Origin of the sequence: Nocardioides sp. BE266 (assembly GCF_031457855.1) — a bacterium.
GTDB lineage: Bacteria > Actinomycetota > Actinomycetes > Propionibacteriales > Nocardioidaceae > Nocardioides.
The window spans coordinates 1-112,448 of the sequence record NZ_JAURTI010000006.1 but is presented as its reverse complement, the minus strand read 5'-3'; the positions used below and the strand labels follow the sequence as shown (position 1 = coordinate 112,448).

General features: G+C 72.2%; 110 protein-coding genes, 2 tRNA genes and 1 other RNA gene (1 of these 113 running past the window's edge). 49 read left to right on the top strand and 64 right to left on the bottom strand.

Going from position 1 to position 112,448, the window contains the following annotated elements:
* From J2X46_RS18515 to J2X46_RS18480, 8 genes are all read left to right on the top strand, one after another.
* Positions 1-790, top strand: the 3' portion of a protein-coding gene (locus tag J2X46_RS18515; protein ID WP_310253171.1) for a calcium-binding protein. It extends 641 nt beyond the left edge of the window; 790 of the gene's 1,431 nt are visible here — the last part of the coding sequence; its start codon lies beyond the left edge, outside the window; the stop codon is at positions 788-790.
* Complete coding sequence (locus tag J2X46_RS18510; protein WP_310253169.1) at positions 787-2,208, top strand: hypothetical protein; 1,422 nt, start codon at positions 787-789, stop codon at positions 2,206-2,208. Before J2X46_RS18515 ends, J2X46_RS18510 begins: the two co-directional genes overlap by 4 nt.
* A 32-nt stretch (positions 2,209-2,240) precedes the next feature.
* Positions 2,241-3,368 (top strand): histidine kinase, encoded by a 1,128-nt coding sequence (locus J2X46_RS18505; RefSeq protein ID WP_310253167.1) that lies wholly within the window; start codon positions 2,241-2,243, stop codon positions 3,366-3,368.
* The gene (locus tag J2X46_RS18500) at positions 3,365-4,078 is read left to right on the top strand and encodes a LytTR family DNA-binding domain-containing protein (RefSeq protein WP_310253166.1); all 714 of its coding nucleotides are present in this window, start codon (positions 3,365-3,367) and stop codon (positions 4,076-4,078) included. The genes J2X46_RS18505 and J2X46_RS18500 overlap by 4 nt, the downstream gene beginning before the upstream one ends.
* Before the next feature lie 10 nt (positions 4,079-4,088).
* On the top strand, positions 4,089-4,481 hold the full coding sequence (locus J2X46_RS18495) for a hypothetical protein (protein WP_310253164.1): 393 nt from the start codon (positions 4,089-4,091) through the stop codon (positions 4,479-4,481).
* The gene (locus J2X46_RS18490; RefSeq protein ID WP_310253162.1) at positions 4,478-5,995 is read left to right on the top strand and encodes a cation acetate symporter; all 1,518 of its coding nucleotides are present in this window, start codon (positions 4,478-4,480) and stop codon (positions 5,993-5,995) included. Before J2X46_RS18495 ends, J2X46_RS18490 begins: the two co-directional genes overlap by 4 nt.
* A 76-nt stretch (positions 5,996-6,071) precedes the next feature.
* A complete protein-coding gene (locus J2X46_RS18485) occupies positions 6,072-7,106 on the top strand; it encodes a DUF4082 domain-containing protein (RefSeq protein ID WP_310253160.1) in 1,035 nt (344 codons plus the stop codon).
* Positions 7,107-7,121: 15 nt separating this feature from the next.
* Positions 7,122-7,583 carry an isoprenylcysteine carboxylmethyltransferase family protein gene (locus tag J2X46_RS18480; protein ID WP_310253158.1) on the top strand — a complete coding sequence of 154 codons (462 nt, stop codon included), beginning with the start codon at positions 7,122-7,124 and terminating at the stop codon, positions 7,581-7,583.
* 85 nt (positions 7,584-7,668) lie between these two features.
* Here the strand turns inward: J2X46_RS18480 and J2X46_RS18475 are convergent, their stop codons facing one another.
* The 15 genes from J2X46_RS18475 to J2X46_RS18410 form a co-directional block, all read right to left on the bottom strand.
* Positions 7,669-8,328 carry a VOC family protein gene (locus J2X46_RS18475; RefSeq protein WP_310253157.1) on the bottom strand — a complete coding sequence of 220 codons (660 nt, stop codon included), beginning with the start codon at positions 8,326-8,328 and terminating at the stop codon, positions 7,669-7,671.
* A gap of 95 nt (positions 8,329-8,423) precedes the next feature.
* A complete protein-coding gene (locus J2X46_RS18470) occupies positions 8,424-9,329 on the bottom strand; it encodes an NAD(P)-dependent oxidoreductase (protein WP_310253155.1) in 906 nt (301 codons plus the stop codon).
* A gap of 33 nt (positions 9,330-9,362) precedes the next feature.
* Positions 9,363-10,676: an SWIM zinc finger family protein gene (locus J2X46_RS18465; protein ID WP_310253154.1), complete on the bottom strand. Its 1,314-nt coding sequence runs from the start codon at positions 10,674-10,676 to the stop codon at positions 9,363-9,365.
* Positions 10,673-13,912, bottom strand: a complete 3,240-nt coding sequence (locus tag J2X46_RS18460) for a hypothetical protein (protein WP_310253153.1) — start codon at positions 13,910-13,912, stop codon at positions 10,673-10,675. The genes J2X46_RS18465 and J2X46_RS18460 overlap by 4 nt, the downstream gene beginning before the upstream one ends.
* A 48-nt stretch (positions 13,913-13,960) precedes the next feature.
* Positions 13,961-15,073, bottom strand: coding sequence for a uroporphyrinogen-III synthase (locus J2X46_RS18455; protein ID WP_310253151.1), 1,113 nt, complete (start codon positions 15,071-15,073; stop codon positions 13,961-13,963).
* Positions 15,070-15,411, bottom strand: a complete 342-nt coding sequence (nirD, locus tag J2X46_RS18450) for a nitrite reductase small subunit NirD (protein ID WP_310253150.1) — start codon at positions 15,409-15,411, stop codon at positions 15,070-15,072. Before nirD ends, J2X46_RS18455 begins: the two co-directional genes overlap by 4 nt.
* Positions 15,408-18,002 carry a nitrite reductase large subunit NirB gene (nirB, locus tag J2X46_RS18445; RefSeq protein ID WP_310253149.1) on the bottom strand — a complete coding sequence of 865 codons (2,595 nt, stop codon included), beginning with the start codon at positions 18,000-18,002 and terminating at the stop codon, positions 15,408-15,410. Before nirB ends, nirD begins: the two co-directional genes overlap by 4 nt.
* A gap of 76 nt (positions 18,003-18,078) precedes the next feature.
* Positions 18,079-18,738, bottom strand: coding sequence for a phosphatase PAP2 family protein (locus J2X46_RS18440; RefSeq protein WP_310253147.1), 660 nt, complete (start codon positions 18,736-18,738; stop codon positions 18,079-18,081).
* 60 nt (positions 18,739-18,798) lie between these two features.
* A complete protein-coding gene (locus J2X46_RS18435) occupies positions 18,799-19,221 on the bottom strand; it encodes an SRPBCC family protein (protein WP_310253144.1) in 423 nt (140 codons plus the stop codon).
* Between the two features lie 9 nt (positions 19,222-19,230).
* Positions 19,231-20,223, bottom strand: a complete 993-nt coding sequence (locus J2X46_RS18430) for an NADP-dependent oxidoreductase (protein ID WP_310253142.1) — start codon at positions 20,221-20,223, stop codon at positions 19,231-19,233.
* Between the two features lie 19 nt (positions 20,224-20,242).
* Entirely contained in the window at positions 20,243-20,443 is a 201-nt protein-coding gene (locus J2X46_RS18425; protein ID WP_397215135.1) for an S-adenosylmethionine:tRNA ribosyltransferase-isomerase, read from the bottom strand.
* Entirely contained in the window at positions 20,401-21,267 is an 867-nt protein-coding gene (locus J2X46_RS24120; protein ID WP_397215132.1) for an alpha/beta hydrolase, read from the bottom strand. The genes J2X46_RS18425 and J2X46_RS24120 overlap by 43 nt, the downstream gene beginning before the upstream one ends.
* Positions 21,267-22,214 (bottom strand): hypothetical protein, encoded by a 948-nt coding sequence (locus tag J2X46_RS18420; RefSeq protein ID WP_310253139.1) that lies wholly within the window; start codon positions 22,212-22,214, stop codon positions 21,267-21,269. Before J2X46_RS18420 ends, J2X46_RS24120 begins: the two co-directional genes overlap by 1 nt.
* Positions 22,215-22,545: 331 nt before the next feature.
* A complete protein-coding gene (locus J2X46_RS18415) occupies positions 22,546-23,598 on the bottom strand; it encodes an S-adenosylmethionine:tRNA ribosyltransferase-isomerase (protein ID WP_310253137.1) in 1,053 nt (350 codons plus the stop codon).
* On the bottom strand, positions 23,595-24,302 hold the full coding sequence (locus J2X46_RS18410; RefSeq protein WP_310253135.1) for an SDR family oxidoreductase: 708 nt from the start codon (positions 24,300-24,302) through the stop codon (positions 23,595-23,597). The genes J2X46_RS18415 and J2X46_RS18410 overlap by 4 nt, the downstream gene beginning before the upstream one ends.
* Before the next feature lie 50 nt (positions 24,303-24,352).
* Between J2X46_RS18410 and soxR the strand changes: the two genes are divergently transcribed.
* A complete protein-coding gene (gene soxR / locus J2X46_RS18405; RefSeq protein WP_310253133.1) occupies positions 24,353-24,832 on the top strand; it encodes a redox-sensitive transcriptional activator SoxR in 480 nt (159 codons plus the stop codon).
* Between the two features lies 1 nt (position 24,833).
* On the opposite strand, the gene J2X46_RS18400 is transcribed toward soxR, so the two are convergent.
* Positions 24,834-25,295, bottom strand: a complete 462-nt coding sequence (locus J2X46_RS18400; protein ID WP_310253131.1) for an SRPBCC family protein — start codon at positions 25,293-25,295, stop codon at positions 24,834-24,836.
* 64 nt (positions 25,296-25,359) lie between these two features.
* On the opposite strand from J2X46_RS18400, the gene J2X46_RS18395 reads away from it, so the two are divergent.
* Positions 25,360-25,785 (top strand): GNAT family N-acetyltransferase, encoded by a 426-nt coding sequence (locus tag J2X46_RS18395; RefSeq protein WP_310253129.1) that lies wholly within the window; start codon positions 25,360-25,362, stop codon positions 25,783-25,785.
* Here the strand turns inward: J2X46_RS18395 and J2X46_RS18390 are convergent.
* From J2X46_RS18390 to J2X46_RS18360, 7 genes are all read right to left on the bottom strand, one after another.
* A complete protein-coding gene (locus tag J2X46_RS18390) occupies positions 25,763-26,173 on the bottom strand; it encodes a VOC family protein (RefSeq protein ID WP_310253127.1) in 411 nt (136 codons plus the stop codon). The two genes, J2X46_RS18395 and J2X46_RS18390, sit on opposite strands and share 23 nt — an antisense overlap.
* Before the next feature lie 29 nt (positions 26,174-26,202).
* Entirely contained in the window at positions 26,203-26,871 is a 669-nt protein-coding gene (locus J2X46_RS18385) for a hypothetical protein (protein ID WP_310253125.1), read from the bottom strand.
* A gap of 83 nt (positions 26,872-26,954) precedes the next feature.
* Positions 26,955-28,367, bottom strand: a complete 1,413-nt coding sequence (locus J2X46_RS18380; protein ID WP_310253124.1) for an FAD-dependent oxidoreductase — start codon at positions 28,365-28,367, stop codon at positions 26,955-26,957.
* Positions 28,364-30,472, bottom strand: coding sequence for a molybdopterin oxidoreductase family protein (locus J2X46_RS18375; RefSeq protein ID WP_310253123.1), 2,109 nt, complete (start codon positions 30,470-30,472; stop codon positions 28,364-28,366). Before J2X46_RS18375 ends, J2X46_RS18380 begins: the two co-directional genes overlap by 4 nt.
* On the bottom strand, positions 30,472-31,938 hold the full coding sequence (locus J2X46_RS18370; protein ID WP_310253122.1) for an MFS transporter: 1,467 nt from the start codon (positions 31,936-31,938) through the stop codon (positions 30,472-30,474). The genes J2X46_RS18375 and J2X46_RS18370 overlap by 1 nt, the downstream gene beginning before the upstream one ends.
* 139 nt (positions 31,939-32,077) lie before the next feature.
* Positions 32,078-33,004, bottom strand: a complete 927-nt coding sequence (locus tag J2X46_RS18365; protein WP_310253121.1) for a sensor histidine kinase — start codon at positions 33,002-33,004, stop codon at positions 32,078-32,080.
* Entirely contained in the window at positions 33,001-33,864 is an 864-nt protein-coding gene (locus J2X46_RS18360; protein ID WP_310253119.1) for an MEDS domain-containing protein, read from the bottom strand. The genes J2X46_RS18365 and J2X46_RS18360 overlap by 4 nt, the downstream gene beginning before the upstream one ends.
* Before the next feature lie 221 nt (positions 33,865-34,085).
* Here J2X46_RS18360 and J2X46_RS18355 point away from each other — a divergent pair, with 221 nt between their 5' ends.
* From J2X46_RS18355 to J2X46_RS18335, 5 genes are all read left to right on the top strand, one after another.
* Positions 34,086-34,433, top strand: a complete 348-nt coding sequence (locus tag J2X46_RS18355) for a DUF485 domain-containing protein (RefSeq protein ID WP_310253117.1) — start codon at positions 34,086-34,088, stop codon at positions 34,431-34,433.
* Between the two features lies 1 nt (position 34,434).
* The gene (locus J2X46_RS18350) at positions 34,435-36,069 is read left to right on the top strand and encodes a cation acetate symporter (RefSeq protein WP_310253115.1); all 1,635 of its coding nucleotides are present in this window, start codon (positions 34,435-34,437) and stop codon (positions 36,067-36,069) included.
* Between the two features lie 201 nt (positions 36,070-36,270).
* Positions 36,271-38,199, top strand: a complete 1,929-nt coding sequence (acs, locus tag J2X46_RS18345) for an acetate--CoA ligase (protein WP_310253498.1) — start codon at positions 36,271-36,273, stop codon at positions 38,197-38,199.
* 99 nt (positions 38,200-38,298) lie between these two features.
* A complete protein-coding gene (locus tag J2X46_RS18340; RefSeq protein ID WP_310253113.1) occupies positions 38,299-39,129 on the top strand; it encodes an S-methyl-5'-thioadenosine phosphorylase in 831 nt (276 codons plus the stop codon).
* On the top strand, positions 39,126-40,175 hold the full coding sequence (locus J2X46_RS18335; protein ID WP_310253111.1) for an NAD-dependent epimerase/dehydratase family protein: 1,050 nt from the start codon (positions 39,126-39,128) through the stop codon (positions 40,173-40,175). The genes J2X46_RS18340 and J2X46_RS18335 overlap by 4 nt, the downstream gene beginning before the upstream one ends.
* A 10-nt stretch (positions 40,176-40,185) precedes the next feature.
* Here J2X46_RS18335 and J2X46_RS18330 read toward each other — a convergent pair whose 3' ends face one another.
* Positions 40,186-41,514, bottom strand: a complete 1,329-nt coding sequence (locus J2X46_RS18330) for a hypothetical protein (RefSeq protein WP_310253110.1) — start codon at positions 41,512-41,514, stop codon at positions 40,186-40,188.
* 113 nt (positions 41,515-41,627) lie between these two features.
* Here J2X46_RS18330 and J2X46_RS18325 point away from each other — a divergent pair, with 113 nt between their 5' ends.
* Genes J2X46_RS18325 through J2X46_RS18295 form a run of 7 tightly spaced genes read left to right on the top strand, consistent with a single transcriptional unit; the run spans position 41,628 to position 47,022 of the window.
* On the top strand, positions 41,628-42,296 hold the full coding sequence (locus tag J2X46_RS18325) for a glycosyltransferase family 2 protein (protein ID WP_310253108.1): 669 nt from the start codon (positions 41,628-41,630) through the stop codon (positions 42,294-42,296).
* Positions 42,293-42,949, top strand: a complete 657-nt coding sequence (locus tag J2X46_RS18320) for a DUF2064 domain-containing protein (protein WP_310253106.1) — start codon at positions 42,293-42,295, stop codon at positions 42,947-42,949. The genes J2X46_RS18325 and J2X46_RS18320 overlap by 4 nt, the downstream gene beginning before the upstream one ends.
* A complete protein-coding gene (locus J2X46_RS18315; RefSeq protein WP_310253104.1) occupies positions 42,946-43,584 on the top strand; it encodes a methyltransferase domain-containing protein in 639 nt (212 codons plus the stop codon). Before J2X46_RS18320 ends, J2X46_RS18315 begins: the two co-directional genes overlap by 4 nt.
* Positions 43,581-44,735 carry a molybdopterin-dependent oxidoreductase gene (locus J2X46_RS18310; RefSeq protein WP_310253102.1) on the top strand — a complete coding sequence of 385 codons (1,155 nt, stop codon included), beginning with the start codon at positions 43,581-43,583 and terminating at the stop codon, positions 44,733-44,735. Before J2X46_RS18315 ends, J2X46_RS18310 begins: the two co-directional genes overlap by 4 nt.
* Complete coding sequence (locus J2X46_RS18305; protein WP_310253100.1) at positions 44,732-45,160, top strand: hypothetical protein; 429 nt, start codon at positions 44,732-44,734, stop codon at positions 45,158-45,160. Before J2X46_RS18310 ends, J2X46_RS18305 begins: the two co-directional genes overlap by 4 nt.
* 3 nt (positions 45,161-45,163) lie before the next feature.
* Complete coding sequence (locus tag J2X46_RS18300) at positions 45,164-45,868, top strand: response regulator transcription factor (protein ID WP_310253098.1); 705 nt, start codon at positions 45,164-45,166, stop codon at positions 45,866-45,868.
* Positions 45,865-47,022, top strand: a complete 1,158-nt coding sequence (locus J2X46_RS18295; RefSeq protein ID WP_310253096.1) for a HAMP domain-containing sensor histidine kinase — start codon at positions 45,865-45,867, stop codon at positions 47,020-47,022. The genes J2X46_RS18300 and J2X46_RS18295 overlap by 4 nt, the downstream gene beginning before the upstream one ends.
* A 1-nt stretch (position 47,023) precedes the next feature.
* Here the strand turns inward: J2X46_RS18295 and nhaA are convergent, their stop codons facing one another.
* Positions 47,024-48,430 (bottom strand): Na+/H+ antiporter NhaA, encoded by a 1,407-nt coding sequence (nhaA, locus tag J2X46_RS18290; RefSeq protein ID WP_310253095.1) that lies wholly within the window; start codon positions 48,428-48,430, stop codon positions 47,024-47,026.
* Between the two features lie 159 nt (positions 48,431-48,589).
* Here nhaA and J2X46_RS18285 point away from each other — a divergent pair, with 159 nt between their 5' ends.
* Positions 48,590-48,988, top strand: a complete 399-nt coding sequence (locus J2X46_RS18285; protein ID WP_310253093.1) for a phage holin family protein — start codon at positions 48,590-48,592, stop codon at positions 48,986-48,988.
* A 98-nt stretch (positions 48,989-49,086) separates the two neighbouring features.
* On the opposite strand, the gene J2X46_RS18280 is transcribed toward J2X46_RS18285, so the two are convergent.
* The 4 genes from J2X46_RS18280 to nth all read right to left on the bottom strand — a co-directional run bounded on the left by J2X46_RS18280 (position 49,087) and on the right by nth (position 52,317).
* On the bottom strand, positions 49,087-50,262 hold the full coding sequence (locus J2X46_RS18280) for a MarP family serine protease (RefSeq protein WP_310253091.1): 1,176 nt from the start codon (positions 50,260-50,262) through the stop codon (positions 49,087-49,089).
* 6 nt (positions 50,263-50,268) lie between these two features.
* Positions 50,269-50,994 carry a CoA pyrophosphatase gene (locus tag J2X46_RS18275; RefSeq protein WP_310253090.1) on the bottom strand — a complete coding sequence of 242 codons (726 nt, stop codon included), beginning with the start codon at positions 50,992-50,994 and terminating at the stop codon, positions 50,269-50,271.
* Between the two features lie 64 nt (positions 50,995-51,058).
* The gene (locus tag J2X46_RS18270; RefSeq protein WP_310253089.1) at positions 51,059-51,664 is read right to left on the bottom strand and encodes a TlpA disulfide reductase family protein; all 606 of its coding nucleotides are present in this window, start codon (positions 51,662-51,664) and stop codon (positions 51,059-51,061) included.
* Positions 51,661-52,317 carry an endonuclease III gene (nth, locus tag J2X46_RS18265; RefSeq protein ID WP_310253496.1) on the bottom strand — a complete coding sequence of 219 codons (657 nt, stop codon included), beginning with the start codon at positions 52,315-52,317 and terminating at the stop codon, positions 51,661-51,663. The genes J2X46_RS18270 and nth overlap by 4 nt, the downstream gene beginning before the upstream one ends.
* Positions 52,318-52,556: 239 nt before the next feature.
* On the opposite strand from nth, the gene J2X46_RS18260 reads away from it, so the two are divergent.
* The 5 genes from J2X46_RS18260 (at position 52,557) to J2X46_RS18240 (ending at position 56,920) form a co-directional block, all read left to right on the top strand.
* Positions 52,557-53,234, top strand: a complete 678-nt coding sequence (locus tag J2X46_RS18260; RefSeq protein WP_310253088.1) for a Crp/Fnr family transcriptional regulator — start codon at positions 52,557-52,559, stop codon at positions 53,232-53,234.
* 68 nt (positions 53,235-53,302) lie between these two features.
* Positions 53,303-53,794: a SigE family RNA polymerase sigma factor gene (locus J2X46_RS18255; protein WP_310253087.1), complete on the top strand. Its 492-nt coding sequence runs from the start codon at positions 53,303-53,305 to the stop codon at positions 53,792-53,794.
* Positions 53,791-55,017, top strand: coding sequence for a hypothetical protein (locus J2X46_RS18250; RefSeq protein WP_310253086.1), 1,227 nt, complete (start codon positions 53,791-53,793; stop codon positions 55,015-55,017). Before J2X46_RS18255 ends, J2X46_RS18250 begins: the two co-directional genes overlap by 4 nt.
* A gap of 68 nt (positions 55,018-55,085) precedes the next feature.
* Entirely contained in the window at positions 55,086-55,583 is a 498-nt protein-coding gene (locus tag J2X46_RS18245; protein ID WP_310253085.1) for a SigE family RNA polymerase sigma factor, read from the top strand.
* Entirely contained in the window at positions 55,580-56,920 is a 1,341-nt protein-coding gene (locus tag J2X46_RS18240; protein WP_310253084.1) for a hypothetical protein, read from the top strand. Before J2X46_RS18245 ends, J2X46_RS18240 begins: the two co-directional genes overlap by 4 nt.
* Before the next feature lie 72 nt (positions 56,921-56,992).
* Here J2X46_RS18240 and J2X46_RS18235 read toward each other — a convergent pair whose 3' ends face one another.
* Complete coding sequence (locus tag J2X46_RS18235; protein WP_310253082.1) at positions 56,993-57,595, bottom strand: class I SAM-dependent methyltransferase; 603 nt, start codon at positions 57,593-57,595, stop codon at positions 56,993-56,995.
* 54 nt (positions 57,596-57,649) lie between these two features.
* Here J2X46_RS18235 and J2X46_RS18230 point away from each other — a divergent pair, with 54 nt between their 5' ends.
* Complete coding sequence (locus tag J2X46_RS18230; protein ID WP_310253080.1) at positions 57,650-58,300, top strand: helix-turn-helix domain-containing protein; 651 nt, start codon at positions 57,650-57,652, stop codon at positions 58,298-58,300.
* 4 nt (positions 58,301-58,304) lie between these two features.
* On the opposite strand, the gene J2X46_RS18225 is transcribed toward J2X46_RS18230, so the two are convergent.
* Together J2X46_RS18225 and J2X46_RS18220 are read right to left on the bottom strand one after the other, a co-directional pair.
* Positions 58,305-58,841: a TIGR03086 family metal-binding protein gene (locus J2X46_RS18225; protein WP_310253079.1), complete on the bottom strand. Its 537-nt coding sequence runs from the start codon at positions 58,839-58,841 to the stop codon at positions 58,305-58,307.
* A gap of 40 nt (positions 58,842-58,881) precedes the next feature.
* Positions 58,882-60,261, bottom strand: a complete 1,380-nt coding sequence (locus J2X46_RS18220) for a LuxR C-terminal-related transcriptional regulator (protein ID WP_310253078.1) — start codon at positions 60,259-60,261, stop codon at positions 58,882-58,884.
* A gap of 112 nt (positions 60,262-60,373) precedes the next feature.
* On the opposite strand from J2X46_RS18220, the gene J2X46_RS18215 reads away from it, so the two are divergent.
* Entirely contained in the window at positions 60,374-60,964 is a 591-nt protein-coding gene (locus J2X46_RS18215) for a hypothetical protein (protein WP_310253076.1), read from the top strand.
* Here the strand turns inward: J2X46_RS18215 and J2X46_RS18210 are convergent.
* From J2X46_RS18210 to J2X46_RS18195, 4 genes are all read right to left on the bottom strand, one after another.
* A complete protein-coding gene (locus J2X46_RS18210; RefSeq protein ID WP_310253074.1) occupies positions 60,946-61,755 on the bottom strand; it encodes an MBL fold metallo-hydrolase in 810 nt (269 codons plus the stop codon). The two genes, J2X46_RS18215 and J2X46_RS18210, sit on opposite strands and share 19 nt — an antisense overlap.
* Positions 61,752-62,612 (bottom strand): NUDIX hydrolase, encoded by an 861-nt coding sequence (locus J2X46_RS18205; protein WP_310253072.1) that lies wholly within the window; start codon positions 62,610-62,612, stop codon positions 61,752-61,754. The genes J2X46_RS18210 and J2X46_RS18205 overlap by 4 nt, the downstream gene beginning before the upstream one ends.
* Positions 62,613-62,775: 163 nt before the next feature.
* On the bottom strand, positions 62,776-63,231 hold the full coding sequence (locus J2X46_RS18200; RefSeq protein WP_310253070.1) for a RidA family protein: 456 nt from the start codon (positions 63,229-63,231) through the stop codon (positions 62,776-62,778).
* Between the two features lies 1 nt (position 63,232).
* Positions 63,233-63,388 carry a hypothetical protein gene (locus J2X46_RS18195; RefSeq protein ID WP_210439540.1) on the bottom strand — a complete coding sequence of 52 codons (156 nt, stop codon included), beginning with the start codon at positions 63,386-63,388 and terminating at the stop codon, positions 63,233-63,235.
* Between the two features lie 81 nt (positions 63,389-63,469).
* Between J2X46_RS18195 and J2X46_RS18190 the strand changes: the two genes are divergently transcribed.
* From J2X46_RS18190 to J2X46_RS18170, 5 genes are all read left to right on the top strand, one after another.
* Positions 63,470-64,630: a sensor histidine kinase gene (locus J2X46_RS18190; RefSeq protein WP_310253068.1), complete on the top strand. Its 1,161-nt coding sequence runs from the start codon at positions 63,470-63,472 to the stop codon at positions 64,628-64,630.
* Positions 64,627-65,292, top strand: a complete 666-nt coding sequence (locus J2X46_RS18185) for a response regulator transcription factor (RefSeq protein ID WP_310253066.1) — start codon at positions 64,627-64,629, stop codon at positions 65,290-65,292. Before J2X46_RS18190 ends, J2X46_RS18185 begins: the two co-directional genes overlap by 4 nt.
* A gap of 172 nt (positions 65,293-65,464) precedes the next feature.
* Positions 65,465-66,211 carry an ABC transporter ATP-binding protein gene (locus tag J2X46_RS18180; RefSeq protein WP_310253065.1) on the top strand — a complete coding sequence of 249 codons (747 nt, stop codon included), beginning with the start codon at positions 65,465-65,467 and terminating at the stop codon, positions 66,209-66,211.
* On the top strand, positions 66,211-68,625 hold the full coding sequence (locus J2X46_RS18175; RefSeq protein ID WP_310253064.1) for an FtsX-like permease family protein: 2,415 nt from the start codon (positions 66,211-66,213) through the stop codon (positions 68,623-68,625). The genes J2X46_RS18180 and J2X46_RS18175 overlap by 1 nt, the downstream gene beginning before the upstream one ends.
* 64 nt (positions 68,626-68,689) lie before the next feature.
* Complete coding sequence (locus J2X46_RS18170; RefSeq protein ID WP_310253063.1) at positions 68,690-69,085, top strand: low affinity iron permease family protein; 396 nt, start codon at positions 68,690-68,692, stop codon at positions 69,083-69,085.
* On the opposite strand, the gene J2X46_RS18165 is transcribed toward J2X46_RS18170, so the two are convergent.
* A complete protein-coding gene (locus J2X46_RS18165) occupies positions 69,082-70,116 on the bottom strand; it encodes an LLM class flavin-dependent oxidoreductase (protein ID WP_310253061.1) in 1,035 nt (344 codons plus the stop codon). The genes J2X46_RS18170 and J2X46_RS18165 overlap by 4 nt on opposite strands.
* Before the next feature lie 81 nt (positions 70,117-70,197).
* Between J2X46_RS18165 and J2X46_RS18160 the strand changes: the two genes are divergently transcribed.
* Positions 70,198-71,580 (top strand): MFS transporter, encoded by a 1,383-nt coding sequence (locus tag J2X46_RS18160; RefSeq protein WP_310253059.1) that lies wholly within the window; start codon positions 70,198-70,200, stop codon positions 71,578-71,580.
* 117 nt (positions 71,581-71,697) lie between these two features.
* On the opposite strand, the gene J2X46_RS18155 is transcribed toward J2X46_RS18160, so the two are convergent.
* From J2X46_RS18155 to J2X46_RS18130, 6 genes are all read right to left on the bottom strand, one after another.
* Positions 71,698-72,744 (bottom strand): aldo/keto reductase, encoded by a 1,047-nt coding sequence (locus J2X46_RS18155; RefSeq protein ID WP_310253057.1) that lies wholly within the window; start codon positions 72,742-72,744, stop codon positions 71,698-71,700.
* Positions 72,741-74,078 (bottom strand): LLM class flavin-dependent oxidoreductase, encoded by a 1,338-nt coding sequence (locus tag J2X46_RS18150; protein WP_310253055.1) that lies wholly within the window; start codon positions 74,076-74,078, stop codon positions 72,741-72,743. Before J2X46_RS18150 ends, J2X46_RS18155 begins: the two co-directional genes overlap by 4 nt.
* Positions 74,075-74,860 carry an ABC transporter ATP-binding protein gene (locus tag J2X46_RS18145; RefSeq protein ID WP_310253053.1) on the bottom strand — a complete coding sequence of 262 codons (786 nt, stop codon included), beginning with the start codon at positions 74,858-74,860 and terminating at the stop codon, positions 74,075-74,077. The genes J2X46_RS18150 and J2X46_RS18145 overlap by 4 nt, the downstream gene beginning before the upstream one ends.
* Positions 74,836-75,672 (bottom strand): ABC transporter permease, encoded by an 837-nt coding sequence (locus J2X46_RS18140; RefSeq protein WP_310253051.1) that lies wholly within the window; start codon positions 75,670-75,672, stop codon positions 74,836-74,838. The genes J2X46_RS18145 and J2X46_RS18140 overlap by 25 nt, the downstream gene beginning before the upstream one ends.
* Positions 75,669-76,724, bottom strand: a complete 1,056-nt coding sequence (locus J2X46_RS18135; RefSeq protein ID WP_310253049.1) for an ABC transporter substrate-binding protein — start codon at positions 76,722-76,724, stop codon at positions 75,669-75,671. The genes J2X46_RS18140 and J2X46_RS18135 overlap by 4 nt, the downstream gene beginning before the upstream one ends.
* 105 nt (positions 76,725-76,829) lie before the next feature.
* On the bottom strand, positions 76,830-77,891 hold the full coding sequence (locus J2X46_RS18130) for an LLM class flavin-dependent oxidoreductase (protein ID WP_310253047.1): 1,062 nt from the start codon (positions 77,889-77,891) through the stop codon (positions 76,830-76,832).
* 181 nt (positions 77,892-78,072) lie between these two features.
* Between J2X46_RS18130 and J2X46_RS18125 the strand changes: the two genes are divergently transcribed.
* Positions 78,073-78,477, top strand: coding sequence for a VOC family protein (locus J2X46_RS18125; RefSeq protein WP_310253045.1), 405 nt, complete (start codon positions 78,073-78,075; stop codon positions 78,475-78,477).
* Here J2X46_RS18125 and lgt read toward each other — a convergent pair whose 3' ends face one another.
* Genes lgt through J2X46_RS18110 form a run of 3 tightly spaced genes read right to left on the bottom strand, consistent with a single transcriptional unit; the run spans position 78,478 to position 80,837 of the window.
* Positions 78,478-79,317, bottom strand: coding sequence for a prolipoprotein diacylglyceryl transferase (lgt, locus tag J2X46_RS18120; protein ID WP_310253043.1), 840 nt, complete (start codon positions 79,315-79,317; stop codon positions 78,478-78,480).
* A gap of 10 nt (positions 79,318-79,327) precedes the next feature.
* Positions 79,328-79,996 (bottom strand): 3-oxoacid CoA-transferase subunit B, encoded by a 669-nt coding sequence (locus tag J2X46_RS18115; protein WP_310253041.1) that lies wholly within the window; start codon positions 79,994-79,996, stop codon positions 79,328-79,330.
* A 1-nt stretch (position 79,997) separates the two neighbouring features.
* Positions 79,998-80,837, bottom strand: a complete 840-nt coding sequence (locus tag J2X46_RS18110) for a CoA transferase subunit A (protein WP_310253038.1) — start codon at positions 80,835-80,837, stop codon at positions 79,998-80,000.
* 100 nt (positions 80,838-80,937) lie between these two features.
* Here J2X46_RS18110 and J2X46_RS18105 point away from each other — a divergent pair, with 100 nt between their 5' ends.
* A complete protein-coding gene (locus tag J2X46_RS18105; RefSeq protein WP_310253036.1) occupies positions 80,938-81,963 on the top strand; it encodes an ArsA-related P-loop ATPase in 1,026 nt (341 codons plus the stop codon).
* Entirely contained in the window at positions 81,960-83,099 is a 1,140-nt protein-coding gene (locus J2X46_RS18100) for an ArsA family ATPase (RefSeq protein ID WP_310253034.1), read from the top strand. The genes J2X46_RS18105 and J2X46_RS18100 overlap by 4 nt, the downstream gene beginning before the upstream one ends.
* Before the next feature lie 42 nt (positions 83,100-83,141).
* Here the strand turns inward: J2X46_RS18100 and J2X46_RS18095 are convergent, their stop codons facing one another.
* On the bottom strand, positions 83,142-83,429 hold the full coding sequence (locus J2X46_RS18095; RefSeq protein ID WP_310253032.1) for a WhiB family transcriptional regulator: 288 nt from the start codon (positions 83,427-83,429) through the stop codon (positions 83,142-83,144).
* 195 nt (positions 83,430-83,624) lie between these two features.
* On the opposite strand from J2X46_RS18095, the gene J2X46_RS18090 reads away from it, so the two are divergent.
* The gene (locus tag J2X46_RS18090; protein ID WP_310253030.1) at positions 83,625-85,967 is read left to right on the top strand and encodes a transglycosylase domain-containing protein; all 2,343 of its coding nucleotides are present in this window, start codon (positions 83,625-83,627) and stop codon (positions 85,965-85,967) included.
* 107 nt (positions 85,968-86,074) lie between these two features.
* Here the strand turns inward: J2X46_RS18090 and J2X46_RS18085 are convergent, their stop codons facing one another.
* Positions 86,075-86,533, bottom strand: coding sequence for a GatB/YqeY domain-containing protein (locus J2X46_RS18085; RefSeq protein WP_310253029.1), 459 nt, complete (start codon positions 86,531-86,533; stop codon positions 86,075-86,077).
* Positions 86,534-86,559: 26 nt separating this feature from the next.
* Between J2X46_RS18085 and J2X46_RS18080 the strand changes: the two genes are divergently transcribed.
* The 5 genes from J2X46_RS18080 (at position 86,560) to J2X46_RS18060 (ending at position 89,924) form a co-directional block, all read left to right on the top strand.
* Complete coding sequence (locus J2X46_RS18080) at positions 86,560-87,483, top strand: metallophosphoesterase (RefSeq protein WP_310253028.1); 924 nt, start codon at positions 86,560-86,562, stop codon at positions 87,481-87,483.
* A 10-nt stretch (positions 87,484-87,493) separates the two neighbouring features.
* On the top strand, positions 87,494-88,123 hold the full coding sequence (locus J2X46_RS18075; protein WP_310253027.1) for a dihydrofolate reductase family protein: 630 nt from the start codon (positions 87,494-87,496) through the stop codon (positions 88,121-88,123).
* Between the two features lie 87 nt (positions 88,124-88,210).
* Positions 88,211-88,284, top strand: a tRNA-Pro gene (locus J2X46_RS18070).
* A gap of 82 nt (positions 88,285-88,366) precedes the next feature.
* Positions 88,367-89,128, top strand: a complete 762-nt coding sequence (locus J2X46_RS18065; RefSeq protein WP_310253026.1) for an alpha/beta hydrolase family protein — start codon at positions 88,367-88,369, stop codon at positions 89,126-89,128.
* A 28-nt stretch (positions 89,129-89,156) separates the two neighbouring features.
* Positions 89,157-89,924, top strand: coding sequence for a hypothetical protein (locus tag J2X46_RS18060; RefSeq protein ID WP_310253024.1), 768 nt, complete (start codon positions 89,157-89,159; stop codon positions 89,922-89,924).
* Positions 89,925-90,023: 99 nt separating this feature from the next.
* Here the strand turns inward: J2X46_RS18060 and J2X46_RS18055 are convergent, their stop codons facing one another.
* The 7 genes from J2X46_RS18055 to ffs all read right to left on the bottom strand — a co-directional run bounded on the left by J2X46_RS18055 (position 90,024) and on the right by ffs (position 96,514).
* Complete coding sequence (locus J2X46_RS18055) at positions 90,024-91,067, bottom strand: aspartate-semialdehyde dehydrogenase (RefSeq protein WP_310253022.1); 1,044 nt, start codon at positions 91,065-91,067, stop codon at positions 90,024-90,026.
* Entirely contained in the window at positions 91,064-92,347 is a 1,284-nt protein-coding gene (locus J2X46_RS18050) for an aspartate kinase (RefSeq protein ID WP_310253020.1), read from the bottom strand. Before J2X46_RS18050 ends, J2X46_RS18055 begins: the two co-directional genes overlap by 4 nt.
* Before the next feature lie 70 nt (positions 92,348-92,417).
* Positions 92,418-92,999, bottom strand: a complete 582-nt coding sequence (locus J2X46_RS18045; protein WP_310253018.1) for a DUF5063 domain-containing protein — start codon at positions 92,997-92,999, stop codon at positions 92,418-92,420.
* Positions 93,000-93,010: 11 nt separating this feature from the next.
* A complete protein-coding gene (recR, locus tag J2X46_RS18040) occupies positions 93,011-93,607 on the bottom strand; it encodes a recombination mediator RecR (RefSeq protein WP_310253016.1) in 597 nt (198 codons plus the stop codon).
* A 9-nt stretch (positions 93,608-93,616) separates the two neighbouring features.
* Positions 93,617-94,003 (bottom strand): YbaB/EbfC family nucleoid-associated protein, encoded by a 387-nt coding sequence (locus J2X46_RS18035; protein WP_310253014.1) that lies wholly within the window; start codon positions 94,001-94,003, stop codon positions 93,617-93,619.
* 37 nt (positions 94,004-94,040) lie between these two features.
* Positions 94,041-96,200 (bottom strand): DNA polymerase III subunit gamma and tau, encoded by a 2,160-nt coding sequence (locus J2X46_RS18030; RefSeq protein ID WP_310253012.1) that lies wholly within the window; start codon positions 96,198-96,200, stop codon positions 94,041-94,043.
* A gap of 224 nt (positions 96,201-96,424) precedes the next feature.
* Positions 96,425-96,514, bottom strand: an RNA gene (gene ffs / locus J2X46_RS18025) — signal recognition particle sRNA small type.
* Positions 96,515-96,621: 107 nt separating this feature from the next.
* On the opposite strand from ffs, the gene J2X46_RS18020 reads away from it, so the two are divergent.
* A tRNA-Ser gene (locus J2X46_RS18020) sits at positions 96,622-96,707 on the top strand.
* A 61-nt stretch (positions 96,708-96,768) separates the two neighbouring features.
* Here the strand turns inward: J2X46_RS18020 and J2X46_RS18015 are convergent.
* The 8 genes from J2X46_RS18015 to J2X46_RS17980 form a co-directional block, all read right to left on the bottom strand.
* Entirely contained in the window at positions 96,769-98,070 is a 1,302-nt protein-coding gene (locus tag J2X46_RS18015; RefSeq protein WP_310253010.1) for a UDP-N-acetylglucosamine 2-epimerase, read from the bottom strand.
* Between the two features lie 32 nt (positions 98,071-98,102).
* On the bottom strand, positions 98,103-99,170 hold the full coding sequence (locus tag J2X46_RS18010; protein WP_310253008.1) for a sugar phosphate nucleotidyltransferase: 1,068 nt from the start codon (positions 99,168-99,170) through the stop codon (positions 98,103-98,105).
* 42 nt (positions 99,171-99,212) lie between these two features.
* Complete coding sequence (locus tag J2X46_RS18005; RefSeq protein ID WP_310253007.1) at positions 99,213-100,433, bottom strand: S8 family serine peptidase; 1,221 nt, start codon at positions 100,431-100,433, stop codon at positions 99,213-99,215.
* On the bottom strand, positions 100,430-101,857 hold the full coding sequence (locus tag J2X46_RS18000; protein ID WP_310253005.1) for a type VII secretion protein EccB: 1,428 nt from the start codon (positions 101,855-101,857) through the stop codon (positions 100,430-100,432). The genes J2X46_RS18005 and J2X46_RS18000 overlap by 4 nt, the downstream gene beginning before the upstream one ends.
* 3 nt (positions 101,858-101,860) lie before the next feature.
* Positions 101,861-103,243, bottom strand: coding sequence for a type VII secretion integral membrane protein EccD (gene eccD / locus J2X46_RS17995; RefSeq protein WP_310253004.1), 1,383 nt, complete (start codon positions 103,241-103,243; stop codon positions 101,861-101,863).
* Positions 103,244-103,370: 127 nt separating this feature from the next.
* Positions 103,371-103,661: a WXG100 family type VII secretion target gene (locus tag J2X46_RS17990; protein WP_310253002.1), complete on the bottom strand. Its 291-nt coding sequence runs from the start codon at positions 103,659-103,661 to the stop codon at positions 103,371-103,373.
* Between the two features lie 36 nt (positions 103,662-103,697).
* A complete protein-coding gene (locus J2X46_RS17985; protein ID WP_310253000.1) occupies positions 103,698-104,009 on the bottom strand; it encodes a WXG100 family type VII secretion target in 312 nt (103 codons plus the stop codon).
* Between the two features lie 141 nt (positions 104,010-104,150).
* Complete coding sequence (locus J2X46_RS17980; RefSeq protein WP_310252998.1) at positions 104,151-105,518, bottom strand: hypothetical protein; 1,368 nt, start codon at positions 105,516-105,518, stop codon at positions 104,151-104,153.
* Between the two features lie 111 nt (positions 105,519-105,629).
* Between J2X46_RS17980 and eccCa the strand changes: the two genes are divergently transcribed.
* Positions 105,630-109,628 carry a type VII secretion protein EccCa gene (gene eccCa / locus J2X46_RS17975; RefSeq protein ID WP_310252996.1) on the top strand — a complete coding sequence of 1,333 codons (3,999 nt, stop codon included), beginning with the start codon at positions 105,630-105,632 and terminating at the stop codon, positions 109,626-109,628.
* A 157-nt stretch (positions 109,629-109,785) separates the two neighbouring features.
* Here eccCa and J2X46_RS17970 read toward each other — a convergent pair whose 3' ends face one another.
* Positions 109,786-111,492, bottom strand: coding sequence for a helicase HerA-like domain-containing protein (locus J2X46_RS17970; protein WP_310252994.1), 1,707 nt, complete (start codon positions 111,490-111,492; stop codon positions 109,786-109,788).
* A 57-nt stretch (positions 111,493-111,549) separates the two neighbouring features.
* Between J2X46_RS17970 and J2X46_RS17965 the strand changes: the two genes are divergently transcribed.
* Together J2X46_RS17965 and J2X46_RS17960 are read left to right on the top strand one after the other, a co-directional pair.
* On the top strand, positions 111,550-111,849 hold the full coding sequence (locus tag J2X46_RS17965) for a type II toxin-antitoxin system VapB family antitoxin (protein ID WP_310252992.1): 300 nt from the start codon (positions 111,550-111,552) through the stop codon (positions 111,847-111,849).
* Positions 111,846-112,349 (top strand): LytR C-terminal domain-containing protein, encoded by a 504-nt coding sequence (locus tag J2X46_RS17960; protein WP_310252990.1) that lies wholly within the window; start codon positions 111,846-111,848, stop codon positions 112,347-112,349. Before J2X46_RS17965 ends, J2X46_RS17960 begins: the two co-directional genes overlap by 4 nt.
* Positions 112,350-112,448 lie beyond the last annotated feature (99 nt).

Genomic DNA, 112,448 nt, shown 5'->3' with positions numbered 1-112,448 from the left:
GTTCACCTCCTTCGAGAGCCTCGACCTCGACGCGCGTGGCGCCGAGGTCACGTACACCGGAACGGCGACCGACGACCACCTCACCGTCGAGACCTACGGCCCCGACCCGTCCACCGTCGTCGCGGAGACCCTCGGCGGGGACGACCACGTCACCCTCGACCGGACCCTGCTGGGCCCGGGCAGCCGCATCGACGTCGGCGCCGGTCGCGACGAGCTCGTCGCGGCTCGCGCCCACGGGAGCCTGTCGCTCGACCTGAGGCGCGACCGCTCGACGGTCGCGGGCGACACCTTCACGGTGGCCGGCCTCGAGGACGCGTTCCTCATGGCCCGGACCGTCACGATGGAGGGCGACGGACAGGACAACTCGCTCGTCGCCTACGCGTGCAGGTCCTCGATCACCGGGCGCGGCGGCGACGACGAGCTCATCTGGGACGGCGACTACATCTTCGAGGAGTACCACTTCACCTGCACGCCGAGAACGGTGATGCGCGGCGGCCAGGGCAAGGACTCGTTCTACGCCAGCCGCGGTGAAGACCGCCTCTTCGGCGGTGACGGTCGCGACACCCTTCGTGGCGAAGGCGGGGACGACCGGATCCGCGGTGGCGCTGGTGCCGACGAGGTGCGGGCCGGGCGGGGCGCCGACGACGTCCGCGGCGGCACGGGCGCAGACAAGCTCTTCGGCGAGGAGGGTCGTGACGTGCTCGTCGGGGAGCGCGGGCGGGACCTCGCCGACGGCAGCGCCGGTCGCGACCGGTGCCGGGCCGAGCGCGAGCGGACGTGCGAGCGATGAGCGCGCGGCGTACGGCAACGGGTGCGGCTGCCGTGCTGGGCCTCGCCCTGCTCGTCCCGACGGCAGGCGCAGCGAGCGCGGCCGGCGAGACCTGCCGCGGTGAGGCCGCCACCATCGTCGGCGACCGCGGCACGGCGGTCGTCGGCACGGAGGGTCGCGACGTCGTGGTGACCAACCGCAGCAGCTCGGTGAAGACCCTCGGTGGCGACGACCTGGTGTGCATCACCGGACCCGACGGACGCCACGGCGTCCAGTTCGGGGTGCGGATCGAGACCGGCGACGGCAACGACGTCGTGGACGGCACTGCGGCGGACTCGTGGGGCGCGGACGTCACCCTCGGGGACGGCGCCGACCGGTTCGAGGGCGGCGACGCCGACGACTACGTGCGCGGCGGTGCGATCACGTTCGACGGCACCACCGTGGGCTATCCCGACGACGACGTCGACGTGCTGGTCGGCGGGGGTGGCGACGACCTGCTCGACGGCGGGCAGGTCGGCCTGCCGAGCTCCGACGTCCTCCTCGGCGGCGCGGGCGACGACGGCATCGACTTCCTCGGCAACGCCACCGACGCAGCGATGGTCGACGGCGGCGCGGGCCATGACAGTCTCGGCCTCCGCCTCGTCGCGGGCGCCAACGCGGTGGCCACGGCGGGCGAGCACCGTGCCGGCGGGGTCGTCGTGACCCGGTGGTCCGCGATCGAGTCGCTCTACCTCGGTGACCCGGCGACCGGAACGGCGGACGTGGTGGTCAGCGGCACCGACGGAGCGGACTCCCTGTCCACCAGCGGCCGCGGACAGGTGGTCGCCGACCTCGGCGGCGGCGACGACTCCTTCGCGGCTCCCGCCCTGCTCCCCGAGGGCAGCCGCCTCGACGGAGGCCCGGGCCGTGACGACTTCAGCTTCGGCACGGAGCACGAGGGCGTCACCTGGGACCTGCGGGTGGGCCTCGTCCGCATCGACGACGGCCGCACGATCCCGGCAGCGGGGTTCGAGGACACCTTCGTCTCGGCGCCACGGGTGCGGCTCACGGGAACCGACGGCCCGAACGCCCTCGGCATCAACAGCTGCGACGGACGCGTCGACGGACGCGACGGACGCGACTCCCTCAGCGTGCACTCCGACGCGTTGTTCGAGGTGTTCGACACCTGCATCGGCGCGGTCACCCTCCTCGGGGGCCGTGGCCACGACACGCTCGGCAGCCGTGCCGGGACGAAGGACCGGATGGTCGGCGGCCGTGGCAACGACAGGTTCTCCAGCGTCGGCGGCGACGACACGGTCTTCGGCGGTCCCGGACACGACCGCGCCGAGCTGGGGCGGGGCGACGACACGTTCTACGGCGGCCCGGGACGCGACCGGGTCGACGGCGAGCAGGGTCGTGACCTGTGTCGCGCCGAGCGTCGTAGGTCGTGCGAGCGGTAGCGGCGCGCGGTCGCGGCACCTAGGGTCACGCCATGGCGTGGAGGTGGCGGCGTACGTCGCTGGGCGGCGAGGCCGACCGCGCCGCCTTCCGCGCGCTGCACAACGCCTCCCTCGCGAGCCCGGCTCTGAGGGAGGGCCTGACGTCGTCGAGCGCCGAGCGGTCGGTCGGCCACCTGCGGGCGCTGCTCGGCACCCCGGCCGCCGGGCTGGGCGACAGCAGCGGCCTCATCGCGTGGGACGGCCTCGGCAGCCACCACCGCAGCCAGCTCGCCGCCACGATCAGCCAGGTGGCCGAGACGGGCCGCACGATGATCGTCGACGAGCGCACGCTGGTGTGCGACGACGGCGGCTGCCAGGTGCGGCAGGCGATCGTGAGCCCGCTGACCGTCGACGACGTGCTCGTCGGTGCCCTCGTCGTGGGTGCTCCGCACACCACCGGCGGCCTGGTCCGCGCGGCCGACGAGGTCGCGTCGTGGGTGAGCGGTCAGCTCGAGCTCGCCGAGCTCGACGCCTCGCGCACCCGGCTGATGGAGGCCGAGGTGCGTGCGCTGCGCGCCCAGATCAGCCCGCACTTCATCTACAACTCGCTCGGCGCGATCGCCAGCTTCGTGCGCACCGACCCCGACCGGGCGCGCGAGCTGCTGCTGGAGTTCGCCGACTTCACCCGCTACTCCTTCCGCCGCCACGGCGAGTACACGACGCTCGCCGAGGAGCTGCGCTCCGTCGAGCGCTACCTCCTCCTCGAGCAGGCCCGCTTCGGCGAGCGCCTCCACGTCACCCTGCAGATCGCGCCGGAGGTGCTGCCCGTCGCGGTGCCGTTCCTGTGCATCCAGCCGCTCGTCGAGAACGCCGTACGTCACGGGCTGGAGGCCAGCGCCGACAAGGAGGACGGCACCGGCCGGCTCTCCATCACCGCCCGCGACCTCGACCAGGAGTGCGTGCTGGAGGTCGAGGACGACGGCACCGGCGAGGACCCCGAGCGCGTACGACGAGCGCTCGCCGGCGACGCCTCGATGGACTCCGTGGGGCTGGGCAACGTCGACGCCCGGCTGCGCAATGCCTACGGTGACGACTACGGTCTGGTGGTCGAGACCGCGCCCGGCGCCGGCACCAAGGTGATCGTGCGGGTGCCCAAGTTCGCACCGGGGGTGCAGGTATGACGCAGCTCAGGGTGCTGGTCATCGACGACGAGCGCCCCGCGCTCGACGAGCTCACCTTCCTGCTCGGTCGCGACCCGCGCATCGGCGAGGTGATGGGCAGCGACTCCGCGACCGAGGCGCTGCGGGTGCTGCAGGCCGAGGAGGTCGACGCGGTCTTCCTCGACATCCAGATGCCCGGCCTCACCGGGCTCGACCTCGCCCAGGTGCTCTCGCGCTTCAAGCAGCCGCCGCCGGTGGTGTTCGTGACCGCGCACGAGGAGCACGCGGTCGCCGCGTTCGAGCTGCGCGCCGTCGACTACGTCCTCAAGCCGGTGCGCGAGGAGCGCCTCGCCGAAGCCGTACGACGCGTCGTCGAGGCCGGCGGGCCCGCGCCGTCGGGCGACGTCCAGATCCCCGTCGAGCGCGGCGGCGTCACCCGCTTCATCAACCGCTCCGAGATCACCCACGTCGAGGCGCAGGGCGACTACGCGCGGCTGCACACCGCCGAGGGCTCTCACCTGGTCCGCACCCCGCTCAGCTCGCTGGCCGAGCAGTGGGCGGACGCCGGCTTCGTCCGGATCCACCGCTCCGTGCTGGTCGCGCTCCCCCACGTCGAGGAGGTGCGCAGCGAGGGCGGGCGGGTCAGCGTGGTCATCGGCGGCACCGAGCTGCCCGTCTCCCGTCGGCACACCCGCGAGCTGCGGTCGGTGCTGACCCGACGCGAGCCGTGAGGTCGCAGCCGTGAGCGAGCAGCCGCCGCCCCGGGTGCGGGTCACCGGGCCGCCGCGGCGCCGCGCGGACGTCGTACGGTCGTCGGGGACGCGTGAGATCGACGCCGAGACCGCCCTCGGCGAGGTGTTCATGCGCTCGCTGCTGCGCGAGCAGCTGCTGCTGGCAGCGCGGGTGCTGGTCGCGCTGGCGCTGACGCTCGGGTTGCTGCCGGTGCTGTTCCACGTCGTGCCGTCCCTGGGCGAGGTGCGCGTCGGGCCGCTGCCGCTCGCGTGGCTGCTGCTCGGGGTGCTGACCTATCCGTGGTTGGTGGTGCTGGGCTGGTTCTACGTCCGCCGGTCCGAGGCCAACGAGCGCGACTTCGCCGACCTCGTCGGCACGGTGCTGCCGGAGGACGACCCGTGAGCACGGACGTGGTGCCGGGCGTCGTCGCGGTCGTCCTGGTCTCGCTGGCCACGCTCGCGATCGGCACGTGGGGACTGCGGATCTCACGCACCACGAGCGACTTCTTCGTCGCCTCGCGCACCGTCCGCCCGCGGCTCAACGCGAGCGCGATCGGCGGGGAGTACCTCTCCGCCGCGTCGTTCCTCGGCGTCGCCGGGCTGCTGCTGACCTTCGGCGCGGAGATGCTCTGGTACCCGGTCGGCTGGACCGCCGGCTACCTCGTCCTGCTCGTCCTCGTCGCCGCCCCGCTGCGTCGCTCGGGCGCCTACACGCTGCCCGACTTCGCCGAGGCGCGGCTCGGCTCGCGCGGCGTGCGCAAGCTGTGCTCGGTGCTCGTGGTCGGCATCGGCTGGCTCTACCTCCTGCCGCAGTTCCAGGGCGCCGGCGTCACGCTGCGGGCCACGATCGATGCGCCGCCGTGGGCCGGCTCGCTCGTGGTCGCGCTGGTCGTCCTGGCGTCGGTGAGCCCCGGCGGGATGCGCTCGATCACCTTCGTGCAGGCCTTCCAGTTCTGGCTCAAGCTCACGGCGCTGCTGGTCCCGGTCTTCGTGCTGCTCGCGGTCTGGGCGAGCGACGGCGCAGCCGACCCGACGACCGCCGCTCCGCAGTCGTGGTCGGTCCCGCTGGCCACGCCGGGCGGCGGCATCGGCCTCTACACGACCTACTCGCTGATCGTCGCGACGTTCCTCGGCACGATGGGGCTGCCGCACGTGGTCGTGCGGTTCTACACCAACCCCGACGGCCGCGCCGCACGTCGTACGACGCTGGCGGTGCTGGTGCTGCTCGGCATCTTCTACGTCCTGCCGCCGGTGTACGCCGCCCTCGGCAGGCTGTACGCCGCCGAGCTGGTCGACGGCCGGTCCGACGTCCTCGTCCTCGAGCTGCCGCACCTCATGGTTCCGGGCCTCGCCGGGTCGGTGCTCACCGGACTGGTCACCGCCGGCGCCTTCGCGGCGTTCCTCTCGACGAGCTCCGGCCTGACCATCGCCGTCGCCGGCGTGCTGTCGCAGGACGTCACCGGGCGGCGCTGGGGCCGCTTCCGCCTCGGCGGGGTCGCCGCCTTCCGGGTCGCTGCCGCGATCGCGGTCGTCGTACCCCTGCTGGCGTCGCTGCCGGCGCAGGACGTCGCGGTCGCGCGCACCGTCGGCCTGGCCTTCGCGGTGACCGCGTCGACCTTCGCGCCCCTGCTGATGCTGGGGATCTGGTGGCGCGGGCTGACCCCGGCGGGCGCTGTCGCGGGGCTGCTCGTCGGCGGCCTCGGGTCCGGTGCGGCGGTCGCGTGGACCCTCGCGGCCTCGCCGTCGACGGGCTGGGCGGCGGCGTTGCTGGGCCAGCCGGCGGCCTGGTCTGTACCAGCCTCGCTCGCCACGATGGTGGCCGTCTCCCGGCTCACCAAGGCCTCCGTCCCCGCTCACGCGCGCCGTTTCATGGTCCGCCTGCACACGCCCGAGGCCGTCGAGCTCGAGCGCGGATGAGCAGTTCTCCCTCCACCCTTGGGGGTGAGAAGGTACGTTCCTCGGTGGGGATGTAGGGCGACGTGGGGCGGGGACTGTGAGGATCAGGACAGCGATCTCTGCGCTGGCCGGAGTGGTGCTGGCGTCTGTGGCGGTGCTGCCGTCGACCGCTGCGCCGAGCACGGTGTCCCCTCGCGCCCAGGACCGCGTCGCGCTCTGGGGCACCACCTTCTCCGCCGGCCTCAAGGCCGACGACTGCGGTCGCTGGAAGCTCGACGACGAGGGCTTCTGCACGGCCAACGACTGGCGCAACGGGGTCGAGCTCGGCACCCGGTTCGTGACCTCCCGGCCGGTCTCCATCGTCGGCGTCCGCGTCTACCGGATCGACCCGGCCAACGTCACGGGCTCGCTCTGGGACGGCCTCGGCAACCGCATCGCCACCGGCACCTTCGAGCGGACGACGAAGAAGGGCTGGCAGGACCTGCTCTTCGCCGCGCCCGTCACGATCACGCCCGGCCAGACCTACATCGCCTCCTACTACACGCCCGCGACGAAGTACGCCTTCCAGTACAACTACTTCGAGCGCTCTGCCACCCGCGGCCCGATCACGGCCCTGCGCGCCACCGACACCTCGCCGAACGGCGTCCACTGCTACGACGTGGCGCCGTGCACGTACCCGTCCCAAGCCTTCCGCAGCTCGAACTACTGGGTGACCCCGCTGTGGCAGGAGCTGGCCGACCCGATCGCGCCGACGCCCACCCCGACGCCGACGACACCCGCCGCCCTCGTCCCCCCGGTCGTGCACACCTCCGCGCCCGGCGCAGGAGCCACGAAGGTCAACCGCGGCGCGAAGATCAAGGTGACCTTCTCCAAGAAGGTGCGTCCCGCGACCCTCACCCGGATGAGCGTCCACCTGCACCGCAAGGGCAAGGCCGCGCGCGTGCCGGTGCGGTTGTCGTACGACGCCCGGCGTGCGCGGCTCACGCTCGTGCCGAAGATGCGCCTGCGCCCGGGCACGACCTACCGCGTCGTGGTCACCTCCAAGGTGCTCGACACCTTCGGCAACCGTCTGGACCAGGATCCCGACAAGCCGGGGATCCAACGGGCGACCTGGACCTTCCGCACCCGCTGACGCGCACAATGGGCCATGGCCGTCGACACCGTCAGCTTCCGGCTCTGGCCGCCCGTCGCGATCGGCGCGCCGCTGCTGGTCGGTGGCATCGCGACCGCGACGTGGGGTGACCCCGTCGAGCCCGGCTCCTGGCGGGTGCCGGTCGGGTGGGTGCTGGTCATGCTGTTCGGGGTCTGGAACGGCTGGTCGCTCTGGCTGTTCGCCCGCCACGAGACCGGGCTGCTGCCGGGTGATGCGACCACGTCGATGATCGAGTCCGGCCCCTACCGGCTCTCCCGCAACCCGCTCTACGTCGGCCTGCTGGCCCTCTACCTCGCCATCGCGCTCCTCACCTCGACGCTCTGGGGCCTGGTACTCTTCCCCGCAGCCGTGCTGCTCGTGCTCTGGGGCGCGATCCTGCCGGAGGAGCGCTTCCTCCACGAGCGCTTCGGAGAGCCGTACGGCGCCTACCGCCGCCGGGTGCGTCGCTGGCTCTAGTCGGCTCGCCCCCGGTCGACACGTGTCCGACTTCTCGCCCTCCGAGGGTCCTCCCCGGGGCGATTTCTCGGACACGTGTACGCCGTCAGCCGCGGATGCGGAACTCGTTTCCGTCGGGATCCTTCATCTCGACCTCGTCGCCCGCCCGCTCGACCATGCGCGCGCCGAGGCCGACCAGCCGCTCGACCTCGGCCTCGAGGTCGTCGGCCGCCAGCACGAAGTGCATGCGGTTGCGGTCGTGCTGCGGGTTGAGGGGCGGCCCTCCCCAGGCGATCTTCACGCCACCCTCGGGCGACTGGATCGCGGTCTCGCCGTCCTCGTCGTGCACCAGCGGCCAGCCGGTCGCCTCGCTCCAGAAGACGCCCACCTCGCGCGTACCGTCCGCCGCGACCTCACCGAGGAAACCCGTCCCGGCGAGCCAGTTGTTCCCGGCCTCGATCACGCAGAACTCGTTGCCGTCTGGATCGGCGAGCACGACGTGATCCTCGTCGGGCAGCTGCCCGACGTCGAGGTGGGTGGCCCCGAGCTCGAGCGCCCGGGCGATCGTGTCCTCCTGGCTCGCGGCGATGCTGCTCAGGTGGAGGTGGATCTGGTTCAGCCCGTCCCTCGGTACGTCGCCCTGCTCGACGACGAGGGCGAACGGCAGCTCAGCGTTCCCCGACGGGCCGAGGAGGCCACGCCAGAACGACGCGAGCCGCTCGGGCTCGGCGGACAGGATCGTCAACGACTCCAGTCGGGCGGCCATGCCAGCACCGTAGGCAGCCGCGGGGCAGCCGGGCCACCTGTTTGCGCGCGGGACGTGTGACGATCCGGACGCTTGGACACTCGCTTCGCCACACGTCAGCCGTGCAGCCCGTCCTCGAGCTCGGCGAGCGCGTCCGCGAGGCTGACCTTCGGCACCCAGCCCCAGCCGCGCGCCCGGTCGGCGAGGATCTGGCCCGTCCAGGCGTCACCGTCGTCCCAGACCGGGTCGACGCCGAGGGCCCGGGTCACGCTGCCGACGTAGTCGCGCTGGGTGGCCGGCTCGCCGGCCACGTTGACCGGGGTGCAGCCTCCGACCACGGGACCGGAGGAGCCGTCGGTCGAGGCCGGGATCGCGCCCGTCACCACGTCGGCGACCAGGGCTGCCAGGTCGGTGGCGTGCACCCAGGCGAAGGTCTTGTCCGGCTGCGCGTGACGGGCGGACTCGCCGTCCCGGATCGCGGCGGGGACGACCGCGTTCCACACCGAGGTCCCGCCCGTGCCCAGGATCGCGGGCGGCCGGACGAGCACGCGCGTCACACCCCCGAGCCGGTCGAGTGCGGCGTCGACGTCACGCTTGATCACCGCGTAGTCACCGGCGTCGTCCCCGACGAGGGCCGAGTCCTCCGAGACGTCACCCGCAGCGGGACTGCGGTCGTACACGGCGGCCGTCGACACGTGCACCAGCAGGGGTACGCCGGCCCCGACGGCAGCCGTCGCGAGCACGAGCGTCCCGTCGAGCGCGACCCGGCGCTGGCTGTCGCGGTCGTCGTCGCCCATGGGGTAGACGGTCGTGACCACCACGTCGGCGCCGGCCACGACGGACGCCGCGAAGTCCGGGTCACCGAAGTCCCCGACGTGCTCCTCGACGCCCGGCAGGTCGGGCGCGGCCCCCGGTCGTCGTACGACGGCACGCACGGTCGCCCCGCGCTCGGCGAGGGCAGCCACCACGTGGCTGCCGACGAGCCCGTTGGCTCCGGTCACGACGACGATCGGTGAGGTCATGCCTCCACAGTGACAGCCGACCGGTCGCGCACCTCAGCCCCGGGGCTGCAGGAGTACGGCCAGCACGTGCTTGCACGGCCCGCGGGTCCCTTGGTGCTCCTCGCCCCAGCGACACGTGCAGTGCTGGTCCTCGGTCACGACGTAGGTCGATCCGCGGCTGCCGCCCACGTCCCAGGTCCCCGGCTCGGTGCCGGGCGCGACCCGACCCGCCTCGACCAGCCGCTGCGCCGAGACCAGGCGCGGGTTGCGGCGCACGACGGCGTCGCTGTCGACCGGCAGCTCCCGGTGGAACCACGCCGACTCGTCCAGGTCGCGTCCCAGCCGGCCCGACGCGGACAGCCACGCCAGCCCGGCGCGCACGTCGTCGTCCGGGAGGCCGGTCACCCGGGCGAGCTCGGCCGGGTCCACGACCGAGGACCACCCGAGCACCTCCAGGAGCCGTCGACCCACCTGCTCGGCCTCCGGGTGCGTCAGCAGCGCCAGCAGCGTGCCTTCGCCGGTGAACGCGCGGAACGGCGCCGGGCTCAAGGCGAGGGTGAGGCGGCCGCCGGGCACGTCGAACACCCAGGCCGTGCTGCCGTAGGGATGCTTGTGCACGGTCAGCCGCTCGGCGAAGCGCAGGACCCGGTCGCTGCCGCGCAGCCGCGAGGCACCGGGCAGGGGGATCGAGCCGGGCACGGCCCTGGTCGCCGTACGCCACCCGCCGCGCAGCGGGATCACGTGGAGCTCCGGCCCGGGCGGGGCGACGCGGGGCAGCCCGGCGACGAAGCGTCGGGCGCCGGCACCGTCGAGCGTGGCGACCGGCTCCATCCCGGCGAGGACCTGGGCCGCTTCGGCCAGTCCGCGCACCCAGCGGTCGGGCAGCCGGACCTTGGCCTCGACGTGGGTCGCGTCGAGCGACGACACCTGGAGCTCGTCGGCACCGACCTCGACGTGGAGCGGCTCGTCGCGGCCGACCCGGGCGAGCGCGGTGCGCAGCGGCTGGTTGACGTCGACGTTGGTCGTGCCGAAGCCGACCTCGCTGCTCCCGAGCCCCGACGGCAGCAGGTCGAAGCGCGCGTGGACGCCGTTGCAGCCCGACATGGACTCGAAGCGCAGTCGGTCACCCCCGGCCGTGACGACCGGGTCGAGGTTGGCCAGGCGCTGCGCCTGCCCGAAGTCGGCGTAGCGGGTGCCCGCCACGTCGGCGACCGCCAGCAGCCCGGCGGCGGTGATGTCGGCCCGGTCGACGAAACCGGTGAAGAAGCGACCACTCGTGACCAGGCCGCTCGGCGTCATCGCGGGCCCGGTCAGGAGGTCCAGGCTCAGTCCGTCGGACGAGGACGTCAGTGTCGATTCGTGGCTCACGGGGTCACCTTCCTGAGGGCGGTCACGAGGTCGCGCGCCGCGTGGTGCGCCTTGGTCGAGCCCTTCGCGCCGGCGAGGGCGAGAATCCCCGGAGGTACGACGGCCGCCTCCGCAGGCACCTCGTGGGCGTACGACGTCAGCAGCCGCAGCAGCTCGGCCAGGGCGGCAGGACGCCTGGCCGCCCCGCAGAGGGCATCGGCGATCGCCATCGCGAGCGGCCACAACGCGGGCAGAGCGGCCTCGAGGTCGCGCTGGATGGTGCGGGTCAGCAGCGTCAGCGACAGGGTGCCGGCCTCGTGCCGGCCGAGGGCGGCAGCGGCGATCGCGGCAGGTTCAAGGCAACCGGAGCGGGCCAGCACCAGCAACGTGGGCGAGCCCTGGAAGCTGCTCTGGTTGTGCACCGTCATCAATAGCGCCAGCAGCCGGTCGTGGAACGGCACGCCGTAGCGTCCGGCAGCCAAGCTCGGAATGTGGCGCGGGTCGAAGAGCGACCACTCCTGGAAGGCGTCCTCGAAGCACCGGTCCACCCACCGCGGGACGAGCCGGAGGGCGTCCGGCATCGGCCCCAGGCACCACGGGTCGTCCGCCAGGTCGGCCGGCCAGGCCGCGAGCCGGGTGAACGGGACGGGAGTCGTCGTACGTCCGTGCCAGCGGCCGTCGGCGGCCGCAGGGACGAGCTCCGGCAGTCCGCCGGCGGCGAACCACTCCCGCACCATCGCCGTGGCGTCCAGGCCCTCCCGGCCCTCGGGGTCGGTAAAGCGCTGATCGGTGCGCAGGCCGTCGGGCACCTCGTCGGCGAGGCGCGGGTCGGCGTCTCGCAGCCGGTGGAGCGCCTGCACCAGGTCGAGCGGGCCGACGACGCCCGTACCTCCCGCGACCAGGCGGAGCCGCTCGAGCAGGTCGCCGGCCTCGAGCGTGCCGTCGCGCCAGGTCGGCGTGCTGAGCAGCACCGGCTCGTCCTCGGCACGCAGCAGGGCCTCCGCGGCGCGGAGGAACATGAAACGGGACAGCGGCGTGTGGAGCTCGTACGGCACCACAAGAGCGCCGTGCTCGGGGGCCACCGGCTGGCCAAGCCGGTCGGCGAAGGCCGGCAGGGACGCACGCCTGGCGTTGTTGTCGTGGGGCGAACCGCCCTGCTCGCGCCATCTGTCGAGGAGGGTGCTCTCCGATACGACCGGCTCGGTCGCGACCCGCCAGAAGGCCGCGAGGTCCAGAGCGCCGACCGCCCAGCAGTCGATGGCGGCGACAACATGCACGGGGCCGTACTGGCGCGCGATCCGGCCCAGCGACTCGCGCACCTCGTCGGCTCCGTGCCGTCCGACGGCCGCCACGACGGCGGCCAGGACCCGGTCGGGTTCGGTCAGGCCGGTCAGGCTCATCGGGGCCGAGTAGCCCGTCGGCCACCAGCACACGTCGCCGAACGACTGCGCCCAGCCGTTGAAGTCCTCGGAGAGCAACGCCCTGAGGCCCTCGAGGTCAGCCGCCCGGGCCAGGATCGGGTCGTCCGTGATGCGTACGTCCTCGGGCCGGGTCGGCAGCGGGTCGCCCGCCACGTCCCACAGGCCGCGACGCCCGGGCGCGTCCGGTTCCTCCGCAGCGACCGGCCCGGGGGCGCCGAGCAACGCGGCCAGGGCGCGCGCCTCGGTCGCTGCCTTCGACGTCCCGCGCTCGGCGGCGAGAGCGGCCAGGTGGGTGGGCAACGGACCCGGTTCGCGCACCTCGGGGGCGTACCTCACCAGGACGCGCACGAGGTCGGCGAGCCGCGCCGGACGCTTGGGCGCCCCAGCGGCGAGGTCGGCGACGCGCAGCACCGTGGACCAGCCCTGGCGCAGCCCGCCGGCCAGGAAGAGCTCCTCGGCGACCGTGACCATCGTCGAGCAGAGGAACTCCTGGGAGGCGAGCCGCTCGTCGGCGGCGGTGACGATCTCGGACCCGTCGTAGGTGCCGGCTGCCATCGCCTCGAGGGTGGTCTCGACCAACCACGGACGGACGAGGTCGCGGCGGTCGAACGACGGTCGCAGCAGGTCGTGCCAGCCCGGAGTCCGTCGTGGGTAGACCAGCCAGTCGGGCGGCCGCGCGATGCCGCCCTGCGGCACGGGCTCGAGGTCCCAGAGGCCCAGCAGCGGGGCGGGCTCGGCGGGCGCCGCCGGGGCGACGCCGAGCGAGGTCCGCACCTTGTCGACCTTGGCGGCGAAGGCGGCGTCGTCCCCGGAGCCGAGGTCGCCGAGGAGCGTGCCCAGCACGTCGCCGCCGACCTGCCCGGCGCCCGCGGCCGCCTTCAGGCCAGCGAGGACCAGCTCCTTGGCCTTCTTCTCCGGGCGACCGGAGACCAGGCTGACGAGCGCCTGCCAGTCGTCGGCGTCGGTGGCCAGCTCGATGGCCATCGGCAGCAGCACCGGCTGCACCGTGCGGTGCGACGCGGCCAGCACGCCGACCAGGTAGCCGAGCCCACCCGACACCTCGTCAGGGCCTACGTCGAGGGCGGCCAGGATGCCCACGAGCACGCCCTGCGCACCCACTCGCGGCCCGCTGGTCAGCTGCACGAGGACCGACTCGACGATCGTCGCCCGGTCAACCCGACCCTGCGCCACGAGAATCGCGAGCGCCCCCGGGAGCTCGGGGTGCCGGCCGCAGTCGCCGTGGGCCAGGAAGCCCCACAGCAGGTCGGGCATCAGGTGGTCCCCGGACAGCCACTCGGCCAGTCCCTCGGGGGAGTCCGTGGCCCTGGTCCCGGCGAGCCAGTGCGCGAGGAAGGTGGCGCCCTCGGGGCAGGGAAGCCCGTGGTGGTCGATGACCCGGCGCAGCATCGCCGACATGGTCCAGGCGCCGCTGCTGTCCGAGATCGCGAGCCGGCTGCCCGCGTCGACGAACTCGGCGCCCCACTCCTCGGGCTGGCCGAGCAGTCGCTTCATCAGCAGCGGCTCGGCCGCCTCGCCTCCGCCGTACGTCCACAGCCGGTCCCACGGCATGCGGGTGATCGCCGTGCGGGGCCCGCACAGGCGGATCGCGCACAGGCCGACGATCCAGTGGACCCGGACGAACCACTGGTGCTCGTGCCGGCCGACGGAGTCGTCGACGAGACGGCGTACCGACCGCTCGTTCGCCCCGAACCACTGCTTCGCCTCGCGCAGCTCGTCGCCCGCCAGCGCCTCCAGCACGGCGTCGGCCGCCTGCACGTCACCGCTCGTCAGCACGGCACGCAGCCGCTCGACGACGGCCCCCTGTCCACCCGTCACGCGGCCAGTCTCACCCACCGGCCGTCGCCGCGGGCCGGAACGCGCGGCTCAGTCGACCGCGAGCCGGTAGCCCCGCTTGACGACCGTCAGCACCGCCTTCGTCCCGATCGCGGCGCGCAGTCGGGCGACGGCCATCTCGACCGCGTGCTCGGACCCGGCCTGGCCGCTGGGCAGCGCGGCGAGCAGCGCCCGACGCGAGACCACGAAGCCGGGATTGACCAGCAGCGCCATCAGCACCGAGGCGGGCGCCGGGGACAGGTCGACCGGCACGCCGTCGAGGATCAGCGAGTCGCCGTGCACGATGAGCGTGCGCCCGTCCGCGAGGCGTACGTCGACTCCGTCGCGCCGCGTCGGCAGCTCGGTCTCCAGCTGCTTGACCATCCCGGCCAGCCGCGAGCGCTCGGGGAAGATCGTCGGCACGCCCCACATCTCGAAGGCGGCCGCGGTCACCGGGCCGACGCACGAGGCGACGACGTCGGACTGGAAGGCGGAGATGAGGTCGTCGCGCCGCCCGACCGAGAAGGCCGCCTCCATCAGCGCACCGACGGCGGGCGCGGAGGTGAACGTGACCGCGTCGAGCTCGCGGTCGGCGATCAGGTCGATCATGTGGAACATCGGCTCCGGGTCGTCGGCCGAGGCCACCCGGTAGATCGGCACCGTGACGACCGAGGCCCCCTGGCGGCGCAAGGCGTGCGCGGCCATCGAGAGCGACTGCCCGTGCTCCTGCACCACGATCCGCTTGCCGCTGAGGTCGCGGCCGCGCAGGTGGGCGAGGACGTCCTCGAAGCACTCCGACTCCGGCGCCCAGAGCTCGCGCAGCCCGTGCCGGCGCAGCACGCCGACGCTCTTCGGGCCGCGGGCGAGGATCTCGGCGGCGTCGAGGGTGGCGACCAGGTCGTCGTAGAGACCTGCGTCCTGCGCGGCCTCCAGCCAGGTCTTCATCCCGACGCCGGTCGTCGCGAGGAAGAAGTCCACCGGCCCGGTCAGTACCTCCTTCGTCGCGGTCAGCAGCTCGGCGAGGTCGACGTGGTTGGGCTCCAGCGACAGCGCGGCCGCCCACTCCACCTTCGCGCCACGGCGCTCCAGCAGGGACACCTGCTCCTCGGCCTTGCGAGCAGCGGTGACCCCGATCCGGAAGCCGTCGAGCGGGAGTGCCGTCACGTGGCGCCCCCGACGTGGACGACGCCGTCGACCACCGTGACGTCGTACGCCGGCACGCTGGCGCTGTCGTCGTCGAGGCAGCGGCCGGTGCGGAGGTCGAAGGCCTGCTTGTACATCGGCGAGCTCACCACGGGCACGTCGCCGCGGCTGCCGACGATGCCCCGCGAGAGCACCGACGCACCGCTGAAGGGGTCGACGTTGCCGATCGCGTGCACCGAGCCGTCGTACGTCCGGAACACCGCGACCGCCTGCCCGTCGACGAGCGCGGCCACGCCGCCCTCGAGCGGGATCGCCTCGACCGCGCATACGGCCGTCCGGGCCAGCTGCGTCGCCGTCATGCCGGCGCTCCGACCGGGATCAGCGCCGGGGCGATCGGCTGGATCTGGTCGCGCTCGGTCGTGAAGGCGATCGACGGGTCGGGGGTGTCGGGCGCGTTGACGAACGACACGAAGCGAGCGAGCTTCTCCGGGTCCTCCAGCGTCGCGCGCCACTCGTCGGCGTACCCACCGACGTGCCGTGCCATCTCCGCCTCCAGGTCGGCGCCGAGGCCGAGGGCGTCGTCGACCACGACCTCGCGCACCCGGTCGAGCCCGCCCTCGAGCTGGTCGATCCAGGTCGAGGTGCGCTGGAGCCGGTCGGCGGTGCGGACGTAGTACATGAGGAAGCGGTCGAGGTACGACACCAGCGTCGCGGTGTCGAGGTCGCCGGCGAGCAGCCGTGCGTGGGCCGGGTTGGCGCCGCCGTTGCCGCCGACGTAGAGGTTCCAGCCCTTCTCGGTCGCGATGACGCCGAAGTCCTTGCCGCGCGCCTCGGCGCACTCGCGGGCGCAGCCGCTGACGCCGCCCTTGAGCTTGTGGGGGCTGCGCAGCCCGCGGTAGCGCAGCTCGAGGGCGATCGCGAGGCCGACCGAGTCCTGCACGCCGTAGCGGCACCAGGTCGAGCCGACGCACGACTTCACGGTGCGCAGCGACTTGCCGTAGGCGTGGCCGGACTCGAAGCCGGCGTCGACGAGGCGCCGCCAGATCGCAGGCAACTGCTCCATCCGGGCGCCGAAGAGGTCGATGCGCTGGCCGCCGGTGATCTTCGTGTAGAGGTCGAAGTCGCGGGCGACCTCGCCGATCACGATCAGCTTCTCCGGGGTGATCTCGCCGCCGGGGATGCGCGGGACGACCGAGTAGGTGCCGTTGCGCTGGATGTTGGCGAGGTAGGCGTCGTTGGTGTCCTGGAGCTCGGCGGTCTCCCGCTCGAGGATGTGGGTGCTGGTCTGGCTGGCCAGGATGCTGGCGATCGCGGGCTTGCAGATGTCGCAGCCGCGGCCGGTGCCGTGGGCCTCGACGATGTCGTCGAAGCGGCGGTAGCCGTGCACCGCGACGACGTCGAAGAGCTCCTGCCGGGTGAGCCGGAAGTGCTCGCAGAGGCCCTTGTCGACGACCTTCCCGACGCTGGCGAAGTGCTCCTCGATGAGGTTCTTCACCGTCGGCACGCAGGAGCCGCAGGTGCTGCCGGCGCGGGTGCACTGCTTGACCGCGGCGACGTCCTCGCAGCCCTGCTCGGCGACCGCGTGGAGGATGTCGGCCTTCGTCACGTCGTTGCACGAGCAGACCTGCGCCTCGTCGGGCATGCCCAGCTGCACCCCGCTGCTGGCCGGGAGGATCAGCTGCTCGGGGTTGTCGGGGAGGGCCAGCCCGCTGCTCACCATCGGCCGGAGCACGCCGTAGGCCGACGCGTCGCCGACCAGGATGCCGCCGAGCAGCCGGGTGCCGTCCTCGGTGAGGACGAGCTTCTTGTAGACCCCGGCGACCGCGTCGGAGTAGACGAGCTCGAGGGAGTCCGGCGTCGTGGCGAAGGCGTCGCCGAAGCTGGCCACGTCGACGCCGAGGAGCTTGAGCTTGGTGGACATGTCGGCGCCGGTGAACGTGCCCGGACCGTCGAGCAGCGCGTCGACGACGACCTCGGCCATCGCGTAGCCCGGCGCCACCAGGCCGTACATCTTGCCGCCGGGCGCCGCGCACTCGCCGATCGCGAAGATCGCCGGGTCGCTCGTGCGGCACTGCTCGTCGACCAGCACGCCGCCGCGCTCCGCGACGTCGAGGTCGCACTCGCGGGCCAGCGCGTCGCGCGGGCGGATGCCGGCCGAGAACACCACGACCTGCGCCTCGACGGTCGTCGTGGGCGCGCCCTCCTCCGTGCCGGCCTGCCTCATACGCAGTCCGGTGACGGCCTCCCCACCCTCGACCTCCTCAGTGAGTACGCCGGTGTGGGCGGTGACGCCCAGCCGCTCGATGTGGCGGACCAGGGTCGAGCCCGCCGCGCCGTCGAGCTGGACCGGCATCAACCGCGGCGCCATCTCCACGACGTGGGTGTCGAGGCCGAGCTGGACGAGCGCGTTCGCTGCCTCGAGGCCGAGCAGGCCGCCGCCGATCACGATGCCGCTGGTCGCGGTCGCGCTGGCGGCCTTGATCGCCCGGAGGTCCTCGATCGTGCGGTAGACGAAGCAGCCGGCCTTGCCGCGCCCCTCGACCGGCGGGACGAACGGTGCGGCACCGGTCGCGAGCACCAGGACGTCGTACTCGTGCACGGTGACGGCGCCGGGGTGGGCGAGCGGGTCGCCGACGGCGCTCGGCGGCGAGACGACCGTGACGGTCCGCTCGGCCCGGTCGACCTCGGTCACGACGCTGTCGAGGACCAGCCGCACGCGGGGGTCGTCGTACTCACCTCCGGGGAGGAGGGTGAGCGCCTCGTCGCCGTTGCCGTCGGCCTCGTGGCCGAACCAGCTGGTGAGCGCGACCCGGTCGTAGGCCGCCCGCGGCTCCTCGCCCACGACCAGCACGTCGTGGGTCTCGGTGAGGCCGCGCTCGACCGCGGCCTGGGCGAACCGGTGGCCCACCATGCCGTGCCCGACGACGACGATCCGCTGGCGCTTGCTCATGCCGAGGAACCTAGGTTCGCGATGTTTCCCGGTCGTCGGGCGAATGTTTCGCCTGTGAAAACTGGCCGGCACGGCCTCACTGGGGCGGCGGCTCCGAAGCCCGCGACAGGAGGACGCGCGCGACCAGGACGAGCCAGACGGTGGCGAAGACAAAGCTCGTCAGCACGTCGGTCGGGTGGTGCGCGCCCTGGTAGAGCCGCGAGGGCGCCACGACGAGCGGGACCAGGAACAGCGGCCAGGTCCACCGGCGCCAGCGGGGTGCGACGACGGCGAACCACAGGGCGATCCCGCCGTAGACCACGATCGAGGTCGCGACGTGCCCGGAGGGATAGCTGTGGTCGGGGATCAGGCCGGGATCGAGGATCTTCACCGGCGGCCGGTCGCGAGTGACGAGGTGCGTGACGATCACGTAGAGGGCGAGGTAGCCGCTGACGAGGACGGCGAAGTACGCCGCCGGGCGCCACGACCGCTGCCACCACGCGAGGAGCCCGGCCACGACCACGGCGAGCAGGACGCCGACGAGCGTGTCTGCCAGGCCGCTGCCGATGGCCGCTGCCACGTCGAGATCGGCCGTGCGCTGGGCGGCGATGCTGCGCTCGACACCGTCGTCCCACGGGTCGATGACCGACTCGAGCGGGCCGGTGAGGACCCACCCCCAGGCCAGGACGCCCACCATGAGGGCCGCCCAGACGAGGCCCAGCGTGCGGGCGGTCGCGCGGTGGTCGGGTGAGGTCACGGGCCGAGACTGCCGCACGTCGTCGCCGCCGCGTCCACCCGCAGGGAGGAGCGTCGCGGCCTATCCGCCCTCAGCGGCTGCCTTGATCGAGGCCGCTTCGGTCGCCACGTAGCGCTGCGAGAGCCGCTTGGTCATCAGCCACCCGACCGGGGCGATCCGGCCGGTCAGGCTGAGGTCGAGCGTGAGCCGGCTGCCTCCGGGAGCGGACTCGACCAGGTGGGCAGCGGTGATCTCGACCCCGGGCGACGTCGACACCCACGTGAACGAGCGACCCTCGTCGAGCTCGGTCACCGTCCACAACGCCTCGGGCAGCCGGGGCTGGCGCAGCCGGACGCGTGAGCCGACGGCGAGGGGGCCCGGGTCGAGCCGCTCGAGCGAGTCGACGGTCGGGATCCGCCGCGGCCAGTCGTCGACGTCGATGACGATCGCCCAGACCAGCTCCGGAGGAGCCGAGATGGTGACGGAGTGCTGGAGACCCGGCATGTCGCCAGCCTACGAGCGGGGCGGCATGACGACCACGACGTTGCCGACCTTGCGACCGCTGTCGACGTACGCATACGCCTCCCGCAGGTCGTCGAAGGCGTAGGTGCGATCGACGACGGGCCGGTAGGCGCCGCTCGCCATCAGCCCGGCCAGGTGGGCGGCGAGGTCGGCGTCGGCGTGCGGGAACGGGAAGCGGGCGTGCCGGCGACCGGCGGCCCGGGCGAGCGGGCCTACGGCGGCGAGCACGAGGTTCTGGGCGCCGCGACCCAGCTCGGAGGAGACGTACGTGCCGCCCGGCCGCAGCAGGGGCAGCGCCTCCCGGAACGAGAGGTGGCCGGTCGCGTCGAGCACCACGTCGAAGCCGCTGCCCACCGACGCAGGCACCCGCTCACGGCCCTGTACGACGACGTGCGCCGCGCCGATCTCGGTCAGCAGGTCGGGCCGGTCGGGCGGCAGCCGGTCGCACACCGCGGTGACCTCGACGCCCTCAGCCCGCATCAGCTGCACCGCCGCGCTGCCGATGCCTCCGGTCGCGCCGTGGACCAGCGCACGGTCGCCCCGGCCGATCCCGGTGACCCTCAGGCAGGCGTGGGCGTAGTGCGCGCCCTCCATCCCGGCCGCGGCCTCCGCCATCTCGATGCCCTCCGGGACCGGGGCGACCAGCGACCCGACCGGGACCGCGACCAGCTCGGCGTGCGCGCCCGCCCGTCCCTCGACGAACCCGAGGACCCGGTCGCCGACGGCGTACTGCTCGACGCCGCGTCCGAGCGCCGCGACCACACCGGCGTACTCCGAGCCGAGCACCTGCACCCGCGGCCTCGGCCACCCGCAGACGGCCTTGTTGATCCACGGGTGGCCGGACCGGTAGGCGCAGTCGGTGCGATTGACGGTGGTGGCGTGGACGCGGACCAGGATCTCGCCGGGTCCGGGCGTGGGCTCGGGCAGGTCGACGAGGTCGACCACCTCCGGGCCGCCGTATTCGGTCCGCACCGCCGCACGCACGCGGCCAGTATGGCGGTGGTCAGCGGCTGAGGAGGAGGGCCGAGTCGCCGAACTCGTGCCAGAGGTAGCCCTCCGCCACTGCAGCGTCGTACGCCGCCTGGGTGAGGCCGCGGCCCGCGACCGCCTCCACGAGGAGGAGGTGGGAGGCCATCGGGTCGTGCCAACACGACGTGGTCGTTACGCGCGCAAGTGTCGTCCTCGCAAGGTTCGGATCTGACACAAGCGCTCATGTCGAGGTGCACCAGCAACGAGGCGCTCGCGGGGCAACTTCGGAGTCGTTTGATTCCGAGCAAGCCGTGCGATCTCTAGAATGCCCTGATCTAAGAGCCAATAGTCGCTGTGACCGTATCCACACGAGTCCGCATATTTCTCCCACCGCTGGGGCGGTCCCCCAGAGAAGCCAATTGCATCCTTCAGTTCACCAGGGTCAACTTCTCCGCGAAGCAAGCGCGCCATACGTTGCCCCGGACGGAAGAACCGCTTTAGCACAGCGTCGTCGCGAGAGAACAATATGATCTCGCGCTCTGCCAGGCGATCCGCGTATGGCCCACCCGGAGCACACAAGCCTTCAGCCGTGGCGGCAGCGAAGAGCAGCAGAGTTTCGACCTTGGGACCGTCCAGCGACTTGAGCCGCTTTGCGGCTTGAAGGGCCACACGTGACCCAAGGGAGTGAGCGACCAAATTCACCTTCAGGCCGGGATTCTCCGGCTCTATGGCAGCTAGATACGCAGCCAATGCGTCGCCCGCTTGCACCGCGGTGCGAACGTCCATGAAGTACAAGGCAGCCGAGACTCCCCGCTTGGCCGAGGATTCCCCGGGCCAGAAAAACCAAACCGTGCCTCGGAGTTGAGAATTGGACAGTTCGCGAGCGCGCGTATGCGTCTGCTCCCAAATATCGGAAATTGCATATTCGGTGTTGTTGAACCCATGAATCCATATTGTCAGCTTCGAGTAACCCTCCGGTCGCCCGAACTTCGAGTCCAGCGGCCTGAGATCGCCGCCCTCCTTCCGCTGCCGAACGGTCCACTCTAGAGGAGCCGACATCAGTGAAGCCGCCTGCGTTGTGGAATTGCACTCAGGTCTCGGGCGAAGCCAGCAAAGTACCCGCCAAACACAAACGCGCCGAGTATCACCCCAATGTTCTGCACCGCAGACATTGGAAATGCCACCAAGGAGACGCCAGCAATCAGCGCAGCTGCGCATGATGACCCGAATCCAAGCACCCAACGCCATCGAGTTCCAATTGCAACTTGCAACTCGTCCAACCAGCGTTCCAATTCAGACCTTGCTGAATTTAGTGTGCGTTCATCGATTGGGCGTTGAGTAGCGTCGCCGCTCAACATGACCAGGACGGTGTGCCCCTCCTCCGACCAGCGAATGGCGGCTGCCGGGAAACTCTCAGTGCGATCGTTCCGATCCGTCGCGCGTATCGTCTCAAGCACTTGAGCCTGAACAGCGGAAAAATGCCGCAACAATTCCGCTAGCAGACTTTCGCTGTCTGGTCCCAGCTCTACGATTCTTCTCGCCTCGTATCGCACGTGTTCGTCGAAGTCCTCCAGCCTGTTCGCTAAGTCGTCGAGGCCGCTTGCTCGAAGGACCCGTGAGAAGATCTCGTTCTCGTAGATCAATTCTTGGAGATTTCGCTCCTCAACGGGACGCCTGTAACCAATAAATACCTCTGCCAACGCGAAGTCGTGTGCCGTACCTTGCCCAGAAGCGCACCTGTTGAGCGACGCCTCCATTCCCGCACTCAACTGCGCGCACAACTGCTCAAGGGGAACGTCGAGCCGCGCAACGGTGCCAACCAACCGCGGCGCCGTCGCTTCGGGCGGATTTAGGACCGCGGCCAAATCGAGGCGGCGCCCCGAGAGGCTTGCGACCCGCTCGAACTCGCGCGCATGGAACGTTCCGCGGAGGTGCAGGAGCGATTTCGCACCTTCGAGCGCAGCCATGGCAGCAATCCCAGAGACCAACATCGCCAGCAGGAACATCGCCGACCCACGTGCAAGTTGGGCCACTTGTTCCACTCTCACGCTCGTGTCCGACGCGCGGGACGCGAGCAAGAAGGAGAGTGCGACGAAGACGCCGACTGCAACGGCGCCCCAACCCAAAGCGGTTCGATATGCCGACCAACCGCGTCGAATTATCCACTCATCAGGCCTTTGCATGCGGGCAGCCTAGAGGCGCAGATACTCGTGCGTATACAAGCATTGAAGGTTGCCAGTCCTGCCAGGAGCGGCCGGTGCTCATACAGCGCGAGTCGGGATCGAGTTCACTTTCGATCCGAGACTTGGACGAGACGTCGAGCCAGGAGAGCGGTGGTCAGCGGCCGAGGAGGAGGGCCGAGTCGCCGAACTCGTGCCAGAGGTAGCCCTCCGCCACCGCAGCGTCGTACGCCGCCTGGGTGAGGCCGCGGCCCGCGACCGCCTCCACGAGGAGGAGGTGCGAGGCCATCGGGTCGTGCCACCCGGTGATCAGGCCGTCGATGACGCGCGGCGGGTCGGCAGGAGTGATGACCCGGTCGGTCCAGCCACGGCTCGCCACGACGTGCCGGCCGCGCACGGACGACTCGACCGCGCGGGTCGCGGTGGTGCCGACAGCGATCACCCGACCTGCGTTGCTGCGGGCGCCGTTGATGACGCGCGCACTCGTCGGCGGCACCTCGAACCACTCCGGCCCCGGCGCCTCGCCAGCCTCCTGCGAGGAGACGCCGGTGTGCAGCGTGACCGGCGCGACCTGGATGCCGCTCGTCACCAACCGCGTGACGAGGGCATCGGTGAAGGGCCGCCCGGCCGACGCCATCTCCGCGCTGCCCGGCCGCGAGCCGAAGACCGTCTGGTAGGCCGACAGCGGGTAGCGGTGGTCGAGGTAGCCGTAGGCGATCGGCCGCCCGTTCCAGTCGAGCTGGCGGTCGAGGTCGCCGCGGACCGCGGCCCGCCAGAGGCGGTTCCCGTGCCCCGTCGGGGACGACGGCGCACCCGCGGGCCACGGCTCGCGCAGCACCAGGCGCGTGTCACCGACCACCACGACCGACCCCTCACGTGCGTCGAGCAGGGCGCGGACGGCATCGGGCGCCGTGCGCAGCTCGACCACGCGGTCGCCGTCCTCGAGGTGGTGGGCGACGTGCAGCACGACGGGCTCGCCGTCGAGCGTGGCGTCGACCTCGGCGTTGACGGTGGCGGAGGTGTTCACCACCAGCACGTCGCCGGCGTGGAGGTGGTCGGGCAGGTCGCGGAAGCGGACGTGGTCGATGCCGTCGGGTGTCCCGACGAGCAGCCGGACCTCGTCGCGGGCGAGCCCGCGTTCCTCGGCGGGCTGAGGTGCGAACGCGGAGGCCGTGAAGTGAGTGTGCGGTGTCTCGTGCAGCGTCGTCATCCGAGGTCGCTCCCCAGGTCGATGGCCCGGTACCGCCCCGACGTGGGCCGGGTGGCCAGCAGGGCGAGCAGGCGCGGCACCACGGTCTCCGGCAGCGGCCGGTCGGAGATGTCCTCGCCCGGGAAGGCGTCCTGGTGCATCGCCGTGCGCATGTCGCCCGGGTCGACGGCATAGCCGGTCAGCCCGGTCTCGGCGGCGTAGGTCAGCGTGACGTGGTCGAGCGCGGCCTTGCTGGCGCCGTACAGCCCCCAGGTCTCGTAGTGGTTCACCGCGGCGTCGGAGCTGATCGAGAGCAGTACGCCGTCGCCCTCGCGCAGCCACGGCAGGAGGGCCGAGGTCAGCACGAGCGGCCCGCCGATGTTGGTGCGCCAGACCTGCGTCAGGTCCGGGATGTCCACCTCGGCGAGCGGTCGCATGGGGAGCGGCCCCAGCGTGCTGGCGTTGTGGACCAGCAGGTCGAGCCGGCCGCGCGCCTCGACCTCGGCCACGAGCCGCTCGCGGTGGTCGGCGTCGGTGAGGTCGCCCACCACCACGGTCATCCCCTCCGGGAGCTCCGCCTCCTTGAACTTCTCCTCGCTCCGCCCGTCGGTCAGGACGTCCCAGCCCTCGGCGGCCAGTGCGCGGACCAGGGCCCGGCCCAGGCCTGCGGATCCCCCGGTGACGAGAGCCACCCGTGTCGTCGTCTTCGTCGTCTTTGTCGTCATGGCACCATGGTTCAAGTTCAAGTGAACTTGAGTTCAAGGGGTGAGTTCTGATGGATGCCCGAGACCTGCTTCCGATGGGCGAGATCTCGCGTCGTAGCGGCTTCGCCGCGTCGGCGATCCGCTTCTACGAGGCCGAGGGTCTGATCGAGGCGCACCGCTCGGGCGGCGGGCAGCGCCGCTTCGAGCGCAACGTGCTCCGCCGTCTCGCCTTCATCCGCGCCGCGTCCAACGTCGGACTCACCATCGAGGAGATCCGCGACGAGCTCGCCCGGCTGCCGGGCAACCGCACCCCCACCAAGGCCGACTGGCACCGCATCTCGCAGCACTGGCGCCGGCGCCTCGACGACCAGATCGCCGCGCTCGAGCGGCTCAAGGGCGGACTCGACAGCTGCATCGGCTGCGGCTGCCTGAGCCTGCGCTCGTGCGCGTTCTCCAACGCCGGCGACTGGGCCGCCCGGCAGGGGCCGGGGGCCCAGCTGCTGCCCGACACCCTGCGCAAGCCCCACCCCACGCGCCGTACGTCGGGGTAGGTCAGGCCTCGCGGAACGACGCCTCCAGCGCGTCGAGCACGACGGTCCGCTCGCGCAGCGCGATGCGCTTCATGACCGCGGTCGCGGGACCGTAGATGCCGTACGTCCTCAGCCGCGCGTGGTGGCGCACGAGCGTCTCGCGCTCGCCCACGGCCTCGAGCGTGTAGCCCGGCCAGCCCTCGGCGAGCACCGCTCCCCACGGGGCCTTCTGCCACCAGTGGTAGACCAGCCGCTCGGGCCGGTCGAACGTGACCACCTCGCCCGGCGCCTTGCCGAACAACGTCGAGTCCTCGTAGGTCGTGCCGACGCCGGTCGGACCGGACGACGTCTGGCGTGACGCGCGCCTGATGCTGCCCTTGTGCGGCATCCACGCGTCGTGGCCTTCCACGTCGGCGAGCCTGTCGAAGACGTCGGCGATCGGCGCCCTGATCGTGCGTGTCAGCTCGAGCTCCGCCTCACCCATCCGGCCATCATCGACCTCCCGGAGATCGCCGGTCCAGCACCGGATCACTGCAAGGATCTCGCGCATGAGCACCGACGGCTACGAGATCCGCACCGCCCTCGCCGACCAGGACCTCGACCTGGTCCACCGGTGGCTCAGCACCGACGCGTACTGGTCGCTCGGCCGCACCCGCGAGGCCGTCGGCACGGCCGCCGAGCACTCGCTCAACTTCGGCGCCTTCACCGCCGACGGGCAGCAGGTGGCGTACGCCCGCGTCGTCACCGACCACGCGAACTTCGCCTGGCTCTGCGACGTGTACGTCGACGCCGACCATCGCGGCCGGGGCCTGGGGAAACGCCTGGTGGCGGCCGTCGCCGAGCGGCTCGACGCGCTCGGCGTGAAGCGCACGCTCCTCGCGACCCGCGATGCCCACGAGGTCTACGCCGGCTTCGGGTTCACGCCCCTCCCCGACCCGACGATGTGGATGATCAGGACCCCTCGCCCAGCGTGAACAGCGTCAGCTGCGTGCCGTCGGGAGCGGCGACCCGGGCGTTGCGGTCACCCCAGGGCGTGTCGACCGCATGGGCGACCGCGGTGGCGCCGGCCGCGACCAGCGAGGCCGCCGCGCCGTCGGCGTCGGGCACCTGGAGGGCGAAGCGCACCTTGCCGGAGACCCGCCGCCCGACCTCGAGGTCGTCCACCATCGCGGCCTGCGCCTCGTCGAAGAGCTCGAGCGTCGCGCGCCCGGCGTCGAGCAGCAGCACCCGGCCCTGGTCGCTGCTCCAGTCAGCCACCTCGGGCAGGCCGAGCGCGTCGCGGTAGAGGCGTACGGCGGCGTCGAAGTCGTCGACGGTGAGGGTGATCCGGAACTCCCGGACATCGAGGTGGACATCGGTCATGGAGCCCATCCTCGACGAGAACCACCGCGTCACGCCAAGGTGCGTGCGCCCATCTCCTGCGCGGCGTCGCCCAGCTCGATGCTCGCGTACTCCGAGAAGTTCGCGCCGGCGTTGTAGGAGAGCCGGAGCAGCGTCAGGTGCGACGGCGACCAGAGGCGACCGAGGTGCGCGACCTCCGCGCCCGCGATCGACGCGGGGTCCTCGACGTCGGCGACCGGGCCGAGGCTGACCTCGCTGCGGAAGCCGCGGCGGTCCAGGAAGAAGCGCTGCTCCTGTGCGACCTCGTAGACGTTGCGATAGATGTCCTTCAGGGCGCCGACGTCGCCCTCGAGCTCGACCATGACGTCGTACGGCGCTTCCTCGGTCACCCGGATCCGGCTGACGCGCAGCACGGGCACGGACCAGGTCGCGGCGGCCGCCTCGTACGCGCTGGCCAGGGCCGCGGCGTCGTCGGCGGTGACGTTGCCGAACTTGGCCATCCGGATGAACACGGGCGGGGGCGCCGGCGGCAGCGACACGACCGGCGCGTGCACCTCGACGGGCACCTCCGCAGGCCGACGGCCGAGCAGCCGCGACAGCAGGCCTTGCGCGGGGGGCTCCGGCGGAGCCGGTGCCCGTGACGCGACCAGCTCGGGTACGACGTTGAGCGCCTCGCGGACCACGTCCGGGGGCAGCGCCACTCCAGCGTGCAGCTGCATCTCGACCTCCTTGTCGCCACTCCCATCGGCAGGCGGAGCCGCGACCTGAGGTCTCGCGCCGTAGGGGGTGACGCCGGTCCGGGTCAGCCGACGGCGACCGGCTCCGCGCTGCGCTCCCCCACGAGTCGTCGTACGACATCGGCGCAGCCGCCGCACCCGGTGGTCGCGCGGGTCCGGTCGACGCACTCCGACACCGAGCCGCAGGCCCGGATCGCCTCCGCCGAGACGCCGGCACAGGCGCACACCTCGGCCTCGTCGGGCAGGGGCGCGGGGGCGTCGGCGGCCTCCGGGAGCAGCAGCTGGCCCGGCTCGTCGGGGCCGAGGATCGTGCCGCGGTCGTAGAGCTGGGTGATCAGCCCGACCCGGGACAGGTCGCCGACGAGCTCGGCCGCCACGACCCGCCCGCCGTGGACGACGAGACGACGGTGCGAGCCGGCGACCGGGTTGGTCACCTCGACGACCTCGCCCGCTGCGTTCCGCGGGTCGCCGAGGACCGCGACGTCGAGGCCGGTGGCACGAAGTCGCGCCACGCTCCGGCTGCCGTCGTACGACGCCTCCTCGCCGCGCAGCACCCGGGCGAGCACCTCCGCCTGCTCCCACGCCGGTGGCACGAAGCCGGTCGTCCGGCGCCGGTGCTCCGCGCAGTCGCCGATGGCGTGGATGCGGTCGTCGGTGACGCTGGCCAGGGTGCTGTCGACCACGACCCCGCGCCCCACCATCAGCCCGGCGCGCCGCGCGAGGGCCGTCGACGGGCGGCCGCCGGCGGTCAGCACGACGAGGTCGGTGGGCAGCACCGCGCCGTTGTCGAGCACCAGCCCGGCGTCGATCAGGCGGACCGCTCGGGCGCCGGTGTAGACCTCGGTCCCGAGGCGGCGCAGGTCGCGGGCGAGCACCCGGCCGGCCGGCTGCCCGAGGTGCGTGTGCAGCAGGTGGTCGGCGCCCTCGACGACCTCGGTCAGCAGCCCGCGCACGGCCAGGGCCCGGGCGACCTGGAGCCCGAGGAGGCCACCCCCGACGACCACCGCGCGCGCAGGTTTCGAGGTTCGCTGCGCTCGCACCTCGACCAGCGAGTGATCCAGGCGTCGGCAGTCGTCGAGGCTGCGGAACGGGTGCACGCGCGGGTCGAGGGTGCCGTCGCGCCGGACGAGGCCGCGGATCGGGGGCAGGGTGGGGATCGAACCGCAGGCCAGCACGAGCCGGTCGTATGCGACTCGTTCCCCATCGACCAGCACGACCTCGCGGGCGTCGCGATCGATCTCGAGCACCCGCGCCGCGAGGCGCAGGTCGATCCCGTGTTCCGCGAACCACGACTCCGACCGCAGGGTCAGGGCATCGGCAGGGTGCGTGCCCTCGAGCACCGCCGAGAGCAGGATCCGGTTGTAGGGCGCGTGCGCCTCGTCGGCGAGCACCGTGAGGTCGACGTCGGCACCGACCAGCTGCTCGGCCAGCCGGACGGCCGCCATCCCGCCGCCGACCACGACGATCCGCTCGCTCATGACGCAGGCCCTGGTTTCGACACGCTCGTACCTCGCTGCCCAACCGGCGAGAGGCTGGCTGCACACACCTTGAACTCGGGCATCCGCGAGGCGGGGTCGAGGGCGTCGTTGGTGAGCCGGTTGGCGCCGACCCAGTGGAAGGGGACGAAGACCGTGTCGGGCCGGATCGTGGTGACGACCCGCGCAGGCGCGGTCATCGTGCCACGTCGCGTCGAGACCGTCAGCGGGTCGCCCGTTGCGACCCCGAGGCGTCCAGCCAGGAGCGGGTGCACCTCGACGAACGGACCGTCGTCGGGCAGGGCACGGACGCGACGGGTCTGGGCGCCGGACTGGTAGTGCGCGAGCACCCGTCCGGTCGTCAGGTGCACCGGGAAGTCAGCGCACGGCTGCTCGGCGGCACCGCGGTGCTCCACGACCAGCATCCGCGCGCGCCCGTCGTGGTGCGCGAACGACGACCCGAAGAGCCGCTCACCTCCCCAGAACACGCCACCCTCCGACCGGATCCGGTCGTAGGTGATGTCCGAGTAGTCAGCCACACCGCCGGCGGAGGCCCGGCCGAGCTCGGCGAAGACCTCCTCGGGCTCCGTCGCGAACGGCACGTCCGAGAGCCGCGCGGCGAGGCCGGCCATCACGTCGAGGTCGGAGCGCACGCCCGACGGCGGGGTGACCGCCCGCTGCCGCAGCACCACCCGACCCTCGAGGTTGGTCATCGTCCCGGTCTCCTCGGCCCACTGCGTCACGGGCAGCACCACGTCGGCGATGGCGGCGGTCTCCGACATCACGAAGTCGCACACCACGAGCAGGTCGAGCGACTCCAGGCGCTCGGTGACGTGGGTGGCGCGGGGCGCGCTGACCACGATGTTGGAGCCGAAGACCAGCATCGCCGAGGGCCCGGCCTCGGTGCCGAGCGCGTCCAGCAGCTCGTACGCCGACCGCCCGGGGCCGGGCAGTGCGTCGGCCTCGACGCCCCACACCTCCGCGACGTGCGCGCGGGCCGCGGGGTCGTCGATGCGGCGGTAGCCGGGCAGCTGGTCGGCCTTCTGCCCGTGCTCGCGCCCGCCCTGGCCGTTGCCCTGGCCGGTCAGGCAGCCGTAGCCCGCGCCCTTCTTCCCGACCATGCCCAGCGCGAGGGCAACGTTGATCCAGGCGAGGACGGTGTCGGACCCGGTCGAGTGCTGCTCGGCGCCGCGGGCGGTGAGGACCATGACCTTCGGCTTCTCGCCGGTTGAGGTGCGAGCGGAGCGAGCCTCGAAACCCCCGAGCAGAGAGGCCAGCGCCCGGACCTCCGACGCCTCGATCCCGGTCACCCGCTCCACGCGCTCGGGCCACCAGGAGGCGACCGACTCCTTCACCGCCGCCCAGCCGGTCGTCCGGGCGGCGAGGTAGTCCTCGTCCACCGCACCGGCGGCGACGAGCAGGTGCAGCACCCCGAGCGCGAGGGCCAGGTCGGTCCCCGGCACCGGCTGGAGGTGCAGGTCGCCGCGGTCGGCGGTCGGCGTACGCCTGGGGTCGATCACCACGACGCGGCCACCCCGCTCCCGCAGCCGGTCGAGGTGCCGCGCAGCCGGCGGCATGGTCTCGGCGAGGTTGGAGCCGACGAGCACGAGCACGTCGGCCTCCTCGACGTCGGCGAGCGGGAACGGCAGCCCGCGGTCGACGCCGAAGGCCCGGATCCCCGCGGAGGCGGCCGACGACATGCACCACCGGCCGTTGTAGTCGATCTGCGAGGTGCCGAGCGCGGCGCGCGCCAGCTTGCCGAGGGAGTACGCCTTCTCGTTGGTGAGCCCGCCACCGCCGAAGACTGCGACCCCGTCCGGTCCCTTCGCAGCCTGCGCCGCGCGGATCCCGGCCGCGACCCGGTCGAGCGCGTCGTCCCACGACACCGCCGACCACTCGCCGGTCGCCCGGTCGCGCACCAGCGGCGAGGTCAGCCGCTCGCGACTGCCGTACAACCCGGCGGCCGACCAGCCCTTGCGGCACAGCGCTCCCTGGTTGACCGGGAACTCCTCCCACGCCTCCACCTCGGGCGTACGCCGACCGGCCAGGCGCATCCCGCACTGCAGCGAGCAGTAGGGGCAGTGGGTCTCGGTCGACGTGCCGGTCATCAGATCTCCGCGGCCGCCAGCCCGTGGGCCTGGACCGGACGACGGAGGTAGAGCGCCCAGGTCAGCAGCGCGCACAGCAGGTAGTAGCCGGTGAAGACGGTGAACGCCGCCCGGGTGGCCGCCAGCGGGTCGGTCACCCACGGCGCCGCGAAGGCGAGCGGCACGAGGAAGCCGCCGACCGCACCCACCGCACCGATCACGCCGAGCGCGGAGGACGACTGCCGGGTGGCGGTCGTCAGCGCGGCGGTGCGGGACGCCGTACCGGGGGCGGTCGAGCGCTCGGCGTGGGCCTTCCAGAGCGCGGGGATCATCTTGTAGACCGAGCCGTTGCCGATGCCGGTCGCGGCGAAGATGCAGAGGAAGAAGCCGAGGAACAGCGGGAACCAGCCCGCGTTGTCGGTCGCGATCGACGGATCGGCAGTCGGGTTCGGCGTCAGCTGACTGACTGTCCAGAGCACGCCGAGCGTGAAGGCGACCATCGCGACGAAGGCGCCGAGCGTGACCCGCGCACCGCCGAGGCGGTCGGCCAGCCACCCGCCGAACGGGCGCGTCAGCGAGCCGACACCGGCGCCGAGGAAGGCGTAGAACGCGAAGTAGATGCCGGTGCCGAGCGGCGCCGGCTCCGGCACCCAGAAGTTCAGCTTGATCAGCAGCGGCATCGCGGCGGAGTAGCCGATGAACGACCCGAAGGTGCCGATGTAGAGCAGCGACAGCAGCCAAGTCTGCCTCTGCCGCACCACCTGCAGCTGCTCGCGCGGCGAGGAGGTGACGGTGCTGAGGTTGTCCATCCGCAGCCACGCGGCTGCGGTCGCGAGCAGCGCCAGCCCCGCATAGAGGTACGCCGCCCGCTCGAGGTGGATGCCGCCGTCCGAGGCCTTGACCAGGCCGAAGATCCCGGCGCCGCCGACCACCACCGGGAGAAGCAGCTGGATGAGCGAGACGCCGAGGTTGCCGCCGGCCGCGTTGAGGCCGAGCGCCGTGCCCTTCTTGTCCGAGGGGTAGAAGAAGTTGATGTTGGCCATCGAGGAGGCGAAGTTGCCACCCCCGACGCCCGCGGTGGCCGCGATCAGGCAGAAGACCCAGTAGGGCGTCGACGGGTCCTGGACGGCGTACGCGAAGAGGAGGGTGGGCACCAGCAGCATCGCGCCGCTGGCGATCGTCCAGTTGCGACCGCCGAACTTCGGCACCGCGAAGGTGTACGGCAGCCGGAGCAGCGAGCCGACGAGGTTGGGCAGCGCCACCAGCAGGAACAGCTGCTGGGGAGTGAATTCGAAGCCCTGGGCGAGCAGGAACGCCGACGAGACGCTCCAGATCAGCCAGACCGAGAAGCCGACGTGCTCGGCGAAGATCGACCAGACGAGGTTGCGGCGGGCGACGGTCCGGCCGGTGGTCTCCCAGAACTCGGCGTCCTCGGGACGCCAGTCCTCGATCCAGCGGCGGGTGTGGCGGGGGGTCTGCGTGCTCATGCCGACGAGCCTCGGTCGCGTGTGTGTCACCCGCGCTGCCGCTGCGGTGGCGGAGTCGTCACATCTTCCTCACGACCTCACACCCTCGCGGTCCTGACGCTCTGCCGACCGATGCCCGCTGACCAACGAGCCGCGCGGCTCAGTCGGCAATACGCGCATGCAGGCGCACGTGCGTGCCCGTCAGGTCGTGCCCCACGTCGACCGCAGCGCAGAGCTGCCGCGCCAACCACAGGCCGTAGCCGTGCTCGGACAGCCCGTCCGGCGGCAGGATGCCCGTCAGCGGGTCCACGAGGGCCGTGCCGCCGTCGTGGACGTGGCAGACCCAGGTCTCCTGCTCCGGGTAGAGGTGCAGCACGGCCGGGGGCGCGCCGTGCTGGAGCGCGTTGGTCAGGACCTCGGTCACGGCCAGCGCCATGTCGGCGACGGCGTCCGGCCCGAGCCCAGCGGCGGCACCGCGGTGGCGCACCAGCCGTCGCGCCTGGGCGACGTCGGCGTGGGAGACGCAGTCGAGGGTCGTCGCTCCTGGCGGCGCGGGCACCACCTCGGTCAGCCGCGTGAGCACGGCCCGCGGGTCGAGGTAGGCGGAGTTGGGTGCGGCGGCGCCGTCCACGCGGAGGTGCTCGTGGGTGTGCCGCGCGATGTCGAGGAGGTGAGCCGGCAGCGCGCCGGCGTCGTAGGGGCAGATGAGGTCGACGTCGCGGTCGGCGAACACGACGTTGGCCGCCGCCTCCTGCCGACGGTAGTCGAGCACCTCAGCCGGGACCCGGGTGGAGAGGGCCTGCTCGGCGACGACGACGGAGCGGACGTCGGGCGCCTCTGCCGCGAACTCCAGGAGCACGCGATAGGCGTTCCACTGCGGGGTGTAGGCGACCGTGTCGTCGACGTAGGTCACCTCGTCGGCGTCGCGGCCGAGCTCGTGACGGATCCACTCGACGCGGTCCGGCGGCGCCATGACCAGGCCACGGTGGCCCTGCGCGAGGCCGGCCCGGAGGAAGGAGCCGGTCTCGGCGGCGTACTGCCGCGGGCTGTCGTAGAGGAGCGCGGCGTGGGTCGCGGGGGCACTCACGGCGCGACTCGCAACCGCTCGTGGCTGATCCCGGCGACCTCCAGGATCCGGCGTACGGCGTGGGGCACCCGGTCGAGCAGCAGCCAGCCGCTGTCGGGGAGCTCGGCGGCCGCGGCCTGGAGCCGGCACATCGTGCCGATGTCGGCGAAGGTCACCTCGCCGAGGTCGAGTCGCAGCCGGGGGGTCACCGCCGCGCGCGAGAGGACCAGCTGCTTGAGCAGGTCGCGGTTGGAGACGTCGACCTCGCCGCTGACCCGCAGGCCCCACGGCTCGTCGACGGCGAGGAACGTGCCGATCGGGGGTACGTCGACCTCCGGCGCCTGGCCGTCGTGCTCGCGCGCGATCGAGGCCGCCTGCTCGGGATCGAGCCGGCTGGCGTCGTAGAGGCACACCGAGCTGACCTCGAGCTCGTGCTGGAGGTACGTCGACATCCGCTCCCAGGCGAGCACCTCCTGGTGCGACCCGAGCAGGGCGGACAGCCCGTCCATCCGGGCGGCCACGCGGAGGCCGGGGAACCCGTCCTTGCAGGCCTGCGCGGCCGCGGCGCGGAAGCCGTCGGCGACGGCGGAGAGGTCGTCGGGACGCCGGGTCCCGTAGGCGTCGGCGAAGGAGCTGATCCGCAGCTGTCCCGTGGCGAGGGCCTCGGCCACGTGCACGTGCTCGGGCAGGGCCGTGACGAGGGCCTCGGCCTGCTCGTCGGATGCGACGTAGAGCAGCCGGTCGCCCGCGGCGAGGCCCTGGCCCACGAAGGTCGCCGCGACCCGGTCCAGCTGGATCTCACCGGGCTCGAGCGCGCACAGGTGCGTGCCGGGCTCGAGCGTGCAGAGATCTGCCGCCGAGCGGTGCGCCCCGTGGATCATGCGGTCACTGTAAGTCTGCTGGACCGGTCTGGACCATCAGATCGTCAACAGTTCTCGGGCAGCGCGGGTGGCGACCGCTCGTCGTGCCACACCGACCGCTGGGCGCGCCGCCGCTCCCACCGGCCGACCGGCGCCCGTCGCCCCCTCCCGGGCGCCGTGTGACCGGTGCCACGGTGACGGCGGTCACACCTCGGTGACCCCCCGCCCGGAAGGACCCTGACGTGACCCAAGACGCCCACGACCAGGCCGCCCGCCACGACCCCGTCTACGACGAGCTGTCGGCGCGGCCCGAGTTCGCGGAGCTGCGCTCGCGCTACCGCCGCTTCGTCATCCCGGCCACTGCCGCCTTCCTGGCCTGGTACGCCCTCTACGTACTGATGTCGATGTTCGCCCACGACTTCATGAGCACCAAGGTCGCCGGCAACATCAACGTCGCGCTGGTCTTCGGCCTCCTTCAGTTCGCCACGACCTTCCTGATCGCGTGGCTCTACAGCCGCTACTCCAACACCAACCTCGACCCGCTGGCCAAGCAGCTGTCGGACGACTACTACGAGAGCCGGGAGCGCTGACATGGAAGGCCACCAGATCCTCACCACCGCGCTGTTCCTCAGCGTCGTCGCCCTCACCGTCGGCATCACCATCTGGGCGAGCCGCAACTCCTCCGGTGCGGCCGACCACTACGCCGGCGGCCGCGGCTTCTCCGGCTTCCAGAACGGTCTTGCCATCGGCGGCGACTACATGTCGGCGGCGTCGTTCCTGGGCATCTCCGGAGCGATCGCGCTGTCCGGCTACGACGGCTTCCTCTACTCGATCGGCTTCCTCGTCGCGTGGCTGGTCGCGCTGCTCCTCGTCGCCGAGGTGCTGCGCAACTCCGGGCGCTACACGATGGCCGACCAGCTGGCCTACCGGATGAAGCAGAAGCCCGTCCGCACGGCCGCGGCGACCTCGACCGTGGTCGTCTCGATCTTCTACCTGCTCGCGCAGATGGTCGGCGCGGGCGCGTTGGTCGCGCTGCTCCTCGGTGTCACCAGCGAGGGCATCAAGAACCTGACGATCTTCTTCGTCGGTGCGCTGATGATCTTCTACGTCACCGTCGGCGGCATGAAGGGCACCACGTGGGTGCAGATCGTCAAGGCGGTCCTGCTGATGGCGGGCTCCGCGCTCATCGTCGTACTGGTGCTGGCGAAGTTCGGATTCAACCTCTCCGAGCTCCTCGGCACCGCCGCGCAGAACAGCGGCAAGGGCGGCGCGTTCCTCGAGCCCGGCCTGAAGTACGGCGTCAGCACCACGTCGAAGATCGACTTCATCTCCCTCGGCATCGCCCTCGTGCTCGGCACGGCCGGCCTGCCGCACATCCTGATCCGCTTCTACACGACCCCGACGTCGAAGGACGCCCGCAAGTCCGTGCTCTGGGCGATCGGCCTGATCGGCGCGTTCTACCTGTTCACGCTGGTCCTCGGCTTCGGTGCCGCGGCCCTGCTCGACAAGGACTCGTACGCCGAGGTGGCCGCGTCCGGCGGCAACCTGGCCTCGCCGCTGCTGGCCGAGGCCGTCGGAGGTGGGCCGGGCTCGACCGGAGGTGCCGTGCTGCTGGCGCTGATCGCGGCGGTCGCCTTCGCCACGATCCTGGCGGTGGTCGCGGGCCTGACGCTGACGTCGTCGGTGTCGGTGGCGCACGACCTCTACAACTCGGTGTTCAAGGACGGCAAGGCCTCCGAGGCCGAGGAGATCCGGGTGTCCCGGATCGCCGCCGGCGTCATCGGCCTGGTCGCGATCCTGCTGGCCATCCCGGCGCAGAAGCTCAACATCGCGTTCCTGGTCGCGCTGGCCTTCGCGGTCGCGGCCTCGGCGAACCTGCCGGCGATCATCTACAACATGTTCTGGCGGCGCTTCAACACCCGCGGCGCGCTCTGGAGCATCTACGGCGGCCTCATCTCCGCCGTGGGCCTGGTGATCTTCAGCCCGATCGTGTCCGGCAAGGGCATCGACCCGGCCACCGGCAAGAACCTGTCGCTGCTGCCCGCCGACATCGACATCTCGTGGTTCCCGTTGGAGAACCCCGGCATCGTGTCGATCCCGCTCGGCTTCCTGCTCGGCTACCTCGGCACCATCTCCTCGAAGGAGCCCTCGGCCGAGGAGCGCTACACCGAGCTGGAGGTCCGCGCCCTCACCGGAGCGGGCGCCGAGCAGGCGGTCCAGCACTAGTCCAGCACTGAGGGGCAACGTTCCCGCAACGTGGTGACGGCCATCATGTGTCCGTCGTCACAGCACCACCCATGACCCCTTCGCCGAGCCGGAGTAGGTTCGGCGAAGGGGTCGCCCCATTCCCCCTGACATCGTGTCCCGCCCGAGGAGAGAGCCCCCTTGTCCGAGAAGACGCAGTCCGAGCAGACCCTGTCGAACCTGATGCACGAGGACCGGCGCTTCGAGCCTCCCGCCGGCCTGGCTGCCGACGCCAACGTGAAGGAGGAGGCCTACGCCCGGGCCGACTCCGACCGCGAGGCCTTCTGGGCCGCCGCGGCCGACCGCCTCGAGTGGGGCCAGAAGTGGGACCAGGTCCTCGACTGGTCCAATCCCCCGTTCGCCAAGTGGTTCGTCGGCGGCACCATCAACGCCTCGGTCAACTGCGTGGACCGCCACGTCGCCGCCGGCAACGGCGACAAGGTCGCGCTCCACTGGGTCGGCGAGCCCGAGGACGACACGCGCGACATCACCTACTCCCAGCTCAAGGACGAGGTGTCCAAGGCGGCCAACGCGCTGACCGGGCTCGGCGTGAAGAAGGGCGACCGGGTCGCGATCTACATGCCGATGATCCCCGAGGTCGTCGTCGCGATGCTCGCCTGCGCCCGCCTCGGCGCCCCGCACACCGTCGTCTTCGGCGGCTTCTCCGCCGACGCCCTCGCCTCGCGCATCACCGACTGCGAGGCCCACGTCGTGATCACGTCCGACGGTGGCTACCGCCGCGGCGCCGCCAGCGCGCTCAAGCCCGCCGTCGACGAGGCCGTGGAGAAGACCGGCGACCTGGTCCGCAACGTGCTCGTCGTACGGCGCACGGGGCAGGAGGTCGCGTGGGACGACAGCCGTGACGTGTGGTGGCACGACGCCGTCGACGGCGCGTCGGTCGACCACGAGCCCGAGATGCACGACGCCGAGCACCCGCTCTACGTCATGTACACCTCCGGCACGACCGGCAAGCCGAAGGGCATCCTCCACACCACCGGCGGCTACCTCACCGGCACGTCGTTCACGCACTGGGAGGTCTTCGACCTCAAGCCCGAGACCGACGTCTACTGGTGCACCGCCGACGTCGGCTGGGTGACCGGCCACAGCTACATGGTCTACGGCCCGCTCGCCAACGGCGCGACGCAGGTGATGTACGAGGGCACGCCCGAGAAGGGCCGCTGGTGGCAGATCGTGCAGGACTACAAGGTCACGATCTTCTACACCGCGCCGACCGCGATCCGGACCTTCATGAAGCAAGGCCGCGAGATCCCCGACGGCTACGACATGTCGTCGCTGCGGCTCCTCGGCTCGGTCGGCGAGCCGATCAACCCGGAGGCCTACGTCTGGTACCGCGAGGTCATCGGCGGCGACCGCTGCCCGATCGTCGACACCTGGTGGCAGACCGAGACCGGCCAGATCATGATCAGCCCCCTGCCCGGCGTGACCGCCGGCAAGCCCGGCTCGGCGATGAAGGCACTGCCCGGCATCGCGGCCGACGTCGTCGACGACGACGCGCACTCGGTCGGCAACGGCAACGGCGGCTACCTCGTGCTCAAGGAGCCGTGGCCGGCGATGCTCCGCACGCTGTGGGGCGACGACGAGCGCTTCAAGGAGACCTACTGGTCGCGCTGGCAGGGCCTCTACTTCGCCGGTGACGGCGCCAAGCTCGACGACGACGGCGACATCTGGCTGCTCGGCCGCGTCGACGACGTGATGAACGTGTCGGGCCACCGCCTGTCCACCACCGAGATCGAGTCTGCCCTGGTCTCCCACCCGAAGGTCGCCGAGGCGGCCGTGGTGGGAGCCGCCGACGAGACCACCGGCCAGGCCGTGTGCGCCTTCGTCATCCTGCGCGACTCCGCCGGCGACGGCGGTGAGGACATCGTCGAGGAGCTGCGCAAGCACGTCGCGAAGGAGATCGGCGCCATCGCCAAGCCGCGCCAGATCATGGTCGTGCCCGAGCTGCCCAAGACCCGCTCCGGCAAGATCATGCGCCGCCTGCTCAAGGACGTCGCCGAGCACCGCGAGGTCGGCGACGTGACCACCCTCGCCGACTCCACGGTCATGGACCTGATCAAGGGCAAGGAGGGCTCGGCCGCCTCCGAGGACTGATCACCCCGATATCTGAGGACGTGGTGGACGGCATTACGGTCCGCTGACGTCCACGGCGTCCTCAGACATCTGGCCAGGGGCCTCACTAGGGTTGTGGAGGTGAGCGCCTCCTCGACCGCCGAGCTCCCGCACGCCGACGTCGCCGTGATCGGCGGCTCCGGCTTCTATGCCTTCCTGCCCGACGCGACCGAGCACGAGGTCCCGACACCGTACGGCGACCCCTCGGCGCCGATCGCGGTCGGCGAGGTGGCCGGCCGGTCGGTCGCCTTCCTCCCACGCCACGGCACGCACCACGACCACCCGCCCCACGGGATCAACTACCGCGCCAACGCCTGGGCGCTGCGGTCCCTCGGCGTGCGCCAGGTCCTCGCACCCTGCGCCGTCGGCGGCCTGCGCGACACCGTCGCCCCCGGCGACCTCGTCGTGCCGGACCAGCTCGTGGACCGCACCCACCGCCGCGTCGGCTCGTTCGTCGAGGCCGGCGCCGTCCACCTGCCGTTCGCCGACCCCTACTGCCCGGGCGTCTCGGCCGCGCTGGCCGGCGCGGACCCCGACGTCACGGCCGGCGGCACGATGGTCGTGGTCGAGGGCCCGCGCTTCTCCACTCGTGCCGAGTCGCGCCACTACGCCGACCAGGGCTGGGACCTGATCAACATGACCGGCGCACCCGAGGCAGCCCTCGCCCGCGAGATGGGCCAGTGCTACGCCTCGCTCGCGCTCGTCACCGACATGGACGCCGGCGCCGAGTCGGGCGCGGGCGTGGGCCAGGAGGAGGTCTTCGCGCTGTTCCGCGCGAACCTCGAGCGACTCACCGGGCTGCTCGCCTCCGCCGTCGCCGGACTCCCGGACCCCGACGGCTGCTCCTGCGGGTCGTGGTGGGACGGGATCGACCTGACCTATGAGGTGCCCGGGATCGAGGGTGGCCGGTGAGGGTGCTGGTGACCGGTGCCGCGGGCTTCATCGGCACGGCGATCGCGTCGGCGCTCGACCGGGCGGGGCACGAGGTCGTCGGTGTGGACCTCATGCTGGACAGCGCTCACGGCAGCACCGAGCCCCCGGCCGGGATCCACCACCTCGACGTCCGCGAGGCCGCCTCCGACCAGTGGTCCGCACTGCTGCGCGGCACCGACGTGGTCTGCCACCAGGCAGCGCTGGTGGGTGCCGGCGTGCGCGTCGGCGACCTGCCGTCGTACGCCTCCCACAACGACGTGGGCACCGCCGCCCTGCTCGCAGCGATGCACGAGGAAGGCGTGGACCGGCTGGTGCTCGCCTCGTCGATGGTCGTCTACGGCGAGGGCCGTTACACCTGTCCGGCGCACGGCGACCAGCAGCCCTCCGCGCGGTCGCGCGAGGCGCTCGATACCGGCGACTTCGAGAACCACTGCCCGCACTGCGACCTGCCCCTCGACTGGGCACTGGTCCCCGAGGACGCGCGGCTCGACCCGCGCAGCAGCTATGCCGCCAGCAAGCTCGCGCAGGAGCACTACGCCTCCTCGTGGGTGCGACAGGCGGGGGCGGGAGCCGTCGCGCTGAGGTACCACAACGTCTACGGGCCCGGCATGCCGCGGGACACGCCGTACTCCGGGGTGGCGGCGATGTTCCGCTCCTCGCTCGAGCGGGGCGAGCGTCCGCAGGTCTTCGAGGACGGGGCCCAGGCGCGCGACTTCGTCCACGTCGACGACGTCGCCCGGGCGAACGTCCTCGCGATCGAGCAGGTGGCGGCCGAGCCCGCGTCGCGGTTCGCGGCGTACAACGTGTGCTCCGGCACGCCGGTCACGATCCTCGACGTCGCGCGGCAGGTCGCGATCGGATCGGGTCGCGACCTCGAGCCCGAGGTGACCGGCGGCTTCCGCCCCGGCGACGTGCGCCACGTCGTCGCCTCGCCCGAGCTGGCGGCCCGCGAGCTCGGCTTCACGGCATCCGTCGACCCGGCGGTCGGCCTCGCCGACTTCGCGACGGCTCCCCTGCGCGCCTGACCGTCCTCGCTCACCAGGAGGTGTAGAGGAGGTGCTGGACGAGCAGCGCCGTCAGCACCTGGAGCCCCAGCCCCCACCGGCGCCAGCCACCGGGCAGCAGCGCGAGCGTGAGCGTCAGCCAGGGCACGAACGGCAGCCAGATGCGCTCGACCTCGGCCTTCGACATCCGGCTGAGGTCGGCCACGGCGATCGCGAGGAGGGCCGCGAGAGCGAGCACCCCGAGCACCCGCTCCTCGCCCTCGTGCCGGCGCGCGGCGACCGCCACGCCTGCCCCCAGCAGCGGACCCGCCGAGACCAGCAGGGCGCCCACGTTGCCCCACACCCAGTACGACGCCGGGCGGGTCGCCGCGATGCCGTCCCAGTAGCGGTCCACCAGCACGGGGTAGGCGTCCCACCACGGAAAGCCGAGGGCGGCGAAGGCGAGCACCACGGCCAGTGCCGACACCGCGGCGACCGGCAGCGGCCGCCAGGAGCGGGCCAGCCACAGCACCGCCAGCGCCGGGAGGCCGAGCAGCGGCAGGCCGTAGGAGCTCATCACGCACCAGCCCAGGAGCAGCCCGGCGACCACGCCCCAGGCCACCATCCTCCTGGTCGACCGCGCCGTCGCGGACGCCGCGAGGGCCGCCAGCCCCCACGCCGCGCAGGCGGTGAACACCGCGTCCGCCGACACCGCGAGGTAGACCGCGGCGGGTGACAGCACGAGGAAGGGCGCCGCCAGCCGCGCCAGTCGGTCCACGCCGAGACGGCGCAGGGTCACCAGCGTGGCTGCGGGGATGCTCGCGGCGACGAGCACGACCGCCACCGCCACCTCGAGGTCCCCACCGAGCCCGACGCGCACCAGCGCGACGAAGAACAGCAGCGCGCCCGGCGGGTGCCCGGCCGGGTGGGTCGGCCAGTTGTCCGGGTGCGACCGCGGGATCCGGTCGACGTACTCCCGCAGCACGGCCGGGACGTCGCCCACCTCCCGGGCGCTGACGAGGTACTCGTGGTGGTTGGTCATCACCCGTGTGAGCCCGTCGACACCGTCGACCAGCGCGAGGGAGAGCAGCCACACCACCGCGATGACGTACGACGCCACCAGCAGGCGCCGCCACGACCACCGCAGGGCCCACGACTCCGCGCGCCAGGCACCGAGGCCGGCGACCACCAGGGCAGGGACCGTGCCGATGCCGACCTTCGGCTGCCAGTAGCCGTGGAGCGGCGGCAGGCCGAGCATGTCGCTGCGGGCGTCGACGTCCCATCCGGCCAGCGCCGGCACGACGAACGAGGCCAGCAGGACCACGCCTGCGACCGCCAGCCCGATGACGGGAGCGCGTCCGGGGAAGCGCCTCTCGGTCATGCCGACGAGCCTAGGTCCGTCCTACCGACGGGCCACGGGCGCACCCAGGACGTCACAGGTTCGTAAGCCGCCGAGCAGGCATGGAAACGGTCGTTCGTGGCTACGTTCGACGCATGTCCAGCAATGCCGCCATCTGCGACCTGGTCCTGCCCTGCAAGGACGAGGCACCGGCGCTGGCCGACCTGCTCAGCCGGGTGCCGGCCGAGTTCGCGGCCATCGTCGTCGACAACGGGTCGCGCGACGGCACTGCTGCAGTGGCCCAGGGGTGGGGGGCCTGCGTGGTGGTCGAGCCCGTTCCTGGGTACGGCTCGGCCGTCCACGCAGGTCTGGTCGCGGCCACCCGCGACTACGTCGCGGTGATGGACGGCGACGGATCCTTCGACCCCGCCGACCTGCTGCCGCTGCTCGCCGACGTGCGCGAGGGCCGCGCCGACATCGCCGTGGGACGCCGCCGGCCCGTCGGGCGCGGGGTGTGGCCCTGGCACGCGCGGCTCGGAAACGCGCTCATCGCCGCCTGGCTACGCCGCACGCTCCGGATGGAGGCCCACGACATCGCGCCCATGCGGGTGTTCCGGCGACAGGCGATGCTCGACCTCGACCTCCGGGACCGACGGTTCGGCTACCCCGTCGAGCTGCTCCAGGCGGTGACCCGAGGCGGCTGGCTGCTGACCGAGCACGACGTCGCCTACCACCCACGCGCCGCGGGCACCCGGTCCAAGGTGTCCGGCTCCGTGACCGGGACCCTCCGCACCGCTCGTGACTTCTGGCGGGTGCTCCGATGAGCGACCTGACCGTCCTGGTGCTCGCCAAGGCGCCCGTCCCCGGACGCGCGAAGACCCGGCTGGCGCGGGTCACCGGCGACGAGGTCGCCGCCGACCTGGCCGCTGCCGCCCTGCTCGACACCATCACTGCTGTCGCCGCGACGCCCGGCGCCCGCGGCCACCTCGCCCTCACCGGCGACCTGAGGGCCGCGACCCGCGGGCCCGCGCTGCGCGCGGCGCTCGCCGACTGGCGGGTGACCCCGCAGCGGGGACGCACGTTCGCCGAGCGGCTCGTGGCTGCCCACGCCGACGCCGGTCCCGGACCCGTGGCCCAGGTCGGCATGGACACCCCCCAGCTCACGCCCGACCTGCTGCTCGACGCCGTCGACGGGCTGTCGTCGTACGACGCGTGCCTGGGACCCGCGGACGACGGCGGCTGGTGGGTGCTGGCGCGACGCGACCCGAAGGTCGCCGGACCGCTCGCCGGGGTCGAGATGTCCACCCCGGCGACGTACGACGACTCGCGCGCCGCACTCACGGCGGCCGGACACCGGGTCTGCGCCACGACCGTGCTGCGGGACGTGGACACGGTCGACGACGCGGCCGAGGTCGCGCGCCTGGCGCCGGGCACCCATTTCGCCGCTGCCTACCGCGCGTGGGAGGCGACCCGGTGACCGACCAGTCGTTCAGCACCGTCTTCGCGAGCGCGCTCCACGGCAGCCCGACGGTCGTCGTCGGCCTGCACGACCAGCCGACCGCCCTTCCCGTCGACCTCTGGAGCCGGCCGGCCGACACGGTCGACCTGCGGCTGGTCGCGCTCTGCGACGGCCCGACCCTCGACATCGGCTGCGGCCCGGGGCGGATGACCGAGGCGCTCGCCTGCGCCGGGCACCCCGCCCTCGGCATCGACGTCGTGGGGGCAGCCGTCGCGCTCACCCGGCAGCGCGGGGTCCCGGCGCTGCGACGCGACGTCTTCCAGCGCGTGCCGGGCGAGGGCCGGTGGGAGACGGCGCTGCTGGCGGACGGCAACATCGGCATCGGCGGCGACCCCGGCGCGCTGCTGGAGCGGGTCCGGCACGTGATCGCACCGGGTGGACGGGTCGTGGTCGAGCTCGCCGCCCCCGGCGTCGGCATGCGCGACGGCTGGGCGGTGCTGGAGGGCACAGGGGGGCGCAGCCGCCCCTTCCGGTGGGCCACGCTCGGCACCGACGACGTGGCACGGGTCGCGCGGCGGGCCGGCCTGGTCGTCGCATCGGTCCACCCGTTCGGCCAGCGGTGGGCCGCCGTCCTCACGGAGGACCCGTCATGAGGGCGCCGACGCCGGACAGCTTCACCTCGCGCCTCCGGAGCCCGGCGGTCGCCGCGCGGGTGGGCCTGTGGCTCGGCATCTGCTTCGGCACCTGCTTCCTCACCGGCCTGGTCAGCCACTACGCGCAGCTGCCGTCGCACCCGATCCCCTTCCCGACCAGCCCGAGCTGGGGCTACCGGGTCACCCAGGGCCTCCACGTCGTCACCGGTGTCGCGTCGATCCCGCTGCTCCTGGTCAAGCTCTGGTCGGTCCTGCCCAACCTCTTCCAGGCGCTGCCGTCGCTGCGCGACCCCCGCGGACTCGTCCTGACCATCCTCGAGCGCGGCTCGATCGCGGTCCTCGTCGCCTCGTCGGTCTTCCAGCTCGCGACCGGCGTCGCCAACACGGCCCAGTGGTACCCGTGGACCGCGTTCTCCTTCCGCACCACCCACTACGCCCTGGCCTGGGTCGCGATCGGCGCCCTGCTCGTGCACGTCGCCGTCAAGCTACCGGTCATCCGCGACGTGCTGACCAGCGACATCGACGCCACCACGCACGACCGCCCGACGGCGACCGTGGCAGGCGCGTTGTCCCGCCGCGCCCTGGTGCGGACGACGTTCGCCGCTGCCGGCGTCGCCGTGCTCGCCACCGCGGGCAGCACCGTGCCCTGGCTGCGCCGGGTCTCGGTCCTCGCGGTGCGCACCGGCGAGGGCCCGGGCGGAGTGCCGATCAACAAGTCGGCGAAGGCGGCGCGGGTCGAGGAGGCCGCCACCTCGCCGGACTGGCGGCTCGAGGTCGTGGTCGCCGGAGAGGTCGCCCGCTCGTTGTCGTACGACGACCTGCGCGCGCTGCCGCAGCACACGGTCGACCTGCCGATCGCCTGCGTGGAGGGCTGGAGCGCCCAGGGCACCTGGTCCGGCGTCCGGCTGGTTGACCTGCTCACCGACGCCACCGACGCGGACGTGCGGGTGACCTCGCTCCAGCAGTCGGGCCCCTACCGCTCCACGTCGCTGCCCGCGAACTTCGCGCGCGACCCTCGCACCCTGCTCGCCCTCGACCTCGCCGGCGAGCCCCTGTCGCTCGACCACGGCTACCCGTGCCGGCTGATCGCCCCCGACCGGCCCGGGGTGCTCCAGACCAAGTGGGTCACCCGGCTGGAGGTGTCGGCATGAGGACCCGCGCGGCACTGGGCGCCCTCGGCGGCGTCCTGGCCCTCTACGGCGCCTGGCTCGTGCTCTCGCGCCAGGACCCCGGTCAGTGGCTCGAGATCGCCCTCTGGCTGGGCGCCGGGGTCCTCGCCCACGACGCGGTGATCTCCGGGATCGTCATCGGCCTGGGCCTGCTCGGCACGCGGGTCCTGCCGGATCCCTGGCGCGCGCCCGCAGCGGTCGCGCTGGTCGTCTGGGGCGGCCTGAGCATCGCGTCGATCCCGGTCCTGACCGGGCTCGGGGTCCGCCCGGACAACCCGACCCTGCTGGACCGGCCCTACGTCGCGACGTGGTGGACGATCAGTGCCATCGTGGTGCTCACGGTCGTGGTCGCCGGTCTCGTCCGGTCCCGCAGGGAGCACGCCGACGATCCACGCACGGAGGGGTGAGGCATGGCACGGGTGCTCGTGGTCGACGACGACGCGACGGTCCGCGAGGTGGTCGTCGACTACCTGCGCGCGGCCGGGCACGACGTCGCCGAGGCGGTCGACGGCGCGGGTGCGCTGGAGGCCGTGCGGGGCGGCGGCGCCGACCTGGTCGTGCTGGACGTGATGATGCCGGGGATCGACGGCCTGGAGGTGTGCCGCCGCCTGCGCCGGCAGGGCGACGTACCCATCGTGCTGCTCACCGCCCTCGGCAGCGAGCAGGACCGGGTCGTCGGTCTGGAGATCGGCGCCGACGACTACGTCACCAAGCCCTTCAGCCCCCGCGAGCTGGTGCTGCGGGTCGACTCGATCCTGCGCCGCAGCAGTGGCGGCGCCGACACCGACCTCCCGGCCGTCCTCGTCGACGGCGCGCTCGTCGTGGACCGCGACCGACGGCTCGTCACCCTGGGCGGCGCGGAGACACCGTTGACCGGACGCGAGTTCGACCTGCTCACCTTCTTCGTGTCGCGTCCGGGCATCGCCTTCTCCCGCGACGACCTCCTGCAGCAGGTGTGGGGCTGGTCCTTCGGCGACCAGTCGACGGTGACCGTCCACGTGCGCCGCCTCCGCGAGAAGGTCGAGGCCGACCCGACCACCCCCACGCGGTTGCTGACCGTGTGGGGCGTCGGCTACCGCTGGGAGCCGCAGCCGATCGCCGAGGGGGCGAGATGAGCGACCTGACCGAGATCTGGGTGATCGCCGCGGCGTCCGGACTGGCCGTGGGGCTGCTCGGCCTGCTCGCCGGCTGGTTCCTGCGGCACCGCTCGCTGCGCTGGCAGCTGCTGGTCGTCGGCGTGGTCACGGCGCTGACCCTGCTGGTCGGGGTGCAGGTCGTCTCGCGGCGGATGCTCATCTCCGACCACGACCTGCACGTGGTCCTCATCGTCACGAGCGCCGCGGCCGTGGTGTCGCTCGCGGTCGCCCTCCTCCTCGCCTCGGCGCTCGTCCGCTGGTCGCGCGACCTGCGCGAGGACGTACGACGTGTGGGTGCCGGCGGACTCGTGACCGCGCAACGACGGGGGCCGGCGGAGTTCCAGGAGCTCTCCAGCGAGCTGGCGGCGGCCCACGACCGGCTGGCCGAGGCGCGCGAGCGCGAGCAGCTGCTGGAGGAGTCGCGACGTGAGCTCGTGTCCTGGGTGTCGCACGACCTGCGCACACCGCTGGCCGGCATCCGGGCGATGGCCGAGGCGCTCGAGGACGAGATGGCGACCGATCCGCCGCGCTACCACCGCCAGATCCGCGGCGAGGTGGACCGGATGGTCGCGATGGTCGACGACCTCTTCGAGCTCTCGCGCATCCATGCCGGCCAGCTCGTCGTCGAGCCGCAGCTCGTCGGACTGGGAGACCTCGTCAGCGAGGCGCTCGCCGCCGCCGATCCCGTGGCCCGCGCCCGCGGGGTGAGGCTCGGCGGCGAGGTGTCCCAGGGCCTCCAGGTCGCGGGCGACCCGGCCGGGCTGACCCGGGTGCTGGCCAACCTGATCGTCAACGGCATTCGCCACACGCCGGCCGACGGCACCGTTCACGTGCGGGCCCAGCCGGTCGACGGCGGGGTCGAGCTGGCCGTCACCGACGGCTGCGGGGGCATCCCCGACGAGGCCCGCGAGCGCGTCTTCGACGTCGGCTACCGCGGCACCACCGCGCGGACTCCCGAGGGATCCACGGCTGACGTCCACTCCGCGCGGGCCGGGCTCGGGCTGGCGATCGTGAAGGGGATCGTCGAGGCGCACCGGGGCTGGGTCGAGGTCACCAACGTCGGCGCGACCGACGGTGACGGGGCCGGGTGCCGCTTCGTCGTACGCCTCCCGGAGACCCAGCCGACCGGCTGAGTCACTCCTCGGGCTCGGGCTCGGGCTCGGACTGCTCGTCGTCGTGGGGCTCGTGCCCACGGGTCGCCACCAGCAGGAGCACGACGCCCACGACCGCGGCGACGAGGGAGGCCAGCAGGATGGCGATCTTGGCCTCCTCCGTCAGCAGCTCGGCGCCCGGGAACGACAGGCCGGCGATGAACAGCGACACGGTGAAGCCGATGCCGCCGACCGCCCCGAGCCCGAGCACCATCGACCAGCCGGTCTGGTCGGGGAGCTTGCCGAGTCCGACGCGCACGGCCAGGAACGAGGCCACGAAGATGCCGATCGGCTTGCCCGCGACCAGGCCCAGCACGATCCCGAGTCCCACCGGCTCGCTGAAGACCTTGCCGATGGCGCCCAGCTCCACGCCGGCGTTGGCCAACGCGAAGATCGGGAGCACCACGTAGCTCGACACGGGGTGGAGCGCGCTCTGGAGTCGCTCGACGACGGAGACCGACTCCTTCAGCAGGAAGCGAAGCCTGGCCAGCTCGTCGGGGTCGAGGTGGTTGTCGCGCAGGGCGGCGCGGGCGTGCCCGCGGGCGAGCTCCTCCTTGAGCAGCGGCCCGGCGGGCGCGAGCAGGCCGATGGCGACGCCGGCGAGGGTCGCGTGCACGCCGGACTCCAGCAGGGCGAACCAGACGCCGACGCCGAGCACGGCGTAGACGACCACGGACCAGACGCGGAGCAGGCGGGCGACCACCATCGCGCCGAGCAGCACGAGCGCGATCGCCAGCCAGGCAAGCGACAGGTCGGCGGTGTAGAAGATCGCGATGACGAGGATCGCGCCGATGTCGTCGACGATCGCCAGCGTCAGCAGGAACAGCCGCGCCGCCGAGGGGATCCGCCGACCGAGGATGCCGAGCACCCCCACCGCGAACGCGATGTCGGTGGCCATCGGGATGCCCCAGCCGGCCCCGCCGTCGCTGCCGGGCGGGTTGAGGGCGAGGTAGAGGCCGGCCGGCACCGCCATCCCGCCGATCGCCGCGACGATCGGCAGCGCCGCCGTCCGGGGGTCGCGCAGGTCACCGTTGACCAGCTCGTACTTGATCTCCAGGCCCACCACGAAGAAGAAGATGACCATCAACGCGTCGTTCACCCAGTGCTGCAGCGACTCGTCGAGGTGCAGCGGCCCGACGTCGAGGGTCAGGTGGGTGTGCCAGAGGGAGTCGTACGACGCCGCCCAGGGGCTGTTGGCCCACAGGAGCGCGACAGCGGCCGCGGCCAGCAGGAGGAGCGAGCCGGCTGCCTCGACCCGCAGGAACTCCCGGGCCGGCCGGGCCACCAGTCGCGCCAGCGGCTTGTTGCTGGCGAGGTAGACCGGGCCGTTCTCCCAGATCTCGTCGCTGGTGCTCGGGTCGTCGTGGGGGTTGGTGGGGCGAGAGGCCATGCGGAGGCTCGTCCTTCCGGGTGGTCGGGGCAACGATCACCGCGGTTGCGCACCGCGGGCCGACCAGACTTCCCGGCTCACCTGAGGGGCCAGTCTAGAGGGTCGCGTTGGTAGGGTCGCAGCGGTCAGCAGACGACGTACGGCAAAGGACACCCGCGCATGGCAAACGAACCGGTCAAGGACACTGATCCGACGCTCGGCAAGCTCGTCATGGACGCGCAGCGCGACATCTCGTCGCTGATCTCCAAGGAGATCCAGCTCGCCAAGAGCGAGCTGACGGTGAGCATCAAGCACGGCGGTGTCGGCATCGGCCTGTTCGCGGGGGCTGCCTTCCTCGGGCTGCTCGCGATCATCATGCTGTCGGTCTCGATCGCCTACTTCATCCACTGGGCCGGCCTCGGCCTGCACTGGGCGTTCCTGATCGTCTTCGCGCTCTACGTCCTCCTCGCCGCGCTGCTCGCCTTCATCGGCGTCAAGCAGGTCAAGCAGGTCAAGGCGCCCGAGCGCGCGATCGAGCAGGGCAAGCAGATCCCCCAGGCCCTCAAGGGCAAGGGCTGAGCTCTCGCGCGTCGTACGCCGACACGCCCGACAGCGGTGGCCCACCCACATTCCCGGCCGCCGGAATGTCGCTCCACCACCGCCCGACCTGAGAGCGGTCAGCGCACGCAGGTGCCGGTGTCGACCGGCGACTCGCTGGTGACGCCCTTCGCGGCGGACTCGGAGACCTGGCCGGCGGTCAGGGCGTAGCCGGTGTCGCGGTCGCTGACCGAGGCAGCGAAGACCATGCCGGCGACGTCACCGCCCGAGGTGAGGATCGGCCCACCGGAGTTGCCGGGCCGGATCAGGCCGCGCAGCGAGTAGACCTGACGGATCACCGTGCCCTCGCCGTAGATGTCGGGCGAGCGGAGCCGCTGCTGGGAGCGGATGCGGCCGGCCTCGACGTCGTAAGGGCCGTCCTCGGGGTAGCCGACCACGGCGACGTTGTCGTCGGGCTGGGCCTCGGTGTCGAACTTCAGCAGCGGCACGCCCGGGTCGGCCATCGCGAGCACCGCGATGTCGAGGTCGGGGTCGTAGAGGACGACGGACGCGACGACGGTCGTGCCGCCGACCTCGACCTCGGGCCGGGTGACGCCGGCGACGACGTGGGCGTTGGTCATCAGCCGGCCTGGCGCGAAGAAGAAGCCGGTGCCCTCGACGCCGCTGCCGCAGCCGTTGGCGCCGCGGACCTTGACCACGCTGGACTGGGCGGCGACCACGTCGGGGTCGGTGAGCATCCGCTTGTCGCCGGGCTTGACCGCGACGATGCGCTCCGGCGCGAAGGGCTCGAGGTAGCGCGGGAAGAAGGTGGTGCCGACGACGTTGTTGAAGGTCTGCAGCACCTTGCTGGCGTCGGCGGGAAGGGTCTCGTCGACCTTGGCCAGCACGGTGGAGTCGCGCACCAGCGGGGTGATCGCGCCGATCCGGGTGCCGGACACCGCGACACCCAGCGCCCACGCGACCAGGAGCACGGCGACAGCGCTGAGCGCCGATCCGCCGATCGCATCCACGGCGCGGATCGGCTGCCAGGTGATGCGGTCGCGGATCCGGGCGCCGGCGTACTGCAGCAACGCCTGGCCGAGCGAGGCGGAGATGATCACGATGAAGAGCGCGCCGAGCGAGACCCACAACGACGGCGCGGCGTCGCCCAGGGCGAGGGGTGCGGCCCAGACGCCGAGCAGGCCGCCGACCAGCAGGCCCGCGGTGGCGAAGGCCCCGGTGATGAACCCCTGCCAGTAGCCGGAGAGGGCATAGATCCCCACGAGCGCCAGCAGGCACCAGTCGAGGACGTTCATCTCAGCTCACTCCTCGAGCGTGGTGTTGGGCGCCAGGTCGGTTCCCCTGGGCACACCTTGCAGCATGTGGTCCGGCAGGTCACGCACCCGCGCCCGGTCCCAGTCCTCGGCCCACCCGAGGTAGCCGAAGAGCCGGGCGATGATGCCGGCGGTGAAGCCCCACAGGATGACGTCCTTGTCGGGGCCGATCAGGAAGCCCGGACCCACCCAGCCGCTGGGGTGGCGGACGTTGATGCGGTGCTGGGGGTCGAGCAGGTCGGCGATGGCGACGTGGTGGATCTCGTGCACCTCGTCGGGACTGGCGATGCGGACCTCGCCGGGGTCCTTCCAGTAGCCGAGGATCGGCGTGACCGCGAAGTTGCTCGGCGGCAGCCACAGCTCGGGCAGCTCGCCGAAGACCTCCACCTCCGACGGCTCGAGCCCGATCTCCTCGTAGGCCTCGCGCAGCGCGGCCTCGACCGGGGTCTCGCCCTCGTCGAGCGAGCCGCCCGGGAACGACACCTGGCCGGGGTGGGAGCGCATGTGGTGAGCCCGCTCGGTGAGCAGGAGCTCGCCGCGGTGGGCGAGGTCGTCGGGCTCAGCCGGATCCCCGTGGCGGTCGGCGAAGACCATCAGCACCGCACCGCGCCGCGGGTCGCTGTCCTCCGGCGGCATGAAGCGGGTGAGCTCGTGGACGGTGATCGTGGAGGCGGCCTCGACGACCGGCGCGAGCCAGCCGGGGAGGCTGCTCATGCCGGGGTCCCCGCGGCGTTGTTCGGGGGAGCGCAGCGGAGGAGAAGAACGTCGTGGGGTGGGTTCATAGATCGATCCCGAGGTGCTCGGCCACGAGCTCCTTGACCTCGGCGGCGGAGTCGACGCCGCCCGAGGCCTGGCCGACGACCTTGCCGGACTCGTCGACGAAGACGAACGCCGGCAGCCCGCGTCGGGCGACCGCGAACGCCTCCTCGGTCATCAGGTCGCCGCCCGGGTCGGCGATCGAGGGATAGGTGGCGCTGGTGTCCTCGGCGAGCGCCATCGCGGCGTCGGGCAGCACGTCGTTGAAGTCGATGCCGACGACGGCCACCTGGTCGGCGTACTGCTGGTGGAAGGACTCCAGCGCGGGCATCTCCTTGCGGCAGGGGCCGCAGTTGGCCTGCCACAGGTTGATGACCATCGGCCCGCGCAGCGAGGACAGCTCGACGTCGGGACCACCACCGAGGCACGGCAGCGTCACCTCGGGCAGGCCGCCCGCGACAGGCGCCCCGGTGCCGGGCGTGCAGTCCTCCATGCCGATGCGCGCCTTGACCTTGCGCAGGGCCGGGGTGTCGACCTTCACGTCCGGAGGCCGTACGTCGATGCCCTTGCCGTCATCGCACCCGGCGAGCAGCACGACCGCGAGGACGGCGAGGAGGACCTTCCTCATGCGGGGCCCTGCGTCGTGACGAGCTTCTCCGCCTCGACCGGGTCGGTCGGGCCCGCGCCGAACGACGGGCACAGCTTCGCCAGCGGGCAGGCGCCGCAGGCGGGCTTCTTGGCGTGGCAGCGACGGCGGCCGTGCCAGATGACGTGGTGCGACAGCATCGTCCAGTCGCGCTTGGGGAACAGCGCGCCGATGGCGTGCTCGACCTTGACCGGGTCGGTCTCCTCGGTCCAGCCGAAGCGGCGGACCAGTCGGCCGAAGTGGGTGTCGACGGTGATGCCGGGCTTGCCGAAGGCGTTGCCGAGGACGACGTTGGCGGTCTTGCGGCCGACGCCGGGCAGCTTCACCAGCTCGTCGAGCTTGGCCGGCACCTCGCCGTCGTAGTTCTCGACGAGCGCCTGGCTCAGCTTGAGCAGGGAGTCGGTCTTGGCGCGGAAGAAGCCGAGCGGGCCGAGCAGCTGCTCCATGTGCTCGCGCGGGGCGGCCGCCATCGCCTCGGGCGTGGGGTAGGCCGCGAAGAGCGCGGGGCTGGCGGCGTTGACCCGGCGGTCGGTGGTCTGCGCCGAGATCACGGTCACCACGAGGCACTCGAAGGCGTTGGTGAAGTCGAGCTCGGCCGCGGCGTCGGGATAGGTCTCCCCCAGGATCCGGTCCATCCGGCGCGCCCGTCGCACGAGCGTCGTGTCGGGCTTGGGGATCTCACGGGGGTCGACCTTGGGGGCAGCAGGCACGCGCTCAGCCTACGGTCCGGCTCCGACACCGCCGAGACGGCCGCAAACCAACTCACGGGTGGGGACATTGCCGCTTGTGAGCCAGACCACGGCTAGGATCGACCCGATCCCGACCGCCCCAGGCAACGACACCGTCGGGACGCACCCCTACTGGGAGGAAAGACGTGGACAACGACGTGCTCCGGCAGGCGCCTCTGTTCAGCTCGCTCGACGACGAGGCGGCGACTGCACTGGGTAGCTCGATGGCCGAGACCACGCTGCGTCGTGGCGACGTCCTCTTCCACGAGGGCGACTCGGGCGACAAGCTCTACATCGTCACCGAGGGCAAGGTGAAGCTCGGCCGCTCGTCCTCCGACGGCCGGGAGAACCTCCTCGCGATCATGGGCCCCGGCCAGATGTTCGGCGAGCTCTCGCTCTTCGACCCGGGCCCGCGCTCGGCCACCGTCACCGCGGTCACCGACGCGACCTTCGGCTCGCTGTCCCACGACGACCTCCTCCGCTGGCTCGACGGCCGCCCGCAGGTCGCCCGCGGCCTGCTCTCCCAGCTCGCCTCGCGGCTGCGCAAGTCCAACGACGTCGTGGCCGACCTGGTCTTCTCCGACGTCCCGGGCCGCGTCGCCAAGGCGCTGCTCGACCTCGCCGACCGCTTCGGCCGCACGGCCGACGACGGCGTCCACGTCCACCACGACCTCACGCAGGAGGAGCTCGCCCAGCTGGTCGGCGCCTCCCGCGAGACGGTCAACAAGGCGCTCGCCGACTTCGCCTCGCGCGGATGGCTGCGCCTGGAGCCCCGCTCCGTGGTGATCATGGACCTCGAGCGCCTCTCCCGCCGCGCCCGCTGAAACTTCTTCGTCCCGCCTGACCCCCGCCGGGGCGCATCCGTGCGTCTGACGTGGTGAAGGGGGTCCTGATGACAGATCGATCCGGGTTCGACCAGTTCGTCCATGCGCGTGGCCCCGCCCTCGCGCGCACGGCGTACCTGCTGACGGGTGACCACCACCTGGCCGAGGACCTCGTGCAGGCCGCGCTCGTGCAGGCGGCGAAGCACTGGGAGCGCATCGAGACCTCGCCGGAGGCCTACGTCCGGCGCACGATGTACCACCAGAACATCTCCTGGTGGCGGCGCCGCAAGCTCGCCGAGACCCCGCTCGAGCAGTACGACGCCCCGGTAGCCGCAGCCGACCCGACCCTTCGGCTGACGCTCGAGCAGGCGCTGCGCCGGCTCACCCCGCGCCAGCGCACAGTGCTGGTGCTGCGCTACTTCGAGGACCTCACCGAGGTCCAGACGGCCACCGCGCTGGGCATCTCCAGCGGCGCGGTCAAGTCCATGTCGCGCGACGCCCTGCGGCGGCTGCGCGCCCTGGCCCCCGAGCTCGCCGACCTGGTGGGAGCAGACGCATGACCACTCAGCTGCGCGAGGAGCTCACCGCCCTCGCCGACACCCAGACCTTTTCCCCCGACCCCGCCGCCTGGGACCGGGGCCGCCGCGCGCGCCGGAACGCGCGAGTGATCCGCGTTGCCGCCGTGGCCGCGGTCGTCGCGATCGTCGTCGGTGTCGGCGCGGTCAGCCTCGCGCCTGACCGGGAGGCACCCCAGCCCGCCGGCGAGGTGCGTGGCGGCGCGATTCCGAGCCGCATCCCGGTGACGAAGCAGGACTTCCTCACGGACCTCGCGATCGGCAAGGCGTCGATCGCCTACGTCGACGAGAACAGCATGCCGGTCCTCGTCGACGCGAGCACCGGCGAGGCCCACCGCACGGTGCTGCCGGACTTCCCGACGCAGCAGGCCTTCAGGCTGACGAGGGACCTGCGTCGCGGGTCGTGGCTGGCGCTCTCACCGGACGGGCTCCGGCTCGCCTACCCGACCGTCGCGGTGCAGGACGACGGCACGGGCAGGCGCTCCTTCATCACCGCGTGGTACCGCGTGGTCGACCTGACGTCCGGGACCAGCGAGCTGGTGGCGCTGCCGCCCGGCACGGGCACCCCGCTGGCGATGTCGTGGACCGCCGACGGGCGGATCGCCGTCGACGTCCTCGGCACGCCGACGCGCCGGGTCACAAAGGCGAACACTCCTCCGGCGGTCGGCTGGACCGTCGACCCGGCCACGGGCGATGCGAGCACGTCGCCGCTCACCGGCATCGTGGCGCCGGGGGGCGGCATCAGCGCAGTGCTGCCGCGGGAGTCGGATCTCGTCGACGCCGTGCAGTTCCAGACCTCGTCGGACACCGACCCCGTCAGCGTGCTGCCCACTGATCGCTACCCGGAGGGTGCCGTCGTGCAGCCGCTCGGCTGGGTCGAGCCGGACGTGCTGGTCGCGTGGATCGACCCGCCGCCGAGCAAGGTCACGGAGCCCCCGCGGCTGGCGCTCGTCGCGTCACCCGAACGCCCCGGCTCGGACGTGGACTTCCGGGAGTTCCTGCCCCGGTTGCCACCTGCCCTCAGCATGAGCATCGCGGTCGACCTGATCCCCGACCTCACCGGCGACCCCGACCAGGAGCTCACGCACGACTTCAGCGCCACCTCGCCCGCGGACGAGGACCCCGACAGGCTGCCGTACGCCCTCGGCGGCCTCGCGGCGCTGGCCGCGGGTCTCGCCTTCGTCCGGATGATGCAGAAGCGCGCCTGAAGATTTCTCTGCGCGGGTGCCACCCGTCACGATGCGAGCCTGCGTCTGACGTCGTGAAGGGGGTTCCGGTGATCACAGACGACGAGGCGGGCTTCGCCGAGTTCGTGGCGGGGCGACAGGCCGCGCTGTCGCGGACGGCGTACCTCCTGACGGGCGACCACCACCTCGCCCAGGACCTTGTGCAGGCCGCGCTGCTCCAGGCGGCGAAGCACTGGAAGCGGATCCACACGTCTCCGGAGGCCTACGTCCGACGGGCGATGTACCACCAGAACATCTCGTGGTGGCGGCGTCGCCGCATCCTCGAGACCGCACTGGTCGAGCACGACAGCCCGTCCGTCGCGCCTGACACCGACCTGCGCCTCTCGCTCGACCAGGCGCTCGGCCACCTGACCCCGAGGCAGCGCACCGTGCTGGTGCTGCGCTTCTACGAGGACCTCACCGAGGCCGAGACCGCCCGCGCGCTCGGGCTCTCGACCAGCACGGTGAAGTCCACCACCCGACAGGCGCTGGCCCGGCTGCGCACCCTTGCGCCCGAGCTCGCCCAGCTGATCGGAGCAGACGCATGACCGATCTCCGCACGTCCCTGCACCGCGTCGCCGACGACGTGACCCCCCTCCCCGTGGCCGACGACCTCTGGCAGCGCGGGCAGTCCGCCCGTCGCCGCGGCAACGCCCTCGTCGTCGCCGCCGTCCTCGCGATCATCGCGTCCGTGACCTGGAGCGCGGTCCTACTCGGCGACGGCGACCGCGAGGCGCGTACGGCGTCCACGCCGGTCGTGCCGGACGGCGCGATCCCCAGCCGGATCGAGGACCCGGGAGCGCTGACCGCGTCGGACGACCTCGCCGTCGGGCAGGCTTCTGTCGCCTTCGTCGCGGAGAGCTCCGACGTGGTCGTGGTGGATGCCGCAGACGGCCGCTACCACGCGCTTGCCCTGCCCGAGGCACCACTGACCGGGCCGGTGCGGCTGAGCCCGGACGGCATCCAGCTTGCCTACGCCTACGACGCGCTCGGGCCCGAAGGCGGACCCGAGGTCGAGGTCGGCGTGGCGATCCTCGACCTGCGTAGCGGCGAGGTGCGCCGCGTGCCCGCCATCAGCGGCAGCGGTAGGCCCGTCGCCGTCTCGGGCATCGGATGGTCCAGCGACAGCGCGTACGTGGCGTGGTCAGGGCACGGGATCCGGGTGTGGACCGACAGCACGAGGGAGCTCGAGAGGGGCGGCGGCATGCTCGGGGTGATCGACCTGAGCACCGGCCTGCAGTCGACCTTGGACTCGAGCGAGGGTGCGGTCTCTGTCGACGGTGACGCGGCCGCCACCCTGGTCACCAGCACTCGCGTCACCTCCTTCACCTCCCTCTCCTCCGGCGCGACGAGGGTCCCACTGCACGAACAGCTGCCGGCCGTCGGCTCCGGGGACCGCGCCAGCACCTCACCCAGCGGGGAGCTGACCGCGGTGGACGACGGGTCGTCAGTGTCCCTGCCCTTCGTCGATGGGGAGGGTGACGTGCTCAGGCGTTCTCTCGACACGGAGCTCTACCCGGACGGCGCGAGGGTCAGTCCTCTCGGCTGGGCGGCCGACGCCCTCCTCCTCGCTCAGGTGGACGCACCTGCCGGCAGCTACGTCGAGGGCCGACACCTCGCCCTGATGAGCTCGCCCGACCGCCCGGAGTCGACCTGGACCTACCGAATCGTCATGCGCGACATCGCAGACGTCGCCGAGCTCTCGGTCGCCGTCGACCTCATCCCCGACCTGGACGGCACCTCGTCCCAGCAGCTGACCCACGACTTCGGCGACGTCCTCGCGCCCGACCAGCGCGACATCTCGTGGCTGATCGGGCTCGGCGTCGCCGCGGCGATCGCCGTGCTGATGGGGCTCCGGTGGCTCTGGCGCCGCCTGCTCGGGTAGTCCAGTGAGAAGTGGCTGTCGGCACCCCTGTCCGGCAGCCACTCGCCACTGGACTACCCCGACGGAGCGACCTCAGGCCGCCCTCCGCAGACGGTAGAACTGCGGCTCGGTCGCGCGCATCGGCTTCGGCATCCCGCTGGTGTCAGCGGCTTCCTGGGCGACGACGTCCCAGCCGGACAGCCAACGGGCGAGGTCCGCCCGCGTCGCACCGCGGGGCAGCGGTCCGCGGCCGCGGGTGAAGGCGAGGACCAGCATCGCCGCGGTCGGTGAGGCGAGTGCGGTCACCCCGTCGGCGTACCTGCTGCGTTCCTCGTCGTCGAGCCCGTGGAAGCACCCGATGTCCACGAACAGGTCGACGCCGGGCGCCACGCCGGCGTCGGCCAGCCGCGTCACGTCGCCGAGCACGAAACGCGCCTTGTCGGCGCCCGGCCGCGCCTGCGCCCGCTCGAGCGCGCGCGGCACGTTGTCGATGCCCGTGGCCTCCCAGCCCCGGCCGGCGAGGTCGATGGTGTGCGAGCCCGAGCCGCAGCCCAGGTCGACGGCGCGACCGAAGGGCGCGCTCCGCCCTGCCTGCTCCCGGTCGAGCAGCGCGTCGAGCTGCGCGCCGCCCCCTTCTCCTGCGCCCTCCCACGGCGTGATGCCGATGCGGTAGGCGACCCGATATGCCAGCGACATGCCGTCCCTCCAATTCATTCAAGTGCCACTAGAACGTATTACAGTGGACTCCTCATGGACCGCACTGTCAAGAGCCGCTCGTACGACGCCACCCGCCGCCGCGCTGCCGCCGAGGAGAACCGACGCCGGATCCTGCGCGCGGCCCACGAGCTGTTCCTCGAGCACGGCTACGCGCGCACCTCGCTGGCCACCGTCGCCAGCACGGCAGGGGTCAGCAACGACCTCGTCTACAAGGCCTTCGGCAACAAGCGGCAGCTCGTCATCGAGGTGATGAACTTCGCCGTCACGGGCGAGGTCGACAGCCCGAAGGTGCTCGACCAGGCCGGTCCGCAGGCGGTGCGCGCGGAGACCGACCAGCGGCGGCAGGTGGAGATGTTCGCCGCCGACATCGCCGGGCGGATCTCGCGCGTCCGGCCGGTGGACGACGTGATCCGCTCAGCAGCCGCCGTCGACCCCGAGCTCGCTGAGAGGCGCGCCTCGATGCAGCAGACCCGGCTGGCCAACCTCCGAGCGTTCGTCGAGTGGCTCGCCGCCAACGGCCCGCTCCGCGACGGGCTCACAATCGACGACGCGACCGCGACCGTGTGGTCGCTCGCGGGTCCGGACATGCACCGGCTGATGGTCGACGACCTCGGCTGGGACCACGAGCACTACCGCTCGTGGCTGCACGGCACCCTCGAGGCCGCACTGCTCCCGCCCCGCTGAAGGATCAGCCCCGCGGGTCGCGCCCGGCGAAGGCGGCGAGCTTGTCGTACGCCGACGCGTCCGCGCCGACCTGCACCTCGGGCCCGAAGGCGTCACCGCGGTTGTCGTCGGTCATCCCCTGCTGCATGAAGGCGAGCCCGCGCTCGGCGACCTCGTCGTCGAGGCGGTGCGGGCGACCGAGCGCCTGCACGAGGTCCCAGGTGTGGACCCCGAGCTCCGCGCTCTGCCAGTCGGCACCGGCCGCCTGGTCGTCGGACTGGTCGTGCCAGTGGTGCAGCAGGTCGTCGCCGTGGGTGCGGAAATGGCCGGCCCACTGACCGTCGGTCACGTCGGGCTCGGCGACCCAGTCGACCTCCTCGCCGCGGGCCTGCTGGAGGAAGTGCTCCGGCGCGACGGCGAGGTGGGCGGCGAGTTCGCGCACGGTCCAGTCGCCGCAGGGCGTCGGTCGGTCCCAGTCGTCGGCGTGGATCGAGGCGAGCACGTCGCCGGCCTGGTCGATCGCGCGGGAGAGGACCACGACGGCCTGATGAGGAGTTGCCATGCCTCCACCTCACTCCTGCGCGCCCGACCGCGCAAGCCCCTCAGGGGGAGGCAGGGCGCTCGGCCGACCTCAGGTGGGCGAGCACCGCGAGCACCCGTCGGTTGGTGTCGGGCTGCTGGTGCAGGCTGAGCTTGGCGAAGACCGAGCCCACGACCGGCTCCACGGTCTTGACCGAGAGGTGGAGGCGTTCGCAGATCGCAGCGTTGGACAGCCCTTCGGCCATCAGCTCCAGCACGTCGCGCTCGCGCGGTGTCAGCCGGTCGAGGTGCCCGGCCCGGCGCTCGCGCTCGACCATCTCGCCGAAGGTGAGGTGCTGGAGCACCAGCGCCGCCTGGGCGGCGAGGTCGTCGAGGAGCCGGTCCTCGCGGGGCGTCAGCTGGTCCCGGCGGTCGACCGTCAGGGCGCCGACCCGACCGGCGTCGAGGTCCACCCGTCGCGAGACGCGGGCACCCAGGTCGGCGGTCGGCAGCGGCGCCGGGTCGTCCGCCCCGGGCCACACCCCGACCGGTCGCAGCAGCTCGGCCGAACCGAGCCACAGCGTCGCGGGCGCGCCGAGCGCCTCGCCGGTCGCGCGAGCGAGGTCGGCCGGCAGGTCGTCCGCGTGGCCGCGCCGCGACATCCAGGTGAGGGCGGAGTACGCCGCAGCGTGCTCGCCGTGCACGACGGCCAGCCCGGCGACGACCGGCACGACCGTCGCGGCGAGCAGCCCCGGCGTCGGCGAGTGCCAGCCGAGCAGGCCGACGACCAGGACGAGAGCGGCGAGCGCAGCGGCCAGGAGCAGCCAGGCGAGCTGGCGACGTACCCATCCGGTCGCGCTGCGCCACCGGGCCCAGATCGCGACGGGCCACAGCACCTGGAAGAGGAGGTACGCCGGGTGCGCGAGCGCCGACCACAGAGCGGCCACGGCGTCCGGGGCCGGGCCGGCGAAGGGGTGCGGCACGGCCAGCCCCGCGGCGCCGTACTCCACCGGCCAGAGCAGGGAGAGCACTGCGCTGGCAAGGGCGAGCGCCACGACGACGGCGACCACCGGATGCCACCGCGAGGAGGGCAGCCGGCCGGTCGGGAAGCCGATCACCGCGAGGGTCACGAGCGCGATGCCGAGCGCGATCGGCCACACGCCGAGCCACGCCGCCCACTGCACCCCGGCGGACGCCGGGTCGCCCGCGTGCCCGATCTGCCGTCCCCAGAACAGCACCGCCTGGACCGCTCCGGCGACCAGCAGCAGCACGCCCTCGGGATGGTCGCGGCGCTGGTGCAGGACGTAGGCGCCGACCAGCGTGAAGGCGAGCGCGAGCAGGCCGTTGTGCAGGTTGGTCAGCCAGACGCCCTGCGCCAGCCCCCACGTGACGAGCAGGACCACGCCGCTCACGACCAGCAGCGGCACGAGGCCGCGCGGGAGCCGGGTCGTACTGCCTGTCATGCCGCTCATGGTGACACCGGGCGCGGCTCGCGGACACAGGGTTGTCCCTGGACGTGCGGTTGCAGGGTCAGCCCCGTGGTCCCCGGGTCGTCCCGAGCGGACGGTGGACGGCATGACCACCACTGACACCATCACCGATGCCACCGATGCACCCACGACCACTCCGACCGACCGCCTCCTCGACGGCTCGCTCGCGGTGGCCCCACTGCTCTACCTCGCCGCCGATACGACGTACGCCGTCCGCGGCTGGGACGACGCGACCGCCGGCGTGCTGCACGTCCTCGGCGCGATGGCGTACGCCTTCGTCGTCCTCGCCGTCGCGGGCTGGCTCCCCCGCGGCTCGCGGCTCGCGGCCGCGATCGTCCTCACCGGCGTCATCGGCGCGTGCGGCAACCTGGCCTACGGCTTCGACACGATCCACCTCTCGCTCGGCGACACGGCGCTCGTCGACCAGCCAGGTGCGGCGAACCTGATCAAGCCGCTCGGCCTCTTCTTCCCGCTGTCCTTCGCGCTCGTCGCCTGGGCGCTGGCGCGGCTCGGTCACCGCTGGCAGGCGGCCCTCGTGCTGGTCGCGATCGTCGCCTGGCCGGTCGCGCACATCGGCAACATCGCGGCCGTGGCCGTGCCGGTCAACGTCCTGCTGGTCGTCGCGTTCGGCAGCCTGCTCTGGGTCCGGCGCCCGGCTCAGCCCTCGGTGAGGTAGGCCAGCTGGGCCCGCACCGACAGCTCGGCCGCGCCCCACAGCACCGGGTCGACGTCGGCGTACACGATCTCGACGATCGCGCGCGGAAGCGTCTCGTGGGGGAACGTGCCGCCCTCGCGCTCGACCGCGTGCAGGTCGCGCAGGGCCTGGCGCACCTGGTCGAGGCGCTGCTGGCGGTGCGCGAGGTAGAAGTCGAGGGCGCCGAGCGCGTCGTCGATGACCGGTCCGTGGCCCGGCCAGACTGTCGTGATGCCCTGCTCGCCGCAGAGGGCGTGCAGCCGCTCGAGGGAGGAGAGGTACGCCCCGAGCTGGCCGTCGGGGTGCGCGACCACGGTGGTGCCGCGCCCGAGGACGGTGTCGCCGGTGAGCACCGCGCGGTCCTGCGGGACGACGAAGGAGAGCGAGTCAGAGGTGTGGCCGGGCGTCGCGACGACGTGCACCTCAAGGCCGCCGACGGCGACCACGTCGCCCTCGCCGAGGCCCTCGGAGCCCAGTCGGTAGGCGGGATCCAGTGCTCGTACGCCGCACCCGTGCCGCTCGGCGTACTCCCGGGCCGCCTCGCTGTGGTCGGCGTGGTGGTGCGTCAGCAGCACGACCGCGACGTCGCCGGCCGCCACGTCGATCGCGTCGAGGTGCGCGTCGATCGACGGCCCGGGATCGACCACGACCGACCGCGACGAGTCGGGGTCGCGCAGCACCCAGGTGTTGGTGCCGTCGAGCGTCATGATGTCGGCGTTGGGCGCCAGCACGCACTGCCCGGTCGACCCGAACGTGCCGCCGCTCCAGGTCATCGTGCCGCCATCAGTGCCGTGTAGTGGGCGGGCGTGGAGAGGATGAACTCATCCCCGTCGGCCACCACCTCGGGCATGAACATCTCGACCGTGCGGCCGCGCGCCTCCTCGAGCACCGCGGACGGGTCGGGGTGCTGCCCGACGTCGAGGCACGTCAGCCAGGTCGGCGGCAGCATGAAGATCTGCTGCTGCTCCACCTGCTCGACGGCCTCCTGCGCGTCGACCCAGAAGACGGATGACGACTCCGACGAGACGTCGCGGGTGACCTGGCCCTCGGGCAGCAGGGCGACGAAGAACCACGTGCGGTAGCGCCGCGGCTCGAAGACCGGCGTCAGCCAGCCCGACCAGGCGCCGAGCAGGTCGGTGCGCAGCACCAGCGCGCGCTTCTCGAGGAACTCGGTGAGCGAGATCTCGCGCGACTCGAGGGCGACCCGGTCGGCCTCCCAGTCGTCGCCGGTGGTGTCGGCGACGACCTCGTCGGCGCTCGGCCCGGCGAGCAGCACCGACGACTCCTCGAAGGTCTCCCGGACCGCGGCACACACGAGGGCGCGGGCCTCGGGCTCGGAGCAGCCGAGCCGCGACGCCCACTCGGCCGGCGACGGTCCGGCCCACAGCCCGCGGTCGACCAGCTCGTCGTCGAAGTCGCGCGGGTCGACGCCACCGCCGGGGAAGACGCACATCCCGCCGGCGAAGGCCATCGAGGTCTGCCGGCGCAGGAGGTAGACCTCCGGGCCGGACGCACCCGGGCGCATCAGCACGACCGTGGCCGCGTCACGCGGCTCGGCGGGCGTGGCGTCGCCGTCGGCGTACGACCTGGCCTGCGCGACGAGTGACTCCGGGAGCGGCAGTCGGTCCATCTCAGCCCTGTCCGCGGGTCGACGCCGTCGCGAGCGTCGTCAGACGGGTGTGATGGCAAGGCGGAGTACCGAAGGCGGGCCGGAGGCCCGTCGAGCGTGCGACAACGCAGCCAGCGCACCCGTATGGCGGCGCGGAGCAGGCGAGAGACACGGGGATCAGGGCTCAGACCTCGACGACGATCTCGACCTCGACCGGCACGTCGAGCGGCAGCACCGAGACGCCGACGGCGGACCGGGCGTGCTTGCCGGCGTCGCCGAAGACCTCGCCGAGCAGCTCGGAGGCGCCGTTGGCCACCTTGGGCTGGCCGGTGAAGTCGGGGGTGGAGGCGACGAAGACGACGACCTTCACGACGCGCTTCACGTCGTCGAGGGAGCCGATCTCGGCCTTCACGGCAGCGAGCGCGTTGAGGGCGCACTGGCGCGCGCACTCGTAGCCCTGCTCCTCGGTGACCTCGCCGCCGAGCTTGCCGACGGCGATCATCTCGCCGGCCCGGGCGGGCAGCTGGCCGGCGGTGAAGACGAGGTTCCCGGTGCGGGCGGTCGGCTGGTAGGCGGCGACCGGCGGGACGACCTCGGGGACGGTGATGCCCAGCTCGGCCAGGCGTGCCTCGGCGCCCATGTCAGGCCTGGCCCGGGCGCTTGAGGAAGGCGACGAGCCCACCCTGGGCGTTGGTGTGGATGGCCACCAGCTCCCAGCCGTCCTGGCCGAAGTTGTTGAGCATCAGCGCTTCGTTGTGGAGCGGAATCGGCGCCACCTGGTATTCCCACTTCGTCATGCGTCGCACCCTACTCGGGGCGGACGGGGGTCCTCCCGTGGGCGGACGTGCAGGCGGGCGGGGCCGTCTATCGTCCGCACCATGCCCACCCGGATGGACCGGCACCCCTGGCGACTCGGCCCGCGCGGCCAGCGCTGGCTCGACCGACTCCTCGTCGGCGGGCTGCTGCTCCTCGCGCTGGGGCACGTGGTCGCCGGCCAGCTCGGCTCCACGGTCTTCTCGGTCCTCGAGGTGGTGCCGCTGCTGTGGCGCCGCCGGCACGCCTGGCCGGTGTTCCTCGCGGTCGCCGCGCTCAGTGCCGCGCAGGCCTTCGTGGTCGACGAGCCGACCGTCGGCCAGCTCGCCTTCCCGGTCGCCGTCTACTCCGTGGCCCGCTGGGCGCCGCGCTGGCAGGGCGTCACCGCCCTGCTCGTGGGGTACGCCGGCGCGTTCGTCGCCGCGGTCCGCTGGATCCTCGGCTTCGGCGCCGGCGAGCTCACCGCGGGCAACCTCAGCCCCTACGTCGTCAGCATCGGCGCGATCGTCACCGCCGCATGGGCGCTCGGCTTCGCCGCGCAGTCGCGTGAGAACTACGTCGCCTCGCTGGTCGCGCGCGCCGAGCAGGCCGAGCGGATGGCGGAGCGCGAGGTCGAGCTGGCCGCCCGCGACGAGCGGTCCCGGATCGCCCGCGAGATGCACGACGTGGTCGCGCACGGGCTCTCCGTCATCGTGATCCAGGCCGACGGCGCGCGCTACGCCGCGGCCAAGGACCCCGACGTCGCGGTCGGCACGCTCGAGACGATCTCGACGACCGGACGCGAGGCGCTCACCGAGATGCGCCGATTGCTGGGGCTGCTCCGCGACGGCGACACCGGGGTGGCGCCGCAGCCCGGGCTGGACGACGTACGGCACCTGGTGGACGAGGCACGCGCGGCCGGGACCCGGGTCGAGGCCGACCTCCCCTCTGCTCCGGTGGACGTGCCCGACGGCGTCGGACTGGCGGCGTACCGCATCGTGCAGGAGGCGCTGACCAACGTGCGCAAGCACGCCGGCCCCGGCGCGACCGTGCAGGTGCGGGTCGCCGTGGGTCGCGAGGTCGAGGTGGAGGTGCGCGACGACGGACGTGGTGCGGCGGCGGACTCCGACGGCCACGGGCTCGGCCTGGTCGGCATGCGCGAGCGCGCGGCCGTGCACGGCGGGACGCTGGAGGCCGGGCCCGTGACCGGTGGCGGGTTCGCGGTGTCTGCGAGGCTGCCGCTGTGAGCGAGTCGATCCGGGTCTTCCTCGTCGACGACCAGCAGATGGTGCGCGCCGGCTTCCGGATGCTCGTCGAGAGCCAGGACGACATGGTCGTCGTCGGCGAGGCCGGCGACGGAGGCGAGGCGCTGTCGCAGCTCGCGGTCACCACGGCCGACGTGGTGCTGATGGACGTCCGGATGCCGCGGCTCGACGGCGTCGAGACGACGCGGCGGCTGCTCGCCGGCCCGACGCCGCCGCGGGTGATCGTGCTGACCACCTTCGACCTCGACGAGTACGCCTTCGCCGCGATCCGCGCGGGCGCCTCGGCGTTCCTCCTCAAGGACGCCGCCCCGCCCGACCTGCTGGGCGCGATCCGGGCGGTGCAGGCGGGCGACGCCGTGGTCGCGCCGAGCACCACCCGCCGGCTGCTCGACCACTTCGCCGCGCTCCCCGACCCCGCCGTCCCGGCGTCCTCCGACGACCGGCTCGCGCTGCTCACCGAGCGCGAGGTCGAGGTGCTCACCCTGATCGCGCGGGGACTCACCAACACAGAGATCGCCACCGACCTCGTCGTCGCCGAGACCACGGTCAAGACCCACGTCGGCCGGATCCTCGCCAAGACCGGCTCCCGCGACCGGGTCCAGCTCGTCGTCCTCGGCTACGAGTCGGGCCTCGTCACCCCCTGACGCCTGATATCTGAGGACGTGGTGAACGGATCCGGAGTCCGATCACGACCACCACGTCCTCAGATGTCCTACTGAGGTCGTACGACGACCGCGCACGTCCGCCCGCGGACGGACCCGCGGGCCGTGCCCGGGGCCGACGATCGCAGGACCGAGAACGACGAGCGTTGTCCCCATGACGACGACATTCCAGAAGACCGCCACCGCGGCCAGCGCCCGCAGCCTCACCCGCACGTACGGCGACGGTGACAGCACCGTCTACGCCCTGCGCGGCATCGACCTCGATCTCCCCGCCGGCCGGTTCACCGCGATCATGGGCCCGAGCGGCTCCGGCAAGTCCACCCTCATGCACTGCCTGGCCGGCCTCGACGCGGCCACCGCCGGCACGGTCACCGTCGCCGGGCGCGACCTCGCCGGGCTCGATGACACCGCCCTCACCCTCTTCCGCCGCGAGCACATCGGGTTCGTCTTCCAGGCCTTCAACCTGCTCCCGATGCTCACCGCCGGCCAGAACATCCTGCTCCCCCTCGAGCTCGCCGGCCGCGCCGTCGACCGCGCGCGCTACGACCAGGTCGTCGGCGTCCTCGGCCTCGCCGACCGCCTCGGCCACCTGCCGAGCGAGCTCTCCGGCGGCCAGCAGCAGCGCGTCGCGATCGCCCGCGCCCTGGTCACGCAGCCCGACATCGTCTTCGCCGACGAGCCGACCGGCAACCTCGACAGCGAGGCCAGCGCCGAGGTGCTCGGCCACCTCCGCCGCTCGGTCCGCGAGCTCGGCATGACCGTGGTGATGGTGACCCACGAGCTCGACGCGGCGTCGTACGCCGACGACGTGGTGGTCATCCACGACGGCGCCGTCAGCGCCCACCTGACCGACCCCGGCCAGGACGAGCTCGTCGCCGCGCTGCGCGGGCGGAGCGCCTGATGCGCGGCGTGCTGCTCGCCTCGCTGCGCCACCACACACGCAGGTACGTCGCCGCCGCGCTCGCCGTGGTCATCGGCGTCGCCTTCGTCGTGGTCACCGGCATGCTGACCGGTGCCACGCGGGACGGCCTGACGAAGGACATCGGTGCACCAGTCGCCGGCGTGGACACGGTGGCGACCTTCGAGGACCAGCGCGAGGCGATCCGCCTGGTCGACGCGGCTGCCGAGAAGGGGGTGCCCGCGCTGGCGCTCGGCTACGCGATGGAGCCGGTCACCCGCGACGGCGTCCAGGTGGCGTCCTCGGCCGACGTGGCCGAGGCGTCGCTCGACCCGGACCTGCAGTGGCAGGAGTTGGTGGACGGACGGTTCCCGAGCGCACCCGGAGAGGCCCTGGCCGACACCAACGCCGCGAAGACCACCGGGGTCGGGATCGGCGACGTACTGACCGTCGGGACGGGCGCCGCGGCGACCGACGTCGAGGTCGTCGGCCTCGTCGACAGCCCGCCGGCCCTCACCGCAGATCTCTACGTCCCGTGGCAGGACCTCGCCCGCTTCGACGCGACGCTCTGGCTCGACTCGGTGGCGTGGGGCGGGGCGGACGAGCTCGCCTCGTCGGTCGCCCCCGGGGCCACCCTCGAGTCGGCCGACGACTGGGTCGCCGCCCAGCAGGCGCAGGTGTCGCGCGGCGTCGACGTGCTCGCGATCATGGCGCTCGTCTTCGTGTTCATCGCACTCTTCGTCGGCGTCATGGTCATCGCCAACACCTTCGCGATCCTCTTCGCCCAGCGGATGCGCGACTTCGCCCTGCTGCGGTGCGTCGGCGTCACCCGCCGCCAGCTCCGGCGGGCGATCCGTCTCGAGGCGCTGGCGCTCGGCGTCGCCGCCTCCCTCCTCGGCATCATCGTCGGTGCCCTGCTCGGCTACGGGCTGGTCGCGCTCGTGCGCCACTGGTACGCCGACATGGGAGGCGCGGCGCTCGACCCGCTCTGGACGGGTGGCGCCTTCGCCGTCGGGATGGTCGTGACGCTGCTCGCGGCGTGGCTGCCGACCCGGGCCGCCACCAAGGTCGCGCCCCTCGCGGCGCTGCGGCCCGACACGGGCGTCGACGTACGCTCCGCCGCCGGTCGGTGGCGACTCGCCCTCGCCGGGCTCTTCCTGGCGGGTGGCACCTTCCTGCTCGTCGTCTCGGTCGCCACCCACACCGTGCCGGTGATGCTGGTCGGCGGCGGCGCGGCCTTCATCGGCGTGCTGCTGCTCGGGCCGGTCCTCGTGCCCGCTCTCATCCGCCTCGTCGGCCGAGCCGTCGGGTCGGGCCCGGTGCGCCGGCTCGCGACCGGCAACGCCGTACGCAACCCGCGACGTACGGCGACCACCGCCGCGTCGCTGCTCGTCGGCGTCACCCTCACCACCGCCGTGCTCACCGGACTGGCCTCGACGCGCACCGAGCTCGACCACGAGATGGACGAGGAGTACCCGCTCGACGCGACGATCACCGCGGTCGACGCGCCGCTCGACACCGACCTGGCCGCGCGCGCCGGAGCTGTCGACGGGGTCGCTGACGCCGTAGCGCTCGACGGCACGGTGGTCAGCATCGGCAAGGTCGAGGTGCCGCTCGTCGGGGTCCCCAAGCGGCCGGACGTGGTGCGGGGACCGGACGACCTCGCGCCGGCGGACGGCGTCCTCCTGCTGCCGTACGACGTCGTGAACGAGCTGCCGACCAAGGTCGGTGACCACGTCTGGGAGGACCGTGAGGTCACAGTGACCGTGGACGGCCGCGACCGCACCATGCCGGTGGAGCTGTCCGCCGGCTGGGGTCGCGCGGGCATCGTCTCCAGCAGCACGCTCGCTGATCTCGACGCCTCCCCGCGGCCGACGGCCGTGTGGGTGCGGGCCACGGACGGCACCGACGCCGAGGACCTCCGCGGCGACCTGGCCGCCCTCGCCGGGGCCGCAGGAGCGGGTCTCGACGGCGGCTACAGCAACCGGGCGTGGGTCACCTTCCAGGTCAACGTGATGACCGGCGCGGTCGTCGGCCTGCTCGGCATCGCGATCGTGATCGCGCTGGTCGGCATCGCGAACACGCTCGGCCTGTCCGTGCTCGAGCGCGGCCGCGAGAACGCCCTGCTGCGCGCGATGGGCCTCACCCGGACGCAGCTGCGCCGTTCGATGGCGGCCGAGGGCCTGCTGCTGTCGGGTGTGGCGACGGTGCTCGGGACCGCGCTCGGACTGGTCTTCGCCTGGATCGGGGTCGAGGTGATGATCGGCACCGTCGTCGACGACGTGGGGCTGACCGTCCCGGTGCTGCAGGTGGCCGGGGTCGCCGTTGTCGCAGCGCTCGCAGGCCTCGGCGCGTGCGTCGTACCTGCACGCCGGGCGGCACGGGTCACCCCGGCCGCCGGGCTCGCCCTCGACTGACGACGCACCACCCCGCTGGTTGAGGTGCGAGCGCCGCCCCGCCCGCCGCGACTAGCCTCCCGTCATGGAGCGCAACGAGGCCACCGAGTCCCGCGAGCAGGCCGCCAGGCCCAACCCCTTCGAGCGGTTCGTCGACGCGGTCAACGACCGCGTCAGCCGGGCGCCGTTCTTCGCGGTGATCCTGGTGGCGCTGGTGGCCTGGGCGGTGAGCTACCCGCTCTGGAAGAGCACCACGAAGTGGGAGCTCGCGCTGCACACCGGGTCGTCGATCCTGTCGCTGCTGCTCCTGGTGCTGCTGGAGAACGCCGGCCGGCGCTCGGAGGAGGCGGCGCAGGAGAAGCTCAACGTCCTCGCCGAGGCCCTCGCCGCGCTGATGGACTCACGGGCCGACGACGACCCCGACCTCCGCGAGGCGGTCGACAAGCTCCGCAAGGCCGTCGGCCTCGAGGAACGCCACTAGCCGGCGAGCAGCCGCAGGGTCGTCTCGCGGTTGGGCGAGGCCTCGACGTCGGTGCCTGCGTGGGCGCCGGCCACCGGGTGCACCATCACCTCGTCGACGTCGTACGTCGTCGCGAGCTCCTGGAGCTGCTTGCGTGCCTGGTCGGGGTCGCCGACGACCCAGCGGGCGGACATCGCGTGCCCGAAGGCCGTCTGGTCCGGCGTCATCTCGACCGCCTCGGCCTCCTCGACGAGCCGCTGCGGGTGCAGCGGGGCACCGGTCCGCAGCGCGATCATCTGCTGCACGTTGGGCAGCGCCTGGCGGCGCGCCTCCTCCTCGGTCTCGGCGACGACGGCGTTGACGGTGAGGAAGGTGCGCGGCTCCGGGTACTCCGGCGAGGGCCGGTACGACGACCGGTAGAGGTCGAGCGCGACCCCGGTGCCGTCGCCCGAGAAGTGGTGGGCGAAGACGTAGGGCAGGCCCTTCTCGGCGGCCAGGCGGGCCGAGTAGTCCGACGAGCCGAGCAGCCAGATGTCGGCGACCGAGCGGGCCGACGGGGTCGCCCGCAACGGCTGGCGGCGCGGCCCGATCTGCAGCTCGACGCCCTCGCTGGTCATCAGGGTCCGGATGTCCTCGACGTAGTCGGGGAACTTGGTGACGGCCTCGTCGGCCGACTCGGCGCTGCCGCCGCGCAGGACGTACCTCGTGAGCGGGTCGGTGCCGGGCGCGCGGCCGATGCCGAGGTCGATGCGGCCGGGGAAGGCCGCCTCGAGGAGGGCGAACTGCTCGGCCACGACCAGCGGGGCGTGGTTGGGCAGCATCACGCCACCGGAGCCGACGCGGATCCGTGACGTCGCCGCGGCGAGCATCGCGATCAGGACCGGCGGGTTGGTGGCCGCGACGGCCGGCATGTTGTGGTGCTCCGCGACCCAGTAGCGGCGGTAGCCGAGCTCGTCGGCCACCCGGGCGAGGCCCCGTGAGGCGGCGATCGCGTCACCGGTGGTCTGGTCGCTGCGGACGGGCACGAGGTCGAGCACGGAGAGAGCAGTCACTGTCGACCCAGCGTCCGCCGACCCGGAGATATTCCGATCTCGGTTGACCTCACGTGCACCTGAGGTCCTACCGTCCTGACAGTGACCACCAGCACGACCCGCGAGCCGCGCGAGCGGATCCTGTCGCCGGCCTATGCCGCCACCACGATCGCCATGTTCGGCCTGATCGCGTTCGTCGCCTTCGAGGCGATGGCCGTGGCCACCGTGATGCCGACCGTGGCGCGCGACCTCGACGGCCTCAACCTGTACGCCCTCGCCTTCGCCGCGCCGCTCGCCAGCGGCGTCGTCGGGATGGTGGCCGCCGGGATGTGGAGCGACCGCACCGGACCCGTCGTGCCGCTGCTGGCGTCGATGGCGCTCTTCTCCGCGGGCCTGCTGGTGTGCGGGCTGGCGCCGTCGATGGAGGTGCTGCTGGTCGGCCGGGTGCTGCAGGGTCTCGGCGGCGGCGCGCTCACCGTCGGGCTCTACGTGCTCGTCGGCCTCTGCTTCCCGGCAACCCTGCGTCCGGCGGTCTTCGCCTCCTTCGCCGCCGCGTGGGTGCTGCCGTCCCTCTTCGGACCTGGCCTCGCGGCCCTCGTCGCCGACGCGTGGAGCTGGCGGTGGGTCTTCCTCGGCACGGTCGCCCTGGTCGTGGTCGCGCTGGTGCTGCTCGCCCCGGCGCTGCGCGGGCTCGAGCCGCACACCGACGGCGTCGACACCCCGTCCGTACGCCTCTGGTGGGCCGCGCTCGGTGCCGTCGCCGTCCTGGTGCTGGAGCTGCTCGGCTCCGCCGACGGCCTCACCGCGCTCGGCGCCGTCGTGGCGCTCGTCGCGGTCTGGGTCTCGCTCGGCCGGCTGCTGCCTCCGGGGAGCCGGGTCCTGCGGCGCGGGCTCCCGTCGGTCATCGCGACCCGCGGCCTGCTCTCCGCCACCTTCTTCTGCGCCGAGGCCTACATCGTCTACGTCCTCCAGGACCACTGGCACCTCACGCCCGGTCGCGCGGGCATCGCGCTGACGTGCGTCGGCATCGTGTGGGCCAGTGCCAGCCAGGTCCAGTCGCGGCTCGGCGAGCGGGTCTCGCACACCCGCGCGATGGTCGTCGGCACGTGCATCGTGCTGGCCGGGCTCGTCCTTCTCGCGGCGTCGGTGCTCGCCCACGACGCCGGCCACGACCCGTCCGCCGTGCTTCCTGCAGCGGCGTACGTCCTCGCGGGGGCGGGCATGGGCTTCGCCTACCCGCGCACCGGTGTTGCGATGCTCGAGGTCTCCACCGACCGCGACCGGGGCTTCAATTCCTCCGCGCTGTCGGTGGCCGACTCGCTGGGCGCGGCGCTGGCCCTGTCGGTGGCGGGTGCGGCGTTCGCGGCGGCCGAGCGGCAGGACGCCGACCCGTTCGCGACCGTGTTCGTGCTCGCCGCCCTCGGCGGCGCCCTCGGTGTGCTGGCGGCCTCGCGCACGAGGGCGGCCGCCGCCCCACCGGCGTAGTCCAGTGCCGTATGGCTGTCACGTCTGGGTAGTCCAGTGACGATCGGTCGTCGTCATCCCCCCGGGACGACCGTTCGCCACTGGACTACCCCCGCCATCCCGAGTGGCGGTCCCCGTTCAGCGGCGGCGCAGGCGCGCCTCCACCAGGGCCGGCGGCGCGTAGCCGCGGTCGGCCTCGTTCAGCGTCGTGCCGGGCGGCACGATCTCGTCGATCCGGTCGAGCACGTCGGGGGTGAGGATCACCTTCTCCACGCCGAGCTGCGACTCGAGCTGCTCGAGGGTGCGCGGGCCGATGATGGCCGACGACACCGCCGGGTGCGCGAGCACGAAGCCGAGCGCGAGGTGGATCAGCGACAGCCCCGCCTCGTCGGCGAGCTCCTGCAGCTGGTGCACCGCCTCCAGCTTGACCTTGTTGTCGGGGTGGTTCGGGTCGTGGCGCGCGGGCTGACGCTTCAACCGGCTCGAGGTCACGGCAGGCTCCTCGCCGCGGCGGTAGCGGCCGGACAGCCAGCCACCGGCGAGCGGGCTCCACGGCAGCACTCCGAGGCCGTACTTCTGCGCCGTGGGCAGGATGTCGCGCTCCACCTCGCGGGCGAGGATCGAGTACGGCGGCTGCTCCGTCGCCGGGCGCTCGCGCTGGCGCTTCTCGGCGACCCACTGGGCCTCGACGACCTGCGAGGGCAGGAACGTCGAGGTGCCGATGTAGCGGATCTTGCCCTGGCGGACCAGGTCGGTCAGCGCGCCGAGCGTCTCGTCGATGTCGACCTCGGGCCGCGGGCGGTGCACCTGGTAGAGGTCGATGTGGTCGACCTGCAGCCGGCGCAGCGAGGCCTCGACCTCGCGGACGATCCAGCGACGCGAGTTGCCCTGCTGGTTGGGGTCCTCGTCGTGCATCGAGCCGTGGAACTTGGTCGCGAGGAACACGTCGTCGCGGCTGCCCGCGCGGGCCTGCAGCGCCTTGCCGACGATCTCCTCGGACTCACCGCGGGCATAGACGTCGGCGGTGTCGATGACGTTGATGCCGGCGTCGAGCGCGCGGTGGATGATCGCGATCGACTCGTCGTGGTCGGGGTTGCCCCAGGCGCCGAACATCATGGCGCCGAGGGTCAGCGGGCTGACCTGGACGCCGGTGCGGCCGAGGGGTCGGTAGTTCTCGAAGGTCATGCGGTTTCCTCCAGTGGAGTGACGTACTGGCTGTCGGGGCGGTCGAGGCCGTAGTGGTCGCGGAGCGTGCTTCCTGTGTACTCCGTGCGGAACAACCCGCGCGCCTGCAGGATCGGGACGACGTGGTCGACGAACGCCTCGAGCCCGGACGGCAGGGCGGGCGGCATCACGTTGAAGCCGTCGGCCGCGCCGCTGGTGAACCAGTGCTCAATGGCGTCGGCGACCTGCTCGGGCGTGCCCGAGAAGGTCCGGTGCCCGCGACCGCCGCCGAGGCGGCCGATCAGCTCACGCACCGTCAGCCCCTCGCGACGGGCGAGCGTCACGATGAGCGTGTAGCGCGACTTGGCGCCCTCGATCTGGTCCTCGGCGGGCAGGTCGTCGGGCAGCTGCTCGTCGAGCTGCAGCCGCTCCGGCGCGACCCGCAGCGTGCGGGCGAGCTGGCGCCGGGCGTACTCCGGGAGGATCAGCCGGTCGAGCTCCTCCTCCAGTGCCCGTGCCTCGGCCTCGGTCGAGCCGATGGCCGGCACGATGCCGGGCAGGACCAGCAGCTTCTCCGGGTCGCGCCCGAAGGTCGCAGCCCGCGCCTTGATGTCGGCGTAGAACTCCTGCGCGTCCTCGAGCGTCTGCTGCGCGGTGAAGATCGCCTCGGCGTACTGCGCGGCGAAGTCGCGGCCGTCCTCCGACGACCCTGCCTGCACGAGCACCGGGCGGCCCTGCGGCGAGCGCGGCAGGTTGAGCGCGCCGTGCACGCGGAAGTGCTGCCCCACGTGCTCGATCGGGTGCACCTTCTCGGTGTCGCCCCACGCGCCGGCGTCCTTGTCGGCCAGGACGGCGTCGTCCTCCCAGCTGTCCCACAGCTTGGTGGCGACCTCGACGAACTCGCGCGCCCGGCGGTAGCGGTCGGCGTGCGCCGGCAGCTCGTCGAGCCCGAAGTTGCGCGCGGCCTCCAGCGTCGCGGTGGTGACGATGTTCCACCCCGCGCGGCCGCCGCTGACGTGGTCGAGCGAGGCGAAGCGCCGGGCCAGGTTGAACGGGTCGTTGTACGACGTCGACGCCGTCGCGATCAGCCCGATGCGTGAGGTCGCAGCCCCCATTGCGGTGAGCAGCACCGTCGGCTCGAGCGTCCCGGCCGGGCGGCGCCCGACCTCGCCGAAGAGGGCCGGGGAGTCGGCGAAGAACACCGAGTCCATCAGGCCACGCTCGGCGGTCTGCGCGAGGCGTACGAAGTGGGCGACGTCGGTGTTGCTCCGCGGGTCGCTCTCCTCCAGCCGCCACGACGCCTCGTGGTGGCCGGTGCTCATCAGGAACGCGTTGAGCCGCAGCTGCCGGGTCATGAGGCGGCCCGCTCGTCGAGGCGCGTGCCCGAGTGGCGGCCGGGCGCCACGTCGTGGTCGTCCTCGACGCCGAGCTCGGACAGCAGCTGGCTGCGCAGCCGGGCGAAGCCGGGGTCGGCCTGCGAGCGCCGCGCGCCGAGGTCGATCCGCGCGTCGTGGCGTACGACGCCGCCGTCGAGCACGATGACCCGGTCGGCCAGCACGATCGCCTCGTCGACGTCGTGCGTCACCAGCAGCACGGCCGGCTGGTGCACCTCGCAGAGCTTGCGGAGCAGCGTGTGCATCCGGATCCGGGTCAGCGCGTCGAGCGCACCGAACGGCTCGTCGGCCAGCAGCAGCTGTGGGTCCCGGACGAGCGAGCGGGCCAGCGACGCGCGCTGCTGCTCGCCGCCGGACAGCTCGTGGGGCCACGCCTTCTCGCGGCCGCCGAGGCCGACCTCGGCCAGCGCCTGGGAGCCGCGCTCGGCCGCGTCGGCGGACCGGAGGCCGAAGACGACGTTGTCCAGCAGGCGCTTCCACGGCAGCAGCCGCGAGTCCTGGAAGACGACGGACACCTTCTCCGGCACGGCGATGCGGCCGGTGCCCGCCACGCCGCGGTCCAGGCCCGCGAGGGCGCGGAGGAGGGTGCTCTTGCCCGAGCCGCTGCGACCGAGGAGAGCCACGAACTCGCCGGGCGCGATCTCGAGGTCGAGGCCGTTGAGCACGCCACCCGCCTCGTTGAAGCTGCGGTGCAGGTCGGTGACCTGGACCGCCGGGGTCAGCTCGCCAGAGTACGACGCCATGACAGTGCCTTCCTTTCGATGAGCCGGACCGCCGCGTCGGCGAGGACGCCGAGCAGCGCGTAGACGACGAGCCCGACGACGATGATGTCCGTCTGCCCGTAGTTCGAGGCCAGCGTGATCATGTGGCCGATGCCGGCCGTGGAGTTGATGACCTCGACGACCACCAGCGCGAGCAGCGAGCTGGTGACGGCGAAGCGCATGCCGAGCAGGAAGCCCGGCATCGCACCGGGGAGCACGACGTGGCGGATGAACTCGCCCCGGGGCACGCCCAGGGTCTCGGCCAGCTCGGCGTACTTCCCCTCGATGGTGCGCAGGCCGTTGTGGGTGTGGATGTAGATCGGGACGAACACGGCCAGCGCGATCGTGATGACCTTGAACGGCTCGCCGATGCCGAACCACAGGAGCAGCAACGGGATCAGCGCGAGGGTCGGGATCGAGCGCTTGACCTGGATCGGGCCGTCGATCAGTGCCTCGCCGAACCGGGAGAGACCGGAGATGAGGGCGAGGATCGTGCCGGCGGCGACGCCGAATCCGAGGCCCAGTGCGGCCCGGATGCCGGAGGTGACCAGGCTCTCCTGGAGCCGGCCGTTCTCGATGAGCGTCTCGGCCGTCCTGACGACGGTCCACGGCTCGCTGAGGTTGCGCGGGTCGATCAGCCCGGTCGCCGAGCCGATGATCCAGACCGCTAGTAGCGCGGCGATGCCGATGAGCCCGCCGAAGCGGATGGGGGCGCCCGGGGCGAGCCGCCGCCGGGCGGGTCGGACGTCCTCCACGCGGGAGACGGGACGGGCGGGTGCGGTCAGCGTCGTCATGAGGATCCCTTCACGGCGGCAGCGATGGCCTTCTCGAAGCGCCGGTCGTAGATGGTGGCCACGTCGAGCGGCTCCTGGTCCTGGGCCTCGACGAGGGTGTCGACGGTCTGCTGGTGGCGGGCGATGAACTCGTCCCAGTTGGTCGGCACGGTGAACTGGCCGAGTGCCTTGACGACGTAGGCCGCGTCCTCAGGCGTCAGGCCCTCGTGGTCGACGTAGTAGGCCTCGGCGAACTCGTCGGGGTGGTCGGAGATCCACTGCTGGGCCTCGGCCCAGACGCCGACGTACTCCTTGATCGCGGCGGCCTTGTCGGCGTCCTCGAGCACGGTGGTGGGCGCGTAAAGCGTCCACGCGTCGTCGCGGACGCCCGGCGCAATCGTGGTGGCGCCGTCCCGCTCGTACTTCGCGAGGTAGGTCTTGGCCAGGCTCTGGCCGAGCGGTGCGACGTCGACCTGCTTGCCGGCGAGCGAGACCGAGAAGGCGTCGTCGACGCTCTGCATCTCGACGAGCTGGACGTCGTCCTGGGTCAGCCCGGCCTCGCGGAGCACGTTGAGCACGACCGCGCCCTGGGCCTGGCCCGGGCTGTAGGCGATCTTCTTGCCCTCGAGGTCCTCGATCGTCTTCACGTCGACGCCGGGGGCGATGCCCAGCTCGTAGGTCGGGTGGTCCTCGGGGTCGACGGTCTCGCGGGCGGCGACGATGCGGACGTCGGTGCCGGTCCAGTGCGCGAAGAGCGGCGGGATGTCGGCGACCGAGCCGATGTCGAGCGCGTCGGCCCGGAACGCCTCCAGCGTCTTGGGGCCGCCGGTGATGTTGGCCCACTCGACGTCGACGTCGAGCTCGTCGATCAGCCCGGAGGTCTCCAGGGCAACCTGGGTGGCCGGGTCCCCGACGCGGAGCGTGGTGCCGTCGGCGGGGGCGTCGGGCAGGGCCGCGGTCAGCTCGAGCTTGGGTCCGGCCTCGTCGGCGCCGCAGCCGGTCATCGCGACCAGACCGACGGTGGCCAGCAGTGCTGCGCGGATCAGGGGGCGCGTGAGCCCTCGTCGTGCCATCGGAACAACTCCTTCTCGGGGTGGAACGATCAAACTAATGTAAGTTGGTCGACAAACTGCACTAATGAGTGCGCTGTCTTTCCTTGCACCTGCTGGGCGATCCCGTCAGGCCCCGCGGAGCAGGGGCAGCAACGAGTCACCGACGCGCACGATCTCGCGCTCGTACGGCGTGTCGCTGAGGACGAAGTGGGTGATGCCGAGGTCGGCGTAGCGGCGCAGCGCCTTGGCGACGTCGTCGGGCGAGCCGACCAGCCAGGTCGTGCCGGCGCCACCGCCGCCGTACTTGCCGGGCGCGGTGTAGAGGCAGTCGTCGAGCACGTCTCCGCGCTCGGCGAGGTCGAGCAGGCGCTGCTGTCCCTCGGCCACCCGGCGGGCCGGGTCCACGAACCACTCGTCCTTGCCGGCCGCCATCTCCGCGACGCGGACCTCGGCGTCGGCCCAGGCCTCCTCGGTCGTGGCGCGCACCAGCGTGGTGATGCGCAGGCCGAACTCCAGAGGGGGCAGGTCTCGGTCGAGGTCGGCGCTCAGCTGCTTCAGGTGGTCGATGCGGGCGGCCACCCCGTCGAGCGGCTCGCCCCAGAAGAGCTGGACGTCGGCCTCGGCCGCTGCCGTGCGCTGCGCCGCCTCCGACGCGCCGCCGAAGTAGAGCTTCGGGTGCGGACGCCCCGGACGGGCCACCGGCTTGTGCTCGAGCGTCGCGCCCTCGGCGCGGTAGTGCTGGCCGTCGAAGGTGATGTCGTCCTCGGTCCAGTAGCGGCGGACCAGGCGCATGAACTCCCTCGTCCGGGCATAGCGGTTGGCCTGGTCGCCCTCGTCGTCGCCGTACTGCGCCTGGTGGTCGGGACCGCTCACGATGTTGACCTTCACCCGGCCGCCGCTGAGCTGGTCGAGCGTGGCCGCGGCCGAGGCGAAGTGCGACGGGCGCCAGTAGCCAGGACGGATCGCGATGAGCGGGTTGAACGTCGTCGTGCCCGCCACGAGCGCGGTGGAGACGGTGAAGGTGTCCGGGCGCTTCCACCCGGTGCCGACGAGGGCGCCACCCCACCCGTGCTCCTCGGTGAGCCGGGCCAGCGCCGTCAGGCGGCCGAGGCTGTTGTGGCCCTCGACCGTGTCGTCCAACCGGTGGCCGGGCTCGACCTGGTTGGGGATGTACCAGAGGAACTCCATGGAGCGATGCCTTTCCGCATGTTGTCTAGTGGGTTACTAGACATAGCACACCGAGGCCCACCCTCCCGACATCTGAGGACGCCATGGACGTGTTCGCCCTCGATCGACGACCACCACGTCCTCAGATATCCGGGGTCGCTTGCGGACACCGGCTGACCGCATCCGGTCCTACCGTCGAGCCATGGACATGAAGCTCGAGCTGGTGATGGTGCCTGTGACGGACGTCGACCGGGCCAAGGAGTTCTACGTGAAGGTCGGCTTCAACGCCGATCACGACCAGACCGTGAGCGAGGAGATTCGCTTCGTGCAGCTGACGCCTCCGGGCTCGGCGTGCTCGATCGCGATCGGCCGCGGGCTGACCGAGATGGCGCCCGGCTCGCTCGACAACCTCCAGGCGGTCATCGCCGACGCCGATGCGACGTACGCCGACCTGGTGGCGCGCGGCATCGAGGCGAGCGGGATCGACGACCAGCCGTGGGGTCGCTTCATCCAGTTCCGCGACCCCGACGGCAACCGGTGGACGCTCCAGCAGCTGCCCGCGTGGTCGTCCGGCGCGGGTGGCGACGGCGCCCAGCCCGACGCCTGATCAGGGCTGGGCCGGGGAAGCGTCCTCGAGCGCCGGGCGGCGTACGGCCCGGACGACGAGCACGACGCCGACGGCGATCAGCGGGAGCGTCAGCCACTGCCCCATGTGCAGGCCGGTGCGCTCGGCGAAACCGGCCAGCTGGGCGTCGGGCTCGCGGAAGAACTCGACCACGAACCGGGCAGCACCGATGCCGGCCAGGAAGACCCCGCCGAGCAGGCCCGGTCGCCACCGCGCACGGGTGCGCCAGAACAGCCAGAGCATCACGACGATCATCAGGGCGCCCTCGAGCGCGGCCTCGTAGAGCTGGCTGGGGTGGCGCGGCTGATCCCCGGCGCCGGGGAAGACCATCGCCCACGGCACGTCGGAGGGCTTGCCCCAGAGCTCGCCGTTCACGAAGTTGGCGATCCGGCCGAGCATCATCCCGAACGGCACGTTGACCGCGACGTAGTCGCCCACCCGCAGCAACGGGAGCCGGTGCCGCCGGGCCACGACGCCGAAGGCGATCAGCACCCCGATGAGACCACCGTGGAAGCTCATCCCGCCGTGCCACACCTGCAGCACCTCGCCGGTGCGCCACAGCTCGGGCTCGTAGAACGTCGCGTAGCCGACCCGCCCGCCGACGATGATGCCGACGGCCGCCCAGAGCACGAGGTCCTCGGCCCGCTCGCGCGTCATCGGGCTGCCGGGCTCGCGCACCATCCGCTGCAGGTGCCAGTAGCCCAGCAGGATCCCGAGGATGTAGGCGAGGGCGTAGAACCGCAGCGTGAACGGGCCCAGGTCGATCCCCGGGCGCAGCCCGAGGTCGCTCCAGTGCAGCGGGTCGGACGCCAGGACGCTCACGTCAACCGGGTCAGACGAGCGGCGGCTGGGTCTTCTCCCGCACCTCGTCCTCGGTGACGCCGGGTGCGACCTCGACCAGCTTGAGCGCGCGCTCGCCGAGGGTCCCCGAGGGGGCGACCTCGCCGGTCGCGGGGTCGATCACGTCGATGACCGCGAGGTCGGTGATGATCCGCTGCACGACGCGCTTGCCGGTGTAGGGCAGGTCGCACTCGTCCAGGATCTTCAGCGACCCGTCCTTCGCGGTGTGCTCCATCAGCACGATCACCCGCTTGGCGCCGTGGACGAGGTCCATCGCGCCGCCCATGCCCTTGACCATCTTGCCGGGGATCATCCAGTTGGCGATGTCACCGACCGCGGAGACCTGCATGGCGCCGAGGATCGCGGCGTCGATCTTGCCGCCGCGGATCATCCCGAACGACTGCGCGGAGTCGAAGAACGACGCGCCCTTGCGCAGCGTCACCGTCTCCTTGCCCGCGTTGATCAGGTCGGGGTCCTCCTCGCCTTCGAAGGGGTACGCCCCCACCCCGAGGATGCCGTTCTCCGACTGCAGCACCAGCTCGACGTCGTCGGCGACGTAGTTGGGCACCAGCGTCGGCAGCCCGATGCCGAGGTTGACGTAGGACCCGTCCTTGAGCTCGCTGGCGGCACGCGCCGCCATCTCCTCACGACTCCAGCTCATGTCAGCCTCCCAGTCCGTGAGTCGCAGCGTCGTCGGCGGGCGCAGCGTCCGTCGGACGCGGCCGTGTGGTGACCTTCTCGATCTTCTTGTCCGCGGCCTGCTCGGGCGTGAGCTCCACGACCCGCTGCACGTAGACACCCGGAGTGTGTACGTCGGCCGGGTCGAGCTCACCCGGCTCGACGAGGTGCTCCACCTCGGCGATCGTCACCCGGCCGCACATCGCGGCGAGCGGGTTGAAGTTGCGGGCAGACTGGCGGAACACGAGGTTGCCGTGGCGGTCGCCCTTCCAGGCCCGCACCAGCCCGAAGTCGGCCACGATGGCCTCCTCCAGAACGTACTCCTTCTCGACAAGACCGCCGCCCTCCCCGTCGGGGACTGAGAAGACCTTGGTCTCCTTCGGCGGCGAGGCGACGATGACGTTGCCCTCGGTGTCGTACTTCCAGGGCAGGCCGCCCTCGGCGACCTGGGTGCCGACGCCGGTGGCGGTGTAGAAGCCGGGGATGCCCGAGCCGCCGGCCCGCATCCGCTCGGCGAGTGTGCCCTGCGGGGTCAGCTCGACCTCGAGCTCGCCGGACAGGTACTGCCGCGCGAACTCCTTGTTCTCCCCGACGTAGGAGGAGATCATCCGGCGCAACCGCTTCTGGAAGAGCAGGCGGCCCAGCCCCCACTCGTCCACGCCGCAGTTGTTGGAGACCGCCTCGAGGTCGGTCGTGCCCGCCTCGAGGATCGCCTCGATGAGCACCGACGGGATGCCACACAGTCCGAAACCGCCGACGGCGATGGTCGCGCCGTCCGGGATGTCGGCGACCGCTTCAGCCGCCGAGGTGACCACTTTGTCCATGCCCGGCACCCTAGCGGCCGTGTGAGCGGCGCCACTGTGTGCCCCGGAGCCACAGTTCGCGGGTCGAGGTGTGGCTGGCCGCCCTCGCTATCCTCGCCGTGTGACCGCTCCCTACGACCGGCCGGTCGACTGGCCCCGCGTGCGGCTGCACGTGGTCACCGGCAAGGGCGGCACCGGGAAGTCGACCGTCGCCGCATCGCTCGCGATGGCACTGGCGAGCACCGGCCGCAACGTCCTGCTGTGCGAGGTCGAGGGCCGCCAGGGCATCGCCCGGATGTTCGACACCGACCCGCTCCCCTACGAGGAGCGCCGCATCGCCAAGGGCGCCCCCGACGCGGACGGCCGCGCCGGGCAGGTGCACGCGCTGCACATCGACCCGGAGTCGGCGCTGCTGGAGTACCTCGCGATGTACTACAAGCTCGGCCGCGCCGGGAAGGCGCTCGACCGCTTCGGCGTGATCGACTTCGCCACCACCATCGCCCCCGGCGTGCGCGACGTGCTGCTCACCGGCAAGGTCTACGAGGCGGTCCAGCGCCCGCGCGGCGGCCGGCACAGGGACCAGATCACGTACGACGCCGTGGTGCTCGACGCTCCCCCGACCGGCCGGATCTGCCAGTTCCTCGGCGTCAACTCCGAGCTCGCCGGCCTGGCCAAGGTCGGCCCGATCAAGAGCCAGGCCGACAAGGTGATGGAGCTGCTCCGCTCCGACCGCACGGCGGTCCACCTCGTCACGATCCTCGAGGAGATGCCCGTCCAGGAGACCCACGACGGGATCGCCGAGCTGCGCGCCGCCGGGCTCCCGGTCGGCGGGATCGTGGTCAACCTGGTCCGCCCGCAGGACCTCAGCGCCAGCGCGCTGGCCCAGGTCCGCAAGGACCGCGTCGACCCCACGGCGGTCGCCTCCGACCTGGCCCGCGCCAAGGTCGACGTCGACGCCGACCTGGTCACCTCACTCGTCGACGAGGCCCGCGACCATGCCGTACGACGTCAGCTGGAGGACGAGCAGCGCGCACTCGTCGCCGAGGAGGAGGTCCCGACCTACGAGCTGCCCCGGCTGGCCGCCGGCATCGACCGGGGCGCGCTCCTCGAGCTGGCCCAGCTCCTGCGGAAGCAAGGAATGGCATGACCACGGCTCCCCTGCTCGACGTCGACGCCCTGCTCGACGACCCGCACACCGAGATCATCGTGTGCTGCGGCTCGGGCGGCGTCGGCAAGACCACCACGTCCGCGGCGCTCGCCCTGCGCGCAGCCGAGCGGGGGCGCAAGGTCGTGGTGCTCACCATCGACCCGGCGCGACGGCTGGCGCAGTCGATGGGCATCGAGCAGCTCGACAACACCCCGCGCCCGGTCCCGGGGCTCCGCTCGCGGAAGTTGGGCGGCTCGCTCGACGCGATGATGCTCGACATGAAGCGCACCTTCGACGAGGTCGTCGAGGGCCAGGCCAGCCCGGAGAAGGCGAAGCAGATCCTGGAGAACCCGTTCTACGTCGCGCTCTCCAGCTCCTTCGCCGGCACCCAGGAGTACATGGCGATGGAGAAGCTCGGGCAGCTGCACCGGCAGGCCCGGCAGGACGACAGCTACGACCTGATCGTGGTCGACACGCCGCCCTCGCGCTCGGCGCTGGACTTCCTCGACGCCCCGGAGCGGCTCTCCAGCTTCCTCGACGGGCGGTTCATCCGGCTGTTGCTCGCCCCTGCCCGCGGCCCGGCCAAGCTGATGACGGCGGGGCTCTCGGTCGTGACCAACGCGCTCACCAAGGTGCTCGGCGCCCAGGTGCTGCGCGACATGCAGACGTTCGTGGCGGCCTTCGACACGCTCTTCGGCGGCTTCCGGCAGCGGGCCGAGCAGACCTTCGCGCTGCTGCAGGCCGACGGGACGGCGTTCCTCGTGATCGCCGCTCCGGAGCCCGACGCGCTGCGCGAGGCGGCGTACTTCGTGGACCGGCTCACCGACGACGACATGCCGCTGGCCGGCCTGGTCGTCAACCGGGTCAGCCCGTCGGCGCGCACCGAGCTGTCGGCCGAGGAGGCCATCACCGCGGCCGACCGGCTGCAGTCGGGCGACTCGTCGTCGCTGACCGCGGGCCTGCTGCGGCTGCACGCGGACCGCGTGCGGATCATCGAGCGCGAGGAGCACCTGCGCGAGCGGTTCGCTGCCTCGCACCCCGCCGTGCCGACCGCGGTCGTGCCGGCGATGGCCGGCGACGTCCACGACCTCGACGGGCTGCGCTCGATCGGCGAGCTCCTCGCCGACCAGTCCTAGCCGTGTCCCACAGCTCCGACAGGGGAGCCGAGCTGTGAGGGATCAGGCGTTGACGGTGGGCGACTCGACCTTGGTGCGAGCGGTCTCCAGGATGCTGCGCCACGAGGAACCCGGGCGGCGGCGGAGCAGCGCACGGCGCTCACGCTCGGTCATCCCGCCCCAGACGCCCCACTCGATCTGGTTGTCCAGAGCCTCGGCCAGGCACTCGGTGCGCACGGGGCACCCGGCGCAGACCTGCTTGGCCTTGTTCTGCTCCGCGCCTCGCACGAAGAGAGCGTCAGGCGTGTCGCCCTTGCATGCGGCGCGTGCTGCCCAGTCCTCGACCCACATAGTGTTTCCCCACGATCTTTGTGCGAGCCGGCCGGCCGCCCCCATAGCGGCCATCCCTGACTCGACCTGAAAAGTAAACGAATCAACGACGCCCGCGTCAGGACCAGGTGGCTCAAATCGCATAGTCCAATGTGACTAGGTGTCTGCGCGCCTGGAATTCAGGTGGTATGGCCCCCTCCACGTACTCTGGTGTCCATGTCTTCCCGCCCCGAGCGCCCCCACGGACGCCCCGAAGCCGGTCGCGTCGCCTCCCACCTCGCGGTGATGGGCGCCGTCGCGGTCGTGATGGGCGTCCTCACCGCGTGCCTCGCCATCCCGTTCGCGGGTCTGGTCGGCGTGGCCGCCAAGGACGTCAGCAAGGGGATGGTCAACCTCCCCGAGTCGCTCGAGGCCAAGGACCTCTCGCAGAAGACGCGGATCTACGACGTCAACGGCAACCTGATCGCCTCGCTCTACGACCAGAACCGGATCAACGTCCCGCTCAAGTCGATCTCGCGCCCGATGGTCAAGGCCATCGTCGCGATCGAGGACTACCGCTTCTACGACCACGGCGCGCTCGACCTCAAGGGCACGCTCCGCGCGTTCATCACCAACCAGGCCAACGGCGGCGCCGTGCAGGGTGGTTCGTCGATCACGCAGCAGATGGTGAAGCAGACCCTGCTCTACCAGGCGGAGACCGACGAGGAGAAGGCCGCGGCGACCGAGGAGACCTACGCGCGCAAGATCCGCGAGCTCCGCTACGCCATCGCGTTCGAGAAGAACCACACCAAGGACTGGATCCTCGAGCGCTACCTCAACATCGCCTACTTCGGCGACGGCGCGTTCGGCGTGCAGGCGGCGGCGGTCCACTTCTTCTCCAAGAACGCCAAGGACCTCAACCTCCTCGAGGCCGCCACGCTCGCCGGCCTGGTGAAGAACCCCGTCGGCTACGACCCGGTCGACAACCCCGAGCGGGCCGAGAGCCGCCGCAACGTCGTGCTCGACCGGCTCGCCCAGCTCGGCGTGCTGAGCGAGAAGAAGGCCGACCGGCTCAAGGGCGCGCCGATCAAGAAGACCCTCAAGGTCAAGGCGTCCCCCAACGGCTGCCAGCAGTCCAGCGCGCCGTTCTTCTGCGACTACGTCGTCAACTGGCTGCTCAAGGACCCCGTGCTCGGTGACACGCCGAAGGAGCGTCGCCGCACGCTCAACAACGGCGGTCTGACGATCAAGACCACGATCGACCTCGACATGCAGAAGGCCGCCGACGAGGCCGTCAAGGCGCACGTCTACCAGACCGACCAGGCCATCGGCGGCCTGGCGATGGTCGAGCCCGGCACCGGCGACGTACGAGCGCTGGCGCAGTCGCGCCCGATGGGCAAGGACAAGAAGGGTGGCGAGACCTATCTCAACTACACCGTCCCGAAGAAGTACGGCGACGCCAACGGCTTCCAGGCCGGCTCGACCTTCAAGCTCTTCGTCCTCGCCGCGGCCATCAACCAGGGCATCCCGCTGAGCACGAGCATCCCCTCGCCCCAGACGATGCACTTCGACGACTGGGACTTCGAGACCTGCGACGGCCCCTACGCCGGTGACCAGAAGGGCTGGGACCCCGAGAACTCGACCGGTGCCGGCACCTTCGACCTCTACTCCGGCACCCAGCACTCGGTGAACACGTTCTTCGCCCAGCTCGAGACCCGCACCGGCATGTGCGAGCCGCTCGAGCTCGCCAAGCAGATGGGCGTGAAGGTGCCCAAGGCCCAGCAGGTGCCGTCGTGGATCCTCGGCGTCTCCGACGCCGACCCGCTGACCATGGCCCAGGCCTACGCCACCTTCGCCGCCCGCGGGCTGCACTGCGACCCGCGCCCGGTGACCGAGGTGCTCGACTCCTCGGGCCAGCCGCTCAAGGACTTCAGCAGCCAGTGCGAGCAGGTCATGCCGGGCGCCACCGCCGACGCGGTGAACTCGATCCTCCGCGGTGTCATGGAGCCCGGTGGCTTCGGCCAGAACATCGCCATCGACAAGCCGTCGGCCGGCAAGACCGGCACCAACAACAGCAACATGGCGGTGTGGTTCGTCGGCTACACGCCGAAGCTCGCCACTGCCGCGATGGTCGCCGGCGCCAACGAGTTCGGCGAGTGGGTGAGCCTCAACGGGCAGACCGTCGGCGGCAGCTACATCAGCAGCGCCTTCGGCTCGACCGTCGCCGGCCCGATCTGGGGCGACGCGATGTCGGCGATCTCGGCCAAGCTCCCCGACGAGGACTTCCAGGCCCCGGCCGGTGACGAGATCGCCGGCGTGCTGACGCCCGTGCCCGACGTCTCCGGCCAGACGGTCGAGGCGGCGACCCAGCAGCTCCAGGCGGCCGGTTTCACCGTCGCCGACGGCGGCCAGGTCAACTCCGAGGTCACCGCCGGCAACGTCGCCTACAGCTCCCCCGGAGCCGGTACGTCGCTCAGCAGCGGCGACACGGTCACCCTCTACACCTCGACGGGCTACGTCCCGCCGCCCAAGAAGGGCGGCAAGGGAAAGGGCAAGGGTCGCGGCCGCGGCGGCCGCTGACCCCCCTGCGCGATCCCCGGTCAGCCGGGGATTCCTGAAGTTGTCGGCCCGTGCAGAGCCTGACAAGTTCAGTGATCCCCGGTCAGCCGGGGATCACTGAACGCGGATCACCCGAGCTGGCGTCGTACCTCCGCGGCGACGGCACCGCCGTCGGCACGACCCTTGACCTGCGGCGTCACCACGCCCATCACCTTGCCCATCGCGCGCATGCCCTCCTCGGCGGCGCCGGTCTGGACGATGGCGGCGGAGACGAGGTCGGCGATCTCCGACTCGCTGAGCTGGGCGGGGAGGTACTCGGCGATGACCACGCCCTCGGCGGCCTCCTTCGCCGCCATCTCGGCGCGGCCGCCCTCCTCGAAGGCGACGGCGGCCTCGCGGCGACGCTTCGCCTCGGTGGACAGCACGCCGATGATGTCGTCGTCGGAGAGCTCGCGGGCCTCCTTGCCGGCGACCTCGGCGTTGGTGATGGCGGTCAGCACCATCCGCAGCGTCGAGGAGCGCAGCTCGTCACGCGCTTTGATGGCGGTGGTGAGATCGGCGCGGAGACGGTCCTTCAGAGCACTCATGAGGTCCATTGTGGCAGCCTTGGCGAATGCCTTTCCTGCCCCTGCTGCGTCGCACCGCGGCGCTCGGCGCGGTCGCCGGCGCCGGGTTGGCGTCGTACGCCGCCTGGGAAGCCCGGCAGTACACGCTGCGCCAGGTCACGGTGCCGATCCTCCCCGCGGGGCGGGCGCCGCTGAAGGTGCTCCACCTCAGCGACATCCACATGGCGCCCGACCAGCGGGCCAAGCAGGAGTGGCTGCGTGGGCTCGCCGCGCTCGAGCCCGACCTGGTCGTCAACACCGGTGACAACCTCGCCCACCAGCGCTCGGTGCCGGTCGTGGCTGACGCGCTGGGCGGCCTGCTCGACCTGCCGGGCGTCTACGTCCTTGGCTCCAACGACTACTACGCACCGGGCTTCCGCAACCCCTTCGCCTACCTGCTCCCCGACACCGGCAAGCGCAACACCTCGGTGCCGCAGCTGCCGTGGCCGGAGCTCAAGGACCGGTTCGGCGAGGCCGGCTGGCTCGACCTCACCAACGGGTTCGGGGCACTGGAGGTCGGCGGCACCTCCATCGCGTTCGCCGGCGTCGACGACCCGCACCTGAAGTACGACGACCTCGACCGCGTCGCCGGCCGGGCAGACCCGGCGGCCGACCTGCGCCTCGCCGTCACCCACGCGCCGTACCTCCGGGTGCTCGACCAGTTCGCCGCCGACGGCTACGACGCGATCATCGCCGGCCACACCCACGGCGGGCAGGTGTGCCTGCCGGGCGGCCGCGCGCTGACCACCAACTGCGACCTCGAGCCCGAGCGCGCCCGCGGCCTCCATCGCCACCCCGCCGCCTCCATGCCCGGCGACGAGGGCTCGGCCTGGCTGCACGTCTCCGCCGGCCTCGGCACCAACCCCTACGTCCGCTTCCGGGTCGCCTGCCGCCCCGAGGCGACGTTGATGACGCTGACCCCCGCCACCTGAAGGAGCCGCTGTGCCACGTGTCCGGGTCACCAACTTCGCCGTCTCGCTCGACGGCTACGGCGCCGGCGAGCCGCAGTCGCTCGAGACGCCGTTCGGCCATGCCGGCATGAAGCTCCACCAGTGGCGCTTCGACACCTGGCAGGAGGGTGCGCCCGACGGCATCGACGCCCTCTACGGCCGGCAGTACGACGTCGGCTTCGGCGCCGAGATCATGGGCGCCAACAAGTTCGGCCCGCCCGGGTGGCAGGACGACCCGGACTGGCGCGGCTGGTGGGGCGAGGACCCGCCGTTCCACACCCCGACCTACGTCCTCACCCACCGGCCCCGCGAGCCGCTGGAGATGGAGGGCGGCACGACCTTCCACTTCCTCAGCACGACGCCGGAGGAGGCGCTCGCCATCGCCCGGGAGGCGGCCGGCGACCTCGACGTCCGGATCGGCGGGGGTGCGAGCACGGTCCGCGCCTTCGTGGCCGCCGACCTGGTCGACCACCTCCACGTCCCGGTCGTCCCGATCGTGCTCGGTCGCGGCACCCTGCTCTGGGACGGTCTGGAGGGCCTGGAGGACCGGTTCCTCATCGAGTCGCTCGTCGCGCCCAGCGGCGTGATCCACCTGAGCCTCTCGAGGAAGCCGTCGGCCTGAGTCCACGCAGCCGGGGCGATTTCGGGAGGCCCCGATCGCTCCGGTATGCTCGCCCGCGTTGCCCGGACCGTTCTCCGGCTCGGGCGGCGGGCTGTGGCGCAGCTTGGTAGCGCGCCTCGTTCGGGACGAGGAGGCCGCAGGTTCAAATCCTGTCAGCCCGACATCCGGAGCCCCCGGACCCACATCGCTGGGTCCGGGGGCTCTTGTCATCCCGGAACGGACGAGCATCCCTACAGTGGTCCGATGGCCCTGCTCTCGTGCAGCTTCTTCTCCGACGCCCTCGAGCGCGGGACCTCGATCACCGTGGTCCTGCCGCAGCCCTCGCAAGCGCAGATCGGCGTCAGCGGGACGGACCTGTCGGACCCGCCGCGGGTCCTCTACCTCCTGCACGGCCTGTCCGACGACCACACCGCCTGGACGCGCTACACCTCCATCGAGAGGTACGCCGCCGAGCGGGGCTTCGCGGTCGTGATGCCCGCGGTCGACCGGTCCTTCTACGCCAACGAGAAGCTCGGCCACCGGTACTGGGACTACGTGTCGGAGGAGCTGCCGCAGTTCGTCGACAGGTACTTCCGCCTGTCGCAGGATCCTGTCGACACGTTCGTGGCGGGACTGTCGATGGGCGGATACGGGGCCCTCAAGCACGCGCTCACCCACCCGGAGCGCTACGCGGGCGTGGCCTCGCTCTCCGGCGTGGCCGACATCCGTCAGCTCGCCGAACGGCTCGAGCGCGCCGAGATCGTCGAGCGGGTGTTCGGCGGAGAGTTCGGTTCGGGGGACGACCTCTTCTCCCTGCTCGCCTCGATCGACCCCGCCACCGCCCCACGGTTCTACATCGGCTGCGGCACCGACGAGGACCGGCTGATGCCGCCCAACGAACGCTTCGTCGCAGAGGCGCGGGCCCGCGGTCTCGACGTGACGACGGACTTCCGGCCCGGCACCCACGAGTGGGGGCTCTGGGACGACCAGATCCAGTCGGTGCTCACCTGGATGGCTGGATCCTAGACGGCCGCACGTGTGGCACCCTGCCCTCATGGCAGACGGCACCCGGGACGACGGTCCCTCCCTGGAGATGCCCTCCTTCTCGCTGCGGCGCCGCAAGCGCCCGCAGGAGGAGGCCGCTCCAGAGCCTGAGGCGTCCGTCCCCGAGCCCAACCCGACGCCGATCGTCCCCGAGCCGGAACCCGAGCCGGTCGTCCCGGAGCCCGAGCCGACGCCCGTGGTGCCGGAGCCCGAGCCGACACCGGTGGTCCCCGATCCCGTGCCCGACCCTGCGCCGACGCCGATCGTGCCGGAGCCCGAGCCGGCACCCGTCGTGCCCGAGCCGGAACCCGAGCCGCTGCCCGAGGAGGCCGAGGGCGGTCGTCGTCGGGCGCGCACCGCTCCCCCGCTCACCGGGCTCCCGGCCGCGCTGGTGACCGGAGTCCTCGTCGGCGCGCTGGCGGTCGGGCTCGCCTGGCTCGCTGGCGCCGGCTGCGACGTCGTACGCGGCACCACGGCGTGCGGGGGTGCGCTGGGCCTGCCGATCCTGCTCGCCGGCCTCGCGGTGCTCGCGTGGGCCGGGACGCTGCTGCTGCGGTTCTTCGGGATCACCGACGCGGGCTCCACCAGCATCCTCGCCGTGGGTGTCCTGACGGTGCTGGTGATGCTGTTCCTGCTCGACGTGCTCGACGAGTGGTCGATGCTCGTCGTGGTCCCCGTCCTGGCCGTGCTCGCCTATGGCCTCTCGTGGTGGGTCACCGCGTCGGTGGTAGGCGACGACGCCGGGACCGAGGTCCCGGAGCCGCACGACGTGCGCTGAGGGGTGGTTGTCAGGCTCTCGCTGAACTTGTCAGGCCGTGCACGGGCCGACATGTTCAGCGATCCCCGGCTGACCGGGGATCGCTGAAGAGGATGGACATCAGCGCGCGGCGGCGATCAGCTCCGCGATCTGCACCGTGTTGAGGGCCGCGCCCTTGCGCAGGTTGTCGTTGCTGACGAACAGCGCGAGCCCACGGTGGTCGGGCACGCCCTCGTCGCTGCGGAGCCGGCCGACGTAGGACGGGTCCTTGCCGGCCGCCTTGAGCGGGGTCGGCACCTCGTCTAGCGCGACACCCTCGGCCGTCGCGAGGATCTCGCGCGCCTGCTCCGGGGTCAGCGGCCGCTCGAACTCGGCGTTGATGGCGAGCGAGTGCCCGGTGAAGACCGGCACGCGCACGCAGATGCCGGAGACCGGCAGGCCGGGGATGCCGAGGATCTTGCGCGACTCGTTGCGGAGCTTCTGCTCCTCGTCGGTCTCGTTGAGCCCGTCGTCGACGATCGAGCCAGCCATCGGGAGCACGTTGTAGGCGATCGGCTCGACGTACTTCACCGGCTCGGGGAACGCGATCGCCGAGCCGTCGTACGCCAGCTCGCGGGCCTTGTCGCCCGCCTCGGCCACACCGTGGGCGAGCTCGTCGACGCCGGCGACGCCCGAGCCCGACACGGCCTGGTAGGTGGAGACGACGAGGCGCACCAGCCCGGCCGCGTCGTGCAGCGGCTTGAGGACCGGCATCGCGGCCATCGTGGTGCAGTTGGGGTTGGCGATGATGCCGCGCCCGGCCTCGATCACCGACGCCATCGCGCCGGGGTTGACCTCGGAGACGACGAGCGGGATGTCGGGGTCCTTGCGGAAGGCCGAGGAGTTGTCGACGACGATCACGCCGGCCTCGACGAACTTCGGCACGAGGGCCCGCGACGTCGTGGCACCCGCGGAGAAGAGCGCGATGTCGAGCCCGGTCGGGTCGGCGGTCTCGGCGTCCTCGACGGTGATCTCGCGGTCGCCGAACGGCAGCACCGTGCCGGCCGAGCGTGAGGACGCGAAGAAGCGGACCTGGTCGGCGGGGAAGTCGCGCTCGAGCAGGATCTGGCGCATCGCGACGCCGACCTGGCCGGTAGCGCCGACGACGCCGATGCTGACGCTCATCGCCCGGTGCCTCCGTAGACCACGGCCTCGACCTCGTCGGCGTCGAGGTCGAACGCCGAGTGGGTGGCGCGTACGGCGTCGTCGACGGCGTGCTCGTCGACGACCACCGAGATGCGGATCTCGGAGGTCGAGATCATCCCGATGTTGACGCCGGCCGAGGCCAGGGCGCCGAAGAACTTCGAGGTGATGCCCGGGTGCGAGCGCATGCCGGCGCCGATCAGCGAGACCTTGCCGATCTTGTCGTCGTAGAGCAGCTTGTCGTAGCCGACCTCGCCCTGGATCCGCGCGAGCGCGGTCATCGCGGTCTGGCCGTCGGTGCGCGGGAGCGTGAAGGAGATGTCGGTCAGGCTCGTGGCCGCGGCCGAGATGTTCTGCACGATCATGTCGAGGTTGATCTGCGCGTCGGCGAGCGCCTCGAAGATGCGGGCCGCCTCGCCCACCTTGTCGGGAACGCCGACGACGGTGATCTTGGCCTCGCTCCGGTCGTGGGCGACTCCGGCGATGATGGGCTGTTCCATGGTCTCTTCCTCGGGTGCGTCGGCACCCGGGTCGTTGACGACCCACGTGCCCTCGAGCTGGCTGAACGACGAACGGACGTGGATCGGGATGCCGTAGCGGCGGCCGTACTCCACGCAGCGCAGGTGCAGGATCTTGGCGCCGCAGGCGGCGAGCTCGAGCATCTCCTCGTAGGAGACCTTGTCGAGCTTGCGTGCGGTCGGCACGATCCGCGGGTCGGCGGTGAAGACGCCGTCGACGTCGGTGTAGATCTCGCAGACGTCGGCCTCGAGCGCGGCAGCCAGGGCGACCGCGGTCGTGTCGGTGCCGCCGCGGCCCAGGGTGGTGATCTCCTTGGTGTCGGCGGAGACACCCTGGAAGCCGGCGACGATGACGATGTGGCCGTCGCCGATGGCCTGGGTGATCCGGCCCGGCGTGATGTCGATGATCTTGGCCTTGCCGTGCACCGAGTCGGTGATCACGCCGGCCTGCGAGCCGGTGAACGACCGGGCCGTGAAGCCGAGGTCGCTGATCGCCATCGCCACGAGCGCCATCGAGATCCGCTCGCCGGCGGTCAGGAGCATGTCCATCTCGCGTGCCGGCGGCAGCGGCGAGACGCCGTTGGCGAGGTCGTAGAGGTCGTCGGTCGTGTCGCCCATGGCGGACACGGCGACGACGACGTCGTGACCGGCCTTCCTGATGTCCACGATGCGCCTCGCGACGCGCTTGATGGCGTCGGCGTCGGCGAGCGAGGAGCCGCCGTACTTCTGCACGACAATGCCCACGATTGGTCCCTCGGAGATCGATTGGCTGCTTCGGGTCCGCCGGCGCCGTCGGCGGCGGACGCAGTCGATTCTACGGCTGGGCGCCCGGTGAGCTCTCGAGCATCTCATCCGCGACGGCGAGCGCCTCCGCGTCGGCCTCGAAGTCGGTGTCGAAGCGGTCGTGCGCGACGACGGTCAGGAGCGCGTTGAGCGCAGCGCCGGCGAGGTTGCCCCAGTTGTTGACGTAGGAGAACTGCCACCACCACAGCGCCTCGTCGACGTTGCCGGCGCGGAAGTGGCGCAGGCCGTTCTCGAGGTCGATGGCGATCGAGGTCATGTCGTCGGAGAGGCGGCTCACGACCACCTCGGGGATGTAGGGGTCGAACACGAAGGTGTACGAGTCGACGCCCCCGAGCATCTCGGCCAGGCGCAGGCGCATCTCGTCGATGTCGGCCTCGGGACCCACGTCGGGCTGGAACTCCTCGACCGGGGTGAAGTCGTTCTGGGCACCCAGCCGGGCACCCGCGAGCAGCACCTGGCTGATCTCGAGCAGCAGCAGCGAGACCGCCTGCGCACCGTTGCCCTCCCGCGCGATGGCGCGCAGGGCGAGCAGGAAGCTCTCCACGGAGTCGGCGATCTGCTCACCGAACCTGGTCTGGTCGGCGTCGGTCACGGTGCCCTCCTTCACTGGGCTGATCTCCTTCCGGCGAACGCTCGTCCGAGCGTCACCTCGTCGGCGTACTCCAGGTCTCCACCCACTGGCAGTCCACTCGCCAAGCGGGTCACGCGCAACCCCATCGGGGACAGCAGGCGTGTGAGGTAGGTCGCGGTGGCCTCGCCCTCGAGGTTCGGGTCGGTGGCGAGGATGACCTCGGTGACCGTGCCGTCGGCCAGCCGCGGCATCAGCTCCTTGACGTGGAGCTGGTCGGGGCCTATGCCGTCGATCGGCGAGATCGCGCCGCCGAGGACGTGGTAGCGGCCACGGAACTCACGCGTGCGCTCGATGGCGACGACGTCCTTGTACTCCTCCACGACGCACAGCACGCTCGGGTCGCGCCGCTCGTCACGGCAGATCCGGCACTGCTCGTCCTCGCTGACGTTGAAGCAGATCGAGCAGAACTTCACCTTGGCCTTGACCTCGATGAGCACGTCGGCGAGGCGGCGCACGTCGGCGGGCTCGGCCTGCAGCAGGTGGAACGCGATGCGCTGCGCACTCTTGGGACCGACCCCGGGCAGGCGGCCCAGCTCGTCGATCAGGTCCTGGACGACTCCTTCGTACAACGAAGCCCCTCAGCCCAGGCCGGGGAAGCCGAGTCCGCCGGCCCCGCCGCCCAGACCCTCGCTCAGCGGGCCGAGCTGGTCACCGGCGAGCGCCTCAGACTTGGCCCGGGCGTCGCGGTAGGCGGCGACGATCAGGTCGGCCAGGTCGGACAGGTCGTCGGGGTCGCTGCCGTCGAACTCGCCGGCCTTGATCGAGACGCCGACGAGCTCGCCGACGCCATTGGCGGTGACGGTGACCGCCCCGCCGGCGACCGTGCCGTCGACGGTCTGCTTGGCGAGGTTGGCCTGGGCCTCCTCGAGCTGCTGCTGCATCTGCTGCGCCTGCTGGAGGAGGGCGTTCATGTCGAAGCCGCCCCCGAGGGCGTCGAACGGGTTCTGGGTCATCGGGTCTCCCACGTCGTGGATGGTGCCGGGTCGGGACGGGCCGGGCGGGTCAGTCGTGCTTGATCTCCTCGATCAGCCGCGCGCCCAGCGTCTGGCTGAGGAGGGACTCGGTGTCGAGGGCCGCCGACTCGGCGTCGGGGTCGTCGGGGTCGACGTCGTCGTCGGCGGAGCGGACCGGCTGGGCCGGCTCGGCGGCACCGCCACCGGCACGCGCGGCCTCCAGCGCCTCGCGTGCCGGCGCCGCGGACACGGGAGGCAGCGGCTCGGCCGGCGGGGCAGCCGGCTGCGCCGCGTCACCGGTCACCCACGCCGGGGGCGCCTCGGGGGCGTCCTGGGCCGGGGCCGGGGCGTCGTAGGACTCGGTGGCGGCCTTCTGCACCACGGGCTGTGCGGCGGCCGCGCCGCTCGGGTCGACGATCGACTCCACGCGCCAGTCCATGCCGACGACGTCGATCGCGGCCTGGCGCAGGATCTCGTCGCAGCCGCCGTTGACGAACGAGTCACGGGCGCCGGAGTTGGCGAAGCCGACGGTGAGCCGGGTGCCGTCGACGTCGACGACGTGGGCGTGCTGGGAGAGCACCATCCACGCCAGGCGCCGGCGGTTCTTGGTCTGCTCGAGGATGTCCGGCCACAGGCGTCGTACGTCGACCAGGCTGAGGCCGCCACGCGGACCGGCGGGCTGCTCGGCGACGGGCTGCTCGGAGGCGACCGGTGCCTCCGCGGCGACCGGAGCGGGCTCGGCCAGCGGGGCCGGCGGCGTGACAGGAGAGGCGTCGGGCATCGGCGGCGGGGGCGGCGGACCGTCGGCGCGCACCGGCTCGGCCGACGGCACAGGCGGTGGCGGAGCGGGCTCGTCGGCGCGGGCAGGGGCCTCGGGCACCGCAGGCGCCGGAGCCTCCGCGACGGGAGCGGCGGGCTCCGGGGCCGACGGCGCAGGAGCAGCCGGGGCTGGAGCAGCCGGGGCTGGCGCGGACGGAGCCGGTGCGGACGGAGCCGGTGCGGCGGCAGCGCGGGCAGCGGCCGCACCTGTCGGCACGCCGGAGACGTCGAGCCGGCGCTCGAGCCGCTCGAGACGGGCCATCACGCCGTCGGACGTGTGGTCGGCCCCCGGCAGAAGCACCCGGGCGCAGAGGAGCTCGAGCAGCAGCCGCGGCGCGGTCGCACCGCGCATCTCGATGAGGCCGGCGGCCACGATGTCGGCGGCGCGGCTCAGCTCGATGGCGCCGAAGCGGGCGGCCTGCGCGACGAGGCGCTCGCCGGCGTCCTCGGAGACGTCGATCAGGCCGGTCGCCGGGGCGTCGGGCACCGCGGTGACGATGACGAGGTCGCGCAGCCGGCGGAGCAGGTCCTCGGTGAAGCGGCGCGGGTCCTGGCCGGTCTCGACGACCTTGTCGACGACCGAGAAGACGGCGCCGCCGTCGCGGGAGGCGAACGCCTCGACCACCTCGTCGAGGAGCGAATCGGGCGTGAAGCCGAGCAGGTCGGTGGCCAGCTTGTGGGTGACGCCGTCGGGACCGGCGCCGCCGAGCAGCTGGTCGAGCACCGAGAGCGTGTCACGGGCCGACCCCGCTCCGGCGCGCACGACGAGCGGCAGCGCGGCCGACTCGATCGCGACGCCCTCCTCGGCGGCGAGCTGGGAGAGGTAGTCGCTGAGCAGCCGCGGCGGGATCAGCCGGAAGGGGTAGTGGTGGGTGCGCGAGCGGATCGTCGGCAGCACCTTGTCCGGCTCGGTCGTGGCGAAGATGAACCGCAGGTGGGGCGGCGGCTCTTCGACGAGCTTGAGCAGGGCGTTGAAGCCCTGCGTGGTGACCATGTGGGCCTCGTCGATGATGTAGACCTTGTAGCGGTCGCGCACCGGCGCGAAGAACGCCTTCTCCCGCAGGTCACGGGCGTCGTCGACACCGCCGTGCGAGGCCGCGTCGATCTCGATCACGTCGATCGAGCCCGGGCCGCCACGGGCGAGGTCGCGGCAGCTGTCGCACTCCCCGCACGGGTCGGCGACCGGCGCCTGGGCGCAGTTGAGCGCGCGGGCCAGGATGCGCGCCGACGTCGTCTTGCCGCAGCCGCGCGGGCCGGAGAAGAGGTACGCGTGGTTGACCCGGTTGGCCGCGAGCGCAGCCCGCAGCGGCTCCGTGACGTGATCCTGGCCGATGACCTCGGCGAACGTCTCGGGCCGGTAGCGGCGATAGAGCGCGAGCGGTGACTCCACGCGTGAACCCTAACCGGGCCCACCCACACTGCACACCGGCCGGGACCACCGCGCGTACGACGTCCCGACCCGCGCCGCCGATGCCAGCCGTCAGCCCTCTCGATGAACTTCCACGCACTCGGGCGAAAGTTCATCGACCGCTGAGCGTGAACGCCCGAGATCACCGCTGAACTTCCACGCGCTCGGGTGGAAGTTCATCCAGGGCTGCCGCGGCCCAGAGATGCAGAGGCCCCCCACGCACCCGTCAGAGCTCACTGACCCTTGCTGCCTTCCGGCCCTGGGGGATTGGGCGAGGTGACGCCGCGTGGGGGGTTGCGGAGGAGTCTAGGTGAGCCGTGATCGGCGACCCAAAACCGGGACCCGACCCGGCCGCCTCCGGGCGATTTCACCGGCCACGGAGCCGACGGGTACTCTCCTCCGCGGAGGTATCGCCTAGTGGCCTATGGCGCTCGCTTGGAAAGCGGGTTGGGTTAATAGCCCTCGGGGGTTCGAATCCCCCTACCTCCGCCGACGCGAAGGCCCCGCACATCAGTGCGGGGCCTTCGTCGTGTCCGGAGGTCGTACGCCGTCAGCGCACCTGGGGCTTGAGGCCGTAGCGCCACTCCTCGGAGATCAGCAGGCTCCCCTCGTCGAGGCGCCGCTCGACGGCGTCGACGAGCATCGCGGACGCCTTCTCGGGGTAGACCCGGTCCCAGGTGAGCTCCTTGCGGTGCTCGAAGACGTTGTGGACCACGGCGGTCATCAGGTCCTTGCTCACCGGCGGGGCGAGGAAGTTGCTGCCGGCGAGGAAGGTCTCGGAGCGGTCGGAGCCGAAGCGGAGCGTCACGCACGGCACCTGGAGCACGTTGGCCTCCTCCACGATGCTGCCGGAGTCGGTGACGATGACCGCGCACATCGACATGGCGGCCACGACGTCGAGGTAGCTGTCCCACACGGGCGTGGTGATCAGCGCGTCGCCGTACCTCGCCTCGAGGTCCTCCAGCCACTGGCGGCGGCCGAAGTTGTCGATGGCCGACTCGGTGCCGAGCAGGCGGATGAAGAGGACGTGGTGGCCCTGCTCGAGCAGCGACTCCATCGCGTCCATCAGCAGGTTGAAGCGCTCGCGGTTGGTGGTGTTCTCGCGGCGGTGCACGCAGAAGCGGAGGAACGAGCCGTCGCCCATCTGCGGGAACTTCTGCAGCACCTGGTTCTTGTCGCTGCCGGCGATCGCCTGCTCGAGCGCGTCGACGACCGAGTTGCCGACGACGTCGATGGCGGCCGGGGCGAAGCCCTCGTCGATGAGGAACTCGCGGTTGAGCTCGACGGGGGCGGCGTGGAAGTCCGAGCCGGCGTCACAGACGCGCGTGTTGAACTGCTCGGGCGAGGGCTCACGGCTGCCCTTGGACCAGCTGGCGCGGTCGATCGACTGCTCGCGGAACGACGCCCAGTCGAGGTCGGAGCCCTGCTCGATCCAGCCGCGCAGCACCTCGGGCCGCGGCGACAGCGTGCGCAGGCCGGCCTCGACGTGGACCAGCGCCTGGCGCTCGCCGAACGTGGCCAGCGAGCCCGCCATCGCGGTGGTGGTGTCGCCGTGGACGTAGGTGATCGGGAAGCCGCCGCGCTCGGAGAAGCCGCGCAGGTAGAGCGCGAGCTTGGCCGTGATGCCCGAGACCAGGTCGTTCACGCCACCGCGGACCTCGAGGTTGATGTCCTCACGGACGCCGAACTCGTCGAGCATCGACTGGGAGAGGTTGTGGTCGTAGTGCTGGCCGGTGTGGCAGAGCACCACGTCGTGGCCCCGGTCGCGCAGCTCGTGGTAGATCGGCGCCTGCTTGATGATGTCGGGCTTGGTCCCGACGACGACGATGTGCTGGCTGTTCTCGTGGGACATGGGTTCCTTCGATGTGCGGGCGGTTCAGGGGTTCAGAGGAGATCTTCTCGCGGGCTCGCCGCGAGCAGCGAACGGAGGTGCGCGAGCGTGCCGGGGTCCAGCGCCTTCTTCTTGTCGAGGACGTAGACCGCGTCCTCGTGGGCCACGACCACCAGGCCGGTGGCACCGAGCGTCACGACGGGCCGCCCGTCCATGCTGGCGACCAGGACGTCCTCGCTCTCGAGCTGGAGGGCGGGGCCGATGGCGCCCTCGTCGTCCTCGGCGAGGACCTGCTCGAGCCGCTTCCACGTGCCGATGTCGCTCCAGCCGAGGTGGCGGGGGACGACCAGGCACTCCATCCCGGCGGCGAGGAGCGGGTAGAGCTCGTGGCCGCCGATCGCGGCACCGTGGTAGCCGTTCACGTCGGGCCGGTCGGAGGCGAAGCGCTGGATGGAGTCGAAGACGATCGGCATCGCGGCCCGGTAGGCGTCGCACGCCTGCTGGACGCGTACGCCGTAGCAGGCGGTGTTCCAGTAGAGCGAGCCGTCGTCGCCGAGCTCGTCGATGGTCGCCGGGTCCGGCTTCTCGAAGAAGCTGGTGATGACCTCGACCGGGCCGCCCTCGCCCTTGGTGTGGATGTAGCCGAGGCTGCCGTCGAAGTGGGTGGGCTCGGCACCGAGCACGACCATCGACTCCGGGCTCGTGACGAGCTGGGCGAGCATGTCGCGCGAGGCCTGGTTGAAGGCGTCGTCCTCGGTGATGAGGTGGTCGGACGGGGCGATCAGCGCCGGCGCGTTGCCGTACTTGTGGGCGAGCGTGGCGATGCCCAGCGCGAAGGCGGTCGCCGGGCCGGCCGGGTCCTCCTCGAGGATCAGGTTCTCCGGCGGGACCGGGCCCAGCGTCGCGCGGGCGGCGTCGGCGAACCGGGCGCGGGTCGAGACGTGGATCCGCGACGGGTCGACGATCTCGGTGAGCCGCTCGATCGTGCCGGTCAGCAGCGGTCGCCCACCCACCACGGGCTGGAACTGCTTGGGACGACGGTCCCGGCTGATCGGCCACAGTCGTGACCCCTGGCCTCCGGCCAGGATGACGGCGACCGGCTCGTCCGAGGTGTCAGTCATGGCCCGATTCCATCATGTCGGGGCCGCCCGCACGCGAACTCCTCACGATCGTCGTACGAGGGGGCGGAGCATGAAGGCGAGCGCCAGGAGCGACCCGGCGACCAGGCCCGACCACAGGAGCATGGCGCGCGGGGTGCTGAGGAGGTCGGCCTGCTGCACGGGCGGCGGTGCCTGGGAGTCGGCGTGGGTCTCGCGGACCGTGGTCTCGATCTTGCCCTGACGGCCGGCCTTGACCTGGCGGGTCAGCGCGTCGTGCGCCTGCACCACGCCGGCGCCGGTCCAGGGGTTGTCGACCACGCCGTCGGTGGGCGCGCCGCCTCCCTCCGTGGTGGCCTGGAGCCGTGCGACCAGCTGGGCGTGGGTGTCGCGCGGGTAGTGCTCGCGCAGCAGCGCCACCAGGCCGCTGACCTCGGCCGCGGCCCAGGAGGTCGCGACCTCGCCGACGACGCAGACCTGCTCGGTGGCGTTGGCCGAGATCGCACCGACGGTGGGCGCCGCGACGTCCGTGTCCATGTTGGGTACGACGGACTGGCTGGGGTCGTCGTTGCCCGGCGGGGTGGCGCTGACGGCCAGCACCCCGGGGTAGTCGGCGGGGTAGACGTCGGCGTCGTTGCCCGGTGTGCCGTCAGGCCCGCCGTCGTCCTCCTCGCGGTTGCCCGACGCGGCGACGACGACCAGCGGCAGCGCCACCAGCTTGGCGACGGCCGCCTCGAGGGCGGGGTCGGAGTTGCGCACGGCGAGGGAGATGTTGACGACGTCGAAGCGCTCGCGCGGGTAGGCGTCGATGACCGCGTTGATGCCGGCGACCATGCCGGCCGACGTGAGCGCCTTCTGCCCCTGGGAGGTGTCGGCACCGTCGCCGTCGAAGACCTTCACGTCGTAGACCGTCGCGTCGGGCGCGACCCCGTGCGGGCCCGCGATCAGCCCGGCCACGATCGTGCCGTGACCGGAGAGCAGGCCGTTGGGGTCGGTGCCGGCGACGGCGGCGAGGCCGACGCGGTCGATGCCCTGGACCGACCAGACACCGCTGTCGATCACCGCGACCTTCACGTCCTTGCCGGTCGCGATGCCCTGGGCCTGCTCGACGTGCATCCGCTCGAAGGCGGCGTTGGTCTTGGTGTGGGTGTCGGCCAGCCGCTCCGAGCCCGGGACCGCGCCGACGTCGCACGGCGCCGGGTGGTCGGCCGCGGCCGGGCCCGCCCAGGCCGGCACGACCGCCGTGGCGAGCACACCGGCCGCGAGCGTCGTACGGAGGAGGCTCATGAGCCGCTGTCCGCTTCCGAGTCGTCGGGCGGCGGCGCGTCCTCGGGGACCCGGCGCGCACTGTTGGTCGACAACGGCACCCCGGACTCGAAGAACTCCAGCCACGAGCTCGGCACGAGCGGCGGCTCGACGTCGGCGTAGCCGATGTAGGTCGGCACGAGCGGCCCGATCAGGGCGTACTTCTCGCCCTTGGTGTCGATGACGTAGGGGGTGCCGTCGGCGGCCGCCTCGTCGGAGCCGGCCAGCACGTAGGCGCCCGCGCTCGGCTCGACGTCGACGTCGTGCTTGCCCACGCCGATCGGCGTCGGGGTGGTCGGGTCGGCGGCGCCGGTCGGGTTGGTGGCCAGGCTGACCTCGTTGGACCCGACGGCCGGGTGGAGCACGGCGCACAGCGCACCGTTGGGCACGGCCGTCGGCAGCTTGGTGGGCCACTCGACGGGGTAGGTGGGGTCGCCGAACTGGGCGCGCAGGTCGTCGGGCACCTCGACGGCCTGCTTGCCGACGACGTCGTAGACCATGCCCGCGAAGGGGCTCAGCTCCTCGGGCTTCTCGTCACCGAGGAGGTAGTACTTGCCGGTGCCCGACAGCAGGAGGTCGCCGACGCTGAAGTCGGAGAGGTCCTGCCCCGTGTCGCCGTACGGCACCGGCTTGCCGAGGTCGTCGATGCCGAAGGCGGTGGCCTCGAGGCCCTCGCCGAGCGGGAAGAGGTTGAGCCACTCCTCGTCGACCTCGGTGGGCGTGGCGCCGAAGTCGAGCTGGTTGCCGACGGTCGAGGCCGCGGTCGCGTCGGCGGGCATGGGGAAGCGGTAGGCGCGGCCCTGCTTGCTGCCGACGGCCGGGGCCGTGGCGATCAGCCACTGCTTCCCCTCGCTCGAGACCAGGAAGGCCGACCCGGTGAGGTCCTCGACGGTGGGGTCCTGCTGGACGGCGACCTTGATGCCGGTGTCGGCGGTCGTGCAGGCGGTCCAGCCGTCGTCGACGAGTTCGTCGGCGGACGGCAGGCCTGCCGGAGCGCCCTCGATGCCGAGGTCCTCGCCGAGCTGGACCGTGCGGATGTACTTGTCGCGGACGGTGAACGGCGTCAGGTCGGGCTCGCCGATCAGCAGCTGCGCGGAGACGTAGTTGGGCACCCGCTGGAGCAGCGGGTCGTCGCCGCCGCGGAGGACGACGTACTGCTCACCGGTGTCCTTGGAGATGACGAAGCTGGGCGCCTCGAGCCACTGCGCCGGCGGGCGGCCGAGCAGGAAGCCGGCGATCGCGGCGCCGGCGAGCAGCAGCACCGAGAGCGCTACGCCGCCGATCAGCACCCGGCCCGGGCGCACCGGCTCGACCTCGCGGCCTCCGGGGGCGCCGGAGACGAACGCCGTGACGAGGCGCCGACGGCTGAACGCGTGGGCCTCGACCAGGTCCTTCTTGGTCGCCATCGATCAGCCCGCCACCGCGGAGACGAAGCCGGCCGCGAGCACCATCAGCGGCAGCAGCGCGATCAGGGTGACGGTCTCGACGACGTCGCCCATCCGGCCGCGGCGCACCGAGGCCGACGCGGGCACGAGGGTCAGCGCGAGGAGCAGGGCACCCACCCCGGCGAGGCCGATGGCCGCGCCCGCCCGCCAGCCGTCGTGGATCAGCAGCATCGAGACGGCCACCGACACCAGGCCGAGGATGCCGGAGGTCAGGCCGGCGAGGACCTCGGCGCCGGTGCGGTACTGGCGGGTGCGGAACATGACGGCCAGGCAGCAGACCGCGGCGAGGATCGTGCCGAAGACGCCCCGGCCCACCGCGAACGGCGCGAAGAGGACGAGCAGCGTGCCGACGGTCGCGGAGACGGCCAGCAGGATCTCGTGGCCGACCCGGGCGTCGTCGGCGACCTCGTCGGGGTCGATGTCGTCGGGGTCGGCGGTGATGTCGTGCAGGGAGTAGAGCTGGTCGACCTTGGTGCCGGTGACGCCGAGCGCCATCCACGGGAAGACGCTGCCGGCGAGCACGACGAGGGTCATCAGGACGGTGAAGACCACGCTCGGCTCGAGCGGGGCGACCCGGATCAGCACCGAGCTGGCGACCAGCACGGCGCCCACGACGATGGCGGGGATGACCAGCGGGCGGCCGTCCTGCAGGCCGACCACGGCGACCAGGCCTGCGGCGAGCACGCCGAGACCGGCGAAGAGGAGGGGGTTGGTGAAGAAGGAGTCGTCGAGCGGCCAGCTCCACTCCGGCAGCTCGCCCGGCGCGAGCAGGAGGCCGGCGACCGCGGCGTAGAGGGCGGCCAGCAGCGACACGGCCACCCCGGCCTCGGGCTCGCCCTGGGCCCGGGCGAGGACGACGCCACCGACGACGAGCAGGCCGGCGATCACCGCCGCGGCGACCCCGCCGAGGATGCTCTCGCCCTGGAGCAGGAGGGCCAGCGCGCCGAGGCCGAGCAGGATGCTGCCCGCCCCGAGTGCCGTACGACGACCGGCCGAGGGCTCCCACGGCCGCAGCTCGTTCTCCACGACGTCGGCCATCGCCTCGACCACGTCGTCGTACACGCGGGGGGCGGGGTCGTCGACGCCGGCGGTGACGGTGAGCAGGCCGCCGTCCTCGATGCCCTGCATGGTGAGTCCGGCGTCGTTGGCCAGGATCCGCCCCTCCTGGGTCACCAGTCGGTAGCCGCCGTAGACGGTCGAGGCGTCGAGCAGCCCGACCGAGCGCGCGAGCTCCGGGACGAGCTCGGCGACCGGGATCGAGCCCGGCAGCACCAGGTCGACGCGACGCGACCCCGAGGCGATGGTCACCCGGACCAGGCCCGAGGCAACCGAGGACCCCTGACTCATTGGCGTTTCCCCCTGAAAAGTCCTGGACGTGCGTGGACGGGGAGCAGCCTAGGCGACCGCTGCCCCGGAAATGGCCCGAGGCCGGTCATCCCCGGAGGGACGACCGGCCTCGTAGCTGGCAGTGCGCTCAGAAGCGGTTGGCACCGCGCGCGTCGGCGGCCTTGTACTCGGCGTTGGACGAGTCGACGCCCTGGCTGGCCTGCTGGAGCAGCAGGGTCATCTCGCTCATCGCCTGGTCCCACTTGGCCTTGGCCTGGTCGTAGGCCATCTTGGCGTTACCGTTCCAGTCCGACTTGAGGGGGTTGAGCTCGTTCTCGAGCTGGTCGAGCCGGGCCTCGATGTCCTTGGCGGCCTTCATCACGTCGGCGGCACCGGTGTCGAGGTGGCCGTGCTGGACCTTGATTCCGTCGAAAGTCATTGCGATCTCCTAGATCTCGAAGTCAGTGTCGGCCGGTCAGCCGAGACGGCCCTGCAGGTTGACGTGGGCAGCGGACTGGCTCTCGTCGGTCGAGACGTTGTCGCGCTCGGTCTCCTTCATCGAGGCCGAGAGCTGGTCGAGCGCCTTCAGGATGGTCTCCTGCTTCTCGTTCCAGGCGATCATGAGGTTGTTGAACGCGGTGGCACCCTGGCCGCCCCATCCCGCCATCATCGTCTGGATGTTGCCGGAGAGCACGCCGCACTTGTTCTTGACGTCACCGCGGGCCTGGTCGACGAAGTCGGCACCCTTGGAGAGGGCCTTCTCTGTCTGGCCGTACATGTCGCTCATGAAAGATCCTTCTCCCTCGGCGGTCGAACCGACCGAGTTACTTGGTGGTTGGTGTCACTGGACTGGTGGTCCGGTGCTCGGGGAGACGTCCCGACCCCCCGTGCTGACGAGGCATCTACCCGAGCGATTCGGGGCTAAACCTCACGACGTCATTTCCCACAACCTGCGGAAAACTCCCGCGGCGACGACGGCTGCGGCGAAGGCGAAGCTGCCGCACAGCGACTCCGCGACCTCGGCCCGGCGCGACCACCACACCGAGCGCCAGCCGCGCCCGGTGGCGACGGCCGCGGCCAGCGCGACGAGGCCCAGCGCGACCACCACGTAGAAGAACGTGCCGAGGTGCCCCGCCCCCGGGCCGACGACGAGGTGCACGGACAGCGAGGCGAGCGCCGCGAGACCGGCGAGGCGGAGCAGGGCGCGGGCGGCCGCGTGGCGGTAGGAGCGCGCCGCCAGGAGCAGCGAGCAGCCGGCGAAGAAGACCAGGCACCGGGCACCGATGCGGTCGAGGTCGATGTGGGCGGCGTGCAGCAGCAGCGGGCTCGCGACGGTCACCGTCACCAGGATCGCCACGGAGGCGCCCGTGACGAGGCGTGAGGCCCGGTGGACCAGTCGCTCCATCGCGTCGGACGCGACGACGATCCGGCCGCGGCGCCCGCCGCGGTGGCCGTCGCGGGCCGACCACGCCGTGACCGCGAGGCGGTCGAGGTCGAGCAGCGCCTCGTCGGGCACGTCGACGGCGAGCGACGGTGCGAAGCGGGCGGCCATCATCGACAGGAAGACCAGCAGGGTCCAGGAGATCCGGGCGTCCCAGCCCAGCAGGGCGGAGAGCGCACAGCACGCGAAGAAGGTGAGCCCGCTGGCGATCCACACGGTGCTGATCTCGTCGGTGCCCACCGACATCGCCCGACCGATGCCGGCCACGACCGCCGCCGAGATCGCGGAGGCGCCGAGGATCGCAGGGAGCAGGTGGACGCCCGGCTCGTAGAGGGCGGCGAACGCGGCGGCAGCAGCGAAGGCCGGAGCGGCGGCGGCACGCTGACGGGTGTGGCGCCCGACCGGGAGGACCCCGACCAGCGCGCACGCCAGCAGCACCCCGACCGTGACGGTGCGGATCGTGTCCTCGCCCGCGCGACCGGCGTACCACCCGGCGAGCGCGGCGACCAGCGCGGCGATGGTGGCGATCATCGAGGCGAGCTCGGGGCTCTCGGGCGCGTTCTTGGCGGCCTCGCGCAGCGTCACCTTGCGGGGCCGGTGGACGCCCGAGGTCGCGACCAGCACGTCGCCGGCCTGGACGCCGGCCTCCCCCAGCGACACCGACGCGTTGAGTCGCTCGCCGAGCGCGGTCTGGAGGAGCGGGATCGCCGCGACGTCGGCCTGCTTGGCGTACTCGCGGGCGACGTCGACGGACGTGGCACCGGTGGGTACGACGAGGTCGAGCACGCCGGCAGGGCCGTGCACGCTCACGGCGATGGTCGCGCCAGCGGAGCTGGGCATCGCGACGTCCGACACGGATTCCCCCTTCGCGTGCATCGGGCGCTTCTGGGCTGCAGGGTAGTCGCGCCCGTCCGGACGCACACCTATCATCGTCGCGACTTCATCGGGCGAGGCAACGGGGGATGCGTGAGCACGACACTGCGAGGCGGGCAGCGGCTCGACGAGCCCGAGATGCCGGGCGGCCAGATCGTCCTGCAGCCGCCGCCGGAGCTGCAGGAGGGCGAGGGTGCCGGCGGCGTCCTGATGAACGCCATCCCGATGCTCGGCAGCCTCGGCTCGATCGTGCTCGTGGCGACGATGGGCGGCGCCAACAAGAGCCGGAGCTTCCTCGCAGCGGGCATGTTCCTCTTCGCCACGCTCGGCTTCATCGTGGTGCAGATCGACCGGCAGCGGAAGCAGCGCGCGCAGCAGGTGACCGGCTCGCGCACGGAATACCTCCGCTACCTCAGCAACATCCGCAAGGTCGCCCGCGAGGCCGCCGACCAGCAGCGCCGGGCACTGAACTGGCACCACCCCGAGCCCGCCGCGCTCCCCTCGCTCGCCGAGGACCGCACCCGCCTGTGGGAGCACACCGCCGCCGACGACAACTTCCTGCACGTGCGCTACGGCCTGTGCTCGCAGCCGCTGTCGCTCGAGCTGGTGCCGCCGGAGAGCGCGCCCGTCGACCAGGTCGACCCGGCCGCCGCGTCCGCGCTGCACCGGCTGCTCGTCGTGCACCGCCTCCAGCCCAACCTGCCGGCCTCGATCGACCTGCGCGCCTTCGACCGCATCGAGCTGTGCGGCGACGCCGAGGAGGTCCGCTCGACCGCCCGCGCGATGATCTGCTCGGCGACCGCCTTCCAGAACCCCGACCAGCTGGTCGTCGCGGTGCTGAGCTCCGAGCAGAACCTCACGCACTGGGACTGGGTGAAGTGGCTCCCCCACGCCCAGAGCACCCGTGAGGCCGACGCCGTCGGCCCGATGCGCCTGGTCGCCACGTCGCTCGACGACCTCGGCAACCTGCTGCCGCCCGACCTCAGCGACCGCCCGCGCTTCGGCGCCGACGAGCGCGCCGCGACGCCGCACATCCTGCTGGTGATCGACGGCGGCCACCTGCCGCCGGGCAACCACATCGTCCCGCCCGACGGCCTCCACGGCGTGACGCTGCTCGACCTGCCGGCCCGGTGGGACGAGCTCGAGGACTCCACCCGCCTGCGGCTGGAGTTCGTCGACGGCCCCGACGAGCTCGGCAAGCGCCCGGTCCGCGCACTGCGGCTGCGCGGCGAGCCGGTCAAGGCGCTGGCCGACCAGTGCGACATCGCCACCGCGGAGGCGTACGCCCGTCGCATCGCACCGTTGAAGACGGCCAGTGCGGAAGCGGCCTCGGCCGGCGGCACGGTCGACATCACCTCGACCACGCCCGACCACATGGACCTGCTCGGCCTCGGCGACATCTTCGCCTACGACCCGGCCACCGCCTGGCGGCCGCGACCCGCGCGCGACCGGCTTCGGGTGCCGATCGGCATCGGCGACTCCGGCGGCCTGATCCACCTCGACATCAAGGAGTCCGCCCAGCAGGGCATGGGCCCGCACGGCCTGGTGATCGGTGCGACCGGTTCCGGAAAGTCGGAGTTCCTCCGCACCCTCGTGCTCGGCCTGGTGATGACGCACTCCTCCGAGCAGCTCAACCTCGTGCTCGTCGACTTCAAGGGTGGTGCGACCTTCGCCGGCATGGCCGACATGCCGCACGTGTCGGCGGTCATCACCAACCTCGCCAACGAGCTCACCCTCGTCGACCGCATGCAGGACGCCCTGTCCGGCGAGATGACGCGTCGCCAGGAGCTGCTGCGCGACGCCGGCAACTACGCCTCGGTCCGCGACTACGAGAAGGCGCGCGCCAACGGCGAGCCGCTCGAGCCGATGCCGTCGCTGTTCATCGTGGTCGACGAGTTCTCCGAGATGCTCTCGGCCAAGCCGGAGTTCATCGACCTCTTCGTCGCCATCGGCCGCCTCGGCCGCTCGCTCGGCCTGCACCTGCTGCTGGCCTCGCAGCGCCTCGAGGAGGGCCGCCTCCGCGGCCTGGAGTCACACCTGTCCTACCGCGTCGGCCTCCGCACCTTCTCCGCCGGTGAGTCCCGCGCGGTGCTCGGCGTCCCGGACGCCTACGAGCTGCCCGCCGTCCCCGGCCTCGGCTACCTCAAGCCCGACCAGTCCACGCTGCTGCGGTTCAAGGCGGCGTACGTCTCCGGGCCTCCGTCGAGCCGCACCCGCGTCACCCGCGACGAGGGCGGCGCGATCCGCGGCATCCTGCCCTTCACCATCTCCGAGGTGCAGGCGCTCGAGACGACGACCGAGGAGACGCCCGAGGTCGCGCCCACGCCGCAGCAGCAGGGCGAGCAGCCCTCGCTGCTCGACGTCGCCGTGCAGCGGATGATCGGCAAGGGTCCGGAGGCGCACCAGGTCTGGCTGCCGCCGCTCGACGTGCCCGACACGCTCGACGAGCTGATGCCCGACCTGGTCGAGAGCCCCGACCTCGGCCTCACCTCGCCGCAGTGGCGCAACGTGCCGGGCCTGGTCATCCCGCTCGGCACCGTCGACCGACCGCGCGAGCAGCGCCGCGACACCATGACGCTCAACCTCACCGGTGCCGCCGGCCACGTCGCCGTCGTCGGCGGACCGCGCTCCGGCAAGAGCACCCTGCTGCGCAGCATCGTGACGAGCATGGCGCTGGTGACCACACCGCTGGAGTCGCAGTTCTTCGTCCTCGACTTCGGTGGTGGCGCGTTCGCGCCGATGACCCGGCTGCCGCACGTCTCGGGTGTCGCGACCCGCTCCGAGCCCGACGTCGTACGACGCGTGATGGCGGAGGTCGAGGGCATCGTCGACCGCCGCGAGGCCTACTTCCGCGAGAACGGCATCGACTCGATCGAGACCTACCGGTCGCGCCGCTCGCAGGGCCGCGCGGACGACGGCTGGGGCGACGTGTTCCTCGTCATCGACGGCTGGAGCACGCTGCGCGCGGAGTTCGACGACCTCGAGATCGAGATCCAGCAGCTCGCCGCGCGCGGCCTGACCTTCGGCCTCCACATCGTCACCGCCTCGACCCGCTGGGCCGACTACCGCGCCGCGATGCGTGACGTCTTCGGCTCCAAGCTCGAGCTGCGCCTCGGCGACCCGCTCGACTCCGAGGTCGACCGGAAGGTCGCGGCGCTCGTGCCGGTCGGCCGACCGGGTCGCGGCCTCGTGCCGTCGAAGCTGCACTTCCTGGGCGCCCTTCCGCGCATCGACGGCGACGGCAACGCCGACACCCTCGGCGACGGCGTCGACGACCTCATCGACCGGATGGCCGCGGCGTGGAAGGGCCCGCAGGGTCCCAAGCTGCGCCTGCTGCCGGAGCTCGTCACGCTCGACGCGATCCGCGAGGACGCCGTACGCCGGCAGCTGCCGGAGAAGCGGATCCTGCTCGGCATCAACGAGAAGGAGCTCGCCCCGATCGGCCTCGACGTCGACGCCGAGCCGCACATGCTGGTCTTCGGCGACGGGCAGTCCGGCAAGAGCGCGCTGCTGCGCAACTACGTCCACGAGATCATGCGCACCCGCACGCCGAAGGAGGCGCAGATCGTCCTCGTCGACTACCGGCGCTCACTGCTCGGCGAGGTGCCCGACGAGTACCTCCTCAACTACCTCACCTCCGCCACCCAGGCGACCCCGACGCTCAAGGACATCGCGACCTACCTCGAGGGCCGGATCCCCGGTCCCGACGTGACGCCCGACCAGCTCCGCAGCCGGTCGTGGTGGACCGGTGCCGAGGTGTTCGTGGTGGTCGACGACTACGACCTGGTCGCGACCGCGCAGTCCTCACCGGTCTCGTCGCTCCAGCCGCTGATGGCGCAGGCGCGCGACGTCGGCCTGCACGTGGTGGTGGCGCGACGTACGGGTGGTGCCTCGCGCGCGCTCTACGAGCCGGTCATCCAGTCGCTGCGCGACCTCGCGATGCCGGGCGTCATGCTCTCGGGCCCCCGCGACGAGGGCGTGCTGATCGGCAACCTCCGCCCCCAGCCCGCACCCGCCGGCCGGGCCCGCGTCGTCACCCGCGACCGCGGCACCGAGACCGCCCAGCTGGCCTGGCTCGACCCCACGATGTGAGGTCTCGGGCGGTGGTCCACCTACATTTCCGGTCCTCGAAAATGTGGCTGGATCACCGCTCGGGCGCGTGTCGTACGCCGACTCGCCGGCGGGCGGTGGTGCACCTACATTCCGAGGCTCAGGAATGTAGGTGGACCACCGCTCGGGCGACGACGGCTCAGCGCCGTCCGGAGTTGAACATCCCCCGGGCGATCTCGCGGGCGGCGGTGCGCATGAAGTCCTTGAACGCCGTGGACTTCACGACCGTCTCGACCATCGAGTCCTGCTCCTTCTCGGCCTTCTTGGTGACGCGCTCGTTCTTCTGCTCGCGCGCCATCTCCTTGACCTTGGCGTCCTCGGCCGCCTTCTTGGCGCCCTCCTCGAGCTTCTTGGCGAGGAGCTCGCGGGCGGACTCACGGTCGATGCCCTCGGCGTACTTCTCCGACAGCGGTGACGCCTTGACCGACGCCTCCATGCCGGAGGCCTCGGCGGCGTCCATCAGCGACTCGGGGGCGCGGAGCCGGGTCCACGCGACCGGCGTCGGGGCGCCGCGCTCGTTCATCACCGTCACGACCGCCTCGCCGATGCCGAGGGAGGTGATCACCTCGCCCAGGTCGTCGTACGCGCTGTTGGGGTAGGTGTTCACCGTCGCCTTGAGCGCCTTGGCGTCGTTGGGCGTGTGGGCGCGGAGCTGGTGCTGGATGCGGGAGCCGAGCTGGGCGAGGACGTCGTCAGGCACGTCGGTCGGCGACTGCGTCACGAAGAAGACGCCGACGCCCTTGGAGCGGATCAGCCGGACGGTCTGGGCGATCTGGTCGAGGAAGGCGTCGGAGGCGTCGTTGAAGAGCAGGTGCGCCTCGTCGAAGAAGAAGACCAGCTTCGGCTTGTCGAGGTCGCCCTCCTCGGGCAAGTCGTGGAAGAGGTCGGCGAGCAGCCACATGAGGAACGTGGAGAAGAGCGCCGGCCGGTCCTGGAGGTTCGGCAGCTCGAGCAGGCTGATCACGCCGCGGCCGTCGTCGGTGAGCCGGAGGAAGTCCTTGCTCTCGAACTCCGGCTCGCCGAAGAACACGTCCGCACCCTGCGCCTGGAACGACACCAGCTCGCGCAGGATCACGCCGGCCGTCTGGGGCGAGAGGCCGCCGATGCCCTTGAGCTCGGCCTTCCCGGCCTCGTCGCCGGTGAGGTACTGCAGCACCGCGCGCAGGTCGGCGAGGTCGAGCAGCGGCAGCCCGTTCTGGTCGCAGTAGTAGAAGACCAGACCGAGGGAGGACTCCTGCGTCTCGTTGAGCCCGAGGACCTTCGCCAGGAGGGTCGGGCCGAACGCGGTCATCGTGACCCGGACGGGTACGCCGATGCCCTGGCCGCCGATCGCGTAGAACTCCGTCGGGAAGCCGGTCGCCGTCCACGTCTGGCCGACGCTGGCGGTGCGCGCGGTGAGCTTGTCGCTCGGCTCGCCCGGGACGCTGAGGCCCGACAGGTCGCCCTTGATGTCGGCTGCGAACACGGGCACCCCGTTGGCGCTGAGCTGCTCGGCCAGCAGCTGCAGCGTCTTGGTCTTGCCGGTGCCGGTCGCGCCGGCGACGAGGCCGTGACGGTTGAGCATGCCGAGCGGGATCCGGATGTGGACGTCGCTGAGGTCGGTGGCGTTCAGCATCAGGCCGCCGAGCTCGAGGGCGGGACCCTCGAACTGGTAGCCCGGCGCGACGGCGGCGGAGATCGGGTCCGTCGGGGCCGGCGGCTCCGGAGGCGCGGCGGGCTCGGTGACGAGCTCGCCGGCCGCGGCGTCCGCAGGCCCGGGCTCAGGGGCCGCAGCCGTCGGCTCGGCGGGGGTGGCCTCGGGCGGCGTCGGCTGGGCCTCGGGAGTCGCCTCAGGGATCTCGGTCATGCTCGCGAGCCTAGTCAGCGGACCGGGCGGCGACGAGGGCGTCGTTATGATCCCAGCGTGATCTTCAAGCGGGTGGGCGTCGGCCGGCCCTACCCCGACCACGGGCTGACCTCACGCGCCTGGGCCGAGCTGCCCCCGCGCCAGGTCCGGCTCGACGAGCTGGTGACCACCAAGGACACGCTCCAGCTCGACGCCCTGCTCGACGAGGACTCGACGTTCTACGGCGATCTCTTCGCGCACGTCGTGCAGTGGCGCGGCGACCTCTACCTCGAGGACGGGCTGCACCGCGCGCTGCGCGCCGCCCTGCAGCAGCGCCTCGTGCTGCACGCCCGCGTCCACCAGGCCGGTGACACGTGAGCGGGGCCCTGCGCTCCGCGCTGACCCTCGCGTTCCTCGGCCTGATCGTCGTCGTCGCCACGATGTGGGGGTGGTCGGCCTTCACCGAGCCGTTCCCCGAGGACGACCCGGTCCCGATCTGCGAGAACGCCGCGATCCCCGCGGGCACCGAGGTGCGCCGCGACCAGGTCGTGGTCAGCGTCTTCAACGGCAGTGGCCGCAGTGGCCTCGCCGGGGCGACCAGCGCCCAGCTCGAGGAGCGCGGCTTCGTCGCGGGCGAGGTGGCGGACTCGCCGCAGCCCGCCGCGACCACCCAGATCTGGAGCTCCGACCCGACCAACCCCGCCGTCCAGCTCGTGCAGCAGCAGTTCAAGGGTGCGCAGGTCGTGCCCGGCGACCCGATCGGGGTCGGCGTGGTCGTGGTCATCGGCGAGAAGTTCCAGGCGCTGCGCTCCAAGCAGGTCGAGTCCGTGGTCGCCGACGGCGACTCCACGATCTGCAAGGCCACGGGCTCGGAGTAGCGCCGCTCAGACGGTATGACGTGACCGCCTCGGGGTGAGGGGGTTGCGGGCCGGGGCCTCTCACATGCATGTACGTGGGTTGTCGGGCAGGAGTGGCCT

Bases quoted from the DNA above. Each gene is read 5' to 3' on its own strand.
- J2X46_RS18235 (WP_310253082.1), bottom strand. From the start codon at position 57,595: ATGTCGCTGGCATATCGGGTCGCCTACCGCATCGGCATCACGCCGTGG.
- J2X46_RS18155 (WP_310253057.1), bottom strand. From the start codon at position 72,744: ATGACCTTCGAGAACTACCGACCCCTCGGCCGCACCGGCGTCCAGGTC.
- J2X46_RS18240 (WP_310253084.1), top strand. From the start codon at position 55,580: ATGACCGATCTCCGCACGTCCCTGCACCGCGTCGCCGACGACGTGACC.
- J2X46_RS18275 (WP_310253090.1), bottom strand. From the start codon at position 50,994: ATGAGCAGCCTCCCCGGCTGGCTCGCGCCGGTCGTCGAGGCCGCCTCC.
- J2X46_RS18325 (WP_310253108.1), top strand. From the start codon at position 41,628: ATGTCCAGCAATGCCGCCATCTGCGACCTGGTCCTGCCCTGCAAGGAC.
- J2X46_RS18190 (WP_310253068.1), top strand. From the start codon at position 63,470: ATGCCCACCCGGATGGACCGGCACCCCTGGCGACTCGGCCCGCGCGGC.
- J2X46_RS18090 (WP_310253030.1), top strand. From the start codon at position 83,625: ATGTCTTCCCGCCCCGAGCGCCCCCACGGACGCCCCGAAGCCGGTCGC.
- J2X46_RS18095 (WP_310253032.1), bottom strand. From the start codon at position 83,429: ATGTGGGTCGAGGACTGGGCAGCACGCGCCGCATGCAAGGGCGACACG.
- J2X46_RS18480 (WP_310253158.1), top strand. From the start codon at position 7,122: ATGGCCGTCGACACCGTCAGCTTCCGGCTCTGGCCGCCCGTCGCGATC.
- J2X46_RS17970 (WP_310252994.1), bottom strand. From the start codon at position 111,492: ATGACCGAGATCCCTGAGGCGACTCCCGAGGCCCAGCCGACGCCGCCC.
- J2X46_RS18270 (WP_310253089.1), bottom strand. From the start codon at position 51,664: ATGAGGAAGGTCCTCCTCGCCGTCCTCGCGGTCGTGCTGCTCGCCGGG.
- J2X46_RS18415 (WP_310253137.1), bottom strand. From the start codon at position 23,598: ATGACGACGCTGCACGAGACACCGCACACTCACTTCACGGCCTCCGCG.
- J2X46_RS18055 (WP_310253022.1), bottom strand. From the start codon at position 91,067: ATGAGCGTCAGCATCGGCGTCGTCGGCGCTACCGGCCAGGTCGGCGTC.
- nth (WP_310253496.1), bottom strand. From the start codon at position 52,317: ATGGACCGGATCCTGGGGGAGACCTATCCCGACGCCGCGGCCGAGCTC.
- J2X46_RS18375 (WP_310253123.1), bottom strand. From the start codon at position 30,472: ATGACCGGCACGTCGACCGAGACCCACTGCCCCTACTGCTCGCTGCAG.
- J2X46_RS18510 (WP_310253169.1), top strand. From the start codon at position 787: ATGAGCGCGCGGCGTACGGCAACGGGTGCGGCTGCCGTGCTGGGCCTC.
- J2X46_RS18470 (WP_310253155.1), bottom strand. From the start codon at position 9,329: ATGACCTCACCGATCGTCGTCGTGACCGGAGCCAACGGGCTCGTCGGC.
- J2X46_RS18145 (WP_310253053.1), bottom strand. From the start codon at position 74,860: ATGGCGTCGTACTCTGGCGAGCTGACCCCGGCGGTCCAGGTCACCGAC.
- J2X46_RS18370 (WP_310253122.1), bottom strand. From the start codon at position 31,938: ATGAGCACGCAGACCCCCCGCCACACCCGCCGCTGGATCGAGGACTGG.
- J2X46_RS18100 (WP_310253034.1), top strand. From the start codon at position 81,960: ATGACCACGGCTCCCCTGCTCGACGTCGACGCCCTGCTCGACGACCCG.
- J2X46_RS17985 (WP_310253000.1), bottom strand. From the start codon at position 104,009: ATGAGCGACATGTACGGCCAGACAGAGAAGGCCCTCTCCAAGGGTGCC.
- J2X46_RS24120 (WP_397215132.1), bottom strand. From the start codon at position 21,267: ATGTCGGCTCCTCTAGAGTGGACCGTTCGGCAGCGGAAGGAGGGCGGC.
- J2X46_RS18400 (WP_310253131.1), bottom strand. From the start codon at position 25,295: ATGGGTGAGGCGGAGCTCGAGCTGACACGCACGATCAGGGCGCCGATC.
- J2X46_RS18015 (WP_310253010.1), bottom strand. From the start codon at position 98,070: ATGTCCCACGAGAACAGCCAGCACATCGTCGTCGTCGGGACCAAGCCC.
- J2X46_RS18310 (WP_310253102.1), top strand. From the start codon at position 43,581: ATGAGGGCGCCGACGCCGGACAGCTTCACCTCGCGCCTCCGGAGCCCG.
- J2X46_RS18350 (WP_310253115.1), top strand. From the start codon at position 34,435: ATGGAAGGCCACCAGATCCTCACCACCGCGCTGTTCCTCAGCGTCGTC.
- J2X46_RS18435 (WP_310253144.1), bottom strand. From the start codon at position 19,221: ATGCCGGGTCTCCAGCACTCCGTCACCATCTCGGCTCCTCCGGAGCTG.
- J2X46_RS18385 (WP_310253125.1), bottom strand. From the start codon at position 26,871: ATGCAGCTGCACGCTGGAGTGGCGCTGCCCCCGGACGTGGTCCGCGAG.
- nhaA (WP_310253095.1), bottom strand. From the start codon at position 48,430: ATGGCCTCTCGCCCCACCAACCCCCACGACGACCCGAGCACCAGCGAC.
- J2X46_RS18115 (WP_310253041.1), bottom strand. From the start codon at position 79,996: ATGAGCTGGAGTCGTGAGGAGATGGCGGCGCGTGCCGCCAGCGAGCTC.
- nirB (WP_310253149.1), bottom strand. From the start codon at position 18,002: ATGAGCAAGCGCCAGCGGATCGTCGTCGTCGGGCACGGCATGGTGGGC.
- J2X46_RS18420 (WP_310253139.1), bottom strand. From the start codon at position 22,214: ATGTTCCTGCTGGCGATGTTGGTCTCTGGGATTGCTGCCATGGCTGCG.
- J2X46_RS18085 (WP_310253029.1), bottom strand. From the start codon at position 86,533: ATGAGTGCTCTGAAGGACCGTCTCCGCGCCGATCTCACCACCGCCATC.
- J2X46_RS18250 (WP_310253086.1), top strand. From the start codon at position 53,791: ATGACCACTCAGCTGCGCGAGGAGCTCACCGCCCTCGCCGACACCCAG.
- J2X46_RS18200 (WP_310253070.1), bottom strand. From the start codon at position 63,231: ATGGGCGCCGAGGCACGCCTGGCCGAGCTGGGCATCACCGTCCCCGAG.
- J2X46_RS18135 (WP_310253049.1), bottom strand. From the start codon at position 76,724: ATGGCACGACGAGGGCTCACGCGCCCCCTGATCCGCGCAGCACTGCTG.
- J2X46_RS18410 (WP_310253135.1), bottom strand. From the start codon at position 24,302: ATGACGACAAAGACGACGAAGACGACGACACGGGTGGCTCTCGTCACC.
- J2X46_RS18225 (WP_310253079.1), bottom strand. From the start codon at position 58,841: ATGGCAACTCCTCATCAGGCCGTCGTGGTCCTCTCCCGCGCGATCGAC.
- J2X46_RS18505 (WP_310253167.1), top strand. From the start codon at position 2,241: ATGGCGTGGAGGTGGCGGCGTACGTCGCTGGGCGGCGAGGCCGACCGC.
- J2X46_RS18175 (WP_310253064.1), top strand. From the start codon at position 66,211: ATGCGCGGCGTGCTGCTCGCCTCGCTGCGCCACCACACACGCAGGTAC.
- J2X46_RS18285 (WP_310253093.1), top strand. From the start codon at position 48,590: ATGGCAAACGAACCGGTCAAGGACACTGATCCGACGCTCGGCAAGCTC.
- soxR (WP_310253133.1), top strand. From the start codon at position 24,353: ATGGATGCCCGAGACCTGCTTCCGATGGGCGAGATCTCGCGTCGTAGC.
- eccD (WP_310253004.1), bottom strand. From the start codon at position 103,243: ATGAGTCAGGGGTCCTCGGTTGCCTCGGGCCTGGTCCGGGTGACCATC.
- J2X46_RS18205 (WP_310253072.1), bottom strand. From the start codon at position 62,612: ATGGACCGACTGCCGCTCCCGGAGTCACTCGTCGCGCAGGCCAGGTCG.
- J2X46_RS18110 (WP_310253038.1), bottom strand. From the start codon at position 80,837: ATGGACAAAGTGGTCACCTCGGCGGCTGAAGCGGTCGCCGACATCCCG.
- J2X46_RS18395 (WP_310253129.1), top strand. From the start codon at position 25,360: ATGAGCACCGACGGCTACGAGATCCGCACCGCCCTCGCCGACCAGGAC.
- J2X46_RS18280 (WP_310253091.1), bottom strand. From the start codon at position 50,262: ATGAACGTCCTCGACTGGTGCCTGCTGGCGCTCGTGGGGATCTATGCC.
- J2X46_RS18215 (WP_310253076.1), top strand. From the start codon at position 60,374: ATGACCACCACTGACACCATCACCGATGCCACCGATGCACCCACGACC.
- J2X46_RS18125 (WP_310253045.1), top strand. From the start codon at position 78,073: ATGGACATGAAGCTCGAGCTGGTGATGGTGCCTGTGACGGACGTCGAC.
- J2X46_RS18220 (WP_310253078.1), bottom strand. From the start codon at position 60,261: ATGACAGGCAGTACGACCCGGCTCCCGCGCGGCCTCGTGCCGCTGCTG.
- acs (WP_310253498.1), top strand. From the start codon at position 36,271: ATGCACGAGGACCGGCGCTTCGAGCCTCCCGCCGGCCTGGCTGCCGAC.
- J2X46_RS18195 (WP_210439540.1), bottom strand. From the start codon at position 63,388: ATGACGAAGTGGGAATACCAGGTGGCGCCGATTCCGCTCCACAACGAA.
- J2X46_RS18305 (WP_310253100.1), top strand. From the start codon at position 44,732: ATGAGGACCCGCGCGGCACTGGGCGCCCTCGGCGGCGTCCTGGCCCTC.
- J2X46_RS18380 (WP_310253124.1), bottom strand. From the start codon at position 28,367: ATGAGCGAGCGGATCGTCGTGGTCGGCGGCGGGATGGCGGCCGTCCGG.
- J2X46_RS18320 (WP_310253106.1), top strand. From the start codon at position 42,293: ATGAGCGACCTGACCGTCCTGGTGCTCGCCAAGGCGCCCGTCCCCGGA.
- J2X46_RS18005 (WP_310253007.1), bottom strand. From the start codon at position 100,433: ATGAGCCTCCTCCGTACGACGCTCGCGGCCGGTGTGCTCGCCACGGCG.
- nirD (WP_310253150.1), bottom strand. From the start codon at position 15,411: ATGACGGCGACGCAGCTGGCCCGGACGGCCGTATGCGCGGTCGAGGCG.
- J2X46_RS18390 (WP_310253127.1), bottom strand. From the start codon at position 26,173: ATGACCGATGTCCACCTCGATGTCCGGGAGTTCCGGATCACCCTCACC.
- J2X46_RS18330 (WP_310253110.1), bottom strand. From the start codon at position 41,514: ATGACCGAGAGGCGCTTCCCCGGACGCGCTCCCGTCATCGGGCTGGCG.
- J2X46_RS18295 (WP_310253096.1), top strand. From the start codon at position 45,865: ATGAGCGACCTGACCGAGATCTGGGTGATCGCCGCGGCGTCCGGACTG.
- J2X46_RS18000 (WP_310253005.1), bottom strand. From the start codon at position 101,857: ATGGCGACCAAGAAGGACCTGGTCGAGGCCCACGCGTTCAGCCGTCGG.
- J2X46_RS18210 (WP_310253074.1), bottom strand. From the start codon at position 61,755: ATGACCTGGAGCGGCGGCACGTTCGGGTCGACCGGGCAGTGCGTGCTG.
- J2X46_RS18180 (WP_310253065.1), top strand. From the start codon at position 65,465: ATGACGACGACATTCCAGAAGACCGCCACCGCGGCCAGCGCCCGCAGC.
- J2X46_RS18150 (WP_310253055.1), bottom strand. From the start codon at position 74,078: ATGACCCGGCAGCTGCGGCTCAACGCGTTCCTGATGAGCACCGGCCAC.
- J2X46_RS18060 (WP_310253024.1), top strand. From the start codon at position 89,157: ATGGCAGACGGCACCCGGGACGACGGTCCCTCCCTGGAGATGCCCTCC.
- J2X46_RS18255 (WP_310253087.1), top strand. From the start codon at position 53,303: ATGACAGATCGATCCGGGTTCGACCAGTTCGTCCATGCGCGTGGCCCC.
- J2X46_RS18500 (WP_310253166.1), top strand. From the start codon at position 3,365: ATGACGCAGCTCAGGGTGCTGGTCATCGACGACGAGCGCCCCGCGCTC.
- J2X46_RS18230 (WP_310253080.1), top strand. From the start codon at position 57,650: ATGGACCGCACTGTCAAGAGCCGCTCGTACGACGCCACCCGCCGCCGC.
- J2X46_RS18065 (WP_310253026.1), top strand. From the start codon at position 88,367: ATGGCCCTGCTCTCGTGCAGCTTCTTCTCCGACGCCCTCGAGCGCGGG.
- J2X46_RS18475 (WP_310253157.1), bottom strand. From the start codon at position 8,328: ATGGCCGCCCGACTGGAGTCGTTGACGATCCTGTCCGCCGAGCCCGAG.
- J2X46_RS18080 (WP_310253028.1), top strand. From the start codon at position 86,560: ATGCCTTTCCTGCCCCTGCTGCGTCGCACCGCGGCGCTCGGCGCGGTC.
- J2X46_RS18140 (WP_310253051.1), bottom strand. From the start codon at position 75,672: ATGACGACGCTGACCGCACCCGCCCGTCCCGTCTCCCGCGTGGAGGAC.
- J2X46_RS18170 (WP_310253063.1), top strand. From the start codon at position 68,690: ATGGAGCGCAACGAGGCCACCGAGTCCCGCGAGCAGGCCGCCAGGCCC.
- J2X46_RS18130 (WP_310253047.1), bottom strand. From the start codon at position 77,891: ATGGAGTTCCTCTGGTACATCCCCAACCAGGTCGAGCCCGGCCACCGG.
- J2X46_RS18300 (WP_310253098.1), top strand. From the start codon at position 45,164: ATGGCACGGGTGCTCGTGGTCGACGACGACGCGACGGTCCGCGAGGTG.
- J2X46_RS18010 (WP_310253008.1), bottom strand. From the start codon at position 99,170: ATGACTGACACCTCGGACGAGCCGGTCGCCGTCATCCTGGCCGGAGGC.
- J2X46_RS17990 (WP_310253002.1), bottom strand. From the start codon at position 103,661: ATGACTTTCGACGGAATCAAGGTCCAGCACGGCCACCTCGACACCGGT.
- J2X46_RS18360 (WP_310253119.1), bottom strand. From the start codon at position 33,864: ATGATCCACGGGGCGCACCGCTCGGCGGCAGATCTCTGCACGCTCGAG.